Origin of the sequence: Paraburkholderia phenazinium, from assembly GCF_900142845.1 — a bacterium.
In the GTDB taxonomy this organism is placed as follows: domain Bacteria; phylum Pseudomonadota; class Gammaproteobacteria; order Burkholderiales; family Burkholderiaceae; genus Paraburkholderia; species Paraburkholderia phenazinium_A.
Genome location: NZ_FSRU01000002.1, coordinates 3,085,824 through 3,199,618 on the forward strand (window position 1 = coordinate 3,085,824; position 113,795 = coordinate 3,199,618).

The 113,795-nt window shown below is 61.3% G+C and carries 106 protein-coding genes and 3 pseudogenes (2 of these 109 cut by a window edge); 49 read left to right on the forward strand and 60 right to left on the reverse strand.

Annotated elements, in window-relative coordinates; translation table 11 throughout:
- The 5 genes and pseudogenes from BUS12_RS30875 to BUS12_RS30895 all read left to right on the forward strand — a co-directional run.
- Positions 1-436, forward strand: partial view of a GntR family transcriptional regulator gene (locus BUS12_RS30875; protein WP_171991758.1) — the 3' portion only. Its footprint begins 227 nt before the window's first position; only the last 436 of its 663 coding nucleotides appear in the window; its start codon lies off the left edge, out of view; the stop codon is at positions 434-436.
- Positions 420-1,610: pseudogene (locus BUS12_RS30880) on the forward strand (dicarboxylate/amino acid:cation symporter); the annotation flags it as partial. The gene BUS12_RS30875 and the pseudogene BUS12_RS30880, both read left to right, overlap by 17 nt.
- Before the next feature lie 322 nt (positions 1,611-1,932).
- A complete protein-coding gene (locus BUS12_RS30885; RefSeq protein WP_143788499.1) occupies positions 1,933-2,448 on the forward strand; it encodes a hypothetical protein in 516 nt (171 codons plus the stop codon).
- 81 nt (positions 2,449-2,529) lie between these two features.
- Positions 2,530-3,189 (forward strand): PadR family transcriptional regulator, encoded by a 660-nt coding sequence (locus tag BUS12_RS30890; RefSeq protein WP_074301131.1) that lies wholly within the window; start codon positions 2,530-2,532, stop codon positions 3,187-3,189.
- Complete coding sequence (locus BUS12_RS30895; protein ID WP_074301132.1) at positions 3,186-4,535, forward strand: FAD-dependent oxidoreductase; 1,350 nt, start codon at positions 3,186-3,188, stop codon at positions 4,533-4,535. The genes BUS12_RS30890 and BUS12_RS30895 overlap by 4 nt, the downstream gene beginning before the upstream one ends.
- Positions 4,536-4,542: 7 nt before the next feature.
- On the opposite strand, the gene BUS12_RS30900 is transcribed toward BUS12_RS30895, so the two are convergent.
- The 5 genes from BUS12_RS30900 to cadR form a co-directional block, all read right to left on the reverse strand.
- Positions 4,543-5,325 carry an ABC transporter substrate-binding protein gene (locus BUS12_RS30900; RefSeq protein WP_074301133.1) on the reverse strand — a complete coding sequence of 261 codons (783 nt, stop codon included), beginning with the start codon at positions 5,323-5,325 and terminating at the stop codon, positions 4,543-4,545.
- 76 nt (positions 5,326-5,401) lie between these two features.
- Positions 5,402-6,556, reverse strand: coding sequence for a pyridoxal phosphate-dependent aminotransferase (locus BUS12_RS30905; protein WP_074301134.1), 1,155 nt, complete (start codon positions 6,554-6,556; stop codon positions 5,402-5,404).
- 305 nt (positions 6,557-6,861) lie between these two features.
- The gene (gene dbpA / locus BUS12_RS30910; RefSeq protein ID WP_074301135.1) at positions 6,862-8,262 is read right to left on the reverse strand and encodes an ATP-dependent RNA helicase DbpA; all 1,401 of its coding nucleotides are present in this window, start codon (positions 8,260-8,262) and stop codon (positions 6,862-6,864) included.
- A 34-nt stretch (positions 8,263-8,296) separates the two neighbouring features.
- Positions 8,297-8,497 (reverse strand): hypothetical protein, encoded by a 201-nt coding sequence (locus BUS12_RS30915; RefSeq protein WP_074301136.1) that lies wholly within the window; start codon positions 8,495-8,497, stop codon positions 8,297-8,299.
- A 99-nt stretch (positions 8,498-8,596) separates the two neighbouring features.
- Positions 8,597-9,028, reverse strand: a complete 432-nt coding sequence (cadR, locus tag BUS12_RS30920; protein ID WP_074301137.1) for a Cd(II)/Pb(II)-responsive transcriptional regulator — start codon at positions 9,026-9,028, stop codon at positions 8,597-8,599.
- A 79-nt stretch (positions 9,029-9,107) separates the two neighbouring features.
- Between cadR and BUS12_RS30925 the strand changes: the two genes are divergently transcribed.
- On the forward strand, positions 9,108-11,519 hold the full coding sequence (locus BUS12_RS30925; protein ID WP_083640677.1) for a heavy metal translocating P-type ATPase: 2,412 nt from the start codon (positions 9,108-9,110) through the stop codon (positions 11,517-11,519).
- Here BUS12_RS30925 and BUS12_RS30930 read toward each other — a convergent pair.
- Positions 11,500-12,627, reverse strand: coding sequence for a helix-turn-helix domain-containing protein (locus BUS12_RS30930; RefSeq protein WP_083640679.1), 1,128 nt, complete (start codon positions 12,625-12,627; stop codon positions 11,500-11,502). The two genes, BUS12_RS30925 and BUS12_RS30930, sit on opposite strands and share 20 nt — an antisense overlap.
- Before the next feature lie 157 nt (positions 12,628-12,784).
- Here BUS12_RS30930 and BUS12_RS38995 point away from each other — a divergent pair, with 157 nt between their 5' ends.
- From BUS12_RS38995 to BUS12_RS30940, 3 genes are all read left to right on the forward strand, one after another.
- Positions 12,785-12,937: a hypothetical protein gene (locus tag BUS12_RS38995; protein WP_171991734.1), complete on the forward strand. Its 153-nt coding sequence runs from the start codon at positions 12,785-12,787 to the stop codon at positions 12,935-12,937.
- A gap of 11 nt (positions 12,938-12,948) precedes the next feature.
- A complete protein-coding gene (adh, locus tag BUS12_RS30935; RefSeq protein ID WP_074301139.1) occupies positions 12,949-14,469 on the forward strand; it encodes an aldehyde dehydrogenase in 1,521 nt (506 codons plus the stop codon).
- Between the two features lie 147 nt (positions 14,470-14,616).
- Positions 14,617-15,009, forward strand: coding sequence for a DUF779 domain-containing protein (locus tag BUS12_RS30940; RefSeq protein ID WP_074301140.1), 393 nt, complete (start codon positions 14,617-14,619; stop codon positions 15,007-15,009).
- 30 nt (positions 15,010-15,039) lie between these two features.
- Here the strand turns inward: BUS12_RS30940 and eutC are convergent, their stop codons facing one another.
- The 3 genes from eutC to eat are packed head-to-tail and all read right to left on the reverse strand — an operon-like array spanning position 15,040 to position 18,678.
- Positions 15,040-15,840 (reverse strand): ethanolamine ammonia-lyase subunit EutC, encoded by an 801-nt coding sequence (gene eutC, locus BUS12_RS30945; protein WP_437123884.1) that lies wholly within the window; start codon positions 15,838-15,840, stop codon positions 15,040-15,042.
- On the reverse strand, positions 15,837-17,231 hold the full coding sequence (locus BUS12_RS30950; RefSeq protein WP_074301142.1) for an ethanolamine ammonia-lyase subunit EutB: 1,395 nt from the start codon (positions 17,229-17,231) through the stop codon (positions 15,837-15,839). The genes eutC and BUS12_RS30950 overlap by 4 nt, the downstream gene beginning before the upstream one ends.
- Before the next feature lie 43 nt (positions 17,232-17,274).
- Positions 17,275-18,678 (reverse strand): ethanolamine permease, encoded by a 1,404-nt coding sequence (eat, locus tag BUS12_RS30955; protein ID WP_074301143.1) that lies wholly within the window; start codon positions 18,676-18,678, stop codon positions 17,275-17,277.
- A 324-nt stretch (positions 18,679-19,002) separates the two neighbouring features.
- Here eat and BUS12_RS30960 point away from each other — a divergent pair, with 324 nt between their 5' ends.
- The gene (locus BUS12_RS30960; RefSeq protein WP_074301144.1) at positions 19,003-19,857 is read left to right on the forward strand and encodes an AraC family transcriptional regulator; all 855 of its coding nucleotides are present in this window, start codon (positions 19,003-19,005) and stop codon (positions 19,855-19,857) included.
- 335 nt (positions 19,858-20,192) lie between these two features.
- On the opposite strand, the gene BUS12_RS30965 is transcribed toward BUS12_RS30960, so the two are convergent.
- Positions 20,193-21,104 (reverse strand): LysR family transcriptional regulator, encoded by a 912-nt coding sequence (locus BUS12_RS30965; protein ID WP_074301145.1) that lies wholly within the window; start codon positions 21,102-21,104, stop codon positions 20,193-20,195.
- Between the two features lie 99 nt (positions 21,105-21,203).
- On the opposite strand from BUS12_RS30965, the gene BUS12_RS30970 reads away from it, so the two are divergent.
- From BUS12_RS30970 to BUS12_RS30980, 3 genes are read left to right on the forward strand one after another with little or no spacing between them, the layout of a single operon-like run.
- Positions 21,204-22,508 (forward strand): CitMHS family transporter, encoded by a 1,305-nt coding sequence (locus tag BUS12_RS30970; protein ID WP_074301793.1) that lies wholly within the window; start codon positions 21,204-21,206, stop codon positions 22,506-22,508.
- A 15-nt stretch (positions 22,509-22,523) separates the two neighbouring features.
- Positions 22,524-23,885 carry an acyclic terpene utilization AtuA family protein gene (locus BUS12_RS30975; protein WP_074301146.1) on the forward strand — a complete coding sequence of 454 codons (1,362 nt, stop codon included), beginning with the start codon at positions 22,524-22,526 and terminating at the stop codon, positions 23,883-23,885.
- Position 23,886: 1 nt separating this feature from the next.
- Positions 23,887-24,198 (forward strand): AtuA-related protein, encoded by a 312-nt coding sequence (locus tag BUS12_RS30980; RefSeq protein ID WP_074301147.1) that lies wholly within the window; start codon positions 23,887-23,889, stop codon positions 24,196-24,198.
- 30 nt (positions 24,199-24,228) lie between these two features.
- On the opposite strand, the gene BUS12_RS30985 is transcribed toward BUS12_RS30980, so the two are convergent.
- Positions 24,229-24,813: a hypothetical protein gene (locus tag BUS12_RS30985; RefSeq protein WP_074301148.1), complete on the reverse strand. Its 585-nt coding sequence runs from the start codon at positions 24,811-24,813 to the stop codon at positions 24,229-24,231.
- A 285-nt stretch (positions 24,814-25,098) separates the two neighbouring features.
- Between BUS12_RS30985 and BUS12_RS30990 the strand changes: the two genes are divergently transcribed.
- Positions 25,099-26,436: a reverse transcriptase family protein gene (locus BUS12_RS30990; RefSeq protein ID WP_074301149.1), complete on the forward strand. Its 1,338-nt coding sequence runs from the start codon at positions 25,099-25,101 to the stop codon at positions 26,434-26,436.
- A gap of 110 nt (positions 26,437-26,546) precedes the next feature.
- A complete protein-coding gene (locus BUS12_RS30995; protein WP_143788500.1) occupies positions 26,547-27,419 on the forward strand; it encodes a hypothetical protein in 873 nt (290 codons plus the stop codon).
- Between the two features lie 84 nt (positions 27,420-27,503).
- On the opposite strand, the gene BUS12_RS31000 is transcribed toward BUS12_RS30995, so the two are convergent.
- From BUS12_RS31000 to BUS12_RS31080, 17 genes are all read right to left on the reverse strand, one after another.
- A complete protein-coding gene (locus BUS12_RS31000; protein WP_074301151.1) occupies positions 27,504-28,178 on the reverse strand; it encodes a hypothetical protein in 675 nt (224 codons plus the stop codon).
- Positions 28,175-28,642 (reverse strand): hypothetical protein, encoded by a 468-nt coding sequence (locus BUS12_RS31005; RefSeq protein ID WP_143788501.1) that lies wholly within the window; start codon positions 28,640-28,642, stop codon positions 28,175-28,177. Before BUS12_RS31005 ends, BUS12_RS31000 begins: the two co-directional genes overlap by 4 nt.
- Before the next feature lie 45 nt (positions 28,643-28,687).
- Positions 28,688-29,632: a WD40/YVTN/BNR-like repeat-containing protein gene (locus BUS12_RS31010; protein WP_074301153.1), complete on the reverse strand. Its 945-nt coding sequence runs from the start codon at positions 29,630-29,632 to the stop codon at positions 28,688-28,690.
- A 50-nt stretch (positions 29,633-29,682) separates the two neighbouring features.
- A complete protein-coding gene (locus BUS12_RS31015) occupies positions 29,683-30,024 on the reverse strand; it encodes a hypothetical protein (protein WP_074301154.1) in 342 nt (113 codons plus the stop codon).
- A 75-nt stretch (positions 30,025-30,099) separates the two neighbouring features.
- Positions 30,100-30,876: a class I SAM-dependent methyltransferase gene (locus tag BUS12_RS31020; RefSeq protein WP_074301155.1), complete on the reverse strand. Its 777-nt coding sequence runs from the start codon at positions 30,874-30,876 to the stop codon at positions 30,100-30,102.
- Positions 30,877-30,914: 38 nt separating this feature from the next.
- A complete protein-coding gene (locus tag BUS12_RS31025) occupies positions 30,915-31,340 on the reverse strand; it encodes a hypothetical protein (protein ID WP_143788502.1) in 426 nt (141 codons plus the stop codon).
- A 105-nt stretch (positions 31,341-31,445) separates the two neighbouring features.
- A complete protein-coding gene (locus BUS12_RS31030) occupies positions 31,446-31,907 on the reverse strand; it encodes a hypothetical protein (protein ID WP_143788503.1) in 462 nt (153 codons plus the stop codon).
- Complete coding sequence (locus BUS12_RS31035) at positions 31,904-33,151, reverse strand: SEL1-like repeat protein (RefSeq protein ID WP_253190235.1); 1,248 nt, start codon at positions 33,149-33,151, stop codon at positions 31,904-31,906. The genes BUS12_RS31030 and BUS12_RS31035 overlap by 4 nt, the downstream gene beginning before the upstream one ends.
- A 3-nt stretch (positions 33,152-33,154) precedes the next feature.
- Positions 33,155-33,376 (reverse strand): hypothetical protein, encoded by a 222-nt coding sequence (locus BUS12_RS31040; protein WP_074301158.1) that lies wholly within the window; start codon positions 33,374-33,376, stop codon positions 33,155-33,157.
- Positions 33,377-33,417: 41 nt separating this feature from the next.
- Entirely contained in the window at positions 33,418-33,705 is a 288-nt protein-coding gene (locus BUS12_RS31045; protein WP_074301159.1) for a PAAR domain-containing protein, read from the reverse strand.
- 31 nt (positions 33,706-33,736) lie between these two features.
- Entirely contained in the window at positions 33,737-35,044 is a 1,308-nt protein-coding gene (locus BUS12_RS31050) for an SEL1-like repeat protein (protein WP_253190236.1), read from the reverse strand.
- 3 nt (positions 35,045-35,047) lie between these two features.
- Positions 35,048-37,096 (reverse strand): phospholipase D-like domain-containing protein, encoded by a 2,049-nt coding sequence (locus BUS12_RS31055; protein ID WP_074301161.1) that lies wholly within the window; start codon positions 37,094-37,096, stop codon positions 35,048-35,050.
- A 3-nt stretch (positions 37,097-37,099) separates the two neighbouring features.
- The gene (locus BUS12_RS31060) at positions 37,100-39,949 is read right to left on the reverse strand and encodes a type VI secretion system Vgr family protein (protein WP_074301162.1); all 2,850 of its coding nucleotides are present in this window, start codon (positions 39,947-39,949) and stop codon (positions 37,100-37,102) included.
- 366 nt (positions 39,950-40,315) lie between these two features.
- Positions 40,316-40,843, reverse strand: a complete 528-nt coding sequence (locus BUS12_RS31065; protein ID WP_074301163.1) for an Lcl C-terminal domain-containing protein — start codon at positions 40,841-40,843, stop codon at positions 40,316-40,318.
- A 115-nt stretch (positions 40,844-40,958) separates the two neighbouring features.
- Positions 40,959-42,293, reverse strand: a complete 1,335-nt coding sequence (locus tag BUS12_RS31070) for a type VI immunity family protein (protein ID WP_074301164.1) — start codon at positions 42,291-42,293, stop codon at positions 40,959-40,961.
- Positions 42,294-42,331: 38 nt separating this feature from the next.
- A complete protein-coding gene (locus BUS12_RS31075; protein ID WP_074301165.1) occupies positions 42,332-43,645 on the reverse strand; it encodes a VRR-NUC domain-containing protein in 1,314 nt (437 codons plus the stop codon).
- Positions 43,646-43,670: 25 nt separating this feature from the next.
- A complete protein-coding gene (locus BUS12_RS31080) occupies positions 43,671-46,430 on the reverse strand; it encodes a type VI secretion system Vgr family protein (protein ID WP_074301166.1) in 2,760 nt (919 codons plus the stop codon).
- 247 nt (positions 46,431-46,677) lie between these two features.
- Between BUS12_RS31080 and BUS12_RS31085 the strand changes: the two genes are divergently transcribed.
- Both BUS12_RS31085 and BUS12_RS38475 read left to right on the forward strand, forming a co-directional pair.
- Complete coding sequence (locus tag BUS12_RS31085; protein ID WP_143788504.1) at positions 46,678-47,733, forward strand: hypothetical protein; 1,056 nt, start codon at positions 46,678-46,680, stop codon at positions 47,731-47,733.
- A 291-nt stretch (positions 47,734-48,024) separates the two neighbouring features.
- Positions 48,025-48,399, forward strand: coding sequence for a hypothetical protein (locus BUS12_RS38475; protein WP_143788505.1), 375 nt, complete (start codon positions 48,025-48,027; stop codon positions 48,397-48,399).
- A 149-nt stretch (positions 48,400-48,548) separates the two neighbouring features.
- On the opposite strand, the pseudogene BUS12_RS31095 reads toward BUS12_RS38475, so the two are convergent.
- Positions 48,549-48,932 (reverse strand): annotated as a pseudogene (locus BUS12_RS31095) (Fic family protein); the annotation flags it as partial.
- Positions 48,933-48,965: 33 nt separating this feature from the next.
- On the reverse strand, positions 48,966-49,445 hold the full coding sequence (locus BUS12_RS39510; protein ID WP_171991736.1) for a transposase domain-containing protein: 480 nt from the start codon (positions 49,443-49,445) through the stop codon (positions 48,966-48,968).
- Positions 49,446-49,456: 11 nt separating this feature from the next.
- Here BUS12_RS39510 and BUS12_RS31105 point away from each other — a divergent pair, with 11 nt between their 5' ends.
- Entirely contained in the window at positions 49,457-49,966 is a 510-nt protein-coding gene (locus tag BUS12_RS31105) for an IS110 family transposase (RefSeq protein ID WP_074301169.1), read from the forward strand.
- A gap of 34 nt (positions 49,967-50,000) precedes the next feature.
- A protein-coding gene (locus BUS12_RS37930; RefSeq protein WP_143788506.1) for an IS3 family transposase occupies positions 50,001-51,370 on the forward strand; the annotation gives its coding sequence in 2 pieces (ribosomal slippage) (positions 50,001-50,469 and positions 50,469-51,370; 1,371 coding nt in all).
- An 86-nt stretch (positions 51,371-51,456) separates the two neighbouring features.
- Here BUS12_RS37930 and BUS12_RS39515 read toward each other — a convergent pair.
- Positions 51,457-51,585: pseudogene (locus BUS12_RS39515) on the reverse strand (DUF4172 domain-containing protein); the annotation flags it as partial.
- 410 nt (positions 51,586-51,995) lie between these two features.
- On the opposite strand from BUS12_RS39515, the gene BUS12_RS31120 reads away from it, so the two are divergent.
- Positions 51,996-52,241, forward strand: coding sequence for a SymE family type I addiction module toxin (locus BUS12_RS31120; protein WP_074301172.1), 246 nt, complete (start codon positions 51,996-51,998; stop codon positions 52,239-52,241).
- 163 nt (positions 52,242-52,404) lie between these two features.
- Here the strand turns inward: BUS12_RS31120 and BUS12_RS37935 are convergent, their stop codons facing one another.
- From BUS12_RS37935 to dnaA, 6 genes are all read right to left on the reverse strand, one after another.
- Entirely contained in the window at positions 52,405-53,385 is a 981-nt protein-coding gene (locus BUS12_RS37935) for an HNH endonuclease (protein WP_083640682.1), read from the reverse strand.
- A gap of 44 nt (positions 53,386-53,429) precedes the next feature.
- Positions 53,430-55,307 (reverse strand): DNA cytosine methyltransferase, encoded by a 1,878-nt coding sequence (locus tag BUS12_RS31130; RefSeq protein ID WP_074301174.1) that lies wholly within the window; start codon positions 55,305-55,307, stop codon positions 53,430-53,432.
- The gene (locus tag BUS12_RS39520; protein ID WP_143788507.1) at positions 55,304-55,513 is read right to left on the reverse strand and encodes a hypothetical protein; all 210 of its coding nucleotides are present in this window, start codon (positions 55,511-55,513) and stop codon (positions 55,304-55,306) included. Before BUS12_RS39520 ends, BUS12_RS31130 begins: the two co-directional genes overlap by 4 nt.
- A gap of 236 nt (positions 55,514-55,749) precedes the next feature.
- Complete coding sequence (gene gyrB, locus BUS12_RS31135; RefSeq protein ID WP_074301175.1) at positions 55,750-58,221, reverse strand: DNA topoisomerase (ATP-hydrolyzing) subunit B; 2,472 nt, start codon at positions 58,219-58,221, stop codon at positions 55,750-55,752.
- Between the two features lie 114 nt (positions 58,222-58,335).
- Positions 58,336-59,439, reverse strand: a complete 1,104-nt coding sequence (gene dnaN / locus BUS12_RS31140; protein WP_074301176.1) for a DNA polymerase III subunit beta — start codon at positions 59,437-59,439, stop codon at positions 58,336-58,338.
- Positions 59,440-59,753: 314 nt separating this feature from the next.
- Positions 59,754-61,337 carry a chromosomal replication initiator protein DnaA gene (gene dnaA, locus BUS12_RS31145; RefSeq protein ID WP_074301794.1) on the reverse strand — a complete coding sequence of 528 codons (1,584 nt, stop codon included), beginning with the start codon at positions 61,335-61,337 and terminating at the stop codon, positions 59,754-59,756.
- A gap of 382 nt (positions 61,338-61,719) precedes the next feature.
- On the opposite strand from dnaA, the gene rpmH reads away from it, so the two are divergent.
- The 4 genes from rpmH to yidC all read left to right on the forward strand — a co-directional run bounded on the left by rpmH (position 61,720) and on the right by yidC (position 64,386).
- Complete coding sequence (gene rpmH, locus BUS12_RS31150; protein ID WP_004198824.1) at positions 61,720-61,854, forward strand: 50S ribosomal protein L34; 135 nt, start codon at positions 61,720-61,722, stop codon at positions 61,852-61,854.
- A gap of 23 nt (positions 61,855-61,877) precedes the next feature.
- Positions 61,878-62,357, forward strand: a complete 480-nt coding sequence (gene rnpA, locus BUS12_RS31155; RefSeq protein WP_074301177.1) for a ribonuclease P protein component — start codon at positions 61,878-61,880, stop codon at positions 62,355-62,357.
- 109 nt (positions 62,358-62,466) lie between these two features.
- Complete coding sequence (gene yidD / locus BUS12_RS31160; RefSeq protein WP_074262996.1) at positions 62,467-62,697, forward strand: membrane protein insertion efficiency factor YidD; 231 nt, start codon at positions 62,467-62,469, stop codon at positions 62,695-62,697.
- Between the two features lie 30 nt (positions 62,698-62,727).
- Positions 62,728-64,386, forward strand: a complete 1,659-nt coding sequence (gene yidC / locus BUS12_RS31165; RefSeq protein ID WP_074301178.1) for a membrane protein insertase YidC — start codon at positions 62,728-62,730, stop codon at positions 64,384-64,386.
- Positions 64,387-64,517: 131 nt separating this feature from the next.
- Here the strand turns inward: yidC and BUS12_RS31170 are convergent, their stop codons facing one another.
- Positions 64,518-64,925 carry a transcriptional regulator gene (locus tag BUS12_RS31170; RefSeq protein ID WP_074301179.1) on the reverse strand — a complete coding sequence of 136 codons (408 nt, stop codon included), beginning with the start codon at positions 64,923-64,925 and terminating at the stop codon, positions 64,518-64,520.
- Between the two features lie 360 nt (positions 64,926-65,285).
- Between BUS12_RS31170 and mnmE the strand changes: the two genes are divergently transcribed.
- Together mnmE and BUS12_RS31180 are read left to right on the forward strand one after the other, a co-directional pair.
- The gene (gene mnmE / locus BUS12_RS31175; RefSeq protein ID WP_074301180.1) at positions 65,286-66,686 is read left to right on the forward strand and encodes a tRNA uridine-5-carboxymethylaminomethyl(34) synthesis GTPase MnmE; all 1,401 of its coding nucleotides are present in this window, start codon (positions 65,286-65,288) and stop codon (positions 66,684-66,686) included.
- Between the two features lie 566 nt (positions 66,687-67,252).
- Positions 67,253-68,494 (forward strand): tyrosine-type recombinase/integrase, encoded by a 1,242-nt coding sequence (locus BUS12_RS31180; protein ID WP_074301181.1) that lies wholly within the window; start codon positions 67,253-67,255, stop codon positions 68,492-68,494.
- 167 nt (positions 68,495-68,661) lie between these two features.
- On the opposite strand, the gene BUS12_RS31185 is transcribed toward BUS12_RS31180, so the two are convergent.
- Positions 68,662-68,970, reverse strand: coding sequence for a DUF4148 domain-containing protein (locus BUS12_RS31185; RefSeq protein WP_074301182.1), 309 nt, complete (start codon positions 68,968-68,970; stop codon positions 68,662-68,664).
- Positions 68,971-69,592: 622 nt separating this feature from the next.
- Between BUS12_RS31185 and BUS12_RS39700 the strand changes: the two genes are divergently transcribed.
- A complete protein-coding gene (locus BUS12_RS39700; RefSeq protein ID WP_283204761.1) occupies positions 69,593-69,718 on the forward strand; it encodes a hypothetical protein in 126 nt (41 codons plus the stop codon).
- Between the two features lie 39 nt (positions 69,719-69,757).
- Here the strand turns inward: BUS12_RS39700 and BUS12_RS39005 are convergent, their stop codons facing one another.
- A complete protein-coding gene (locus BUS12_RS39005; RefSeq protein ID WP_171991737.1) occupies positions 69,758-69,916 on the reverse strand; it encodes a hypothetical protein in 159 nt (52 codons plus the stop codon).
- Between the two features lie 409 nt (positions 69,917-70,325).
- Here BUS12_RS39005 and BUS12_RS39010 point away from each other — a divergent pair, with 409 nt between their 5' ends.
- On the forward strand, positions 70,326-70,493 hold the full coding sequence (locus BUS12_RS39010) for a hypothetical protein (RefSeq protein ID WP_171991738.1): 168 nt from the start codon (positions 70,326-70,328) through the stop codon (positions 70,491-70,493).
- A 73-nt stretch (positions 70,494-70,566) separates the two neighbouring features.
- Here the strand turns inward: BUS12_RS39010 and BUS12_RS31190 are convergent, their stop codons facing one another.
- Together BUS12_RS31190 and BUS12_RS31195 are read right to left on the reverse strand one after the other, a co-directional pair.
- Positions 70,567-70,767, reverse strand: coding sequence for a hypothetical protein (locus BUS12_RS31190; protein ID WP_074301183.1), 201 nt, complete (start codon positions 70,765-70,767; stop codon positions 70,567-70,569).
- A 108-nt stretch (positions 70,768-70,875) separates the two neighbouring features.
- Positions 70,876-71,223: an ecotin precursor gene (locus BUS12_RS31195; protein WP_074301184.1), complete on the reverse strand. Its 348-nt coding sequence runs from the start codon at positions 71,221-71,223 to the stop codon at positions 70,876-70,878.
- Positions 71,224-71,479: 256 nt separating this feature from the next.
- Between BUS12_RS31195 and BUS12_RS31200 the strand changes: the two genes are divergently transcribed.
- The gene (locus BUS12_RS31200) at positions 71,480-71,920 is read left to right on the forward strand and encodes an HIT family protein (RefSeq protein WP_074301185.1); all 441 of its coding nucleotides are present in this window, start codon (positions 71,480-71,482) and stop codon (positions 71,918-71,920) included.
- Positions 71,921-71,942: 22 nt separating this feature from the next.
- On the opposite strand, the gene BUS12_RS39015 is transcribed toward BUS12_RS31200, so the two are convergent.
- Positions 71,943-72,107: a hypothetical protein gene (locus BUS12_RS39015; RefSeq protein WP_171991672.1), complete on the reverse strand. Its 165-nt coding sequence runs from the start codon at positions 72,105-72,107 to the stop codon at positions 71,943-71,945.
- 318 nt (positions 72,108-72,425) lie between these two features.
- Between BUS12_RS39015 and speG the strand changes: the two genes are divergently transcribed.
- The gene (gene speG, locus BUS12_RS31205) at positions 72,426-72,968 is read left to right on the forward strand and encodes a spermidine N1-acetyltransferase (protein WP_074301186.1); all 543 of its coding nucleotides are present in this window, start codon (positions 72,426-72,428) and stop codon (positions 72,966-72,968) included.
- A gap of 83 nt (positions 72,969-73,051) precedes the next feature.
- Here the strand turns inward: speG and BUS12_RS31210 are convergent, their stop codons facing one another.
- Positions 73,052-73,678 carry a LysE family translocator gene (locus BUS12_RS31210; protein WP_074301187.1) on the reverse strand — a complete coding sequence of 209 codons (627 nt, stop codon included), beginning with the start codon at positions 73,676-73,678 and terminating at the stop codon, positions 73,052-73,054.
- Between the two features lie 497 nt (positions 73,679-74,175).
- Here BUS12_RS31210 and sap1 point away from each other — a divergent pair, with 497 nt between their 5' ends.
- The 3 genes from sap1 to BUS12_RS31225 all read left to right on the forward strand — a co-directional run bounded on the left by sap1 (position 74,176) and on the right by BUS12_RS31225 (position 76,695).
- Positions 74,176-74,517 (forward strand): surface attachment protein Sap1, encoded by a 342-nt coding sequence (sap1, locus tag BUS12_RS31215; protein ID WP_074301188.1) that lies wholly within the window; start codon positions 74,176-74,178, stop codon positions 74,515-74,517.
- A 399-nt stretch (positions 74,518-74,916) separates the two neighbouring features.
- Positions 74,917-75,894 (forward strand): LysR family transcriptional regulator, encoded by a 978-nt coding sequence (locus BUS12_RS31220; protein ID WP_074301189.1) that lies wholly within the window; start codon positions 74,917-74,919, stop codon positions 75,892-75,894.
- A 246-nt stretch (positions 75,895-76,140) separates the two neighbouring features.
- Entirely contained in the window at positions 76,141-76,695 is a 555-nt protein-coding gene (locus BUS12_RS31225) for a YaeQ family protein (protein WP_074301190.1), read from the forward strand.
- An 81-nt stretch (positions 76,696-76,776) separates the two neighbouring features.
- On the opposite strand, the gene BUS12_RS31230 is transcribed toward BUS12_RS31225, so the two are convergent.
- Entirely contained in the window at positions 76,777-77,190 is a 414-nt protein-coding gene (locus tag BUS12_RS31230; protein ID WP_074301191.1) for a VOC family protein, read from the reverse strand.
- A gap of 447 nt (positions 77,191-77,637) precedes the next feature.
- Between BUS12_RS31230 and ada the strand changes: the two genes are divergently transcribed.
- The 4 genes from ada (at position 77,638) to BUS12_RS31250 (ending at position 82,444) form a co-directional block, all read left to right on the forward strand.
- Positions 77,638-78,849, forward strand: coding sequence for a bifunctional DNA-binding transcriptional regulator/O6-methylguanine-DNA methyltransferase Ada (ada, locus tag BUS12_RS31235; RefSeq protein WP_083640685.1), 1,212 nt, complete (start codon positions 77,638-77,640; stop codon positions 78,847-78,849).
- The gene (locus tag BUS12_RS31240; RefSeq protein ID WP_074301192.1) at positions 78,846-79,766 is read left to right on the forward strand and encodes a DNA-3-methyladenine glycosylase family protein; all 921 of its coding nucleotides are present in this window, start codon (positions 78,846-78,848) and stop codon (positions 79,764-79,766) included. The genes ada and BUS12_RS31240 overlap by 4 nt, the downstream gene beginning before the upstream one ends.
- Positions 79,767-80,011: 245 nt before the next feature.
- Complete coding sequence (gene gshA / locus BUS12_RS31245; protein ID WP_074301795.1) at positions 80,012-81,628, forward strand: glutamate--cysteine ligase; 1,617 nt, start codon at positions 80,012-80,014, stop codon at positions 81,626-81,628.
- Positions 81,629-81,940: 312 nt separating this feature from the next.
- On the forward strand, positions 81,941-82,444 hold the full coding sequence (locus BUS12_RS31250; protein WP_143788508.1) for a hypothetical protein: 504 nt from the start codon (positions 81,941-81,943) through the stop codon (positions 82,442-82,444).
- Between the two features lie 46 nt (positions 82,445-82,490).
- On the opposite strand, the gene BUS12_RS31255 is transcribed toward BUS12_RS31250, so the two are convergent.
- Positions 82,491-84,053 (reverse strand): DHA2 family efflux MFS transporter permease subunit, encoded by a 1,563-nt coding sequence (locus BUS12_RS31255; protein WP_074301193.1) that lies wholly within the window; start codon positions 84,051-84,053, stop codon positions 82,491-82,493.
- Between the two features lie 138 nt (positions 84,054-84,191).
- A complete protein-coding gene (locus tag BUS12_RS31260) occupies positions 84,192-84,716 on the reverse strand; it encodes a MarR family winged helix-turn-helix transcriptional regulator (protein WP_074301796.1) in 525 nt (174 codons plus the stop codon).
- Between the two features lie 255 nt (positions 84,717-84,971).
- On the opposite strand from BUS12_RS31260, the gene BUS12_RS31265 reads away from it, so the two are divergent.
- The gene (locus BUS12_RS31265; RefSeq protein ID WP_074301194.1) at positions 84,972-85,358 is read left to right on the forward strand and encodes a hypothetical protein; all 387 of its coding nucleotides are present in this window, start codon (positions 84,972-84,974) and stop codon (positions 85,356-85,358) included.
- Between the two features lie 343 nt (positions 85,359-85,701).
- Positions 85,702-87,288 (forward strand): efflux transporter outer membrane subunit, encoded by a 1,587-nt coding sequence (locus BUS12_RS31270; protein ID WP_074301195.1) that lies wholly within the window; start codon positions 85,702-85,704, stop codon positions 87,286-87,288.
- Positions 87,289-87,452: 164 nt separating this feature from the next.
- Here BUS12_RS31270 and BUS12_RS31275 read toward each other — a convergent pair whose 3' ends face one another.
- The 8 genes from BUS12_RS31275 to gspG form a co-directional block, all read right to left on the reverse strand.
- Positions 87,453-88,232, reverse strand: coding sequence for a type II secretion system protein N (locus tag BUS12_RS31275; protein ID WP_074301196.1), 780 nt, complete (start codon positions 88,230-88,232; stop codon positions 87,453-87,455).
- 22 nt (positions 88,233-88,254) lie between these two features.
- Positions 88,255-88,758: a type II secretion system protein GspM gene (gene gspM / locus BUS12_RS31280; RefSeq protein ID WP_074301197.1), complete on the reverse strand. Its 504-nt coding sequence runs from the start codon at positions 88,756-88,758 to the stop codon at positions 88,255-88,257.
- Positions 88,755-90,134 (reverse strand): type II secretion system protein GspL, encoded by a 1,380-nt coding sequence (gene gspL / locus BUS12_RS31285; protein WP_074301198.1) that lies wholly within the window; start codon positions 90,132-90,134, stop codon positions 88,755-88,757. Before gspL ends, gspM begins: the two co-directional genes overlap by 4 nt.
- Positions 90,135-90,162: 28 nt before the next feature.
- Positions 90,163-91,254, reverse strand: a complete 1,092-nt coding sequence (gene gspK / locus BUS12_RS31290) for a type II secretion system minor pseudopilin GspK (RefSeq protein ID WP_074301797.1) — start codon at positions 91,252-91,254, stop codon at positions 90,163-90,165.
- Positions 91,255-91,894: 640 nt separating this feature from the next.
- The gene (locus BUS12_RS31295) at positions 91,895-92,572 is read right to left on the reverse strand and encodes a PulJ/GspJ family protein (protein ID WP_074301199.1); all 678 of its coding nucleotides are present in this window, start codon (positions 92,570-92,572) and stop codon (positions 91,895-91,897) included.
- Entirely contained in the window at positions 92,550-92,960 is a 411-nt protein-coding gene (gene gspI, locus BUS12_RS31300; protein ID WP_074301798.1) for a type II secretion system minor pseudopilin GspI, read from the reverse strand. The genes BUS12_RS31295 and gspI overlap by 23 nt, the downstream gene beginning before the upstream one ends.
- Before the next feature lie 13 nt (positions 92,961-92,973).
- Positions 92,974-93,558, reverse strand: coding sequence for a GspH/FimT family pseudopilin (locus BUS12_RS31305; RefSeq protein WP_074301200.1), 585 nt, complete (start codon positions 93,556-93,558; stop codon positions 92,974-92,976).
- Positions 93,559-93,601: 43 nt separating this feature from the next.
- Entirely contained in the window at positions 93,602-94,066 is a 465-nt protein-coding gene (gspG, locus tag BUS12_RS31310) for a type II secretion system major pseudopilin GspG (RefSeq protein WP_074301201.1), read from the reverse strand.
- Positions 94,067-94,296: 230 nt separating this feature from the next.
- On the opposite strand from gspG, the gene BUS12_RS31315 reads away from it, so the two are divergent.
- Positions 94,297-94,719 carry a type II secretion system protein N gene (locus BUS12_RS31315; protein ID WP_253190237.1) on the forward strand — a complete coding sequence of 141 codons (423 nt, stop codon included), beginning with the start codon at positions 94,297-94,299 and terminating at the stop codon, positions 94,717-94,719.
- Positions 94,720-94,832: 113 nt separating this feature from the next.
- Here the strand turns inward: BUS12_RS31315 and gspF are convergent, their stop codons facing one another.
- From gspF to gspD, 3 genes are read right to left on the reverse strand one after another with little or no spacing between them, the layout of a single operon-like run.
- The gene (gene gspF / locus BUS12_RS31320; RefSeq protein ID WP_074301202.1) at positions 94,833-96,050 is read right to left on the reverse strand and encodes a type II secretion system inner membrane protein GspF; all 1,218 of its coding nucleotides are present in this window, start codon (positions 96,048-96,050) and stop codon (positions 94,833-94,835) included.
- A gap of 4 nt (positions 96,051-96,054) precedes the next feature.
- On the reverse strand, positions 96,055-97,611 hold the full coding sequence (gene gspE, locus BUS12_RS31325) for a type II secretion system ATPase GspE (protein WP_074301203.1): 1,557 nt from the start codon (positions 97,609-97,611) through the stop codon (positions 96,055-96,057).
- Complete coding sequence (gspD, locus tag BUS12_RS31330; RefSeq protein ID WP_074301204.1) at positions 97,608-99,962, reverse strand: type II secretion system secretin GspD; 2,355 nt, start codon at positions 99,960-99,962, stop codon at positions 97,608-97,610. The genes gspE and gspD overlap by 4 nt, the downstream gene beginning before the upstream one ends.
- A 523-nt stretch (positions 99,963-100,485) precedes the next feature.
- Here gspD and BUS12_RS31335 point away from each other — a divergent pair.
- On the forward strand, positions 100,486-100,932 hold the full coding sequence (locus tag BUS12_RS31335) for a lytic transglycosylase domain-containing protein (RefSeq protein ID WP_074301205.1): 447 nt from the start codon (positions 100,486-100,488) through the stop codon (positions 100,930-100,932).
- A 149-nt stretch (positions 100,933-101,081) separates the two neighbouring features.
- Positions 101,082-102,365, forward strand: a complete 1,284-nt coding sequence (locus BUS12_RS31340; protein ID WP_074301206.1) for a GTP-binding protein — start codon at positions 101,082-101,084, stop codon at positions 102,363-102,365.
- A 147-nt stretch (positions 102,366-102,512) separates the two neighbouring features.
- Here the strand turns inward: BUS12_RS31340 and BUS12_RS31345 are convergent, their stop codons facing one another.
- Positions 102,513-102,791, reverse strand: a complete 279-nt coding sequence (locus BUS12_RS31345; RefSeq protein ID WP_074262967.1) for an HU family DNA-binding protein — start codon at positions 102,789-102,791, stop codon at positions 102,513-102,515.
- Positions 102,792-103,206: 415 nt separating this feature from the next.
- On the opposite strand from BUS12_RS31345, the gene mnmC reads away from it, so the two are divergent.
- The 7 genes from mnmC (at position 103,207) to BUS12_RS31380 (ending at position 112,732) form a co-directional block, all read left to right on the forward strand.
- On the forward strand, positions 103,207-105,183 hold the full coding sequence (gene mnmC, locus BUS12_RS31350) for a bifunctional tRNA (5-methylaminomethyl-2-thiouridine)(34)-methyltransferase MnmC2/FAD-dependent 5-carboxymethylaminomethyl-2-thiouridine(34) oxidoreductase MnmC1 (protein ID WP_074301800.1): 1,977 nt from the start codon (positions 103,207-103,209) through the stop codon (positions 105,181-105,183).
- 981 nt (positions 105,184-106,164) lie between these two features.
- Entirely contained in the window at positions 106,165-107,370 is a 1,206-nt protein-coding gene (locus BUS12_RS31355; RefSeq protein WP_074301207.1) for a cation:proton antiporter, read from the forward strand.
- Between the two features lie 105 nt (positions 107,371-107,475).
- Positions 107,476-108,591 (forward strand): YbdK family carboxylate-amine ligase, encoded by a 1,116-nt coding sequence (locus BUS12_RS31360; protein ID WP_074301208.1) that lies wholly within the window; start codon positions 107,476-107,478, stop codon positions 108,589-108,591.
- A 647-nt stretch (positions 108,592-109,238) separates the two neighbouring features.
- Positions 109,239-109,877: a MarR family winged helix-turn-helix transcriptional regulator gene (locus BUS12_RS31365; RefSeq protein WP_074301209.1), complete on the forward strand. Its 639-nt coding sequence runs from the start codon at positions 109,239-109,241 to the stop codon at positions 109,875-109,877.
- A 107-nt stretch (positions 109,878-109,984) separates the two neighbouring features.
- Positions 109,985-110,707, forward strand: coding sequence for a glutamine amidotransferase (locus BUS12_RS31370; RefSeq protein ID WP_074301210.1), 723 nt, complete (start codon positions 109,985-109,987; stop codon positions 110,705-110,707).
- Between the two features lie 209 nt (positions 110,708-110,916).
- Positions 110,917-112,029: an NADH:flavin oxidoreductase/NADH oxidase gene (locus tag BUS12_RS31375; RefSeq protein ID WP_074301211.1), complete on the forward strand. Its 1,113-nt coding sequence runs from the start codon at positions 110,917-110,919 to the stop codon at positions 112,027-112,029.
- Positions 112,030-112,249: 220 nt separating this feature from the next.
- The gene (locus BUS12_RS31380) at positions 112,250-112,732 is read left to right on the forward strand and encodes an SET domain-containing protein (RefSeq protein WP_074301212.1); all 483 of its coding nucleotides are present in this window, start codon (positions 112,250-112,252) and stop codon (positions 112,730-112,732) included.
- Between the two features lie 88 nt (positions 112,733-112,820).
- Here BUS12_RS31380 and BUS12_RS31385 read toward each other — a convergent pair whose 3' ends face one another.
- A protein-coding gene (locus BUS12_RS31385) for a sensor histidine kinase (RefSeq protein WP_074301213.1) crosses the window boundary here: on the reverse strand, positions 112,821-113,795 show its 3' portion. 522 nt of this gene lie beyond the right edge of the window; 975 of the gene's 1,497 nt are visible here — the last part of the coding sequence; its start codon lies off the right edge, out of view; the stop codon is at positions 112,821-112,823.

The window sequence follows — 113,795 nt, forward strand, 5'->3', positions numbered from 1 at the left end:
CCTGCGCGAAATTTTCGAGGTGCGTCTCGCCCTCGAGAGCACGGCCGCTTATCTCGCTGCGATCAACGGCGCAACTGAAGGAATGATCAAGGCGATCGACCAGTTGCGGCAAATCATCAATACCGAAGCGATCGACCTGATGCACGAGCAGCGAACCGGCTGGACGTTCCATCAAGAGATGTTTGCGGCTTCGCGAAACGAGCGCCTGTTCACGACCTACGCGGGGCTACGGGCTCAAACCGGTCTGGCGCTCAACGAGTTGCCGCGCAGCGACGCCGCTACCGTGCGCCGGGGCACGCTGGAGCATCTGAACATTTACGCCGCCATCGCCGCCAAAGAGCCGGAAGAAGCACGACGTCATATGTGGAATCACATTGTGGATGGAACCGATGCGCGAATCCAGATCATCCGAGGCCAACATGAATCTTCGAACTAAAGGAATCTCCGTTCCGGCGCAAATGCTGATTGCGTTGGTGTTAGGCGTACTGACCGGAATTCTTGTTCCGAGCGTAGGCAGCAAGCTTGCGTTTGTCGTCACCATTTTCGGACATGCGATCAAGATGGTCGTCATGCCGCTGATCCTGTTGTCCGTCACTGTCGGCGTGTTCAAGATGGGCGTGGAACGCGGACGTCTGGGAAAAACCGCAGCGTTGAGCATCGCCTTTTTCCTGGTGATGACCGTGGTGTCCAGCGTCCTCGGTCTCGGCTTGAACATGTTTTTCCGGCCGGGCCTTGGGGCGGGTCTCACGCATACCGCCGCGATGCCTGCGAACCTGGCTAGCAGCCTCGACTGGACGCAGTTCGTTGTCGATCTCGTGCCGGCCAATATCGTCGGGGCGCTGGCGGCCGGAAACTCGTTGCCGATCCTGGTCTTCGGTGTCCTGCTGGGCTCGGCGTTATCCGCGATCGAGGAACGGGCCGTGCCCTTCATTGCGGTACTCGAGTCCATGCTGGCGGCCCTCTTCAAAATGACGCAGTGGATCGTCGCGCTCTCGCCGCTCGCAATTTTCGCCGGCATGGCCACGCTGCTGGCATCGAAGGGACTCGCCGGCATCATGCCGTTGCTCAAGCTGCTCGGCGTGGCCTATCTCGGCATGGCCATTCTTGCCGTGCTACTCAGCGCGATCGTCAAGCTGATCGGCCGGTCGCCCATCGCGCTCATCAAGCACGTGAGCGAGCCGCTGATTCTCGCCTTCACCACGCGTTCGTCGGAAATCACGTTTCCGGTTCATCTCAAGAAACTGACGGACATGGGCGTGCCGCCCTCCGTGGCGTCGACCATTCTGCCGTTGTCCTACATATTCAACCGGGACGGGGCCGTTCTCTACACAGCGCTGGCGGTGGGTTACCTGGCGGACGCCTACCACCTCGTCTGGACATGGCCGCTGATGCTGACGGTGGTCGTATTGACGATCATCACGATCGATGGCGCGGCAAACGTTCCGTCCGGAGCGATCGTTGCGATCACCATCGTGCTGACGGCGGTCGGTTTGCCGGTTGAGGCCGTCGTGCTGATCCTCGGAATCGACGCATTCTTCGACATGGGTCGAACCGCCCTGAACGTGTACGGCAGTTCGGTTGCGACCGTCGTCGCAATGCGAATCTCCGGCGTGGACCAACCGCAGTCGGATCAGGACGGATACGCCGGCGGCAGGGAAGCAGGGCTGGGCGACATCCCGGCGGTGGGCGAGTTTTCAACCGCGACACGGTTGGACCGTCGCGCCTGACACCACCCGGCCGCTCACGAAGCATCACGCGGCGATCGGCGTCACGGCAGCAACTGGCAAGCACACCCTCGCGCAACGTCCCAAGGCAAAGCTGCCACGGGCGTTGCGATGGAGAGGTATTGCCCGAGTTTTTGCGGCATAACGGACGGCGCGAAGGTGGCGACCCGAAGCAATCTGACCACGAACGCTTTAACGCGAGAATCCCATGGCTTCTTTTTTTCTCCAGCTACCTGACGCAAGCTCGCCGCGCGGCGCACACACTGCGTTGCAAGGTGACCTCGCAACCGTCCCGCCTCGTGTCTCCGCTCTACGGGATGCCCATCCTTCCATCGACCATGTGCATTTCCTCTGCCGCGACGACCGCGCGCTGCCGCTCTACGGCAAGATGAAAGATGCGCCCCACGGACTCTATCTGGGGCTGCTTCATGGCCGCAACCAGCTCGATACGCCACTGGGCGGACTGGGCTACCCGGGCCCCGCGATTGGACCGCTGTGTCACGTCAGAACCGCGTACGCCGCCCATCTCTACCTGCGCTTCGCGGATCCGGCCACCTCGAGACTGTTCTTTCCCGCGCCGAGCGAGGCGGAAGGAGAAGACGCCCTGATCGGTGTGCAGGACGAAGTCGTCATCGATATCGTGAACAGCACCATTCCGTACGACGGACGGTTCTTCGGCGACTGGATGGTCTTCTACCACGGCGACCCGATAGAAGAACAATAGAAGGACGTACTCGGAGAGCGCTTGCCAAGCTTATCTCGATAGTTATATTATGACTAGATACATTCACACTAGTCATAGCCCATGGTTCGTCATTCTCCGCTCGCGCTTGCTGTCCTCGCGATGCTCACCGAAGCCCCGATGCATCCCTACCGGATGCAGCAGCTCATCAAGGCGCGCGGCAAGGACGAGGTCATCAACGTCGGCCAGCGCAACAGCCTCTACCAGACCATCGACCGCCTGCTGCGCGGCGACCTGATCGCGATCCGCGAAACCGGGCGCGACGGCGCCTTTCCGGAGCGCACGGTCTACGAAATCACCGAAGCCGGCCGCGACACCGCCCGCCTGTGGCTGCGAGAACAGCTTGCCCAGCCCGCGCGTGAATTCCCGGCCTTCCCGGCCGCGCTCTCCTTCCTGCCGCTGCTGTCCCCCGACGACGTGCGCCGCCAGCTCGAAACCCGCGTCGGCGCGCTCGAGCGCGAACTGGTCCGCATCGACGCCATGACCGACGAAGCCAACGCCGTCCAGGTGCCGCGCCTGTTCCTGCTCGAAGGCGAACTGGTACGCGCGCAATTGACAGCAGAACTGGAGTGGGTACGTACGGTAGTCGCAGACCTGAAGGCCGGCACGCTGACATGGAGCCCTGAGTGGCTGGAAGAAATCGCCCAACGCTTCATCCTGCCCGCCGACGCCACCACCTACAAGCAAGTCAAACCCGCCGCCAGGAAGGAGAGCCAGTCATGAGCCGCGAACCTTTGAATGTCATCATCATCGGCGCCGGCACGGGCGGTTTGTGTCTCGCGCACGGGCTAACGCAGGCCGGCCTCAAGGTCGCCGTCTACGAACGGGATCGCAGCCGCGTCGACGGTCTGCAGGGCTATCGTGTCGGCATCAACGAACAGGGCGTCGCGTCGCTGAAGGCGTGTCTGCCGCCCGATCTGTTCGCGACCTTCCTCGCGACGTGCGCACGCACGCCCCACCACTTCAATATCCTGACCGAGCGCATGACCGAGTTGTTGTCCGTACCGATCGACGACGAAGCGCTGAGCGGCGGCAAATCCGTGAGCCGCATGACCTTGCGGCAGGTTCTGCTCACCGGCCTGGAGGAGCAGATTCACTTCGACAAGACCTTCACCGCCTACGAACAACACGCGGACGGCAGCGTCACCGCGCATTTCGCCGACGGCACTCACGCCACTGCGGATCTGCTGGTCGGCGCGGATGGCGCGCGCTCGAAGGTGCGCCGTCAATTGCTGCCGCACGCGCGGCTCGCCAACACCGGCATCGTCAGCATCGCGGCCAAGGTGCCGATGAGCGCGGCGACGCGCGCGCTACTGCCGCCCAAGGTGCTGGACGGCATCACGCTGATCAATGCCCCGAAGGGTTTCGGCGGCATCGTTCACGTGATGGAATTCCCGTGGGGAGTGGACGGGCTGAAGGAAGGCATCGGCAGCAGCGACGCCGACCTGCTCGCGCGCTGGCCCGGTCTGCTGTTTGACAACAGCCGCGACTATCTGATGTGGGGTGTGTGGGGCGCGCTGCGCAATCTGCCGGCCGATCCGAAGTCGCTGGGACAACCGGCCCTGCTCGCGCTCGCCACCGAAATCACCGACGGCTGGCATCCCAACCTGCGCGCGCTGATTCGCGCGTCGGATTCGAGCACGGCCTTCAGCGTCGATGTCCGCACCTCGCTGCCGGTCGACGCCTGGCCCACGACCAACGTAACCGTCCTCGGCGATGCGGTGCATCTGATGACGCCAGGCCGCGGCATCGGCGCCAACACCGCCTTACGCGATGCGGCGCTGCTGGCCGCCCGCCTCGGCGACGCGCAACGCGGCAGGTTGTCGGGGCACGACGCGGTCGCGGGATACGAGGCGGAGATGCGCCGCTACGGATTTCACGCGGTCGCGGAATCGCGCAAGCAGTTCGACGATCGCGGTGCGCTGCATCGTCCGGTGGTCGGGCGCGTGGCGCTCGGCGCGATGCGTACCGGTCTGCGCGTGGTGAACAACGTACCTATGCTCAAGCGTCGCCTGATCAACGCGGAAAACGCGTTTCGCAGCGCCGATCAGACTCCGCAGAACGCATGAGGTCAGCTTACTTCGGCGAGACGTCGATATTGCCCAGATACTTCTGGGCCAACGTCTTCACTGTGCCGTCGGCCTGCACTTTCGCGATCGCCGCGTTCAGTTGATCGCGCAGCGCGGTGTCGCCCTTGCGCAGTCCAAACGCGATGCCGCTGCCAAGAATCTTGTCGTCGCGCACAGGCTGTCCGACGAAGGCGAAGTCCTTGCCGTCGGGTCGCGACAGGAAAGCCGCTTGCCCTGCCGGCGCCAGCAGGAGCGTCGCATCGAGGCGGCCGGACACCAGGTCCGCGTAGATCTGGTTCTGATCCTGGTACGACACGACGTTCACGCCCGCGCCTTCCCAATGCGTCTTCGCGTAGGTTTCCTGGATCGACGCCTGCAGCACGCCGACGCGCTTGCCTTTTAGCGACTCGGGTGTGGGCACGAGGCCGCTGCCGTTTTTGGCAATCAACTGCGTCGGCACGCGGTAGATCACGCTGGTGAAATCGATCGCCTGGCGGCGCTTCTCGGTGGCGTTCATCGCCGAATTGATCGCATCGAACTTGCGGCCCTGCAGCGCGGGAATCAGGCCGTCGAACGAAGTTTCGACCCACTTGCACGTCAAGTGCGCCGTGGTGCAGACGGCCTTGCCGATGTCGACGTCGAGGCCTTGCAACTCACCGCTCGGCCCTTTCGATTCGAACGGCGGATACTGCGCTTCGAGACCGAAGCGCAAGGTGCCGGCATCGGCGGCGAAGGCAGAGACTGACGCCAGCGCGCATGCCAGCGTGAACAGGGTTTTGAGCAGTTTCATCGTAGCTTCTTCACTTTGAATTTGACGTCGCATCGAATCTGCCGCCCTCGGTGCCGGCGGCGTGATCCGACGTTTCTCAGATCTCACACAACCGCCGCGCGCCTTCGATCAGCGTCGCATCGTCCTTCGAAAAGCTCAGGCGAATCAGGCCGGAATCGGTGCCGTCCGTGTAAAACGCCGAGAGCGGAATCGTCGCCACGCGCGCATCGCGAATCAGGCGCAACACGAAGTCGCTATCGCTTTCCTCGGAGAAGCCGCGAAAGCGCGCGAGCATGAAGAAGCTGCCTTCGCTCGGCAACAATTCGAAGCGCGAGTCGCGCAACGCATGCGCCACCAAATCGCGTTTCTGCTGATAGAACGCCGAGAGCCCGAGATAGGTTTGCGGCTTGGCGAGTGCTTCGACGAACGCGTATTGCATGGGCGTATCGGCGGAAAACACCATGAATTGATGGACCTTGCGGATCTCGTCCATCAGTTCGGCGGGAGCGAGACAATAGCCAACCCGCCAGCCCGTCACGTGATGCGTCTTGCCGAACGACGACACGATCACGCTGCGTTCCGCCAGTTCGGGATAGCACGCCATGCTCTGATGCTTCGCACCATCGAACACGACGTGCTCGTAGACCTCGTCGGCCAGCACCACGATATCGGTGTTGCGGGTCACGGCTTTGAGGCGCTCGATGTCGGCATCGCTGAACACGGTCGCCGTCGGGTTGTGCGGCGTGTTGATGATGATCATGCGCGTCTTCGGCGTGACCGCCGCGGCCACCTCGTCCCAGTTCACCCGGAAATCGCTGAGCGACAGCTTGATCGGAATCGGCGTGGCGCCTTGCAGGCGCACGATCGGCGCATAGCTGTCGAAAGACGGCTCGAAGTAAATCACTTCGTCGCCGGGATGCACGAGCGCGCTGATCGTCGAATACAGTCCCTCGCTCGCACTGGCGATCACGGTGACTTCGGTAGCCGGGTCGTAACGCACGCCGTATAAGGTCTCGACCTTGTCGGCGAGCGCTTCGCGCAGCGCACCGATGCCCGCCATCGGCGCGTACTGGTTATGTCCGGCGCGCATGGCGGCGGCGACGCCGTCCACCAGATGCGGGTCCGGTGCGAAATTCGGCGCCCCCTGCGACAGGTTCAACGCTTCGTGTTGCGCGGCCAACTGGCCGATCACGGTAAAGATCGTGGTACCTACATCGGGCAATTTCGAGCGGGCGTGCAAGGCGCTCTGCATAACGGTTTCTCCATCGGACGGCGAGGCTGCGGAGCGCCTTGTCCCATGCGCTCCAGCCGGTCTGACGATTAGGCATCAGCCAAAGCGCGGTCACAATCGATACTTTGTCATGCGCGGCATGCGTTTACGTCATGGCGAGCGCCAGGCCCTGTGGGGCGGAGGAAAGCAGGAGAGGCTCAGGAGAATCAGGCAGAAACCGGCGGAGGCGGGCGAACGGCGGATGGCTGCGAGCGAGCCGTGTCATGCAAAAAACGCGAGGGAAACCATCAGGGCTGCGCCCGTGCGAGCGCAGCCGTTCCTGCCGCTTACTCGTCCATCAGACGGACTTTCACCTTCTTGCCCTTCACCTTGCCGGCGCTGAGCTTGCGCAACGCGTCGCGGGCGACGCTGCGCTCGACGGCGACGTAGGTCGAGAATTCCGTCACGTTGATCTTGCCGATCTGCGTGCCGGCGAATCCCGCTTCGCCAGTCAGCGCGCCGAGCACATCGCCCGGGCGGATCTTTTCCTTGCGGCCGCCGAGAATCTGCAGCGTTTCCATCGGCGGCAGCAGGCGCTCGTTGCTGGTCGAGGTCAGCTCCGATAACGGATGCCACTCCACCTCACGCCCCTGCGCCTGCTCAAGACCGCCGACGCGGCCCATCTCGTTCATGCTCGCAAGACTCAGCGCCCAGCCTTCCTGGTCGGCGCGGCCCGTACGGCCGATGCGGTGCACGTGCACTTCCGGGTCCGGCGTCACGTCGACGTTGATCACCGCTTCGAGTTGCGCGATATCCAGACCGCGCGCCGCGACGTCCGTGGCCACCAGCACCGAGCAACTGCGATTCGCGAACTGGATCAGCACCTGGTCGCGTTCGCGCTGATCGAGTTCGCCGTGCAGTGCAAGCGCATGGAAACCCTGCGCGCGCAGCACGTCGAGCAGATCGCGGCACTGCTGCTTGGTATTGCAGAACGCCAGCGTGCTCACCGGACGATAGTGATTCAGCAGCAGCCCGACCGCGTGCAGCCGGCCGTCTTCCGTCACTTCGTAGAAACGTTGGCGAATCTTGCTGTTGTCGTGCCGCTCTTCGAGCTTGATTTCCTTCGGACTGCGCAGGAACTGCTGGCTCAGCTTGCCGATTCCGTCCGGATACGTCGCGGAGAACAGCAGCGTCTGGCGCTCCTTCGGGCATTGACGCACAACGGTGGCGATGTCGTCGAAGAAGCCCATGTCGAGCATGCGGTCGGCTTCATCGAGCACCAGCGTGTTCAGCGCCCCCAGCGCGAGACTGCCACGCTCGAGGTGATCCATGATGCGCCCCGGCGTACCGACGACAATGTGCGCGCCCTGTTCGAGGCTCGTCGTCTGCGGACGCATGGGCGTGCCGCCGCACAGCGTCAGCACCTTGATGTTCTGCTCGGCGCGCGCGAGGCGGCGGATTTCCTGGGTGACCTGATCGGCGAGTTCGCGCGTCGGGCACAGCACCATGGCCTGCACATCGAAATTGCGGGCATCGAGGCGCGACAAAAGCGCAAGCGAAAACGCCGCGGTCTTGCCGCTGCCGGTCTTCGCCTGGGCAATCAGATCGTGGCCGGCCAGCGCAACCGGCAGACTCGCGGCCTGGATCGGCGTCATGTCGACGTAGCCGAGCTGGGTCAGATTGGCGAGCACGGCAGGCGGCAACGACAACTGGCTGAACGGCGCGCCGGCTTGGGTGGAACTATTCATAAGGATGGCTCGCTATCGGCTGAAGGCTAAGGGCTTATTCGGCCATGGGGCCGAGGGACGGACGGCCTTCAATCTGCTCGTAGACCACCGAGCCATCGTCCGCGTCGAAACGTTCGACGTAATTGCGCGCGCCGCACATCGGACAGCGGAACAGGAGCCCCTGGCCCTCGTTCTTGATGACGACATCCGATTGCTCCCACTGCGCTTCGCAGGACTGGTTTCTACACTTGAACACGTTGCTTCTCCAACTTCGATTCGTTTGTTGATTCGGCCCTGCAGCGCTGAGCGCAGAGGCGGCAGGGCGATAAATTCGGCGCGGCGGGGCGATGCCCGCTCAACCCAGATGGGTATGCCGGGAACGGGGTGCGCTCACTTCCATGTCGGTGAGGCCATGGACGATGCCGCAATCCTCGACCGCCTGTTCGGTCTGACATTGCTCGCGCAGCGTGGTCAATTGCGCCTTGAGTTGCTTGAGCTCGTCGATCCGCGTATCGACGTGCGCAATATGCTCGTCGATCAGCGTGTTGATCGCGCCGCAGCCGTCGGCCGGGGCGTCGGTCAGGCGCAGCAGGGCGCGGATCTCGTCGTGAGTCATGTCGAGCGCCCGGCAATTGCGGATAAAACGCAGGCGTTCGACGTGCCGCGCCGTGTAGCTGCGGTAATTGGCTTCGGTACGGTCCGCTTCGGGCAACAGGCCCTCTTTTTCGTAAAAGCGGATGGTTTCGGTAGTGCAGTGGGCAATCTTCGCGAGTTCGCCGATTTTCATGGAGCCTCCCGATTGCGTCCTTGACCTTGTAGTGGCTTCAAGGTGTTTACTAGACCACAAATCTAGCCAGGAAGCCACCATGCCTAACGCCAGCCCCGCCGAAACACACCGTCACGAGCCCGGTGAATCGTGCGCTCATGCCCACCCAGAAAGGGTTTCGGGCGATGTGCGTGTGGATAGGCATAAACATGAGGGCAGTCAGCCGCACGACCATGCGCATGCCGGACATCACGAGCACGCTCATACAGGGCATGACCACGGCCATGACCATGACCATGACCATGGCGACGGCCACAAGCATGGCCACGACCACGCTCATGCCCACACCGACGCCTGCTGCACCGCCGCTCCACCCGTTCTCGCCAAGCTCGCGGGACCGGAAACCATCGGCGACAACGTGCGCACCTCGATCCGCATCATGCAGATGGACTGCCCGACCGAAGAGGCGCTGATCCGCAAGAAGCTCGGCCGCATGCCATACGTGCGGAGCCTCGACTTCAACCTGATGCAGCGCGTACTCACCGTCGTGCATGCGCCGGACGCCCTGGGTTCGATCCTGGCGAGCCTGCGCTCGCTCGATTTCGATCCTCAACTGGCCGGCGCCGCCACGCCGCTCACAGGCGTCCCGGCTGCACCGCCCAAGCCCTGGTGGCCGCTCGCGCTGGCCGGCGCCGCGGCCGTCGGCTCCGAGGCCGCCAGTTGGCTCGGCGCGCCGAGCTGGCTCGCGGCGGCGCTCGCGATCGTCGCCGTGGTTTCCTGCGGCCTCACCACCTACAAAAAAGGCTGGCTCGCGATCCGCAACGGCAACCTCAACATCAACGCGCTGATGAGCATTGCCGTCACCGGCGCGCTGGTCCTGCGCCAATGGCCGGAAGCGGCCATGGTGATGGTGCTGTTCACGATCGCGGAGCTGATCGAAGCCAAATCGCTCGACCGTGCCCGCAACGCCATCAAGGGCCTGATGCAACTGACGCCCGAGCAGGCCACCGTGCAACAGCCCGACGGCAACTGGCGAGCCGTGGACATCAAATCGGTCGTCGCCGGCCAGATCGTGCGCGTGAAGCCGGGTGAGCGCATTGGCCTCGACGGCGAGATCGTCGCGGGCCGCTCCAGCGTGAACCAGGCGCCGATCACCGGCGAAAGCCTGCCCGTCGACAAGACCGAGGGCGACGCCGTCTTCGCCGGCACGATCAACCAGGCCGGCTCATTCGACTACCGCGTGACCGCTGCCGCCAGCAACACCACGCTCGCTCGCATCATCCACGCTGTCGAAGAGGCCCAAGGCGCCAAGGCGCCGACGCAGCGTTTCGTCGACCAGTTTGCCCGCGTCTATACGCCGATCGTGTTCGCCATCGCGCTGGCCGTCGCCGTGGTCCCGCCGCTGCTGTTCGGCGGCGTGTGGCACGACTGGGTCTACAAGGCGCTGGTGATGCTGGTGATCGCCTGCCCGTGCGCGCTGGTGATCTCCACCCCTGTGACGATCGTGAGCGGCCTCGCCACGGCCGCGCGCCAGGGCATCCTGATCAAGGGCGGCGCGTATCTCGAACAGGGTCGCAAGCTGAAGTGGCTCGCGCTCGACAAGACCGGCACGATCACCCACGGCAAACCGGTTCAGACGGACTTCGAACTGCGCGCGGATCTCGAGCCCAGCCGCTGCCGCAGACTTGCCGCGAGCCTCGCAGGCCGCTCCGATCATCCGGTGTCCCAGGCGATTGCGAACGCGGCCAAAGCGGACGGCATCGTCTCCTCGCCCGTAGAAGCGTTCGAAGCCATCCTGGGACGCGGCGTCAGCGGCACCATCGACGGCATGCCGTATCTGCTCGGCAACCACCGGCTGGTGCATGAACTCGGACGCTGTTCGGCGGAGCTCGAAGCCCGGCTCGAGACGCTCGAGCGCCAGGGCAAGACCGTCGTCATGCTGATGGACGCCGAGCGCGTGCTAGGACTCTTCGCCGTCGCCGACACGGTGAAAGACAGCAGCCGCGCCGCCATCGCCGATCTTCACACGCTGGGTGTGCAGACGGCCATGCTGACCGGCGACAACCCGCACACGGCGGCAGCGATTGCCGAGCAGGTCGGCATCGACCGGGCGCACGGCGACCAGTTGCCGGAAGACAAGCTCAAGGCGGTGGAAGGGCTGGCCGCGCAAGGTGCGACGGTCGGGATGGTCGGCGACGGCATCAACGATGCGCCGGCGCTCGCGCGCGCCGACATCGGCTTTGCGATGGGCGCGATGGGCACCGACACCGCCATCGAAACGGCCGACGTCGCCCTGATGGACGACGACCTGCGCAAGATCCCGCTGTTCATCCGCCTCTCGCAGGCGACGCATTCGGTACTGGTGCAGAACATTACGTTGGCGCTCGGCGTGAAAGCCGTGTTCCTGGCGCTCACGCTGATGGGCTACGGAACGATGTGGATGGCCGTGTTCGCCGATGCAGGCGCGAGCCTGCTGGTGGTGGGCAACGGTCTCAGGTTGTTGCGCAAGTAAGTACGCTGTCGTGAACGGCGCGAACGAGTGGCGCGTCCCGTCCGCTCATCGCCGCCTTCAAGGTCTCCGAAGGCCGCACGCCGAACAGCTTGCGGTAGTCGGTGGCGAACTGGCTGAGGTGCCAGAAACCCCAGGCCGCGGCGACGTCCTGAACCGGCCGCGGGTCACTCGACGCGCCGCACAGGTCGCGGCGCGCACCATTCAACCGGATGATCCGCAGATAAGCGGCCGGCGCCATCCCGAGCACATCCTGAAAGCAATACTGCAACGTGCGCCGGCTCACATGCAGCCGTTCGCACAACTCGGGCACATTCACTGCGCGCTCGCGATTGGCGAGCACATACTCGCGTGCTTCGGACACGATCCATCGACGGCGCGGCCGCGTTGGAATCGCCACGGGTTCGCACGACGTGAGCGAACCCAGATCGAATAACGAGGCCAGCACGGACGCCTGCAGGTTATCGCGCGCCAACGCGGACAACGGCACCGTATTCGACGCGCTCTCATCGAGCATCTGCCGCAACGAGGCGCACAACCGCTCCTTGCGCGCGAGGCCAATCCGCATGACTTCGGTGTTGGGCAGATGCTCGGCGAGCGCGAGCTGCTCGACCTCGGCCGCATAGCGGCGCAGTACCTCACCCTTCACCACGACGCCGAAAATCTCGAATCCCTCCGGCGTGATCAACTCGAATTCGATGCCACCCGGCCGGCACGCCAGCGCGTCGTCCGCGATCACGCTGGCATCGACGCGTCCGGTTCGTCCGAGGGCGTGTTCGCCGGTTGCATCGCCGCCTGGCTCGCGATACGTCGGAATGCCGAACCAGTACGCGTCCGATTGGACCTCGCAGGTTTGCCGCAGCGTGTGGCTGGTGGTTTCGCAGAACACCTGCATGTGATCGAGCGGCAACTCCGTAATGGTGCCGACGAAACGGCCTGTCGTCAGTTGATCGTAGGTCTGGCTCCAGCCGTGCAGGTTGCGCGCCTGTTCGTCGGCATCGTGCGCGACGCAGGTCTGCACACGAAAACCCGACGCAGCGAATGGCGCTTGCGCCGATACCGCGTCTGCAGCAAGCGGATCAGCGTCAATGCAGGAGAACTCTATGGTCATACCGGATCTGCCAGGAAGCGGAGCACGCAGGAGGTGGAAGCCGAACGCAAGTCTTGTGCCGAACTCGCCTGGGCAGCGGTCGAGCAAAGGCGGACCGCCAGTTGCTCACTTCCTGAACATCCCATGCACACCGTGCTCAGAAACAGCACGCGCCGTCATGAACACCCTGAACAGTGCGGGCCGCGACGCAGCGCGATCGTGCCCACTGGGCCAGCATGACTCCCCAATCGTGTGCATTGGCACGTTTCTGGCGTATGCGACGGGCGGCAAGCGGATCACCGCGCCGGGTTTTCACCATTCGAACATGTGAGGAGCAGACAGATGAATCACGCTGAGATGCAGTTTCTGACCACCGAATTCCCGTACAAAAAGCAGTATGCGAATTTTATCGGCGGTGAATGGGTCAAGCCGGTTGGCGGCGAGTACTTCGACAACATCTCGCCCATCACCGGTGAGCCGTTCACCTCGATTCCACGTTCGCGCGAAGCCGATATCGAACTCGCACTCGACGCCGCGCATCGCGCCAAAACGGCGTGGGGCAAAACCTCGACCACCGATCGCGCCAACATCCTGAACCGCATTGCCGACCGGATGGAAGCGAACCTGCAGAAGCTGGCCGTCGCCGAGACGATCGACAACGGCAAGCCGCTGCGCGAAACGATGGCGGCGGATATCCCGCTCGCGATCGATCACATTCGCTACTTCGCCGGTTGCGTACGCGCCCAGGAAGGCTCGATCTCCGAGATCGACGACGACACCGTGGCGTACCACTTCCACGAACCGCTAGGCGTCGTGGGACAAATCATTCCGTGGAACTTCCCGATCCTGATGGCCGTATGGAAGCTCGCACCGGCACTGGCCGCCGGCAATTGCGTCGTGCTGAAGCCGGCAGAGCAGACACCCGCTTCGATCCTGGTGCTGCTCGAACTGATTCAGGATCTGCTGCCGGCCGGCGTGATCAACGTTGTGAACGGCTTTGGTCTGGAAGCCGGCAAACCGCTCGCGTCGAACAAGCGCATCGCCAAGATCGCCTTCACGGGTGAAACGACCACTGGCCGCCTGATCATGCAGTACGCGAGCCAGAACATCATTCCGGTGACGCTCGAACTCGGCGGCAAGAGCCCGAACATTTTCTTCGCCGACGTGATGGACCACGACGACAGCTACTTCGACAAGGCACTCGAAGGCTTCGCGATGTTCGCGCTGAATCAGGGTGAAGTCTGTACCTGTCCGTCACGCGTGCTGGTCGACGAGAAGATCTACGACCGCTTCATGGAACGCGCGCTCAAACGCGTCGCTGCGATCACGCAAGGCCACCCGCTCGACAGCAAGACCATGATCGGCGCGCAAGCCTCGCAGGAGCAACTCGAGAAGATCCTCTCGTATATCGATCTCGGCAAGCAGGAAGGCGCGCAATGCCTGATTGGCGGCGAGCGCAACACGCTCGGCGGTGAGCTGAGCAAGGGCTACTACGTGAAGCCCACCGTGTTCCGCGGCAACAACACGATGCGCATTTTCCAGGAAGAAATCTTCGGACCGGTGGTGTCGGTGACGACCTTCAAGACCGAAGACGAAGCGCTCGAAATCGCCAACGACACGTTGTATGGTCTCGGCGCCGGCGTCTGGACGCGCGACGGCACGCTTGCCTACCGCATGGGACGCGGCATTCAGGCGGGCCGCGTGTGGACCAATTGCTATCACGCGTATCCGGCGCATGCGGCGTTCGGCGGCTACAAGCAGTCGGGCATTGGCCGCGAGAATCACAAGATGATGCTCGACCACTATCAGCAGACCAAGAATCTCCTCGTCAGCTACAGCCAGAAGCCGCTCGGCTTCTTCTGATGCCGCCAAACCTGGCGCTCCGCGCCAGGTCTCCCGAGGAGGTCAAGAAAACTTGGGGCGGCCCGGCGTCTTCTTCAGCGCCAGACGTTCCAGATGGGCGGCGGGCCACCTCGTGCGGCTCGCTCTCTTTTCAGGTGAGGAATCGTCATGGCTGGCAAGGAAGTGGAACGCGTGATCGTGACGCCGGCGGCGGCGGAATTGATCGGGAAGTTACGCGCCGAACATGGGCAGATGCTGTTTCATCAGTCGGGCGGATGCTGCGACGGCAGCGCGCCAATGTGTTTTCCGCTCAGCGACTTTATGGTCGGTTCATCGGACGTCAAGCTCGGTACGATTGCGGGCGTGCCGTTTTATATGAGCGAATCGCAATTCGAATACTGGCAGCACACGCAGTTGATCATCGACGCCGTGCCAGGCAATGGCGGCATGTTTTCGCTGGAGCGGCCGACAGGGCTCAGGTTTCTGACGCGCTCGCGGCTCTTTGAAGACGATGAGAATGCGTGGCTGGAAACGCATCCGGTCGAGCGCGCGGATGCATGAACGGGCGGTTCGTTTGAATCTGGTTTCGCGTTACTCCGTCGCTGCTGTGCCGCTGACTGCGGGCGTCTGCGGCGCCGCTTCCAGCAACGCATCGCTATCGTCTTTCAACCCCACTCCGGTGAGACCCAGGCGACGCGCGTGCGTCAGCAGATAGTGCAGCTTGTGCGCCGCGCCTGCATAGCTCAACCCCTCCGGCCGCACGTTCGAAATGCAGTTGCGCTGCGCATCGCTACAGCCCGCTTTGGGTGCATAGGTCAGATAGATGCCGAGGCTATCCGGCGAGCTCAAGCCCGGACGCTCACCAATCAACATCACCACCAGCCTGGTACGCAACAGCTCGCCAATCTCGTCGCCCAGCGCCACCCGCGCTTGCCGCGCGACCACGACCGGGCCGATCTTCCAGTCCGTGAGTTTCGGGCACACCGCCTGGATTAGCGGAATGGACTGCTTCGCGGCAGCGAACGCCGATAAGCCGTCGGCGATCACGAACACCACATCCGGCGACTCGGTGCCGGCCTGCGCCAGGGCAAGCACCTCGCGACTCTCGTCCGCCAAACGCCGCCCCAGGTCGGGACGCCGCAAATAATGCTGCCGGTCGGGCGCCGCGCTATGGACATCGAGCGTCGTGAAGCCGCTGGCGCGTAGCTGCTCGTGCAGCGAGTCCGCATCGAGCGGTTGATGCACCGCATCCCGAGCTTGCGCATGCGACAGATTGAACGCCAGCAGCGGCTCGGTCGGCAGGCTGTTGCCGGCGCGGCCCAAGGCAATGCGCGCGTTGGTGAACTGCCGCAACGCGCTCCATGGATTCTTCTCGAGCAGGTCCTTGCTCATGCGATCCCCATCCATTCGCGCGCGCCTTCCAGCAAGGGCTGCCGCGTCGCGCCGTTGAGCAGGACGCCGCGCGCGTCCGCGATCTGCATGGACTCCAGCCATTCTTCGAATTCGGGCGCTCGCCGCAGGCCCAGCACGTCGCGCACATACAGCGCATCGTGGAACGACGTGCTCTGATAGTTCAGCATGACGTCGTCCGCACCGGGCACGCCCATGATGAAGTTGATGCCCGCGACGCCTAGCAGCGTCAACAGGTTATCCATATCGTCCTGATCCGCTTCCGCATGATTCGTGTAGCAGATGTCGCAGCCCATCGGCACGCCGAGCAGCTTGCCGCAGAAGTGATCTTCGAGACCGGCGCGCGTGATCTGCTTGCCGTCGTACAGGTACTCCGGGCCGATGAAGCCGACCACCGTATTGACAAGGAACGGATTGAACTTGCGCGCCACCGCGTACGCGCGCACTTCGCAAGTCTGCTGGTCGACGCCGTGATGCGCGTTGGCCGAGAGCGCACTGCCCTGTCCGGTTTCGAAATACATCACGTTGTTGCCGACGGTGCCGCGCTTGAGCGACAGCGCCGCTTCATACGCTTCCTGCAGCAGCGCCAGCGAGATGCCGAAACCGGCGTTGGCTTTTTCCGTACCGGCGATCGACTGGAACACCAGATCGACCGGCGCGCCTTTGTTGATCGCGGCAATCGTGTTGGTCACGTGAGTCAGCACGCACGATTGCGTCGGCACCTGGTAACGCTGCCGGAAGTCGTCGATCATCAGCAGGAGCGTGGTGATCGCCGCGAGGCTGTCGGTGGCGGGGTTGATGCCGATCATCGCGTCGCCGCAGCCGTACATCAGGCCGTCGAGCATCGAGGCGGCGATGCCTTTGACGTCGTCAGTGGGATGATTCGGTTGCAGACGCACCGACATATGACCCGGCAAGCCCACCGTATTGCGAAACCGCGTGATCACCGGCCGCTTGCGCGCCGCCGCAATCAGATCCTGGTTGCGCATCAGCTTCGAAACCGCCGCCACCATCTCCGGCGTCAGGCCCGCTGTGATCCGGGTGAGCGCCGCGGCATCCGTCTCGCTGCTGAGCAGCCAGTTGCGAAAATCGCCCACCGTCAGATGGGCGATTTCGGCGAAGGCCTCGGGCGAGTGGTCGTCGATCACCAGCCGCGTGACTTCGTCGCTTTCGTACGGAATCAACGCCTCGTTGAGGAAGGTCCGCAGGGGCACCTGCGCGAGCGCCATCTTGGCCGCCACGCGCTCTTCCTCGCTGGCCGCCGCGACGCCCGCGAGCTGGTCGCCCGAACGCAGCGGGCTCGCCTTCGCCAGCAGCGTTTTCAGATCGGCAAACCGGTAGGTGCGACTGCCGATGATCTCCGTATAGCTCATCTTCACGACTCCGTCGCCGCGGCTCACGCAGCGGCTTGATCCGTCAATCTTCGAGCAACGCATCCGCCGGGGCGACTTCGCGCTGGTGACGCGTCAGCAGGAAGTAGACATAGCCCAACGCCAGAAAGGCCGCGAACACGACGGCAACGAGAAAGTTGAAATACACCATCGTGCCCAGCGAAATCACCGCGGCCACCAGCGCGAATGCCGGAAAGAACGGGAACAGCGGCGCGCGGAACGGCCGCTCCATGTTCGGCTCGGTGCGGCGCAGCTTGAACAGCGCCAGCATGCTGATGATATACATCACGATAGCCCCAAACACGGACATCGTCACGATGTTTGCCGTCAAGGTCTGGCCGGCGAACTGGATCAGCTCGTCGCTGTAGATCGCGGCAATGCCGATCACGCCGCCGGCGAGAATCGCGCGATGCGGCGTCTTGAAGCGCGGATGCACCTTGGAGAGCCACTCGGGCAGGTAGCCGGCGCGGGCCAGCGCGAAAATCTGGCGCGAATAACCGAGGATGATGCCGTGAAACGACGCGACGAGGCCGAACAGGCCGAGCCACACGAGCATGTGCATCCAGCCGCTGTGTTCGCCGACGATGAACTTCATCGCTTGCGGCAGCGGGTCGTTGATGTTGGAAAGCTTGGTCCAGTCGCCTGCCGCCCCGGCGAACACCATCACGCCGATCGCCAGTGCAACGAGCGTCAGAATACCGGTGACGTAGGCAATCGGAATCGAACGCTTTGGGTTTTTCGCTTCTTCGGCGGCCATCGCCACGCCTTCGATGGCGAGGAAAAACCAGATCGCAAACGGAATGGCCGCGAACATGCCGTGGAACGAACCCATGCTGAAGGTATCCGCCCCGGACCAGCCACCCTTGGTGAAGTTGGCCCACTCGAAGCCCGGCGACACCACGCCCATGAACACCAGCAGTTCGAAGATCGCGAGTACCGTCACGCACAACTCGAAGGCCGCCGCGATCTGCACGCCCACGATATTCAACGCCATAAAGACCAGATACGCGCCCATCGCCGCGTGCTTCGGTTCGAGACCGGGAAACTGAACATGCAGATACGCGCCGATGGCAAGCGCAATGGCCGGCGGTGCAAACACGAATTCGACCAGCGTCGCGGCGCCCGCCAGATAGCCGCCCGTCGGACCGAAGGCGCGGCGTGCGTACGCGAAGGGGCCGCCGGCTTGCGGGATCGAAGTGGTGAGTTCCGTGAAGCTGAAAATGAAGGTGGTGTACATCGCGGCGATGAAGATCGCCGTGAAGACGAAACCCAGCGTGCCGGCGCTCGCCCAGCCATAGCTCCAGCCGAAATACTCGCCCGAGATGACGAGTCCGACAGCAATCCCCCACAGTTGCCACGTGCCGAGCGTCTGCTTCAACTCGTGATGCGTAACCTGTCCTACGTGCTGACTTTTCGACTCTGCTTTCATTCGACGCTCCCTGGTTTAGCCGCTTGTGGTGCTACGAGCCGCCGTGGAAGGCGCAGCGCGCGAGCGGGCAGGCGTCAGCCGATGGTAGTAAGCCATTAATCGAGGCGTTATCAAAAATCGGCAAAGTTCGGGGTGGGGAGAGATATTGCCTGTTTTCAGGCTATTGCCCTGACTTTGTTGCACTGCAATGCCAATTCAGGAGAATTTTGATTGGGCCGTTCGGGTCAAGTCCGCAGGATTTGGTAAATCAAGGCGTGGTACTTTTGTTCGCACTCGCCTCTTGCACTGCGTTGCTCTATTCCTGACGCACAGGACCTCACGCACATGAACGATCTCAGTCACCGGGAGCGCTACGAAACACGCCTGAACCGCGTGCTCGAGCATATTTACGATCACCTCGATGAACCGCTCGATATCGAGCGGCTCGCGCAAATCGCCTGCCTGTCGCCGTATCACTGGCACCGGATCTATCAGGCGATGCACGGCGAAACCGTGGCGTCGACGGTGCGCAGGTTGCGTCTGCATCGGGCGGCGGGCTATCTGGCGAATGGTTCGATGCCGATTGCAGAGATCGCGGAACGCTCGGGATACAGCAGTTTGCAGTCGTTTTCGCGGACTTTTCGGGCGGTGTTCGGCATGCCGCCGGCACAGTATCGCAAGCAGGGTACACATAGCCGGTTCAAGCCGGCGTTATCAGGAGACGGTCAAATGACGACGCGCGAAGTGGAGATTCGGGAAATCCCCGCCATGCAGATTGTGACGCTCGATCACACGGGCTCGTATATGCAGATCGGCAAGGCGTTCGATGCGCTGGTGGGATGGCTGGCTGCACGCGACCTGCTGTCGCCTGAGATGCGGATGGTGGGCATCTACTACGACGATCCGGGCGTGGTCGCTGAGGCTGCGTTGCGCTCGAAGGCGGGGGTGGTGTTGGCACGGACGGTTGAGGTAGCTGCACCGGTTGCATTGACGGTGGTGCGCGGTGGGCCGTACGCGGTGTTACGACACAAAGGACCCTACGCCGACATGGCCGGCGCCTACCAATGGCTATATGGGGAATGGCTGGTGCAGTCGGGACGGGAGGCCGCCGATGCGCCGGTCTTCGAAGAGTATCTGAACAACCCTAAAGACACGGCCCCGTCTGAGTTGGTGACGGAGATCTGCCTACCGTTGGTCTGAGGTCTTTGTCTTGAAGAGCTCGTTCGCGTCTTGCCAAGCATTTGCGCGCTCTGGCCGCAGCGTAGTGCTGGCCCTGTCTTTGTCTTTCACTGTATACATATATATACGTAGTAATAGTTAACAAGGGTCGCCTCTTTCTGTGGATAACTCCGATCTTCACTGACGGATCAAGGCTCTACGGATTCGATAACCCTAGGTGCCGTTCGTGCACAGCCGTCTTGAGCCAGGGACAACTTTTGACGCGCGTGAACGGCTCGACGTTTTATCAAAGTTCGGCCCACAGGAAGTTAGAGGCTTTATCCCGGAGTTGTCCAGATGCGCGTGTGGATAACTCGCTACTTGCCCTTGCCTTTCCTCGTGCCTTCGAGCGCGGGCGCAAGCGCAGTCACGAACGCTTCCGTCACCGGCGGCAAGGTTCTGCCTCGCTTCTTGATCAGCGCAATGCGCCGTACGAAACGGGGATCGTCGATGACGCGCGCCACCACGCTCGGCTCGGCATGAATCTCACGCGACGAGCCGGGCAGTATCGTCAGGCCTAAACCGGCGCGCACCATCGCGACAGCGGTCATCATGTACATGGGTTCGCAAGTGAGGACGGGCGCCACGCCAGCCTGTTCGAATGCCGCGTCGACGACTGCCCGCACGCTCGTGCCCGCAGCGGTGAGCACCAGTGGGTACCCCACCAGGTTTTCCAGCCTGATGCGGCGTTTCCTTGCGAGCGGATGGTCGACGGGGCACACGACGCAAAGCCGGTCCTCGCCCGCATGAAGCACCTCGAGCGACGGGTCGACCACCTCGCCGCCGGTGAGCCCCAGATCGGCCTCTTCACTGCGGACAAGCCGATTGACGACGCTCGCCACCACATCGCGAATGTCGAAGACCGCGCCCGGCACCTGTTGTCGAAAGTCACGTACGAGGTCCGGCAGCAGGCTCGCCGCGAACGACGGCAAGCAGGCAATTCGCACCGTGCCCGTCGAGCCGTCGCTTAACGCACGGGCGTCGAGCAGCACATGCTCCATCTCCCGCAGCGACTTCTGCAGGACCGGCAGCAGTTCCCTGCCGACCGGCGTCAACGCGACGTTGCGGCTGTTGCGATCAAAAAGGCGCGCGCCCAGCGTCTCCTCGAGCCGGCGAATCTGCACCGTCAGCGCCGGTTGGGACAAATGCAGCCGCAGCGCCGCCCGGGTAAAGCTGCCGGCTTCGGCGACTGCGATAAAAGCGCGGATTTCGCGGAGATTCAGATCCATTACGTAGTGTGATTGCTGCGATCAAATCATTTCAATTGCTCTATTCATGCGTGGAACCTACGCTTGTCGACACTAAAAGACAAGATCGGAGACAAACACGTGCTGCCACTATTGGGTCTGTTGACCATCGTCGTCCTGCTTGCGGCGATCCTTTCCAAACGGATGTCGCCGCTCGTCGCGCTGATCATCGTGCCGATCGCCGCTTCGCTGATCGGCGGCTTCGGGCTGCAAACCAGCAAGTTCGTGATCGACGGCCTGAAGAGCCTCGCGCCGGTGGTCGGCATGTTCGTGTTCGCGATTCTCTACTTCGGTACGATCACCGATGCCGGGACGCTCGACCCGATCATCGACCGCATCCTGCGCACCGTCGGCACGCGGCCGACGCGCATCGTGATGGGCACGACGCTGCTGGCGTTGCTGATCCACCTCGACGGCTCCGGCGCGGTGTGCTTTCTGGTGACGATTCCCGCCATGCTGCCGCTTTACGACCGTTTGAACATGGACCGGCGCGTGCTGGCCGCGGCGGCGTCGATGGCGGCCGGCATCAATTTTCTGCCGTGGACCGGGCCGATGATTCGCGCGTCCGCTTCACTGCATCTGCCGATCTCGGCGCTCTTCAATCCGCTGATTCCCGTGCAGATCGTCGGTTTGGTGTTTGTCTTCGGCATGGCGTTCTGGCTGGGTCGGCGTGAGGAACGTCGGTTAGGCCTAACGGCCGCGGCGGGCAGCGTTCCGATGCCGCAGCGCGAACTCACCGAGGAGCAAAAGGCGCTGCGCCGCCCGCGCAACTTCTGGTTCAACATTGTGCTGACCGTCATCGTGTTGGGATCGATGGTGGTGATGGGTGAGAAAGTGCCGCCCGCGCTCGTGTTCATGGTGGGGCTGTGCGTGGCGTTGCTGGTGAACTATCCGAACGTCGACATGCAGCGCCAGCGCATCGATGCGCATGCCCGCGCTGCGTTGATGATGGCGGGCATTCTGCTCGCCGCCGGCGTGTTCACCGGTGTCATGCAGGGCAGCGGCATGCTCAAGGCGATGGCGCAAACCGCCGTGGGTTTTGTACCGGCGACGATGGCCTCGCATATTCCGGTTGTGCTCGGCCTCGTGTCGATGCCGCTGAGCCTGCTGTTCGACCCGGACTCGTTCTACTTCGGTGTACTGCCTGTGATTGCAGAAGTAGCCGGTCAGCTCGGCGTGCCGGCGGTGAAGATCGGTCAGGCGGCATTGCTGGGACAGATGACCACCGGTTTTCCGATCAGTCCGTTGACGCCCGCGACGTTTCTCGTCTGCGGGCTGACCGGCATCGATCTGGCCGATCACCAGAAATTCACCTTTCCCCTCCTGTTCGGTGCGTCGATCGTGATGACGATCGCCTGCGTCGTGCTGGGCATTTTTCCTCTTTGATCGGGTTGAGCCGCGATGAATTCAGCGCATCCTCCTCGTGTGGTCCGGCTCGGTGCCGGCGCCGGTTATTCGGGCGACCGCATCGAGCCCGCAGTAGAACTCGCGATGCACGGCGCGCTCGACTATCTCGTCTTCGAATGCCTGGCAGAGCGCACCATTGCGTTGGCGCAGCAGGCGCGCCGCCTTGATCCCGAGAGCGGGTATGACCCGCTGCTTGAAGCGCGGATGCGGGCAGTGTTGCCGGTGGCGAAGCGCAATGGTGTGCGGATTGTCTCCAACATGGGGGCGGCGAATCCGTTGGCCGCAGCGCGCAAGACGGCGGCGATTGCTCGCGAGCTTGGGCTTGCCGGTCTCAAGATCGCAGCGGTAACGGGTGACGATGTGCTCGACGTGGTGCGGCAGGGTGATTACCGCTTTGAAGAATCCGGTGATCTTGTGGCCGCGTTCGATGAGCGGATCGTATCGGCCAACGCGTATCTCGGTGCCGCGCCGATCGTTGCGGCGCTGCAGGCGGGCGCGGATGTCGTGTTGACCGGACGTGCTGCTGATCCTTCGTTGTTCACCGCGCCGTTGATTCACGAGTTCGGTTGGAGCTTCGACGATTGGGAACGGCTCGGGCAAGCCACCGTGGTCGGGCATCTGATGGAATGCGCCGGACAGATCACCGGCGGATACTTTGCCGATCCGGGCTTCAAGGACGTCGCCGGTCTCGCGCGGTTGGGTTTTCCGATTGCTGAAGTTGCAGAGGATGGCGCGGTGGTGATCACCAAGGTTCCGCACGCGGGTGGCTTCGTGACGGCGGCGACCTGCAAGGAACAACTGCTCTACGAGATCCACGATCCGCAGCGCTATCTGCAGCCCGATGTCGTGGCCGACTTCACGCAGGTGCGAATCGCAGAGGAAGCGAAGGATCGTGTGCGGGTGTCCGGCGGACGAGGCACGGCGCGCACGGCGACGCTCAAGGTCTCCGTCGCTTACGTTGATGGGTATATCGGCGAAGGACAGATTTCCTATGGCGGACCCGGCGCAGTGGCACGCGGACGACTCGCGTTGGAGATTGTGCGGGAGCGGCTGGTGATCACTGGCGTGGATGCCAGCGAGTTGCGCTTCGATTTGATCGGCGTGGATTCACTGTATGGATCGACACTCGGCAGCAGCAGCGGCGCGGAACCCTATGAAGTGCGAGTACGAGTAACCGGCAGGACGGCGTCGAAGGCTGAAGCGGTTCGGCTCGGCAATGAAGTGGAAACGCTTTATACGAACGGTCCTGCGGGCGGCGGCGGCGTGACTAAAAATACGCGCGAGGTTGTGGCGGTGCAATCGGTTCTGCTGCCACGTGACCAGGTGAAGCCGACGTTCGAGATCGTGGAGGTTTGAGATGAAGTTGCGAGAATTCGCGCATTCGCGAACTGGGGATAAGGGCAATACGCTGAACGTATCGGTGATCTGTTACGACGAGCGGGACTACGCCCACTTGCTAATGCATGTCACTGAGGAACGGGTGAAGGCTCACCTTAGCGACGTCGTGCACGGTGACGTCACGCGCTATACATTGCCGCTGATCAGTGCGATGAACTTTGTTCTGAGAGATGCGCTAGGTGGTGGTGTGACGCGTTCCCTTGCGCTCGATGCGCATGGCAAGTCGCTTAGTTCGGCGTTACTGGATCTGGAGATACCCGAGCGGGAATAAACCCCTGCGGCCGTCCTCATGCGCGCTTCCCTATTTCCGTGAAGCACGCGTGCGCGGCGCCGGTTCCCTGACCCTCGTGTTGCCGCGCGTCGTGGCCGCGACCTTCGGTTTCCCGCGCAACAAAGACCAGGCGAGCGCGCCCAGCCCCACTCCCATCAGCACGCAAACCACGCCACCACCCAGGTCCCCCTTCCAGTCACCGTTGTCGACCGCCTCGCTTCTGCGTGCCCGCGTTGCATCGCTGGGCGACACGCGCAAGGTAGCCGCTACCTGCCGGTCGCAGAAGCGCTTGATGAGGGCCGACGCTTCGCTCGCACTCATGAGATCGACTTGCGAGCGGGTGTAGGTCGGCGAGTCGTCGGGCGACCAGATGTCTTCGAAGTGTTGCGCGAGTCCCGCCCCGTAACTGAAGTCTGCCGTCATCTGCCACGATGCATCGTTCTTGCTATAGCGAAGCTGAGCGGTGCATCGGTCCAGATGGGCGGCCACCATAGGCCAATTGCGCGCCTGTAGCAGCGTGACTGCGTCGTGGAAGACAAACACACCGATCAGCAGAAACATCAGTCCGAACAGACTCAGGATCGCGGAGCGCAGGCAAGAAAACAGGAATTTCATTGTTGCAGGTGTAGTGACGGATTGGCTGGCGCGTCAAAGGATATCCCGAAATTGCTCGACACCCCTAAGCATTGACACAGGTTCCTCGCTCGACTATCGTCAGCTCGCGGGACAGCGGGTCAAGCTCGCCAAGGGACAGGCAGTCGATGTTCCCGGCACTACGGGGTTACCCCGTGGATCAGCATGATCTCCGCAGTTCGTCGCATGAGCCCGCGTTGCGCGGTGCGCAAATCAGCTCACGCAGCACCAGACGCGTTGACTCGCTGGCCCGCCTCCTCTAACGCTATGCGCTTATCGTCGCTCCAACACGTTACCTACGCCATCGCCGACGCCATGCTTGCCGGGCCGGCGGAACCTGACTCGATTGTCGAGCGCATGACCCGTTGTTTAGGCGGTCGTTCGGAATGGATGCGGGGATTGGCACGCAAGGTTGCGAAGCGTTTCGGCGCGCGCTGGGATAGTGTCGATCGTAAAGAAGTGTCGATGGTTATTGCAGGCACAGCGGGGTTTGTTGCCGCTTGGCAAAGCGATATACGACCTGTGATCGCGCAGGTGCTGCGCCGGCCTCCCACGCAACAACCGCCGCCACCGAGTTTGCGCGAGGTCGCGCTGCCGCAGTTGCCGACGCTTGGCGATCTGGCTTCCTGGCTGGAAGTAGAGCCGGCTGATCTCGAGTGGTTTGCGGATCGCTGGCGTGTCATGCCGCAGAGTGCAGGCACGCCGCTTCATCACTATTCGTACAAGGCAATCGAAAAACGCGACGGCCGATGCCGGCTGATCGAAATGCCGAAGTCGCGCTTGCGGAGCATGCAGCGCAAGATTCTTCATGGTCTGCTTGAACGGGTGCCGCCGCACGATTGCGTGCATGGGTTTCGCAAGGGCCGCAATACCGTGACGTATGCGGCGCCGCATGCGGGTAAGGCCGTAGTGGTTCGATTCGATCTTGCGGATTTCTTTGCGTCCGTGCATGCCCCGCGCGTTCATGCGTTGTTGCGAACGCTGGGATATCCGCAGGAGGTCGCGCGGGCGTTGACTGCGGTGTGTACGAATCGGGTGCCGAGTGCGCGTCTGCTGGCGGCGGATGTGCGGGGCAAGATGGAATGGCAGGAGCGGCAGCGGTATCGCACGAGGCATTTACCGCAAGGCGCGCCCACGTCACCGGCGTTCGCCAATCTCTGCGCGTTTCGGCTCGACCTTCGGCTCGCGGGTCTCGCACGTGCGCTCGGGGCCACTTACACACGCTATGCGGACGACCTGGCGTTTTCAGGTGATGAGGATCTGGCGCGGGTCGTCGAGCGTCTGTCGATTCGTGTCGCGGCGATTGCGCTTGAGGAGGGATTCTCGATCCAGTTCCGCAAGACACGCGTGATGCGGCGCGGTGCCAGGCAGCACCTGGCAGGGGTTGTGGTGAACCAGCATCCGAACCTGGCACGGAGCGAGTTCGATACGCTCAAGGCGATTCTGACGAACTGCGTTCGACATGGCGCCGCTTCGCAGAACCGCGCGGGTCACGCGGATTTTCGCGCCCACTTGCAGGGACGGGTTGCGCAGGCGGTGATGTTGAATGCCGCGCGGGGGGCGAAGTTGAAGGCGATTTTTGAGCGGATCGGGTGGTCGGAATAAAGTGCGTCGACGCTCTCGCGATGCATAGAGCATCACGTCATGACCCGGATTTCTCATTCGATCTTTTTGCTGGCATGATGCCCGACAGATCAATGACGCCCTCCAGGTTCATGCTTCTCAAACAACATCAACGATTCGCGCAACTGATATTCGGGGCTGTCGTGCTAGTGGGCCTGTGCGATGCGCCATGCGCGAGCGCAGCGGCCGCTACGTTGCCCGCGCAAGCCCGAGACCTCCCAGCCGCCGGCACGACCTGGTGCTACAGCATCGGCGCAGGGCGCGTAACGCCCATGACGCTCACAGGCGTGACATCCAACATTGCGAGCTACGAAGCCGGCGGCGGTAGTGCGCCGATCAAGATCGACGAACAGGTCGACACCTACTCCACGCTCAACGCCACTCGCCACGGTCAGCGCAGACTCCTGGACTTTCCGGTCGTGAAGGACAAGCGATGGTCGGACGAGTTCGACGAAACCGTGACTTCGCAACTCGGCCACGACGCGTCATGGCAATACCACTACCATGCAGTCGCGCTAAGCCAGGTCGGCGCGACACAGAAACTGAAAGTGGGTGCGGGCACCTTCGATACGTTCGTGATCGAGCGGACGACTGCGTGGACCAAAAGCGATCCTCACTCGTCGAGTGCGATGCTGCACGCGCAACATTGCGACGATGCATCGTGCTCGGTTTCCGGATTCAGCAAGGAAGTGTTCTGGTATGCGCCTTCGATCGGGCGAGCCGTGTTGCGTGCGTATACGCAAAGCGGTGATTCCAGCTATGTCGCCAATCAAACGCCCGACGACATGCTGCACGACGCCGGGACACTCGTGACCGAGCTGGTCGGCTATGGCGACAATGCAACGTGTGCGGCGCCCCATGCGTCATTGCAGGCAAGAACGCCATCGAGTCCGTGGTATGGCTTTGCGCTCTGGTCCAACGATACGTGGGAGTTTCTGATGACGCGGGATATGGCGCGGGAGTGAGTCTTTTGAGTTCGGCGGCGCGATGCTGGGCACAGGTCTCCAACGAGGGGTTCAATACATCCGTTGTACTGAACGCTCGCTTTCCTAGTCATCCCCGTTGGTAAATAGCTGCTCGCAACCATCCGGTCGCACGACTTTCTTCCTCGTCTGCAGATCCCAGATGCCCGGGTACGAGTCATCCGTACAGTCCATTGATCCGTTGGCGCTCACGTATCGTCCATCAGGAGAGATTCGCCCGGGCATTGAATCGTCGTAGTCAAAGCCCTCTTCCTGAATCTTTTCGAAGCGCTTCCCCGGCATATACATACCCTGGAAATCCGCAAGCGGAGTCGTCTTGCCGAGTCGCGCCACGGTCGCCGCGAAGGTGAGAGGACCGGCGCTGACTGCGTCGAGGGACAGGTAAATATTCTTCTTGAGATTCACGTCGACGACAAAGCCCACGCGGGCTGGAATCCGCGAGGCGGAGACCTTCCCACCGCGGCATGCGAGGACGTCGGCGACGCTCACGTAATCAACGTCCGAAAGCAGAATGACCTGCTTGTTCCAGTTCAGGTGCGGCGAGATGTTCTTGATTTGCCGGTCAAGTGCGCATTGCGTGGCGCCGTTGTTCGCGTCGACGAGCGCGACGGAATGACTCGACTCCACGTACTTGACTGAGGCCAGTTGGTCCGCGTGAGCGCCAATCGACGATGCGCATGCGAGGAGGGAGAACAGGGAAGCTGCTAATGGTAGGAAGAGGGTTTGCATGTCGTCGCTCATTTCTCTGAGCCGTGTGGTCCATAAGACTTTCCATCGAAGGTGTAACGCTTCGAGGCGTTGCCGGACGCAGTGCCCGCCAGAATGATCACGTCCGCCAAACCGTTGTGAGACTTCGCGGAAGGTGACAGGGCGTAGCCGCCGGTCGAGAGGATCACCGTCGCGCCCAGGCCTATCCTGTCTTCGACGAGCCATATCGGTCCCAAGGCGGCGCCCCAACCGCAGGCATCGGCGGTCGTGACGAACCATGTTGTCGTTGATTGATCGGTGGAGAGCGAAACCGCTTTCCCCTTGATCTTGCACGCCAGGCTTTTGAAGGCCCCGAATGACTTGTCGACCGTCACCTTGGCGGCGACTTCCTGAGGAACGGGCCCGAGATCCCCGCTCTCGATCGAGGTGGCCGATTCAGCACAGTAAACCGAACGGGTCAGCAACATCGTTGCCAGAAATACCAGTGCAAGTCGCATGAGATGAGTTCGCGTGATGGTTTGTCGGGGCTGGGTCATGCTACGTTAATTCATCTCCTTCGCGTGTGCCCGTATTTGCCCTTCCAGCCAGAACGGCGGAATGTCCTTGATAAGAGGATCGCCCCACTTCAACGGCGCCCAGCTCTTTCCGCCGTCCTCGGAATGGACGATCAAGGGGCCGTCGTCGAGCGCGAGCGTGCTGTCGACCGCGGCAAGCCAGATATGCTGATCGTCGGCCACATAGGCACTCACGAGTTCAGAGATCTGTTCGGGTAGTTTCACGACCGACCAACGCGCGCCGTCGTTCGAACGCAGCAGCGTGGTCTCGGTCGATCCCACGATCCACCAGTGCCCTTGCGGGGACCATCCAAGCTCGACGAGGTTGTCGGGATTTCCCAAGTCGGTCGATGCCACGATTCGGCAGGACTCCGGTTCAATCTTCACCGTCCGATAGCGGGTGTCCGATGGCTCATTGCTCACGAAGGTAAGCAGACCGATCAGCGGTCCGCTTGAATCGACAAAGCGGATACTCGTGCTCTTCAACAACTCGAGCGCGCGAGCATCTTTCGCCTGGAACCCCAGGCTTTTCAGCGTGAGCGTGCACGTCTCTTTGCCTTCAGCGATGCGAAACGCCCTTCCCGAAACGTCGGGCTCGATCCGGTAGTGAGGGCCCAGGATCACCCGCTCGAGCTTGTGGTCGTCTGCGATGAGGCGTCCAGTGTCAGCGGAGAGAATCTTGTCGCCGATATAGAACCTGCCGTGACTGTCCGTCGCGATCTGCGGCCAAAAGGCACCGCCGCGATCGTCGACACGAATCGACTTGCCGTCTTTCAGATCGAACTGGATGTATGAGCCGGACTGCTGCTCGATCTTGAGGCGCCCGATATCCAACTGTTCGACCGGATTGGCGAGCGCCGAGGACTGAGCCAGCGGCGACACGAGAGCCGCCATGAGACAGGCGACGATCATAGGCTTGCGGAATTGCATCATGCGGATCTTTGCCGATGCTCAACTGCCAGCATGGCGGGCAAGAATCGATCTCATCGTGTGAACCACTTAAAGATCGCAGCAAGAATGACCGCGACGACGAACAGCAAAGCCATCATCCTGTAACGCGCCTTCGGACTGAGCGGCGCAGCTTTACCGCTCGCGCCGGCTGCATCACGAACAGCCGTCGGTACACTCACAATGGTTGCGATCAGAAAGACCAGCAGCACGTCTGAGAACTGCCACTCCACCGTCCCAGCGGACATGTTCAGGTTGCCACGGAAAACCATGTTCACGATGCAGACGATCGCGCCAGCAGCGGAGAATTTGGCCAGGGAGAGCAGCCATTTGCTGCTGGGGATGTCTTTCTTTGTCGCTTCTATTCCTTGGGGCATGCAGCGGGGTCTCCGTTAGAAGTTGATTGTGTCAAACAAGGGTGCCGTTTTCGGCTTCGACGTGCCACTGCACGATCACGGCTGCCCGATGATCAGTCGCAGTGATCCATCAAACAAGGGCTGCGTGCGAAGCGACCCATACTGCGCATCCCACGCCCCATCCTTGAGGTCGCGGCTCAGTCGATCGACAAAGCGCTCCTCGACGCCCGCCTCGACGAAACTCCACGCGGAGTTGGCGCGTCGTGCGCCGGGTTCGAGCAGTCTCTCCGGTCTGCCGTAATAGGCTTCGCTGAATCCATCCGTACAGTTCAGCGAAATCTCCACCGGCTGAACGATCGTCTGCCCTCCCAAGCCCTCAACGATTGCAGAGATGGGTGGATATCGCCGTGCCTCGACCGCAATCATCTCGGGCGCGTACGTCGCCAGCCACGAGCAATCCAGTCGAGCGGGATCGCAGGTTAGAATCAGAACGGCGCCACGTGTGACACGCCGCATTTCGGCGAGCCCGGCCTTAAGGTCCGGCCATTGATGAACCGTGAACGTGGCCATGCTTGCATCGAAGCTGGCGTCGGCGAAGGGCAGGCTTTGCGCTACCCCGTCGATTGCAACGGGCAGGTGTGCCGGCCGTTGCGCGCGCATGGAAGCCGACGGTTCGACCGCCACGACATTGCGGTCCACAGGCTCATACGATCCGGCGCCGGCACCGACGTTGAGAACCGAACGGGCATCGCCGAGTGCGTTCCGGATGAACCCCTCAATGTGGGGATCAGGTTGCCGGTATGAGGTGTAACCAATCCCTATCGTGCCGTAGTTGGCATCACCTGCGCTGCCGTCGTTAAATCTGTTATTCACGTGACTAGTCCTTTTCTTTCGTTAGACGAAGGGATCCGTCAGAAATTGTCGATGCCGGAGCATCGCTTGACGCCGGGGGTGATGGTCAGATGCGTCGCCATCGTCGACGACTGTCCGCAAAAGTCGCTCAACGATACCTTCGAGAAATCGAACACAAATTGCTTGCCTTTCTTCGACACGGTGACTGTATCGTCGTTTGGCAACGCGAACACCTGAGCCCCGTTGGATGACTGGGTCACCTTCGCCCCGTTTGAAGCCACCAGGCAGTTGTTCACGCTACCGGCTACCGGTGTCGAGCTGGAGTAGTCGAACGTGCTGATCGTCCCGTTTTGAATCGTCACTTCCATGAAGTGGTCCACGGTGTTCCTGGTGGCGTGACAGGAAAATGTCTCGGCCTGGGCGACGCTGACGTTGCACGTGAGCAGTCCAGCGGAGATAGACAAGGCAATAAGAGGCTTGAGCATTATGTTCAGGTTTGCGTGAGTTGTTTGGATCCCAGTTGCCGTGGCAACTGCCGTGGTGTTCGCAATGGTCTTGTCGCCGGTGCCGGTGCCGGTGCCGGGAAAATTTCACCCTTTTCCAGCATTCCAATCATAGAAATCCCATCCCACGCCTGGTTTGGTGATGCATCCACCTACGTGAGCATTTTCTATATCCACTCCGGCATATCTCGGCCGTCCGGCAGTGTCCACCGTAATGGTCACCTGACCATTTGCACCATTGTCCTTGAAGACGTTTATATCCACCCCCTCGCCGTCCGGCAGGAACGTCGAGTCATCCCCCGCCGCGTCCTTCTCGGAGTAGAACTTTGCCACCCCTGAGATCGCCGACTTACACGTTTTCGACGCAAGGCTAATTTGGTAAGAAAAGATCCTCTTGCCCGCTGTGTCTTTGCCTACATCCTTCAACGTGATCGTCGCTGGATAGGGCAAGTCATGCGACGTCAGCGTTACACCGCGATCGTCCGCCCAGGAAGGCAGCATGAATGTCGAAATGATGAATATAAAGCTCGTTTGTTTCAGGAATTTCACGCGTACCCCCGATCGCCCGAAATCTTTAAGAACGTACCATCACCAAGTCGATGCGTCAGACGGGCACTCATTCCGAACCACGCTGAAACTCCGGTCTGGCCTTTGCTCAGCTTTGTGCACCAGATGCCGTCTTCGGGACAGGGGTCACCTGTGGCGGCGATGGTGCCTATCGGCAGGCGTGTAGCACCGGTCGCGGGTTGTTCTGCCGCAGACGTCTTGCTGGACAAACCCGCCAGCGGCAGGCCGGTCACCGGGTCGAGATTCTTCGCTTTCGCAAGCTGATTGATCAGTTCGTCGGAGGGTTGCTGCGGCGGCGCCATCGCATCCTGTTCCTTCTGCCACTGGAACGTGCCATCCCACGGGGGCAACTTCGCGGGCGGCAACGGTACGATTTTTTCGATGTCCGGAACCTTGGGATTGAGACCGTCGTTGGCGCGAATAAATAACTGAATCGCACGGTAACGTCGCGAACGTTCAGGATCGTTTGGTAAAGCAAGATATGAGAGGCGGTCAGAACTTGGTGGGGCTTTGAACCCATCCTCCAGAGCCAGAGCGGAGAGGGTATCGCCGGCCTCCACCCCCTTTTGATACACGCTGACGGCCTCGGGATAAAAACCGTTATTTTTCAGGTTAATCCCCAACGAGTTCGCCGCGTCGCCATACCCCTGGTCTGCCGCGCATTGGCGCATCTGCCTCGCAATTTCAGGAGCCCTGTCGTGAGGGGCGAGTTGCTCGGCCACGTAAGCCTGTGCTTGCGGGCTACCCAGGTCGGCCGCCTTGCGGAAATAACCCAATGCAGCGTCGATGTCTGGCTTCAAGCCGTAGCCCGTTTCAAGGTAGTGACCGATATCGTAGTAGCCGCCCGGTACGCCTTCCTGAATCAACCGCATAGCAAGATCAACCGACTCAGTAGGGGCGTCGGGCGAGTCGGCAAGACCTTGCGCAATCAACGACTGCTGGTTCTGGTTCGCCTTATAGTGCCCGTACGCGGCTGCAATCCGGTAGTAGCGCGCGATGTCGTTGAAGTCTTTCGGAGCGTCCTTTTTCTCCAGATAGCGGGCATAGAGGAAAAGGCGGTTCGCCTGTGGATCGAGCGCCGGCAGGTGATCTTCCTCGTGCACGCAGGTAAACGCGAGATCGGTGCGTACGGCGCTCATGTCAGGCAACTGGGCCGTTGGTGTTTCCTTTTTCGTACAGGCGCAGAACAGAAGGGCCAGCGCAATGGCCAGAATATGTCTGCTCATGGGTCAATCGAAAATGGTGACTTTCGGGGAAGTTCGCATGAATCCGACGAGTGAGGCAGCGGGCGGCTGCTTGCTTTTGCGGAGATTTGCATTGTTCTGGATCACGTCGATCCAGGCGCTAAAGGCTTTCTGCAGGTCCTTATCGGCGCCCTGCTTCAGTAGCGCGAAACCGGCGGCCGCAAGGTAGTCGCGAATCGCTACGATACGGTCATCACTGGTTGCCATGCAGACTGTGCGTCGTCATCAAGTACATCGAGAATGGAACGTCACGCGTCAACCGACATTGCCTGCTGGGAGGCCACAAGTTTCGGCGGTGGATCACAGTTGCAGATGCAGAGGTCATCGCTGAGCGCCACGCGTCGGCCGTCCGGACCCGTCATCGGCACGCGAGGCCCGTTGCACTGAATCTTGCCCGTCGAGTTGCACGCGGGACACGACACGTCATCGTTTTCGTGCGCGATGCTGCGGGCATTTAGCCCGAGCGTGGTCGAGCGGGCGAGCACCGTGCCATTCGCCGTGGTCTTGTCGCCGGTCTGGATGATGTAGCGGGTCATGGAGGTGAGTGGTTCCGTTCTGTCCGCTAGATCAGGCTTGGTCGATGTATCCGACCAGCTCCCATTGCACCTTCGCCATCTGCTGGCGCAGGCCCATTACCTGATCCAGCAAAGCTACTTTGCGCGGTTCACGCACGACGAGCGACGGCAGCACGTCGCCCTTCAGGAAGCGGCGCTGCGCGTCGCCAGTCTGACCTTTGCTCAGCTTTGCACACCAGACGCCGTCTTCAGGACAAGGTTCGCCTGTCGTAGCGAGCGTCCCGATCGGCAGACGCGCCGCGACGGTCGCGGGTTGGTCCACCGCCGATGTCTTGCTGGTCGTACCACCCAGCGGCAAGCCAGTCGCCGGGTCGAGGTTCTTCGCCTTCGCGAGCTCATCGATGAGTTCTTCCGAGGGTTTCTGCGGCGGCACCGCTGCGTCCTGCTGCTTCTGCCACTGGAACGTGCCGTCCCAGGGCGGCAGCTTCGCCGGAGGCAACGGCACGATCTTGTCGATGTCAGGGACCTTGGGGCTGCGACCGTCGTTGCGATCTATGAAGACACCGATTAGCTTATAACGCCGCGAACGCTCCGGGTCATTGGGCAGTGCGAGGTAATACAATCGATTGCTCTCTGGAGGACCCTTAAATCCGTTTTCAAGGAGGTAGGCAGATTTTGTATCCCCTGCCTCGACAGCCTTCTGGAGGAATTTGACCGCGTCTGGAAATAATCTGTCGGTGGTCAAGTCCAGCGCGAGATTGTAGGCCGCGTCGGCATAGCCCTGAGCCGCCGCGCATTCCCACATTTGTCGAGCGATGACTGGTGCCTTGTCGGGCGGCATCAATTGCTCGGCGACGTAAGCTTGTGCTTCGGGACTTCCAAGATCAGCGGCCTTGCGGAAATAACGCAGCGACGTTTCCGCATCCTGCTTCAGGCCGTAACCTATTTCGAGGTAGTGACCAATGTCGAAGTATCCGCCGGGCACGCCCTGCTCGACCAGTTGCGTGGCAAGGTCTACCGCTTCTTTCGACCCGTCAGGAGAAAGCGCCAAGCCCTGTGAGATCAATAACTGAGCGTTATGGTTGGCCTTGTAGTGACCATGTGCCGCTGCGATCCGATAGTAGCGGAGCATCTCGTCAAAATTTTTGGGTCCGTCCTTTTTCTGCAGATACCGCGCGTACTGGAAGAGGCTGTCTGCCTTCGGGTCGAGTGGCGGCAGGTGATCGGATTCATGCGTACAGGTGAACGCGAGTTTGGCGCGCACAGCGCTCATGTCAGGTAACTGGGCCACTGGAGCTTCCCTTTTTGTACAGGCGCAGACAAGAAGAACGAGCGAAATGATCAGGAAATGTCTGTTCATCGGTCAGTCGCTGAAAGAGCGATCTTTCGACGTTCGCACGAAAGCGATCAGCGAAGCGACAGGCGGCTGCTTCCCCCGACCGTGTCTATTTCTGTCCGTGATTGCACCCCACGCCTTGAACGCCTCTGCCGGGTCTGCCTGATCTGGAGAATGTCCACCTGCGTCAGTGGTATGCAGTCCCCACAACTTGATTCGCAACGCCCTTGCGACATCGCCATTGTCGCTGCAGAAGTTCAGTTCACTGTCCACCTTCATACTCCGGGTGTTGATGTTTGCAGAGCCTTGGGTCACGAAAGCGTCGTCGATGGTCATGACCTTCGCGTGTACATACACATCGGTCCATTGACCCGCTGGCGAATCCGGTGCAACCAGCGTGCAGATCTGAATTTTCAGGCCCGGCACTTCGGTCGGAGGAGTGTCCGGACTGATCTGCTTATTGAGCTCCTTCTTTTTCTTTACGGCGTCGAGCGCTGCTTGCGTGTCCTGCTGGTCCCACTGGTTCTGCTGGACAGCTTGCGGGAGTCCCCCCGCCGAACCACTCGATAGATCCACGGACATATGCTGGAATTGCTGCCCTACTGCCTGCTGCTTTACAAGCTGGGCTTCCAGTGCCTTTTGCTGCGCATCCAGGTCTTCTCCCCGTTGCAGGTTAGCTACGCCGGGCATCGAATTACCGGAGCCCAATGAATCAAGCATCATGTATGTGCTGGCGCTGCCGTTGCCTATCGCCGCCTCACTGGCGTTCGTGATGACGAACAAATAAATTGGGCCGTGTTGGCCTGTATCCCGTCCACCTCCAGTGTGTTTGTTCGCGACGTCCTTGATCTTGTCCGCAAGCTCCAGCCAGCGGAAATACTGGTTCTGGAAAAAGATGTACTGCGTCGCATTGTTCACCGCCTGCAGATACATCTTTCCAATGTCTTCCTTGCCCTTCTGCGACTGCGTGCGCAGCACCTGCGCCATGACCTTTACGTTGTCCTTGTCATCGTGCAGCTTTAGGCTACACCCGTCGACGTGCGCCCTGGCTTTGGTCAGACTCTGGCCTGTGGCATCGTCCCACGCCTCACAAAAGTTTGAGTTCAGATACTGCAGGACGGGTCCGGTGACACGGCCGGAGATGTCCTGCCACGGCGACGGACCATTGCGTCCGTCTTCGGGTTTGTTGACCTTGTAGCTGTGCTGGTCCGTATCCCAATACTGGTCGAGCATGTTATGGCCCATCACGAAGCCGACGGCCAGATCGGGGACTTCGTAGTCAATTAGCACCATCTTCTGATGATGCGTGGGTTCGCTCGCAAACCCGGTTTTATTTCCACTTATCAATCGAGGGTCCCACTTCTGCGCTTCTTCATAGCGCTCGACCCGGCCAACGATTTCAGAGCGTTCCGGGTAGCTAAAAGTCCGGGTAGCAAACTCAAGATTCTTGAAGGCGTCCTCCTTATGGAAATGCCTGTTGTAGGCACCACTCAGGCTATCCCATCCACCTATCACCGTGGTGCCCTTAATCTTGTCGGCCGTCGTGACCTTCGTGACATTTCTCATTTCCGCACCGCGATACCAGGCGTTATCGAAATCCAGCTCCTCCTTTGTCTGATAGTCCGCCGAGTACAGTGTTGTTTTCTTGGACACCCAGTTGGAAACACGGTCTGGAATAGTCCTCTTGACATCTGTCACGCCGTCGTAGCCCGGCATGTTGTTTTCGCTCAACGCGGCTACATAAAGAGGATCGTGCCAGCACAACAGCCGCACCTTGACCTTGCCTCCATTATCCAGATCCCTGAGCAACTCTCCGATCCGCTTCGCACGCTCTGTGCCGCGCTTGAAGTACATCGATGGCTGGAAACCCCAGCAGATAATGTCGACGGTCTTCGTCGCCTTGCTGATGGCTTCGTACACGGCGCCGAATGCATCGTGGCCGTTCACGAGGAACCGGTATGTTCCGTAAGTAGGACTGTATTCGGTTTTATCCACAAACCACTTCATGGCAACCCTGCCGGTGCACGTCTGGTTCAAGGCGATCGGTGTAGTGCTCGTCGTAGTCGATGCGGCCATGACTTATGCGTCCGAAGGAGGATTGAGAAGATCACTGTAGTACTGCCGGTGCACGGCGCGATCGGGAGCAGGCGTATCACCATCGGGCAGAGCTTCATGAAACTGGAATCCCTGATTCGCGAGCGCCCCGTTCGCCGGGTCCTTGTACTCGCCAGGCACCGGAATCTCATGCTTGTCGCCGTTGGCTAGCTCCAGCGTGTACTTCTGCGTCGTTACCTGATGATCGATCGGCAACTGGCCCGTCTTGTCGAACACACCCTGCTTCACCAGCGCACCGTCCGCAAACAGCTTGTACGGCATGCCGGCAGGAACGACGCTGGTGGCCGACGGTGACGCCATGGTGTTCAACGTCAACCGGCGCGTCGGCATGTCCTTGAACGCGGGGTTCGTGACATCCATCCGCGTCGGCCCGCTGAACGCGTGATCGGCGCCTTTGAAGTCGAGCTTCCCGGGTGCGTGGATCTCGATGTTGCCATCCTTGATGCGGATATACGCGCCTCCAGACGTCAGCAGGATTTCCTGCTGCGCGGCCGCCTGAACCTTCTCCGTCACCGAGGTCAGCAGCAGCGACTTCTGCGCGGTCAGCTCGACGTTATCCGCATGCGCCTGCACCTCCACCTTCCCCTTCGCTGCAAACAGCTTCATCCCCGCGTTCTGCACGAACAGGCTCAACCGGTTCGTGATGCTTGCGACCAGCGATTTGCCCGTCGCAATGTGCGTGCTCTGGCCGCTGACCAGGTTGATGTGCTGGTCCGTCGCAATGTGCGCCGACTTCTGCGTCGACAGTGCGATGCCCGCCGGCGCAGCAAACAGCATCACTGGTTGCGAGAACGCATTGGCATTGCCCGTGCCGCCGCCGGCCGTGACTCCGCCTCCACCCGCTGTGCCCGAAGTACTGTGTTGCGTCGCATCGGTGAAGCTCTTCAGCGCATCGTGCCCGTCCTTCAAGCTCTCGGCCTGCGAGGCTTCGCTCGCCTGCGACGATGCCTCCAGCACGCCCTCCGAACCGACGAGCTGGTTGCTGGCCTCACGCGCATCGAGCGGCTGGCTGGTGACCGGATGCGTCGTCACGTACAGCCCCTGGCCAGCGCGAAGTGCACCATATGCGTCCGAACTCAGGTCGAAGCCGCTGCCGAGAAAGTTGCCACGGCTGTTGCCGCTCTGGTTGATCAGGTATCCCAGGTGCAGCTGCGCATTCGCACTGCTCGAGTAAAGATGCACACGGTTCTGGCCCGTTGAGTCATCCATGACCATCTGGTTAAAGCCATCGCCCGAGAACTCCTTCGACCGGAAGCCCGAGAGCAGGCCGTTCGAATGCCATTGTGGCGTCGCTGCGCCGTTATAGACGCGATGAAGGGCGATTGGCCTGTCGATGTCATTTCCGACGTAGCCGATCAGCAACTCTTCGCCTGCGCGCGGCATGTGCACCGAGCCGTAACCATCACCGGTATCCGACTGCGCCACGCGCACCCAGCATGACGCGCGCTCATCGCCCTGGTTGATGCGGTCCCACACGAACATGACCTTGATCCGGTTTAGCTCGTCGGTGTACGCCTCGGCCCCCTGCGGTCCGACCACGATCGCCGTTTCCAGTTTCGCGTCCGGCTTGTGATGTTCGAACGGGCTACGGTACGGCACCGTCGTACGCTGAGCCTCGATCTCGACCCGATAGAAACCCGTCGAACCGTCGGCATTGGCCACCTTGAACGTACCGCCTGCGTCGTCGGCTTGAGCCTGTTTCAGTTCGAGGGACAGGCTGTGCGAAAAACTGGCTTCATGCCCGGACAGCGACAGGTTGTTCCCGATGGTCCAGACCACCTCGATGGCCGCGAACTCACGCTGGCCTGCCGGGTCGTTATCATGTTCCGGATGTCCTTCAACGGTGAAGCGCAACCCCGCATCGATCGCGCGAAGCCCGCCCTCACCGTGAAAGCGCTTGGCCTCCGACTCCCATTCCTCCATGCGGATTCGTGAAAGATCATCGCCGCGTGTCTGCTCCGCATAGGTGTAGCCGCCCGTGTATTCGTACACCTCCATCTGGGACGGCAATGAACCCTGGTTTGCCATGGTCGGAACGCTCGTCGCCTTCGGATTAAATGACGTCGACGGGTTTTTATAATCGAAGGTGCGCGTCGTCAGTAATGCCGATTGCAACGTGCGCGTACCCGACCACTGCACCAGCGCATCCGTTTCGCTGCCAGTTCCCGCGCGGTAGAACTTCACCTGTTCCGGCGAGAGCGCCGGCAGGGTCTCGAGACGGTCGGTGATCACCAGTGTGTGCGACTTGCCATCATCGGCCTGCTGCCAGAAACCGTACAGGCCCTCCGACTCTAGCAACCGGTGAACGAAGTTCCAGTCGGTCTCGTCCTGACGGCAGTACGAGCGCGACGGCAGCGGCTTCGAGAGCGCGAAGCGGAACATCCCCTGCGCCTGCGGATGCTGGTTGAAAACGTCCGAGATGATCTGGTCGGCCGGCTTGTCCTGCCAGTACTTCTGGTCGCGGCGGAAATGCAGGAAGTGCATCCATGAGGCGCACGTGAGCTGGTATGAAGTCAAACCACCATCGGCGCCAAGCCGGCGCGCGGTGTGCACGTAAGCATGGTGCGGGTGATAGGAGTGGTCCGTTTGCTGGACCCAGAGCGTGACCGGCTGGGCGATCAGCGTCTTCAGCTGGACATCGCCGGACGTGGACACCACGTCGATCGTCCACGTGAAATCGCGCCCGATCCGCGAGCGGCCAATGGCCCGCTGCGGGAGCAGGACATTATTTCCTGCCGGGGTGTCCAGTTTAAGCAGGCGGTCCTGCTGTGAAAGACCTCCGCCTGTCACCCCGATTATGTTCTGGGTATCCATGCCGCCTCTGACTTTATTTTCAGTCCGTGTCGCGTAATTCTACCCGCCAGTCATCGTTTCGTAATAGTGAAAATCCAAATGGAATGTTAAATCTGGATTGCCACAGGAAATCATTTATTCAAATCGGCTCAATAAACAGGCCTGCAAATAATGGATATGCGTTTTACATCGATTCCGGTTGCGAGGCGCCTGACTTCCAGAACCAGAAGACAAAGCCCAGCCCCGTAGCGTTTGCGTGAATACCTCTTAACGCCGCGGTATGGATTTTCTGCTGGGTACGCTCACGGCACGGCTGGCGGTGATGGCAATTCGCCCTGTGCATCCGGGAGCGCAAAAACGAATACGTCGAACGCCTTTTTGTCGCCATCACTCCCTGACGAGCCTCAAATACAGGCCTTCGTCCGGGTCCGAGAAGCCGTACAGCGGGGCTGTATCAAACAGAATGCTTACCGGACTGCCATCGGATGCCCGAGATGAGGTCCAGTAAGCTCGGTCCGGGATGCCCGGAAACGCGGTGTACGCCACTCCCGTGCCGACGGGCTGAGTGTGACAGCCTTCCTGTACGATCTCCGCCTCGTGAAAGCAGATGAGCAACCCTCCCAGCTCATCACGACTCGGCACGCGCCAGTTCGTGTCTCCAGCGTAGCCCTTTCCGCTATTGAAATCCGCCACGCGCTTCATTGCGTCAGACAGCGTGAGCCTCTCCGGTGCACCCTGGCAGTCCGCACCGTCCCATTTTTGGCCAACGCTACAACGCATCCACGTCAACCCCGTTCGAGCATCCTTGACTGTCGCGCCGCTACTCTGAATCAGATAGCGTCCATCGACCAGATTGTTCGTTAATTGGGCAAAGCTGCGGAACGTCAGCGTCAAAGCGCTTGCGAGCAGCAACATGCGGAGCCACACGACTCGTCGATTTATAGCTGCTGGTCCAGCGGAGGGATTAGCGATCGGCATGGTTGGGCGGTAAGCGTTAGGCGCGGCTAACCTGCCACATTGAACAAGCCCCCTAATCTTGAGCGGGGGACCATTGCCAGTTCGTAGCGCCCCACGAACTCTCCTGAATCACGGGCATGATTTCACCCGCCTTGAAGTAGCGACGGCTTCCCTCTTTCGCAGGAGTTTGCCACCAGCCCGCCTCGGGGCAGGGACTACCACCTGGCACGTTATGTCGGGCCTGCTCATGTTTCGCGGGCTGCGGGACAATCTCGGGCGGTTCCGGTATCGGCGGCGCGTCAGGCAAGTCAAAGCGGGCCACCCACGCGCGCGCATTCCTGGTATCCGCACTCGGAAGATCGGGGATATATGTGTGCAAGGCGTCCGGATTCGGAGAGCGCAGCGCGCGCAACACGTTATTCACGAACACATACGGCTCAGGCAATCCTTCTTCGGGCGCACCGAGACGCGGGAAATCTCCCGCACGGATCATCAAACACGCGTTGGCGCGTTCGATGTGAATGTCGGGGCGGTCCAGTTTTTCGCGTATCGCCGCCTCTCCGCCCAATCGTTCGATGAACAGTTCGCCAAGTATCGTGTACCAGTTCACACCCTTGATGAAACCCCACCGATGAATCTTTGATCCAGGATGCAGATAGTCATAATGCGCGGTCATTTCTTCCGTAGACTCGCCGTCATACGTACTGGTGCCGTAATCTGCGCTTTGTAGATGCGCAGTGCTATCAATCTCCAATCCGCTGAAGCGTTCTGCAAGCGCCCATTCCTGCGGCATATAGCGGTGGTAGTTGAACGCCAGGACTGGGGCAAGTCCTCCGTAGCCACCTCGTACCACTAGCTTGTTGCACACATAACGCAAGAATTCCTCATACTGCCTTATGCCCTCGTTGGTGGTAACTAGATCCATCGGGACATTGAATTTCAGGTGCGACAGCCCGGATTCCTTTCCTTTAGTCACGCGCAGTAGTCCGTTGGGGTGGACATAGTCCTGCGCAAGTGCCGATCCGGTTAGTGTCTGGATGTTGTACTCCCCCGCTGTATCTTGATCGGTCACACTGGAACGAACAACGCTGACTTCAAGGTGCGATGGTGTATCGGCAATCGCATTTCGAATCTTCTCCACACCCTTTGCGTTCCGTTTCGTGAATTTCCCCAGATCAGCATCCTTGCCCCCTTTCAGATGCTCGCCGAACATTTCATCAAACCGGTCGAAGCAATCGAGAATCGCCTGTCGCACTTCCGGCTGCGAGCCTCGCTCAAAGAATACCGTGCCGATCACACCCGGCAACACGCCCATCGTGTTATTGGCAAGCCGCACGCTCAAATCTTCCTGATAGCGCGCAAGCGCCTGACGCGGTGTCAGGACAGGTTTCGAATCACTCAAAGCCATAGTTGGGTTACCTGTTTATCTATCGGGTATGGAGCCAGTCAACCGCCAGCCGCAGTAAGAACGCCTCCGGTTGCTCCCGTCTCTCCGAGCGCAGCGGCTAGCGCGGCAACGGCGTCTGCGCCAGCTTCAATCACCACGCCGAGCGCCACGGCGAGTGCGGCAGCAGCCTCTACGCCGGCTGCGATAATCGCACACAGGGCGGCGAGAATCGCAATCAGTTCGGGAAGCAACAGGATCACGATGACGACGCCCACGACCACGGCCACCGCAATTGCCACCCCTTTCAGTAGCGTCATACCGACCTGCGCCCAGTCGATGTGCTTGAGCACTTCCCACGTCATATCGGTCATTCGTACAATCGAGTCCCACCCGGCTTTTAGCTGCGCGGAGGTATAGGCGTAAATCTTCTCTCCTTCCTCACTGACGTATGTCCACGTATCACTCGCCTTGTCGCGCACCCATTGACCCGCAGTGAACATCCACGCCGCATGCTGGTGAAGATAAGCGCTAGTTTCGGCGGACACATAGGCATAGCCACGCTGAACCGCATCCCATATCGGCGCAACGGCCTTTTCAGCTTCTTCCCCATACTCGTGTGCTTTTTGCCACCAGTCCTCATACCAGACGTAATGCGGGATAGCGGGTACGGTACGAATAGGAGCGGTCTGTCGCTGCTTTTCATCTTCAGTTTTCGGTGCGGGGATGGGTGCAGGTTTAATTTTTTTTGCTAGTTCGCCATTGCAATCGCTCACATCGATTACCGTCATGCGTGTTTTGAAGTCACCCGAGATCATCTGATAGGCGCGTTCTTGTCCCACCCCCCAATCGTCACCCGGAAACTTGACCTCAACCAGTCTCAACAGATTGTCGACATGCGCACCGCCTTCACGGTCGATATTGCCGCGACCGGGCCAGAGCACCTCCGGGTTTTTCACGATAATCACATCGGGACGTCGCAGCTTTCCAGGTGTCGCACCTTTCGGAAATGGGTTCAGACTGCGGCGACGCTCCGATCCTTGAGGCTTAGCGTCACTCAGGAAAGGAGTGGGGGCGAGGGCACCGGAAGTTGCATCAGCCGGTGTCATATCGAAACTCACTTCGGCCTTGTACTGGAACAGCCAGTTCCAAAGCTTCTCCTCGGCAATCATCGGGACGCTCATCCCAGCCTGACAGATCAATCGGTGGATTATCGAACCGTCACGTAACTTGACCGGGATGTATCTCGCTGTCTTTAGCGCTGTTTCCACTTTCTCCTGCAAATACCCCTTGGTTCCCGGTGGCAAGTACGCGTACTTTGCCTGACGCTCCTTGATTGTCTCGCACGATCCTGCGGGTTGAAGTGTTCCGCCCATCTTCTTCTCCTGATGTCGTCAGCGCTTACGCGTGTCCGTCACCGACATCTTTCAGATAATCGGCCCATATGTCGGGTTGCCCACCGCCAGCATATTTCCACGGCTTTACGTCCTGTTTATCCTGCTCAAACGCTTTCAGATTCACGCCCTGCGCGTTCGGCGTATACACCGGCACCGTTTCACCCAGATCGTTTGTGTGGCCGGACAAGGTGCGTCCAGAAGCCAGTTTCAGCTGGTACGCGTGCTGGATCATCGGTGCACCGTCCTTTTCACTTTTCAGGACGTACTGCCTCTGGTACGGCGGTTCGAATGGCGTCAGCGGATACGGTTCACTGACAGGGCCAGCGAAGCTGTGTTGACTTCCCTTGAAGTCAAGCTTGCCCGGTGCGTGGATCTCGATGTTGCCATCCTTGATGCGGATATAGCCGCCCCCCGACGTCAGCAAGACTTCATCCTTGGCCGCCATCACGACTTTCTCCGTCACCGAAGCCAGCAGCAGCGACTTCTGCGCACTCAGTTCGACGTTGTCCGCACGCGCCTGCACTTCGACCTTGCCCTTCGCCGCAAAGAGTTTCATCCCGGCGTTCTGCACGAACAGACTGAGTTTCTGGCCAGCGCTCGCGATCAGCGATTTACCGGTCGCGATATGCGTGCTCTGGCCACTGACCAGGTTGATGTGCTGGTCCGTGCCAATGTGAGCCGACTTCTGTGTCGACAGCGCTATGCCCGCGGGTGCGGCAAACAGCATTACCGGCTGCGAGAACGCATTGGCGTTGCCGGTACCGCCGCCGGCGGTCACACCGCCGCTACCCGTGGCGCCGGACGCGCTGTACTGTGTTGCATCGGTGAAGCTCTTCAACGAGTCGTACCCATCCTTCAGACTTTCGGCCTGCGAGGCTTCGCTTGCCTGCGACGACGCATCGAGCATGCCCTCGGAACCGACGAGCTGGCTGCTGGCCTGGCGCGCATCGAGTGGTTGACTCGATAATGGATGGGTTGACACGTACAGCCCTTGGCCAGCGCGAAGTGCCCCATACGCGTCCGAACTCAGGTCGAAGCCGCTGCCGAGAAAGTTGCCACGGCTGTTGCCGCTCTGGTTGATCAGATATCCGAGGTGGAGCTGGGAATTCGCACTGCTGCTGTAAAGCTGCATACGGTTCTGGCCGGTTGAATCATCCAGTGCGAGGTGATTGAAACCGTCGCCCGAGAACTCCTTCGACCGGAAGCCCGAGAGCAGGCCGTTCGAATGCCATTGCGGCTGCGCTGCGCCGTTGTAGACGCGATAAAGCGCAATCGGCCGGTCGATATCGTTTCCGACATAACCGATCAGCAGCTCCTCCCCCGCGCGCGGCATGTGCACCGAGCCGTAACCATCACCCGTATCCGACTGCGCTACGCGCACCCAGCATGACGCCCGCTCATCGCCCTGGTTGATCCGGTCCCACACAAACATGACCTTGATCCGGTTCAGCTCGTCGGTATATGCCTCGGCTCCCTTCGGACCGACCACAATCGCCGTTTCCAGTTTCGCGTCCGGCTTGTGGTGTTCGAACGGGCTGCGGTACGGCACCGTCGTGCGCTGCGCCTCGATCTCGACCCGATAGAAACCCGTCGAGCCGTCGGCATTTGCCACCTTAAACGTACCGCCTGAGTCGGCAGCCTGAGCCTGTTTCAGTTCGCGGGACAGGCTGTGCGGATAGTTAGTCTCATGCCCGGAAAGCGGCAGGTTGTTCAGGATCGTCCACACGACCTCGATGGTCGCGAACTCGCGCTCAGCCGCCGCATCCTGATCGTGTTCCGGATGATCGGTAATCGTGAAGCGCATCCCCGCGTCGATCGCGCGAAGCCCGCCTTCACCTTCAAAGCGTTTGGCCTGCGATTCCCACTCTTCCATGCGGATCTTCGAAAGATGGTCACCGCGAGTCTGTTCCGGATAGGTATAGCCGCCCGTGTATTCGTACACCTCCATCTGGGACGGCAGCTCACCCTGATTCGCCATCGTCGGAATATTCGTCGCCTTCGGATTGGATGGCGTCGACGGGTTTTTATAATCGAAGGTGCGCGTCGTCAGTAGCGCCGATTGCAGCGTGCGCGTGCCCGCCCATTGAACCAGCGCATCCGTTTCACTGCCTGTTCCCGCGCGATAGAACTTCACCTGTTCCGGCGACAGCGCTGGTAGGGTCTGGAGACGGTCGGTGATCATCAGTGTGTGCGACTTGCCATCATCGGCCTGCTGCCAGAAGCCGTACAGGCCCTCCGACTCTAACAACCGGTGCACGAAGTTCCAGTCGGTCTCATCCTGACGGCAGTACGAGCGTGAGGGTAATGGCTGGGAGAGGACGAAGCGGAACATCCCCTGCGCCTGCGGGTGCTGGTTGAAAACATCCGCGATGATCTGGTCGGCCGGCTTGTCCTGCCAGTACTTCTGGTCGCGTCGGAAGTGCAGGAAGTGCATCCATGAGGCGCAAGAGAGCTGGTATGAAGTCAAACCACCATCGGTGCCAAGCCGGCGCGCCGTGTGCGTATAAGCATGGTGCGGGTGATAGGAGCGGTCCGCCTGCTGGACCCAGAGCGTGACCGGCTGGGCGATCAGCGTTTTCAGCTGGACGTCGCCGGACGTGGACACGACATCGATCGTCCACGTGAAGTCGCGCCCGATGCGCGAGCGTCCGATGGCCCGCTGTGGCAGCAGGACATTATTGCCCGCCGGCGTATCCAGTTTAAGCAGGCGGTCCTGTTGTGAAAGACCTCCCCTGATTGCTCCGATTATGTTCTGGGTATCCATGCCGCCCCTGACTTTATTTCCGGTCCGTATTCTGTAATTCTAACCGCCAGTCATCGGTCCGTAACAGTGAAAATCCCCGAGAATGTTAAATCTGGATTGCCGCTGGAAATCATTTATTGAAAGCGGTTCAATAAACAGGTCTGTAAATTATATGTTAAGCATTTCGCATAGATTCTGGTTACGCCAACGGCGAGTCGATTGCGCCGACGCGATATGATCACTGGGTGCAGGCCCTTGGAATGCGATCTTGAAAAACACGACTTCAAAATTTATACGGGCAAACGTTCCGCCGTTTCGAATCGGCTTGCCTCGCGTCCGTGCTGTCCGTATCGGTGCAGTGATCGCCACGGTCTTGCTGCTGACCGGCGGCGCTGCCAAGCCAGCACTTGCCGCCGCGTCGTCGTCCACGTTCCAGTTCGCTTTGCCGGGTGGGGCGGCAATTTTCTATGGGAAGGCCTTGAACCCTCAAGCACCGCTGACCCAGCGCGCATGGCGACAAGCTGTATTCCATTTCCCGAACGGCGCAACGTTCAGCCTGCTGCCAAGAGCTGGCGAGACGGACGCGGCCGGTACAGAAATGGAGCAGCCGAGCGACAGCAATATCTCGCCGTCCGGTGAATACGTGGTCATCGGGCGAGTCGAATCGGGGATGGTATCGACGGGGCCAGGGCAGGCGGAGATCGAATCCAGCCGGGAATACTGTTCCGCCATCGAGATTCGCACGGGGTGTATCACCTCCGATCAGACTGGTGAGATATGCGGAGAGAGCTGGCAGGCTGGCCAGGATGCGCTTTGGGGAACAGACGATCAGACGAACGTGATGCTAAAGCGCGACCGTCCATCGGCAAGCCGGCTCCTGCGCTTTATCAGCGCCGGTCAGCCGCCAGGGCCGGTAATCGGCGACGATGCCGGTGCCGACAATCTCCTGCGTTGCGATCCGCCGTCGTCCGTCAATCGCGCTACCTATGGGAAGATTGCGGCCGCCTTGCATGCGGCAGGTGCGCACAAAGATGCGCGGCTGATCGACGCCGCGTTTTCGAATGCGAACGGTGGCGGTGTGGGTACACCGGCGCCGGCAGCAGTGGAAAGCGAGCATCGTGCGGCGACCATATTGGCGCAAAGAGCGACGCTTTATACGGCACCTGATGATGCCCACGCGAGCCGGGCCTATCTGGTCCAGAACGATGCGGTGACGGTGTTGAAGCAGTCGCCCGCCGGCTGGGCTTATGTGGACTATGTCAATGCTTCTGGCAAACATCTGCTTCGATGGATCAAAGCCGATCAACTGGCGATCAAGTCGTGATGTCGTCGGCTATTTGCGTGGAGGTGATGCGATTTCGCTCCTCGGGGCACGCCATGGGTAAGTTAGCCGGGATACGGCCCAAAGCACTCTGCCTTTTGTGAAACGCTATCTAATCCTTAACGGCGACAAGACCACCGATAACGGAACGGTAAGGCGCACTGCCGCTCCTCTGGCTAGCGGCGTCAGTAAAATTCCTTCGGGTTCGTTGTTAAGATCCTCCGCAAGTAACGCAAGAGGCGGCCGGCAAAGTCGCGGCTCAAATTGCACGTCAACCGTTCACGGGTATTTTTGATGAAAAAGCACGAAGACCTGGACGAGATTTACGCAGATACATGGGGGCGGCGTACCGAACGGCTAGATGGGCGCACCTACCAGGAGTTTCTGGATTCCGAGCATTGGGCACATTTCAAAAAAGTTGCGAGCGAGCGCCCGAACTACCAGAAGTGCGAGTTTTGTGACTGCACCGAGGTGGAGTTGCATCACACGAGTTATAAGTGGATCTGGACAAGCAATGAACTCCGTTGTGTCATCAGCCTGTGCAGACAGCATCATCAGGAAGTACATGACCTGGCCAGGGCACAAGGTATTTCGGTAAGACGGGCTACTAATGAGCTACGTAAGCGATATAAGCCCGACTATTCGCAGAAGAATCGCGTCTCCGGTTGATCGGCTTTTGTTGACGATGCGAACGCGGGTGTAATTTGTGTTTTTCGTTCCACATGTTTCCAAGGCGCGAGTTCTGGTCGAAGCGCCTGGCCAGTTTCGAAGGTCGGTTAGTAGGTCCGAGCGAGTCTCGATCGATTAACGCGTCCGTGTCAGTTCTCTAATTCATAGGACGTACTTCGTCCGCCCGCAGAGGACTTGCGCAGTATTCCGAGTGCGACCAGTTCGCCGATGTCCCGCAAGGCGGTGTCCGGTGAACACTTCGCAATTGATGCCCATTTGCTGCTGGTCAGTTTGCCTTCGAATCCATCAAGGAGACGATTAAGCAGTTTGGCCTGGCGCTCATTCAACGGCGTGGTCGCCCAACGCTGCCAGAAACGCGTCTTGGCGAGCACGGCGTCGAGGGTGTGTTGGGCGCTGTCAACCGCGCGGTGGAGCGCGGCGAGGAACCAGGCGAGCCAGGACGTCACGTCGAGTGTCCCTTTCTGCGTCTTTTCGAGGATGTCGTAGTAGTCCTTGCGCTCTCGTTGAATCGTAAGCGCGCAGCAAACCCGCCTTGACGGATTGCGCTAGTTGACTATCACAGGCGGACGCCAGCGATGCGGCAGCAATGCCGAGATGTCGCTGGCCTTGTGGGTCGGCAGCCGCGTGAGGATGTCTTTCAGATAGGCGTGCGGGTCGTGGCCGTTGAGTTGGGCCGAGCGTATCAGGCTCATGATGGCGGCAGCACGTTGGCCTGCTCGTAGCGAGCCGGCGAACAACCAGTTGGCCCTTCCGATGGCCCATGGGCGGATCTGGTTTTCGACCCAATTGTTACCTGGCATGCTATTCGTGCGCGCCGCCCGGCGCGCACGGCGCCGAGATGCGGCGTATCGTGCAGGTTCCGGGATAGGGGCGTCGGGAGCATGTCTTTCGGGCAGGCCGGCATTAGACAATGAGCTGCGAGCTCGGGTTGTTAACTGGCCACCCCTTCGACTTGCCCGGATGCGCTGCGAGCGCGAATCCGTAGTTGTCGTGTTGCCCGCGAGCTTCCGGCGTTTTGCAAACACGGAGGTCGCTTATGAGAGTAATTGGACTTGATATCCATCGCACATTCGCACAGGTAGCCATTCTTGAGGACGGCAAGCCACAGGATCATGGCCGCTTCAACATGGACCGCGAAGCGGTGCTTGGTTTTGCCACGAAGGTATTGCGCCGGGATGATGACGTCGTCGTTGAAGCCACCGGCAACACCGCGGCTATCGTCCGTCTGCTGCTGCCCTACGTACATCGGGTTGTAATCGCGAATCCACTCCAGGTCCGTGCCATTGCGTGGGCGAAGGTTAAGACAGACAAGATCGATGCCGCCACCCTCGCACGCCTGCACGCTGCCGGGTTCCTGCCCGAGGTGTGGATGCCAACGGAGGAAGTAGAACTGCAGAGGCGCGTCATCGCGGAACGCACGCAACTCGTCTCACAAATGACGCGACTGAAGAATCGCATCCAGTCGATTCTCCATGCAAATCTTCTGCCCAGAGAGACTGGGCGCATCTACAGTGCAAATGGACGGACGCGCCTCAAGTTGAACTGACCCCGCAAAGTTAGACACTTTTGCAGGGAGTCTTGTGGGCAAGTATTCGGAAGAGACGAAGCTCGCGGTCGTCGAGGATTATTGTTCGGGAACGGCGGGGCTCAAAGTCGTTGCTCGCCGCCACGACGTGAATGTTGCGTCACTACGCAAATGGGTGGCTGGTTATCGTTCGCATGGTGCTGCAGGCGTCAGGGAAAAGGTGCGGGCTACCTATAGCTTAAAATTCAAGCTGTCGGTGTTGCGACGCATGCGTGACGAGCGCCTTTCCTATCGGCAGACCGCCGCGCTGTTTGACATTCGCAACTTCAATATTATCGCTACATGGGAGCGCAACTACGATCAGGGCGGACTGGAGGCCTTGTCTCCGCACGCTTCCTTACGCCGCAAGAAGATGACAAAGCATCAGACCACAGAATCCCGGGGATCATCAAAGGGCGACGCCAGGCGCACTCGCGACGAATTGATAAAGGAACTGGACAATCTCCGCATGGAGAATGCCTATCTAAAAAAGCTCAATGCCTTGGTTCAAACGACCGCGCAGCAAGCGCAGCGCAAAAAACACAAATCGTGATCGAGCTAAGGCACCAATACCCTCTTGCCGGTCTGCTCAAGCTAGCAGGCTTGGCGCGCAGCACTTTCTATTATCAACAGAAGGCGCTGCAGGTGGCCGACAAGTATGCTGACCTCAAGGCCCGGATCAAGACGATCTTCGACAGGCATAAAGGGCGATATGGCTACCGTCGCATCACCGCTACGATTCGGCAAGAGGGCCTCGCCGTCAACCACAAGACGATCCAGCGTCTAATGGTTGATTTGCGACTGAAGTCCTGCGTGCGAGTCAAGAAGTATCGCGCCTACAAGGGCGAGGTAGGAAAGATTGCGCCAAATGTTCTCGAACGTCAGTTCGATGCAGAATCGCCGAACCAGAAGTGGGTAACAGACGTGACCGAATTCAACGTTCGTGGGGAGAAGCTCTATCTCTCTCCAGTCCTTGACCTTTACAACGGTGAGATCGTTGCATACCAAATGGCACGACGTCCTTTGTTTGACATGGTAGGCACTATGCTGGAAAAAGCATTCGGGCGGCTCAAGCAGAGTGACAAGCCAATCTTACATTCCGACCAAGGCTGGCAATATCAGATGGCGGTGTACCGGCGCCTTCTTGAGAACCGTTCGATCACACAAAGCATGTCGCGCAAGGGCAACTGCTATGACAATGCCGCCATGGAGAGCTTCTTCGGCACCCTCAAAGCGGAGTTCTTTTACCTCAACAAATTTGATAGTCTTGACGAACTGGAGGTCGGCATAAAGGACTATATCCGGTACTACAACAATGACCGTATCAAGCTAAAACTGCAGGGCATGAGTCCCGTAAAATATCGAACTCAATTCGGTCAGGCGTAGCCATCTAACCGCCCAACTTCTGGGGGTCAGTCCAATTTTAGTGGATACGATGCTCCCAAGACCTTCAATGCAACTCAAGACGGGATGGCTAGGCGCTTACGTTGAATCTGCGCCGACAGGCTATAGAAGCGGTGCGGACTTTCGGCTGCGCGTGTGAGCGGCAAATGTCCTAAGGCCCTGGCGATTCGGCGACAGCCGTCGACGAAGAGACGCAAGTCGGTGGCCGTCGTTGCAACGGTGATTTATTCACCGCAGAAAATGCAGAGAATACACTGGCTATTCGCCGCATGCGGCTCGTTCTCATGCGACGTCTGTCAGGCCGCGTTCGCCTCAATGTAGGGACGAGATGTGTGCAATGTTTTATTGTTCATCGAACGTCGCATGCTGTTGCACAAGCCCTAACAATGCGAGAAAATATATCGGATACCTAACAACATTATCGGTGACCGAAGCACCTTGCGCTTGGATCGTATAACAGAGCGACTAGCTGATTCGAAGTTAAACAAGGACGCGAAGGCGCCGAGCCGAGCATCAAGGAGAACGAGGAAGGAGACGAAGCGCGGGACGCATGGGCTGCCACCCATACGATCCGCTGACCGCAACCAGCTCATACTAGGAGTTGATCATGGCTGACGCCAATCATAAAGCAGTTGCGCCTGTTACCCAACGCGTCTTGACCATTTCGTCACAAAGACGCCCACGATCGATGAAAATTTTCGCACCGTCTCATATCGAGTTTTATGAAGACTTGCCGCCAGCGCCTTGGATTCGGTTTTCGGGGCATTGGCTTGAACACGCCGGATTCGAAATTAATAAACGAATCTTGGTGGATGCGCAAAGAGGTCGGTTAGTCATAACGCCGTTCAAATGAGATGGCAGGACACTTGCCGGACTAACACGAGTCAAGTGTCCCACCAACGTCGCAGTTCGGCTCCGCGGCAAATCCACAATAGTCCATCCGCAAGGCCTAGATGAATCGCAACCTTGGATGGTCGGCGCTGGCTTTCGGACGGGCTTTGCGTCGATCGCCTGTTTTATAACCAGTCGTAACGATCAGCAAAAAACTCGTATCTTGCCTCTAGCATGGCGCGCCGCGGTGACTGTTGTGGTAGCGCAGGCTCCGCCAACACCGGGAACGTTTTATCCAAGAAGGCACCTAAAGCGGGATCTTCCTCAAGGCCTCTTGCGATTTCCTCATTGAAGACGATATTCCGAGTTTCTGGATCCACCCAAATGTGGTGTGCATCGAAAGCGGCATGATGATTATGGCAAAGCGCCAAACCATTCCACACGGCATCCGGTGCCCCCTCGGCTGCAACCGGGTTGATGTGAGCGCCAACGACCAGTCCCGCACCAATCCCGCACATCGCGCAGCGGTGCCCATACGCATTCAGAACGTTCCGAGAAAACGCGTAGTGCCTAACCAACACAGCGGCCGCCCTGCGGACGCGCGTCGCGGAAGCATCGTTTTCGTCATCGATTAAGCCGGAGGCAATGGCTGCACTAGATATTGCGTCGTCAATGCTAGAACCCAAGTCTGGTGCTTCCAAGCCATTGGCTAGCACGGCGATGAAAATCGGAAACATGCTCGGTCGAAAAGCATATATTTTCTCCCCACTCCCCGACTGATAGACTGCCCACCCGGTTGTTCGAGCTTGACCGGCCACTCGAGTGTCAAATAAAACCGAAAAGCGAGCTTCTCGTCCAATTCGACTCGTGCCATCCGTTGCGACCAGCAGTGTCGGATGGCCATCTTCCTCCCAGAGACCAAGCAGAATTGGAATAGCGCCGGCACGAGCCGCTACAGGTGAGCGATTTGCGGGGTTTTGAAAGCGAAATTCCCATTCCCTACGGTTGTGTGGACTAACCGTTGAAACATGCAACGCGATTTGGCGGATCTCCCCGTCCGGCAGCGCTACCGTGACGTCCCCCGGCCATCCGTCACCAAGTGCCGTAGGCACCGCCGCGCTACCAATAAGTCGACAAATTTTTACTAGCAACTGTACTCGCGTCATCTCTGGTCCATTTTTCTAATTGCCCGATGCAAGTATATCGCGCCTCATGCGACTATGCTGTCCGTAACGCGACGTTCCAGTTGCGCTTTGTCCGAGAGCAGAGGAAACGGATATGTGCAGAGAACGCCCAATTGTCGAATCGTATTATGCGTATCCGGCGTTCTAACATCCCAGCGATGAGACCGCATATCGAGAATTACCTCAGTCACTTCCTCTTTCTTCACATTGAGCGCCGCAGCAGCGAATTCCACTGTAACAAATTCACCACAGTTTTCGGAGCAACCAAAAAACTCAATGGCACGCTCTAACTTCGATTTTCTAGTTGAATTTATTTCAGTAGCTATCTTTACGGTATCACCTCGATTCGCATAATGACCGTAAATATCGATCAAACTAAAAAACTGGCTGTTTGCTTTAAGCGCCTCTTCAATTACAGCCCAAATTCTGAAAACATCATCCAGATCGGAGAATTTGGCATCCACTGTTACCGAATCGATGTGCAACAAGTATTTTGACAATCCGAGCAAAGATATTTTGAGGTCACGAGATCTACGTGTGACGGCGCTAACCGGGGTAATCTTCAACGAAATAGCATCTCTTTTCTGCGAAAATACAACGCTGTAATAATTCCGATCTAGCTCGAATTGAGACAGATTTTCGGCCCGTTGACGTGAAAAAAGCCCCTTAAAACCTACGAAGTAAGAGCTTGACCGTTCAAGTATATTTTCGTCCAAGATTTGTACGTTCGGAAAGCGAGCAGCAACTTCCTCAGCAGCACGCTCTTTGAAGAGTACCGTTCTTTCGCGCTGCCGCTGACGAAAGGTCGATTTGAATTCGGCGCCTCGCTTCACATATGTAAGTTTCCGCGAAGGGCGAAGTAATTGCTCACGCACGGATGTCGCAATTGTCTCGGCCAGTCGAGGAGGGACGGAATTCCCTACCTGTTCCATTATTTTCGCGTATGTTCCGACTATTTCATAATCGTCGGGAAACGTTTGCAACCGCTTTAATTCATCAACCTTGAAATGACGATTCTTCCAATGAAATGGGCCGGTAAACTTTCCGGGCTGAGCCTTAATGGTCCGACTAGGCGTGCGTCGATCCACCTTATAGAGGAAATCGTGAAATTTAGAACGCCAAGCGAAATAAGGTTTCGGGTAACCCATTTCGCGAGTAAAAAAGGCGTAATTCAGCCCCTCGGGAACCAAGGATAAAAGGTGCCCATAGAGGCCATCCAACTCGTGATACGGCTCTTCGTCGTCTTGAAGATCGTCGATTGCGTTGAACACACTTACCAGGGGTTGACCGTCAGTAGAGTCAGGCCCATGAGTCGGCATAGGAAATTCAAAATTTCCCTCTCCTTCCTTGTACCCGACAATGATCAAGCGCTCCCGGTGCTGTGGAACGCCGTAATCGGCGGCGTCCAACACTTCTGCTCTCAATTCATAGCCTAATTTATGAAACGCTTCGCGTATTTCTTTCCATGGGCCGCCATCGTTCGCGCCCGGGAGCCCATACACGTTCTCGAAAACAAACACCTTTGGTTGGATCGCCTTAAGAATCTTGCAATACGACTCGAATAGCCGCCCTCTCGCGTCTGAGGTTCCTAACACTCCTCCTGAACGCCGACCAGCAGCGGAGAACGTCTGGCAAGGAGGCCCGCCGATGACGCACTCGATTCCTTGATCGACATAGATAGCCGGATCAAATTCCCGAATATCTAAATTATGGACTTTTGTCGTTGTGGAAATATATTTGCCGATTTTTTTATTTGCGTCCAACGATTTTGAATATGCTGCTTCAATTTCGACACAAGCAACAACGTTAAATCCTGCCTGGTGAAATCCAATATCCAAGCCACCCGCACCAGTAAAAAGGCTTAAGGTTTTAATTCCCTCATTATTTTTACGCACTTTATTCATTTCCATTCCTTTGTCGCGACTGTGCCAGCATCCGATTCGTCGAAAAAACTTGTTTGCAAGCTGTCGCCGTGACTCGCAACGAAGTCGCGCATAAAATCGCGCAGCACCTGTGCCGCAGTCCTGTCCTGCGCTTTGCACGCAGATAAAAATTCTTGCCGCAATCGCGGATCAAGACGGATACGCAGTCCGCATGAATTGCTCTCCATGATCACCTCGGATACACCATGTGTATCCAATTATACGCGCCCCAAATGAGAACGGTAGTTCAGTGCCAAAGAATGTTAGAAGGGCAAGCGGACGCACCTCGCACCGGGGCGTCGCTGAGCTACAGCGTGGTACAGCCCCCCAAAAAAAAGGCTGGGCAGCTAAGCTGCCCAGCCTTTTCAATAGAGCTTATCCTTTGTCTCAACCGCGCCGCTATTCTGCGCGGAAGTTCGGAGGCTCAAACATCAATATTCCCCGCCCTCAAAGCATTCGACTCAATGAACGCCCTCCGCGGCTCGACATCATCCCCCATGAGCGTGGTGAAAATGCCATCAGCCGCAATAGCATCCTCAATCTGCACACGAAGCAAGCGCCGCACAGCCGGATCCATCGTAGTCTCCCAAAGCTGCCCAGGATTCATCTCGCCGAGGCCTTTATAGCGTTGCTTGGAAACATTGCGCTCAGCATCGGCGATGAGCCACTTCATAGCACTCTTGAAGTCATTGACGGCCATACTCCGCTCACCGCGCTTGATCACAGCGCCCGGCCCAATCAACCCCTTAAACGTCAGCGCCGTATTCAGCAACTGCTGATAGTCCGCGGTCAACTGAAACTCTTCATCCAGCACAGAAACCTTCTGATTCCCGTGATGCGTCCGCGACACTTTCAATGAGCGGAGCTCCCGCACCTGGTCATACATAGTCGTAACGCGCACTTCGGGCTTCAGCGGATCGTCCCTGAGCTTAGCCTCAAACGCCTTAGCCGACGCCTCAGCAGCCTCTTCACTAGACAGATCGAGCACAACCCCATCCATCACAGCCTCGAGCGCCCCCGCGTCGTACAACCGGCTCAACCGATCGACAACACCCTGCGCGAGCAGATACGACCGAGCGAGCTCACCCAAAGCATCGCCAGCGATCGGCGTAGCACCCTCAGCCGTCACAAGCTCAGACCCATTAAGCGCGAGCTTGAGCATATGAGCATTCAACTCAGCCGCATCCTTGAGATACCGCTCATCCTTCCCCGCCTTGATCTTGTAAAGCGGCGGCTGCGCGATATAAATAAACCCACGCTCGATCATGTCCGGCATCTGCCGATAGAAGAACGTAAGCAGCAGCGTCCGAATGTGCGCACCGTCGACGTCAGCATCGGTCATGATGATGATGCGGTGATAACGGAGCTTCTCGAGGTTGTAGTCTTCCTTGCCGATGCCGCAACCGAGAGCCGTAATCAAAGTAACAATCTGCTCCGAAGAAAGCAGCTTGTCGTACCGAGCCTTCTCAACATTAAGCACCTTGCCGCGCAGCGGCAAAATAGCCTGAAACTTCCGATCACGCCCCTGCTTAGCCGACCCACCAGCCGAGTCACCCTCGACGATATAGATTTCAGACTTAGCCGGATCCTTCTCCTGGCAATCCGCCAGCTTCCCGGGCAGACCAACGCCGTCCAAAACACCCTTCCGCCGCGTCATCTCCCGCGCCTTCCGCGCCGCATCCCGCGCCCGCGCAGCATCCACAACCTTCCCGCAAATAATCTTCGCGTCGTTCGGCGTCTCCTGCAGAAACTCCTCAAGCGCCTTAGCCACAACTTCCTCAACCGGCGCCCGCACTTCAGAAGAAACCAACTTATCCTTAGTCTGCGCGGAGAACTTCGGCTCCGGCACCTTCACCGACAACACACACGACAACCCCTCACGCATGTCATCACCCGAAGTCTCAACCTTCGCCTTCTTGGCAATCTCGTGATCGGCAATGTACTTGTTCATCACGCGCGTCATCGCCGCACGCAAACCGGTCAAGTGCGTCCCGCCATCGCGCTGCGGAATGTTGTTCGTAAAACAGAGCACATTCTCGTTATAGCTATCGTTCCACTGCATAGCCACTTCAACGCCAACACCATCCTTCTCACCACTCACGTGGAAAATATTCGGATGCAGCACGGCCTTGTTCTTGTTGATGTACTCAACAAAACCCTTCACGCCGCCCACAAACGCGAAATCCTCTTCCTTCCCCGTGCGCTGATCCGTCAAACGAATCCGCACGCCGTTATTCAGGAACGACAGTTCGCGAATCCGCTTGGCCAGAATGTCGTAGTGATATTCGATGCTGCCGAAGATCGTCTCGTCGGCGAGGAAATGCACTTCGGTGCCGCGGTTTTCAGTGTCGCCGGTCACGAGGATCGGCGAGACGGCCACGCCGTCAATCTCTTCGATGATGCGGTTCTGCGGCACGCCACGGTGGAACTCCATGAAGTGCTTCTTGCCGTCGCGGCGAATGGTCAGACGCAGCCATGCCGACAGCGCGTTCACGCACGACACGCCCACGCCGTGCAGGCCGCCCGACACCTTGTAGCTGTTCTGGTCGAACTTGCCGCCGGCGTGCAGCTCGGTCATCACGATTTCAGCGGCGCTGCGCTTCGGGTCGTGCTTGTCGTCCATCTTCAGACCGGTCGGCACACCACGGCCGTTGTCCGTGACGGAGACCGAGTTGTCCGCGTGGATGATCACCTGAATGTCGTTGCAATGCCCGGCCAACGCTTCGTCGATGGCGTTGTCCAGCACTTCGAATACCAGGTGGTGCAAACCGGTGCCGTCCGATGTATCCCCGATGTACATACCCGGCCGCTTGCGCACTGCTTCCAGACCTTCGAGGATCTGAATCGAAGAGGCGCCGTAGCTGTTATCGGGTTGCGAATTGTTCGTGTCAGTCATGGATTTTTTCCGGTTCTGCGTTGCTGCTTGGTTGCTGCTCGGGACTTTTCAAAACACCATAAAAACGCCAAAGGGGCGCTGCGCCCCTTGGTGTTCTTCTTGATGTTGGACGCGTTAGATGCGCATCGGCATCACCACGTATTTGAATTCGTCGTTCTCGGGAATCGTGATCAACGCGCTGGAGCTGGCATCACCCAGGCTCACTTGCAACATGTCGACCTTCAGGTTTGCCAGCACGTCGAGCAGATACGTGACGTTAAACCCGATATCGACGCTGTCGCCGGTATACGCAATTTCCAGTTCTTCCTGCGCTTCTTCCTGGTCCGCGTTGGTGGACATGATCTTCAACTGGCCCGGCTCGATGATGCAGCGCACGCCCTTGAATTTGTCCGAGGTCAGAATGGCCGCACGTTGCAGCGAACGCTGCAGTTCTTCGCGGCCAATCAGGAACTGGTTCTTGTGCGACTTCGGAATCACGCGCTGGAAGTCCGGGAATTTCCCTTCCACCAGCTTCGACACCAGTTCCACCTGACCGAAGGTGAACTTCACCTGGCTCGGCGCGATGTCGATCTTCAGCGTGTCGTCGATGTCTTCCAGCAAACGCTGGAGTTCCAGAATCGTCTTGCGCGGGATGATCACTTCCTGGCGCGCAAACGAGCCTTCAATCTTCATGGACGAGAACGCCAGACGATGACCGTCCGTCGCGACCGCCATCAACTGGTCGCCGTCCACCACCAGCAGCATGCCGTTCAGGTAGTAGCGAATGTCCTGCTGGGCCATCGAGAAATGGACCATGCCGAGCAGTTGGCGGAACGTCTTCTGGGGAACCACCAGGTTCGCGCCGAAGTCTTTAGCTTGAGCGACCGTGGGGAATTCGTCCGCGGCCAGCGTCTGCAGCGCAAAGCGGCTCTTGCCGGATTGCACGGTGAGGCGCTTGTCGTTCAGCGTCAGCGTGACCTGGCCGTCAGGCATGGCACGCAGGATGTCCAGCAGCTTACGCGCCGCTACCGTTGTCGCAACCGAATCGCCGCCCACGCCGAAGTCGCCGTGCGTGGTGATCTGAAGCTCGAGGTCGGTGGACAGGAACGACACGTCAGGGCCGTTCTTGGTAATCAGCAAGTTGGCGAGGATCGGCAACGTATGGCGGCGTTCGACGATGCCGCTCACGGTTTGCAGCGGCCTGAGGAGGTTATCGCGTTCGGTCTTGACCAGTTGCATAGAGTTCCTTCGTTGATGTGACGGCCTGCGCGCCTCGCTCGGCATCCTGCACGCGGCCCCGGCCCCCGCCGGCGCTACGCTGCGCCAGTCACGGCGTACATCCGCCCCAAGCCGCCGGGCGGTTAAACCTGTATTGTGCCTGAAAACAGAACCGCTCCCCTAAAATGGGGGCGAGTTCCGAAATAAACAGGTCGATTTTCCCCGCTTTTTGCCCAAACTTTAGGCAACACCGCCGCGACCGCGCGGTTATCCCGCAAATACCCTGCACTCACCCCGAATTCGCCTGAGGGCGTCGCCTCGAGGCCAGCCCAGGATCAGCCCTTCAACGTCTGTTCAAGCACGTGCAGTTCGTGGTTCAACTGCGCATCCGTGCCGCGTTCGGCGGCGATCTTACGCACCGCGTGCAGCACGGTCGTGTGATCGCGCCCGCCAAACAGCTCGCCGATTTCCGGCAAGCTTTTCTGCGTCAGTTCCTTCGCCAGATACATCGCAATCTGACGCGGCCGCGCAATGTTCGCCGGCCGCTTCTTCGAATACATGTCCGCGACCTTGATGCTGTAGAAATCAGCCACCGTCTTCTGGATGTTTTCCACCGAAATCTGGCGGTTTTGCACCGTCAGCAGGTCTTTCAGCGCTTCTTTCGTCAGTTCGATGGAAATTTCGCGGCCGTGGAACTTCGAATACGCGAGGATCTTGCGCAGCGCGCCTTCCAGCTCACGCACGTTCGAGCGCAGATGCTTGGCGACGAAAAACGCCACGTCCTCATTCAGGCTCACGCCTTCGGACTGCGCCTTGCGCATCAGGATCGCGACGCGCATTTCCAGCTCGGGCGGCTCGATCGCCACCGTCAGGCCGGAGTCGAAGCGCGAGATCAGCCGGTCGTCGATGCCCGAAATTTCCTTCGGGTACGTATCGCTCGTGATGATCACCTGCGCCTTGTTCGCCACCAGCGCTTCGAACGCGTAGAAGAACTCTTCCTGCGTACGCGACTTGCCCGAGAAGAACTGAATATCGTCGATCAGCAGCAGGTCGAGCGAGTGGTAGTAGCGCTTAAAGTCGTCGAACGCCTTGCGCTGGTACGCCTTCACCACGTCGGACACATACTGTTCCGCGTGGATGTAGCGGATCCGCGCGCCGGCCTTGTCCATCAGCAACTGATTGCCGATCGCATGGATCAGGTGAGTCTTGCCGAGGCCCACGCCGCCATACAGAAACAGCGGGTTGTACGAGATGCCGGGGTTGTCCGCCACCTGGATCGCGGCGGCGCGCGCCAGCTGGTTGGCCTTACCGGTCACGAAATTGTCGAAGGTCAGCACCGGGTTGAGCTTCGAGCGCTCGTACATCGAATCGCTCTCGGCGTTGCCTTGCTGCGCGGCGCTCTGGCCCGGCCGCCAAGTACGGCGCGCCGCAGCGGCTTCGTTGGCGTCGAGGCTGGGCAGATCGAGGTCGCCGCCGTCGTCATGATTGTGCTGTTGCGCGCCATGACCGGCGTTCGCGCCCTGCCCCGCGCCATTCGCGCCGTGGGTCCGGGCGGCGTGTGCGGCCTGCACCGCGCCGACGGCCGCGTCCACCGCAGCCGTGCCGCCGTTGCCGGCGAATTGCGACGGACGTTGCGGCGCCGGCGCAGAAGCCGCCGCGCCGCGCATGCCGGCCTTGGGATCGAGGACAAACTGGACGTCGACCGGCACGTGCCAAAAGTCGCGTGCCATATCGGAAATGCGGCCGGAAAACTGGCTCTTGACCCAGTCAAGCTTGAAGCGGTTGGGCGCAGCGATGCTCAGCGTGTTCGCCGCCGCATCGAAGGCAACCGGGGCCAACGGTTTGATCCACGTCACGTACTGCTGGGGCGTTAGCTCACGCTCTAGCAGTGCGGAACAGTGTTGCCAGAATTCGTTCATCAAGTTGCTGTCGTTATGTTTGCACGGCGAGCCGCCGACGCCCCTGTTGCAGATACACAACAAGGCCCTGAGCGGCCAGGCGGAACGGCTCCAGGCGCTTGTGCCACAAGGGTTTGCGGGGCAAGCGGGCCGGAGCGGCGTGCAGGATTTTTGGGAAGTAGGACGAGATTCTACCGCCAAAACAACCAGGAAAGGGAGTTATCCACAGGGACCGATCAAACCTCCGCCATGAGCCCAGCCTGTGGAATACGTCGCTAAACTATTGACGACCAAAAGAAAACCGGTTTAAATAGCGGGTTCCGCGAAAACCAATTTTTGAACCACCGGCCATTGCACTTTCCGCGATGCTCGCGCGGTTAATTCTCTGCCAAGTGAGAGCAACATGAAACGTACTTACCAACCTTCCGTTACCCGTCGCAAGCGCACCCACGGCTTCCGCGTTCGCATGAAGACCGCTGGTGGCCGTAAGGTCATCAACGCACGTCGCGCGAAGGGCCGCAAGCGCCTCGCCATCTAAGGCTGGCGAGCGGATTGCGCGCTATGTCCGATGCCCGCGGCAGCGCGGGAACGGCAGGAGCGCCGCAACAGGGCTCGGTTCCGTTGCGAGCGCAAGCCGCCTTCCCCAAAGCCGCAAGGCTGCTAAAAACGGATGAATTTTCATCCGTTTTTCGTTTGCGCCCGTGGCGCCGCACCGCACACTTCGTCGTGTACGCCCGGCCCACCGGCAATGACGCGCGCTTGGGCCTCGTGATCGGCAAGAAGTATGCGCCGCGCGCGGTCACGCGTAATCTGGTGCGCCGTCTCGCGCGTGAAGCCTTCCGGCTGCGCCGCGCGGAGTTCGGCGGTTGGGACGTGCTGCTGCGTTTGCACACGCGCTTCGACAAGAAGGCTATGCCGGGCGCCTCGTCGCCGCCGTTAAAGGCGTTGTGCCGTAGCGAAATAGAGGAGCTGCTCAACAAGGCAGCACGCGAAATTGCCCGTCGTGAGGCGCCGCCCGCGGATGCGCCTGCGACCCAATGACGCTCATGGAGAGGCCCGTGCGGCCGCACACGTGGACGATGCCACGGTTCGGTCCCGCTAGCCTCCCCCGGTATCCCTTCTTGGGCGGCGCCGGTTGGCCGCACTAGTCATGCAAACGGTACTTTTCGCTTTATTGCGTTTCTACAAGGTTGCCGTGAGTCCCCTGCTCGGCAACCGGTGCCGTTTTTACCCTTCCTGCTCTGATTACGCGCGCGAAGCAATCCAGTATCATGGCGCCGCGCGCGGGACTTATCTCGCCGCCAGGCGTATTTGCCGCTGCCACCCGTTTTCGGCGGGCGGCATCGATCTTGTCCCGCCTCCCACTTCTGAAAAGCGCTGACGCGCCGTTCCATCGACACTGAGACAACGCATGGATATCAAACGCACCGTCCTATGGGTCATATTTTTCATGTCGGCGGTCATGCTGTTCGACAACTGGCAGCGCGACCACGGACGCCCGTCGATGTTCTTCCCGAGCGCCACGCAGACGCAGACCGCGGCTAGCGCAGCACCGGGCACCACGACGCCGGGAACCCAACCCGCCGACCTGCCGGCGACGAACACCGCCGCTCCGGGCGCCGCGCCCGCAGCCCAGGCCCAACTGATCCCGTTCACGACCGACGTCTACAGCGGCGAGATCGACACGCGCGGCGGTACGCTGTCGAAGCTGTCGCTGATCAACAAGGGCAACGGTAACCAGCCGGATCTCGTCATCACCCTGTTCGACCACACCGCCGATCATACGTATCTGGCGCGCACGGGTCTGCTGGGCGGCGATTTCCCGAACCACACGGACATCTACACGCCGGTTGCCGGCCAGCCGCACGATCTGACGGGCGACGCCAAGTCGTTCTCGCTCAGCTTCGAGTCGCCGGTCAAGGGTGGCGTGAAGGTCGTGAAGACGTACACGTTCACGCGCGGCAGCTACGTGATCGGCGTCAATACGAAGATCGAAAACGTGGGTTCGACGCCGGTGACGCCGACCGTCTATATGGAACTGGTGCGCGATAGCCAGCCGGTGGAAACGCCGCGCTTCTCGCACACGTTCATCGGACCGGCTGTCTACACGGATCAGCACCACTTCCAGAAGATGACGTTCAGCGACGTCGACAAGAACAAGCAGGACTATGCGACCTCGGCCGACAACGGCTGGATCGCGATGGTCCAGCATTACTTCGCGACGGCGTGGATTCCGCAGCAAGGCGTCAAGCGCGATATCTATGTCGAGAAGCTTGATCCGACGCTGTATCGCGTGGGTGTGAAGGAGCCGGTGCCGACCATCGCCCCGGGTCAATCGGCTGACGTGTCGGCGAAGCTGTTCGCCGGTCCGGAAGAAGAACGCATGCTGGAAGGCATCGCGCCGGGCCTGGAACTGGTGAAGGACTACGGCTGGGTGACGATCATCGCCAAGCCGCTGTTCTGGCTGCTTGAGAAGATCCACAGCTATGTCGGCAACTGGGGCTGGTCGATCGTACTGCTCACGCTGCTGATCAAGGCCGTGTTCTTCCCGCTGTCGGCGGCCAGCTACAAGTCCATGGCACGCATGAAGGCGATCACGCCGCGCATGCAAGCCCTGCGCGAACGCTTCAAGGGCGATCCGCAGAAGATGAACGCAGCGCTGATGGAGCTGTACAAGACCGAGAAGGTCAATCCGTTCGGCGGCTGTCTGCCGGTCGTGATCCAGATCCCGGTGTTCATCTCGCTGTACTGGGTGCTGCTGTCGTCGGTGGAAATGCGCGGCGCGCCGTGGATTCTGTGGATTCACGATCTGTCGCAGCAAGACCCGTTCTTCATCCTGCCGGTGTTGATGGCCGTCTCGATGTTCCTGCAGACGCGTCTGAACCCGACGCCGCCGGACCCGGTTCAAGCCAAGATGATGATGTTCATGCCCATCGCGTTCTCGGTCATGTTCTTCTTCTTCCCGGCCGGTCTGGTGCTGTACTACGTGGTCAACAACGTGCTGTCGATCGCCCAGCAGTACTACATCACGCGGATGATGGGCAAGCCGAAGACCAAGGCTACGGCCTGATCGGACGGGCGGGTGCTGAGTCACCCGCCAACGCATCCTCATCGCAGCAAGCTGTAAAAAAGCCGCCCGGTTTGCACCGGGCGGCTTTTTAATGGGCAATTAGAAAGCGGTTGAAGGCGACGCGCGAGGGGCTATTCCTTGCCGGTGTCGTACAGACGGTCGACAAACTCCTCGAGGAAATGACGGTCTTTCGGGTCCAGCGCCTCGATCTTCGAAGCGAGCTCGATCGCCTCCGGCGTCAACGGGTATTTTTCGCCCGGCGCCAGCGGCTTGGCTTTGACGCCCACCGGCGGCGGCGGTCCATAATGGAGCCAGTGCATGCCCACACCCAGCCAGTCGGCGAGTGTCTGCAATTTGTCCGGCGTGGGAATGGTTCGGCCCGTCAGCCACTTGTGCGCGGTCTGCGGCGACACGGGCGCTTCGCCCCGATGCAGCAGATTGAATTCTTTGGCGAGCTGAGTCCCGCCCTTGACGTTCTTCCGGGCAATCTGGTCCTGCAGCCTCTTGGCGAACGCTAGTTTTTCTTTGGATGTCGGCATGGGCCAAATTGTGCAATCCGGCGCTCCAACAGTGGTCAACCGTTTAGGCGATAATTTCACGCATTTAAGCTACTTTTAGCCCAAGATGAGCGCCAGATAAAGCGTCGCGCCATTTCGTCAATATGCGCTTTTTTCCTTTTGTGGTGGGCATCTCACGCATCGCGGCCGCATCGGCAGTCGTATTCACTCCTAGAGTTATCTTATCGTAGTTGAGATAAATCTTTATTTGTCTGAGAAAACGTCCCAAAGTCTGATTCGCCGGCCACGCGGGAGCCAGCCGGACCGCTCGCGTTACAATGCCTCGCGCCCCTAGCGGGGTCTTCCGTTCTTACTGCTCTCTCTGTTCTCGCGCCCAATTCCATGCTCGCCACCGACTCCGATCCCATTGTCGCCATTGCCACTGCGCCCGGTCGTGGCGGAATCGGCGTGGTCCGGATTTCGTTCGGGCGGGCCGGCGCGGCAGCAGCGGAGCCATTGATGCAGGCGCTCACCGGTCAAACTCTGACGCCGCGTCATGCGAGTTATGTGCCCTTCCTCGATGCGGCCGGTAACGCGCTCGACCGCGGCATCGCCCTGTACTTTCCGGCGCCGAATTCGTACACCGGCGAGCACGTGCTCGAACTGCAAGGCCACGGCGGGCCGATCGTGCTGCAACTGGTTCTGCAGCGCTGCATCGACGCGGGCCGCGCGGTTGGACTGCGGCTCGCGGAACCCGGCGAATTCACTCGCCGCGCGTTCCTCAACGACAAGCTCGATCTGGCTCAGGCCGAGGCGGTGGCCGATCTGATCGAAGCCAGCACCGAGGCCGCCGCGCGCTCGGCGGGCCGCTCGCTGGAGGGCGCGTTTTCGCGCGACATTCACGCCATGGTCGAAGAGGTCATCACGTTGCGGATGCTGGTCGAAGCTACGCTCGACTTCCCTGAAGAGGAAATCGACTTCCTCGAAGCCGCCGATGCGCGCGGCAAGCTCGCTCGGATTCGCGAGCAGCTCGCTCATGTGCTGAACGAGGCGCGTCAGGGCGCGTTGCTGCGCGAGGGGCTGTCGGTGGTGCTGGCGGGGCAGCCCAACGTCGGCAAGTCGTCGCTGCTGAATGCGCTCGCGGGCGCCGAGCTGGCCATCGTTACGCCGATCGCCGGCACGACGCGCGACAAGGTCGCGCAGACCATCCAGATCGAAGGGATCCCCTTGCATGTGATCGACACCGCCGGTCTGCGGGAAACCGAGGACGAGGTGGAAAAGATCGGCATTGAGCGCACGTGGAACGAGATTGAGCGCGCGGACGTGGTGTTGCATCTGCTCGACGCCCGCACGGGAATGAACGCTGAGGATGATGTGATTGCGGCGCGTTTTCCTGCTGGTGTGCCGGTGGTGCGTGTGATGAACAAGACGGATTTGACGGACATCGCGCCAGCCGTGCGCGCGTTGGATGAAGCCAAGGAAGTGGATCTGCGCGAAGTGCGGCTGTCGGCAAAGAAGGGCGATGGTATCGCGTTGCTGCGGGCGGAATTGCTGCGAATTGCTGGTTGGCAGGCCGGTGCGGAAAGCGTGTACCTCGCACGCGAGCGGCATCTGATTGCGCTGCGCGCAGCGCAGGAGCATCTTGCGACGGCCGCGCAACACGCCGATCAGAATGCCCAGGCGCTTGATCTGTTCGCGGAAGAACTGCGGCTTGCCCAGGAGCAGCTGAACTCGATTACGGGGGAGTTCACGTCGGATGATCTTTTGGGGGTGATTTTTAGCCGTTTTTGTATTGGGAAGTGACGGAACGCGCAACGGCCACAGACAAAAATCTACAATAGGCCTTTGCTGTCGGCAAAAGAAGACGAATTGGCACCTCGTACAGAGGGTCTAAACGACCTGCTCTATTTGGTACACAAAATGGTATTTCGGCCATTCTCCATGTCCTGTGTACCAAAATTTTCAGTGTTTCCGAAAATACTCCTCTGATCAGGGTCCGCTGGACAGCAAGCCGTTCGGATCGACAGGTTTCGAGAAGTCGTAGTCCGTAAATTCAGGAATGCTATCTGATCTGGACCGCGTCCGCCGAACCGACCGATTTACCATCGGTGATGGCGCCGATCCTGGATCTGACGTTCGACCACCTGGCATGCTCCCAAGATCGATCAACTGGGAGTGATTTTGATCCGTTTCTGAGCCGGTGCGTGACTTCTCGCAATATACTAGGCGCACAGATCAGCAATAAGGCTGAAATTACGGAATAAAATAACAAATTCCGCTATACTTTGACGCTTGAATAAGCCTCAATTTTCGGTACACAGATTTGAATTTTCACCATTTCACACACCCTGTGTACCAACATCGCCAGCATGCCCAAAACCGTCCCTCCCCTCAGCGAAGCCCAAATCCGCGCGATGGAGCCCCGCGCAACCCGCTACTCCATCGCCGACGGCAACGGTCTGGTGCTGGAGATCATGCCAACCGGCAACAAGATATGGCGCTTTCGCTACACGCTCGACGGCAAACGCCAGCCGCTCACCACCATCGGCGACTACAAACGGATTTCGCTGCGCGTCGCGCGTGAGCGGGCGCGGAAATACGCCGAAATGGTCGCGACCGGTGTGTCGCCGGCGGCCACTGCGCGGCGAGATCGCGGCGCGGAAAAGCGCATCGACCTTCTGCGCGACGCCGCCGAGCTCTACATGACGGTGGCGATGGCGAGCAAGTCCGAAGAGTATCAACGGACCACCCGGCGCGCGCTCGACAAGGACGTGCTACGAGCCATCGGTAACAAGCCGATTAGCGGCGTGACGTCGGAAGATATCGTCGCGATCTGCGACCGGATCAAGAAGCGCGGCTCCCCGAAGATGGCGCTCCACACGCGCAACGTCATCAAGCGACTCTACGAATTCCTGATCGGCCGGCAACTCGCCACCAGCAACCCGGCGGCGGTCGTGCCGGCGCGCTTCATCGCGACGCAGGACAGCCGGACCCGCGTGCTCACGCCCGGCGAAATCGGCACCACGTTACGTGCGATTGGCGCATCGGGCATCCGCCGACCGCTCAAGCTCGCATTGCATCTGCTCGTGCTGACGATGGTCCGCAAGTCCGAGCTGATCGAAGCCACGTGGGCCGAGTTCGACCTCAGGTCTGCGCTATGGAAGATCCCTGCGACGCGCATGAAAAGCGACCGCGAGCATTGGGTGTATTTGCCGCAGCAGGCGGTTGCGATGCTGCGCGAGTTGCGAGAGATGAAGAGCAGCCGGACCTTCGTGTTTCCGACCGTCAGAGGCGAGGATCGTCCTATCGCGAAGAGCACGCTGAACCAGGCGGTCAAGGCGCTCGGGCTGGAAGTGGAACACTTCGTTCTGCACGACTTTCGCCGTACCGCGGCAACTCATCTGCTGGAGATGGGTCAAGCGGCCGAGGCAATCGAAATGGCCCTTGCGCGCGCCGGCAAAGAGACCGCGCATACGACCGAGCAAGCGGACTGCGCCGACAAACAGCGCAGCGTATTGCAACGATGGGCGGATTTCGTCGATGCGCAAATCGCAGCGGTTCCGCCGGAGAGTCCATCCGTAGAACCCGAACGGCGACGACGCAGAGTTTGAAGGCGCCTCGCTTCGCACGATGCCTGGCCGAATCACAGGCATCGTGCAGAATCCCGCTTTTGGTACACAGATATTCTCAATCAACCAGCGAAACGTCTCCAGTAAATGAAATGAGACGTTTTCGCTAGGTTATGCTTCACTCATACCCGGGCATCCGTTAAAGCCAGTTACGGACGGCTATACATGGCATTCCAGTCCGCGGCCGACACCCGGCTGCCGCCCGACTGTGACACACCGTTCGCCACCCCGCCGTAACCGCTCGCGGCGCCATTCTGTGCGGCCACGCGGGCTTCTGCGGCCTGCACGGCTGCTGGGTAATGGATGTCATCGCCGCCCGGGCGATAGCCGGCCTTTTCGAGCTGGACGAGATCGGTGCGTACCTGAGCACGGGTGACAGGCGCATTCGATTGGGCAAACGACAGGACCGGAGCGGCCAATGCGGCAGCAACGACAACAGCTTGGATCAGCGATTTCATGATGACTTACCTCGAGATTCTGTTCTTGTCCCGCTACGAGCACCCTTGTTCGTAGCCAGTAAGGACAGTCTAGGTAAGTGAGCGCTTAAGATTAAGCACCTTGCCTGGAAGGTATTGTTCTTAAACTAGGTATAAACCCTAGAATTCCTTGATGGCATCCATAGCGCAGGTCAGTCGAGCGGTGCCGACCGGCCCCATCGAAAGCACCGTTCCGTCGTAGACCAACCAGGTTGAAGCCCACAAGAAAGCAGTCCGAGACCTTTCGTCAGACGCTTTGCGAAGCATGTGATCTTCGCGCAACCGTTAGACATCCCAAATAATCCGTCTCACGCTAGCGTGGCCGATTCAGGGGTGCGACTCGTAAAACCAATGCAGTCTGAATCCGACAAATCTCAGACCGATGCGGCGCACAAGCCGCCACCGCATTGGGTATGGCTTAGAGTCTGTCCCGTGCGTGATCCCCCGCGCATGTAGTACCATTTTCTGGCCGCCGATTTGGCGGCCTTTTTGTTTCCCGTTCGCCAACGCGAAACGGCAGCGCGAAATTCGACGGCTTGAGGCTCTCTCACCGGTTTATGGACGCCTAAACTGCAAGCAAGGTTGCATGCTTGGGGAGGCAGCCATGACCGAGTCAATGCTGGCCATTTCGATGGCGACCATCCTGATCGTCTTCGGCACGGCGATACGGGCGACCCATCTGAACCGCGATCGACTGATCAAGTGGTTCGAGAAGCACAACATCCGGTGATGGCGTTGGCCGGCTACGCGCCTGCGCTGACAAATCCCGTCAATGCCGCGGGCGAGTGAAATCGTGCAAGCGACGCCCATGCATCGCCCGAATCATGCGTTGCCGAAGATGCTCGCGCCGGTAATGCCCGACGACCAGCAAGGTGGCAATCAGCAGCACGGAGAATCCCATTGCGACGCCCACCATTGTCTCGTCCATGGCTGCCCCTCGTCAGTATGCCTTGAGATTCATCTTAGATCGCAGCCGGGGCTTTTGACAGGCGAGTGTCCAATTACCAGGACGGCAATCCTGCTGCCTGCAGCAAAGGCAAGTCCACACGTCTTCACCGCACAAAAGAAAGCCCGCGCAAGGCGGGCGAAGGGTTTCGGCGTATCACTCACACGCGCTATCCGGGGACCGGCGTCGCGCACACGCATCCTGCCGCAGGCCGGCGCACGCGAATGTGCGAAGGCAAACCAAGAATCCGCTTAACTTTGGCGGTTCGATGCTGGAAGACCGACCCCACACACGCGAATGCCCTCGCGCTAAAGCACCCGTTTACCCTCGGCTATCGCCTAAAATACAGCCATCGTCTGTGATAGCGGTCGCGACCTCGACGGAGGGTCTCATGACTGAATCGGTAATGGCTTATTTGCTGGGGCCACTCGTAATGGCTGTGGTGGGCGTCGCGCTGTGGGCTGTCGCTCACTACCATCATCGTGACGGCGATCAGGAAGGGCGCCGGGAGCGCTGGCTCGATACGCATCACGTCGACTGGATGCGTCACCGGCATTGATGGCACGCGCAAACGTTGGCGCGCGCAAAGCGGGCGGCACGCGTGCCCCCGCTGTGCGGCAATGGTCGGCGGCTTATCGGCCGCCGAGTATGCGCAAAACGTCGCGCGCGAAGTCTTCGTCCGCAGTTTCCCAGTCGGGTGAGCCCACCGCGTAATCGACCGGATTCCTCTTGCCCTGAGCTTTGCGGATTGCCGCGATGCTCAGTGCGAGGGCTCGCGCCTCGAGATACTGCGGATGTCCCGGCCCGAAGGGGATGGAATGTTCGTCGTTCATTGCCAGGATGTCGGCCTGTTCTGCGCAAACTTTAGTGCCCGTGCACCGCACCCGGGCATATCCCATGGAGTGAAACCACTAGCGCGGACGCTTTACGCGCCCAGACGCTTACCAACCCGGTTGCGGCGGCGGCGCATAGCCGTAGGGCCCCGCCGGTGCCGGACCGCATGCGACGTACCCGCCTTGATACTGGTCATAGCAGTATCCGGGCGGGGGCCCTGCATAGACGGGTGCCTGTTGGTACACCGGTGCATAAACCGGCGCCTGGTAGACAGGCGCGTAAGCCGGCGCCTGATACACGACCGGCGGCGCGGGGTTCAACGCCGAACCGACCACCGCACCCAGCACCGCGCCGCCCAGCAGCGCGCCGACAATGGCGCCGCCGTCATGAGCCGAAGCCTGACCCGCGACGGCCAGGCCGCCGACCATCAACACTGCTGCCGCAATTTTTCGCATTTTATTTTTCCGCCATCAGGTCATGTAAGTACATGCGGCGGATTGTGAGCGCGAAGCGCAGAAACAGATGCTGCAAGTGGTAACGAGGTATTACCGGCGTAAGCGGCGGCGAGGCGCGCCATCGGATACGGTGAGGCTGCCGCGCCCGTCTGCTTGCGCCGGACGCGGACTCGCATCATGATGCGGCGGTGAAAAATCCCGTTTGCGCTGATACAAACGCCACAAAAACGGACAAATCAGAACCCGGAGGAACGCCATGAAGTACGACGAGAGCAACCCGTTCGCCAGAATTTTGCGCGGCGAACTACCGTGCATCAAGGTCGCCGAGACGGATGCCACGCTGGCTTTCATGGATCTGATGCCGCAGTCGGACGGGCATGTGCTGGTGGTGCCGAAAGAAGCCGCTGCGGAGATCTTCGAACTCTCCGATGCCGCGACGGTGGCCTGCATGCGGATGACGCAGAAAATCGCCGTGGCGCTACGCGCGGCGCTGCAACCGGATGGAATGTTTATCGGCCAGTTCAACGGTGCGGCAGCGGGCCAGACAGTCGCGCATGTGCACTTTCACGTGATCCCGCGTTGGGAAGGTCAGGCGCTGCGCATGCATGCACGCGAAATGGCCCCGCAGGCGACGCTCGAAGCCCTCGCGCAACGCATCCGTGCGCAGCTTGGCGACGAGCCGGCGCGCCGCTTATGACCGTGACGTACGTCGAAAGACCTCAATGACGATGCAGCAGACTGCGCAACGGATGATGCCAATCGATATGCCGCGGGTGGTCTTTCTGCGCGCGCTGGAGATGTTCCTGCCACAGTTCATCGGAGAACAGGAACGCGACTATCAGCAGCGGCACGACCAGAAACGCGCCTAGTATCAGGTGCTCCATCACAGCATCCTCCTATCGGCCAGTCCTTGATTGCATTGTAGGCGCACTCCTCGTGCCCGGTGTGTGCCCGCGCGCGCATAAGCATCCGGCCCCGGTCTGCGACAAAGCGACGCCCTGACCCTGCAAGACCCTTGCCACACCTCACCGGGCGGGCGCTGCGCCGCTGTGTCGGCCCCCTGGTTGCTGAACCCCAGGGCCCGCGCCAGGACTAACCCTGACTCGCCGGACATCATGGGCCATGTCGTGGGCCCCGCCGTTTTCGACACAACACGGTCAATCCGGCGCAATCTAAAACCAATCAATTCCAAGGGGAATCTCATGACCGTTGAACGCGATGCCAAGCTCACCTTAAGGCCGTTGGAGCGCGACGATCTGCGCTTCGTGCACGCAGTGAACAACAACGCGAAGATCATGCGTTACTGGTTCGAAGAGCCCTATGAAACGTTTTCGGAACTGTCGCAGCTCTACGACCAGCACGTACACGATCAGCGCGAACGCCGTTTTGTCGCCGTCGATAACGCCGGCGAAACAATGGGCCTGGTCGAGCTGATCGAGCTCGACTACATCCACCGGCGCGGCGAATTCCAGATCATCATCGCCCCGCAGGCGCAGGGTCGTGGCTACGCGACCATCGCGACGCGCCTCGCAATCGACTACGCGTTTTCAGTGCTCAATCTGCGCAAGATCTACCTGATCGTCGACACGTCGAACGCCGCCGCGATCCACGTCTACGAGAAATGCGGCTTCAAGCACGAAGCGGAACTGATCGAGGAGTTCTTTGGCAACGGCAAGTATCACAACGCCTTGCGCATGTGCCTGTTCCAGCAAGAGTTCTTCGCGACCTACAAGCGCGGCGACTGACGCGGCGCCCGGCTCACGCGCCTTCACGTCACGCTTGGCTGCGCCGCTCGCAAAGCCGCTGCCCAACCAACCGCGAGCGATGCTCAGGCCGACGCCTTCTTCCAGGTCGCAGCGAAAATACCCGCGCCGATCAGCAGGGTGCCGCCGGTCCGATTCACGACGCGCTGCACCCGCGGACTGCGGATCGCACGGCGTGCAGCCGAGGCCAGCATCGCGTAGCAGAACGCATTCAGGGTGCCGAGCAGCACAAACGTCGCCTCGAAAGCCACGATCTGCGATGTGGCGGCCACGTGCGGATCAATGAACTGCGGCACGAACGCGACGAAGAAAATGATGCTCTTCGGGTTGAGCGCGGTCACCGCGAACGCGTGCGCGAAGATCCGGCTGGTGCGCGTCTCGGCCGTATCCGGCGTATCCGGCGCCTGCGCAGGCGCGCGCCACAGCTTGATGCCGAGATAGATCAGATAGGCCGCGCCGACCCACTTCAGCGCCGTAAACAGCGCCGCGGATGCCGCGAGGATCACGCCGAGCCCGAGCATCGAGGCCGTCATCGAGGTCAGGTCGCCAAGCGCCACACCGGCGGTCGTGACCAGCGCAAAGCGGCGGCCGTGGCCGAGCGCGTACGAAATGACCAGCAGCACGGTCGGGCCGGGGATTGCAACCAGAATCGCCGAAGCGATCGCAAAGGGAAGCCAATGGGCAAGCGTCATGAGGAAGTCTCCAGAAAGTCGCCTGATTTATCCACGAACTTTCGGCGACTGCAAGCAACTTTTCTTGCGACGCGGCGGCCTCGTCCGAACGACGCCAACAAGACCTGGCACCGTTTTTATTCTGCAACTAGCCCCATATCTGCTGCTTTTTCAATTATCTGTTGAATGACTTTGTGTGCGGCGCATCAAGCCGTTTTAAATTCGTATTAAGTCGCTTAATTAGATGTACTCGTTTACGCGCATGAATGTCGCGAAGCTTTGACTGTTAAAGCGAAGCGCCCTTTGCGACTTTAAGGAATCCGTCATAAAACGGCTGTTTCCCGTCGCGTCAAGGCCTTTAAAGCGCTGTCATCTCAGGTGCGACAATTCGCCACTGTTGCGAGCGCACACAAGATGTGCTTGTCGTCGGCTCAGCTTCTTCTAAAGTGCAAGATGCGGGTTCAACCTAGAAGTTAAATACATAGCTAACCTGAGTAATAACCCGCACGGAGGCAAATATGAAAAAGCAGGTCGCTCTTCTTTTCGCCGTGGCGGCATTGGCCGCCGCGTCTGCGGTGCAGGCCCAGGATAGCGTGATCAAGCCGGCGCAAACCATCCAGTTCAAGCCGAACGCGTATGGTTGCCTGTCGAAGGATAAACTCGACGCCGCCGATCAGCACGCCCAGGCCGGCGAACAGCAGCAGATGCAGGAATTCTTCTCCGGCTATCAGTGCCTCTCGACTCCGGAGAATTCGAGTTTCCGCGTCGTGCGCGTGGTCGGACATGATGTCGAATTCGTCAATGCCGGCAATAGCGACACGCAAGGCCTTTGGGCTAACGATCGCTTCATCAAGCAGTAGCGAGGCTACGACGAGGTTTTAAAACCTCGTCCGATTGAACGCTACGCCAGGCGCCTTAAAGACGTCCGGTGATGAATACGCGTGGTTAAAATCCTGCGTCATCCATCGACGTAAATGAAAACGGCTGGGCAATTGCCCGGCCGTTTTATTTTTACTCAGTCCGCGAGACGAAAAAGCGCTGATACGGACTGCCTTATATCTGCTTCGCTTCCTGTTTATCTCCCAGCAACAATCCCCGTCGTAGCAAATGGCGACCGGCACCCACACGCCGCACGAATGCCATTCTGCCGCCGAGATAACACTCCACCCCGTTTTCCCTTATTCCGGATATCAATTCGGGTATGGCATCATCGAATCCGCTGCACGCAGACGGCAATGAGCCGCGATCTCGGGACACCCATGACACGTAGTAATTCCAACTGGTTCGTGCGCGCGCGGCTCAAGACGCGTCAATTGCTGCTGCTGGCGGCAATGGAGGAGGAGGGCAACGTCCGGCGCGCCGCCGACTCGCTCGGCATCACCCAACCCGCCGCGTCGCGCCTGCTGAAAGAGCTCGAAGACATGCTCGGCGTGAGCCTGTTCGACCGCACGCCGCACGGCATGCGCGCCACGCTCTACGGCGAAGTGATGATTCGCCACGCGCGCATGGTGCTGTCGAACCTCAGTCATGCGCATGACGAGATATCGGCGTTGCGCGCAGGCCTGACCGGGCAGGTGCGGATCGGCGTGATCGCCGCGGCGGCCGCGACCATGGTGCCGCGCGCCATCGCCAGCGTGAAAGAGCGTTATCCGCAATTGCAGATCTGGCTACAGGTCGAGACCTCCGACGTCATGCTCGCGCAGGTCGCGGAGGGCGAACTCGACATCATGATCGGCCGCGTGCTTGAGCGGCAGGATCCGCTGAAAACCGAAGTCCGCTACGAACCGCTCGCGGACGAACCGTTATGCGTGGTCGCCCGGACCGGACATCCTCTCGAAAATGAAACAGATTTGACGCTGCGCGAAGTCGTGGACGCGAGCTGGGTATTGCACCCGCCCGGCAGCGTATTGCGCCACCGTTTTGATCTGATGTTTTCGCAGATTGGGCTCAATCCACCGCAAAATGTCGTCAATACGAACAACTTTTTGGCTATTTCGAGCCTTTTGCTCCACAGCGACATGCTCGCCGTCCTGCCCGACGAAGTGGCGCGCGAGTACCAGCAGTACGGCTTGCTGAAGCGAATGCCGGTGGATCTACCGTGCAGAATGGATACATTCGGTATCATCACGCGCCAGGCGCAATTGCTGTCGCCGGCGGCGTCGATGGTGCTGGAAGCCTTGCGCTCGGCGGCCGTCGGCGTGTATGGTGCGGCCTTCGACCCAGCGGTGGCACGTTAAATGCTCATTCGTGGCTGCAGAAGCAGCCACGCTAGCGCAGGCGTCCATCGTGCGTGATCCGACCTCGCTACCTCGCGGCTGCAATCCGGCCGGCGCCGTTTCGCTGCCTTGTTCCCAAGGCTGCCTCACGCCGCCGCCCGCAGCCCAGTGCAGGAGCGAGCAATGTACAAACAACATGGTAAGCGGCAGCGAGCTGCCGACGATTCCTTCTCTGTCCGGTCCGCAGGCGCGGGCCCCTGGATTGGCATGGCTCTCAAATCGACGATTTACAAGGCAGAACTGCAGATTGCGGACATGGACCGGCATTACTACGCCGATCATGCGCTGACGATCGCGCGCCATCCGTCGGAAACCGACGAACGCATGATGGTGCGCGTGGCCGCGTTCGCGCTGTTCGCCCAGGAACGCCTCGAGTTCTGCAAAGGCCTGTCGGACGCCGACGAGCCGGATCTGTGGCAAAAGGATCTGACCGGCGCGATCGAAACGTGGATCGAAGTCGGCCAGCCCGACGAACGGCGCATCGCGAAGGCGAGCGGCCGCTCCAACGAAGTCGTGGTGATCGCCTACGGCGGCCGCACGTCCGAGATCTGGTGGCAGGGGATTCGCAACAAGGTGGATCGGCTGCGTAACGTGACGGTCTGGACGCTCGGCGAAGACGTCGGCGCCGCGCTCGGCAAGCTGGCCGAACGAACCATGCGTCTGCAATGCACCGTGCAGGACGGCGCCGCGTGGCTCGGCAGTGCCGACGCAGATCCGGTACCGATCGAATGGACTGTTTTGAAGGCGCCGGCGAACGCCTAGTTGACGGAGAGGCGAAACGGTCAGGACACCGCCCGCACCGGTTCAAGCCCCCTCACACGCAATTCCGGCTAGCCAGGCCGTTCAGACGGCCCCCTCCGGCGGCCCTTTCAGTTCGACCATATTGCCCTCGGGGTCGAACAGATACAGCGACGGTCCAAAGCCATCCGCGCCGTAACGCACGCCCAGCTCGCCGATCCGCGCGCCACGCTCCTGCAAATGCGCCTTGAGCGCTTCGCCGTCGAACCCTTCGACGCGCAGGCACAGATGATCCATATTTCGACCCTCGCCGGGTGTGCAGCTGTCGGGCCGGTCGATTTTCGCGCCCACCTTGAGCAGATCGATCAACGAGCGCCCCGCACGCAACTGGATCAGCCCGAGGTCGCGCTGCTCTTTTTCGACGCTGCAGCCGAGCACATCGCAGTAGAAACGAGTGATGGATTCGAGATCGGCGACCCGGATGACAACATGGTCGATCTCGCGAATGTGGATCTTCATGGAAGGCGCCTCTTGGACGGTTCTCTACCGGTCAATGGCAGTGTAGGAGAAAGGCGGGGTGCCTGGAGACCTCGAAGAGCGAGGCGGGCGGCGGAAGAAGCGCGGACCCGGTCAGCGGCGGTCTGGAACAAAACCGACAGGCAAAAAAAAGCCCGCTCTCAGGGAGCAGGCTGAATCCATATCAGGAGGAGACATGGAGGAGACAGGAACTACTATACACACGGGGTTGGTGCGACGCAATAACTTTTTAAGGGAAAACCCGATGCGGTGGCGTTTTGTCGCAGCCGGCCGGGAAGCTGGGCTGAACCGGCCCTAAACTGGCGCTGGACAGGCCCCAGAACCCCTGTCGCCGCACGGGCCGCACAATGACAGAGCAAGAACCGGAGCGTAGTGTGTCGGCATGCAAACTACATTGGTGACCATCGAAACCGTCTTTTCGAGGACATCATGAACCGTACCGTGACACCTGCCTGGTCTACCGACGCCGAACGCTGGGACGCCTTGACCCAGCGCGACCCGCACGCCGATGGCGCTTTCTTCTACGGCGTCAAAACCACCGGCGTGTTCTGCCGCCCGTCGTGCGCGTCGCGCCAGCCGCGTCGTGAGAACGTTGATTTCTTCGCTACGGCAGACGCCGCCCGCACTGCGGGCTATCGCGAATGCAAGCGCTGCCAGCCCGGCGGCCTGCCGCGCGAGCTCGAGATCGTGAATCGCGCCTGCGCCGCGCTCGACGCCGATCCGCAGCAGCGCCTCACGCTTGCCCAGTTGAGCGACGCCGTGCATGTCAGCCCGTTTCACCTGCAAAGGCTGTTCAAACGCGTCGTGGGCGTGTCGCCGCGCCAGTATCAGGCGGCCCAGCGCGGCGCGGCGCTGCGCGAGGCGCTCCACCGCGGCACGGACGTGACGCGCGCCACTGTCGACGCCGGCTTCGGCTCGCCGTCGCGCATGTACGAAAGCGCACCGACCGAGCTGGGGATGGCGCCGTCGGCCTACCGGCGCAAGGGTGCTGGCCTGACCGTGCATTACGCCAGCGCGCCGACCGCGCTCGGCTTCGTGCTGGTGGCCGCCACTGCCAAGGGCATCTGCAAGATCGGCTTCGGTGACGACGCCGCGGCGCTCGCCACCGAGTTGCGCGGCGAGTTCGCCAACGCCGAGCTGGTCGAGGACGCCGCCCGGCTCGCGCCGTTTATCGCGCAGGTGGACGCCTATCTGCACGGCACCCGCCAGCGCTTCGACCTGCCGCTCGATATCGACGCCACGGCGTTCCGCCAGCGTGTCTGGGACGCACTGCGGCGTATCCCGTACGGCGAGACGCGCAGCTATTCGGATATCGCCGAGGCCGTCGGTTCGCCGCGCGCGGTGCGGGCGGTCGCGAGCGCCTGCGCGTCGAACCCGGTCGCGCTGGCGATTCCGTGTCATCGCGTGGTGCAAAAGGGTGGGGCGCTTGCCGGCTATCGCTGGGGACTGCCGCGTAAGGCGGCGCTGCTCGATGCCGAGGCTCATCGCGCGGGTGTGGAAGGTGTGGACGCGAGTGCCGCGCATACGGCCGCACCGCTGCGGGTTCAGGCCAATGCTGTCGTCACGGCCACCGCAGCCACCGGTAAAAGCAAGGCAAAATCATCCACACCGCCCACCCCCAATCTGGATCACGCCGCGTGAGCACTGCCACTGACCTCGCCGTCCTCGAACTGCCGTTCAAGGCGCCCTTCGACTGGCCGCGCATCCTGCGCTTCTTCGCCGGGCGCGCCACCCCCGGCGTCGAAGCGGTCGAGGAGGGCGCGTACCGCCGCGCCATCGACTGGGCCGGCGACAGCGGCACGCTGACGGTCCGCCCGCACCCGCGCAAGCGTTGTATCGTCGCCACCATCGACGGCCCCGCCGGCCGTCATGCCGAGGCGCTCGCCGCACCGATTGCGCGGATGTTCGACCTGCACGCGGATCCGAAAGCCATCGGCGCGCATTTCGCCGCCGATCCGTGGCTCGCGCCGCTGATCGAAGCCGCGCCGGGCCTGCGCGTGCCGGGGGCGTGGTCGGCCTTCGAACTGGTGGTGCGGGCAATCGTCGGCCAGCAGGTCAGCGTGAAGGCGGCCACGACGATCATCGGCCGGCTGGTGCAGCGCGCCGGGCAACGCATCGAGGACCACCCGCACGAACGCACCGCCTGGCGCTTTCCGACGCCGGCCGCCCTGGCCGCCGCGGACATGGCGCAGATCGGCATGCCGGGCAAGCGCGTGGCGGCGCTGCAGGGCATGGCGGCGGCGGTCGCAAGCGGCGCCGTGCCGCTCGACCGCCATGCCGCCGTCGACACCGCCGCCTTGCGCGCCGCGCTGCTGGCGCTGCCCGGCATCGGCCCGTGGACCGTCGAATACGTGGCGATGCGCGCCTGGCGCGACGCCGACGCCTGGCCCGCGTGGGACCTGGTGCTGATGCAGTCGATCGCCGCCCGCGACCCAACCCTGCAGCGGCCGACCCAGCAGCGAGCGCGTACCGACGCCTGGCGTCCATGGCGAGCCTACGCGGCCATGCATCTGTGGAACGAGGTGGCGGACCGCGCGGGCGCGGCACGCGGCGGCTAGCGCAAACGCGCTAGTGGGGCGAGCGCGGATCGCGGGCAAGGCGCTTGCGGCGTAGAGTAAGCGGGGCTCGCAGCATCCCGAAGCAACCTGACAAAAGCCGCCCGGGAGGTGGTCAAGGTGGCCTCAAGCAGGGGTCGTGGCTAGATGTTAAAGTGCCCGCTACTGAAAATTCCGCCGGATGTTGTCGACCGCACATAGCTTCAATTGAGCGGCACATGGCGGCCGACAACGTCCGACTCGCATCAATGCCAAACACCACACCTTCCCGCACGACCGACCTGCTTTCGCACCGCCTGTCCGTGCTCGCCTCCGGCCCACAGCGCGACGCGCTGACGACCGGCCTGCGCGGCATCGAACGGGAAAGCCTGCGCGTGACGCCCGACGGCGCACTCGCGATGACACCGCATCCGCACGCGCTCGGCTCGGCGCTCACGCATCCGTCGCTGACCACCGACTATTCGGAAGCGCTGATCGAACTGATCACGCCAGCGGAACACGACGCCTCGATCACGCTCGACAAGCTCGATGAGCTGCATCGTTTCGTCTACGCCAGGCTCGACGGCGAGATCCTGTGGAACAACTCCATGCCGGGCCTGCTGCCCGCCACCGACGACGGCATTCCGATCGCGCAATACGGCTCGTCGAACATCGGCAAGCTGAAGTACGTGTACCGCGTAGGCCTCGCGCTGCGCTACGGCCGCACGATGCAAACCATCGCCGGCATCCACTACAACTATTCGCTGAACGAAGAAGTGTGGCGTCTGCTGCATGCGGACCAGCAATCCACGGCGAGCGCGGTGGACTTCCAGTCCGAGCGCTATCTCGCGCTGATCCGCAATTTCCGCCGCACCAACTGGCTGCTGATGTACCTGTTCGGCGCGTCGCCGGCGCTGGATCGCCGTTTCCTGCGCGAGCGTAACCATACGCTCGAGACCTTCGACGCCGACACGCTGTATCGCCCGTATGCGACCAGCTTGCGGATGAGCGATCTCGGCTACTCGAACACCACCGCGCAGGCCGCGCTGCACGCGGACTACGACACGCTGCACGGCTACCTCGATGCGTTGGCCAAGGCGGTCAGCCAGCCGTATCCGCCGTACGAAAAAATCGGCACGCAACGCGACGGCGAGTGGGTGCAGATCAACACCAACGTGCTGCAGATCGAAAACGAGTTCTACTCGACAATTCGCCCCAAGCGCGTGACGTATCCTGGCGAGCGTCCGCTGCATGCGCTTGCCGCGCGCGGCGTGCAGTACGTCGAAGTGCGCTGCATGGATATCGATCCGTTCGAGCCGACCGGCATCGCACTGGAAACCGCGCGCTTTCTCGATGCGTACCTGCTGGTCTGCGCACTCGAAGAAAGCCCGTTGCTGCCGCCGGGTGCGTATTGCGAAGCCAATCAGAACTTCGGGCGCGTCACCCAGGAAGGACGCAAACCCGGCCTCGAACTCACGCGCGATGGCCAGCCGATCGCCATGCGCGAGTGGGCCGACGAACTGTTCGCGAAGATCGAGATTGCCGCCAAGGCGCTCGACGCATTGCGCGGCGACGACTCGCACGCACGCGCACTCGCCGCGCAGCGTGCGAAGCTTGCCGATGCGTCGCTGACGCCGTCCGCGCGCGTGCTGCAGACCATGCGCGACAAGCAGCAGAGTTTTCTCGCCTTCGCCCTTGAACAGAGCGAGGCGCACGCCGCGTATTTCCGCGCACGGCCGCTCGACGCCGGCGCCACGCAAGCGTTCGCGGATCTCGCCACGCAATCGCTCGAACAGCAGGCCAAGCTCGAGCACGATGAAGTCGGTTCGTTCGACGCCTTCGTCGCCGCTTATCGTGCCTATACGTTGAATCGCTTTAGCGTGTAGACGACGCTCGGGTCGTGCGCACGCCGCGCCGCGGCGCGTGTCACGTAAGCGGAATAGGGCAGCCTCGAAACAGGCTGCCCTTTATGTTTGCAGCGACGCTTCATCAAACGAGCGCTTCAACCGAGGCCGGTAACGGCTACGCATACGGCGCGTGCGACACCTGCCGTTTCGGCAAGAAGTGCTAGCCGCCAGGCTTTCGGCGAAGCGTATGAAACACCTTCGAATCGCAGCGGTCCAACCTTTACACTGAATGACCTTCCGCGCGCCGCTTGCGCGCGTCCGGTTGTCTCCACGCAAAGAGGAAGCAAGGCGATGAAGAAAGCTCTGTTGGCAACATTGTGCGTGCTGGCCGCGGGCTGCTCGACGCGCGGGCAGGTGAACCCCGACGTCATGCAGGTCGCCACCACGCCGCTGACGTGTTCGAACGCAACCGAATGCAATCTCTGGTGGCAACGCGCCCAGGCCTGGGTGACCAGTCATTCGACCTACAAGATCGAGGCCGCCAGCGATTCGCTGATCCAGACCGCCGGCCCGCTGGGCGGCAAACGCGCGCTGGCGTATCAGATCACAAAGACACCCAACAACGACGGCACCGCGACGATCGGCTTCGCCGCGCATTGCGACAGTTCGCTGGGATGCAAACCGAATCCATGGGAAGCCGGCGCCGACTTCAAGGAGTTCGTGCGTAGCGGCGTGGCGGGCAGTCCGGCGCCGCAAACCAATGGTGCGACCGCGCCGGCCGGAGCTACGCCGTCGCTCGAGGCCGCGCCGGCGCAATCCGTGGCGACGCCTGGCGACGTGCCGGTGAGTCAGTAAGACGGAAGCGCCGCCGTAGCGGGCGGCGCTGCCTGTCCGTTGCCCCTCAATGCCCCAGCGAAGGACCCGCGCCCTTGCGCGGCTTCGTGATCCAGACCAGCGCGGCCAGCACGATAAAGGCCACGCACGAGATGCGGAAGAAATCGTTGGTCGCCATCATGTACGCCTGCTGCGTGACGATCTGATTCAATTGCGCCGTCGTGCTTTGTCCAGCGAAGCCGAGGGCCGTGAGGGAATCGCTATAGGCGGTGGTATTCGGCGCATAGGTACTGACCGATTCCGTCAGCACTGCGTGATGGTAGATCGTGTCGTTTTCCCAGTACGTCGTACTGATCGCGGTGCCGATCGCGCCCGACAAGGTACGGAAAAAGTTCGACAGACCCGAGGCGCTCGCAAGCCGCTCGTCGGACACGCTGGACAGCGTGATGGTGGTCATCGGCACGAAGAAGCACGCCACGCCGATCCCCTGCACGATACGCGGCCAGATCACGTGATTGAACGGCACGTCGAGCGTGAAGGTCGAGTTCCAGAACGACACGAACGCAAACACGACGAACGCGAAGCTCGCCACCATCCGCAGATTGAGCCGGTGCATGTTGCGGCCGATCATCGGCGAGAGTACCAGCGCGAGCAGTCCGACGGGCGCGGTCGCCAGCCCGGCGAGCCCGGCCGTGTAACCCATCACCGTCTGCAGCCAGAGCGGGAAGATCACCACCGAGCCGAAGAACGCCATGAAGCCGAACGAGATGATCAGCACGCCGAGCGCAAAGTTGCGGTCCTTGAAGAGCGACAGGTCGATCACCGGTTCCTTCTCGGTCATCTCCCAGACCAGCAGGAAGGCAATCGAGACCACGGCAATGATCGCCAGCGCGACGATGAAGTTCGAGTTGAACCAGTCGCGATCCTTGCCGAGGTCGAGCATCATCTGCAGGCACGACACGCCGCTCACCAGCAGCGCGAGGCCAACTGCATCGATCCGTTGCTTCGTCGTCTTCGTTTCGCGGCCGCGCAGCAGCACGTACGCACATGCGGCGGAAAACAGGCCGATCGGCACGTTGATGTAGAAGATCCACGGCCACGTGTAGTTGTCGGTGATCCAGCCGCCCATCACCGGTCCGAAGATCGGCGCGACGATCACCGTCATCGCCCATAGGCCGAGCGCCAGGCCGCGCTTTTCGGGCGGATACGAGCGCATCAGGATGGTCTGCGAGAGCGGCACCATCGGCCCGGACACGAGCCCCTGCAGCAGCCGGAACGCAATCAGCGACTCGAAGTTCTGCGCGAAGCCGCACAAGGCCGACGCGATGGAGAACAGCAGCACCGACAGCGTGAACAGGCGCACTTCGCCGACCCGGCGCGCGAGCCAGCCGGTCAGCGGCACCGCGATCGCCGAGGCGACCGAATACGACGAGATCACCCAGGTGCCCTGGCTAGTGGCGACGCCGAGACTGCCGGAAATGGTCGGCACGGCGACGTTGGCAATCGACGTATCGAGCACTTCCATGAACGTGCCGAGCGCCAGCCCAATGGTGAGCAACGCCAGTGTGCCGCCGGCTAGCGGGGCAGGTTCAGCGGCGGGTGCGGCAACTGCGGGAGCCGTAGCGGCCATGATCGAATCTCCTCAGTCGGCAGAAGCTTGATCCGACATGCATATTTTGCCGTCGGCCAGGATGTCTTACATGTTCCGTCATCTTCTGCCCAGACAGATATTTGCTGGGACATCGACGCGCTGAGGCACGTCTCCTGACTACAGTTCGCCGTCTTCCGGCAACGGTGAGTTTTGCGCGGCCGGGCAGCCCTGGAACCCGCTGTCCTCGCCGCTACCCGAGCCATTTGCGATCAGGCGGCCCAACAGGCCCGTCAGCGTCGCGACATCGTCGGCGGTGAAACCTTGCAGCTGTTCGTTCAGCACCGCCGAGCCCAGCCGTGGCAGTTGCTGGGCCACATCGCGTCCGTGCGGCGTCAGTTCGAGCTTGACCATGCGACGGTCGGCATCGCTCCGCGAACGGACAATAAAGCCTTTCTTTTCAAGGCGATCGAGCATGCGCGTCATCGAGCCGCTGTCGTACGACATGGCGCGGGACAGCTCATACGGCGTATGAGCCCGGTTGCAAGACAACATCAGGATCACGCCGATCTGCTGCGCCGTGAGCCCCAACGGCTTGACCGCGCGGTCCATCCGCTCGACCAGCACATTGCGCGCTTTCGACAGGTAATAGCCCAGACTCGATTCGAGGTGAATCTCGTCGGCGTTGTAGGGACCGTCGGTCATCGAAGATTCGCTGTTAATCGTCATGAAGCAGACGGGATTTTAGCTGCCTAAGCAGACAAGTCAACCTCGGCATCCCTCGTCATGCTCGCGAAAAAACAACAGGGCAAGCTGACGTGACGCAAAGTATCTTGAAATTTAATTGCATAGTCAATATTATTACAGGCAACGAGTTACGCGCGATCCGCGCCACCCGAGACCATGTTCTGACCGCTTTGCCGCGCACCCTACCCTGACGGTGCGTAGAGGATTCTCATCATGCTGTACCTGAAAAACACCCTGGGTGGCCTGAGCCGCTCCCTTCACGACACCGCCCTGCAAACCTTCCAGGGACCGTACCGCTGGTTGAAACTGGCGCTGTACGTGGTGATGTTTGTGCTGCCGGGGGGATCGCTCGGGGTGATGTTCTTTGCGTGGCTCGACCACCGTCGCAATGGCCGTGCAGCAAAGGCCGCAGCGCTCGTCGCTCCGGTGGCGCTGCTCGGAAACGCGGGTGCCATCAAGCCCGCCACCGCCGTGAAGCCCGTCGCACCGGCTCTGGCGCAGGGCATTGCCACCGCCTGCCAGCCGCGCGCCGAAGCGCCGGCTTGCCGGGCAGCAGCCGGCAAACAAGCCCGGCAAACCACAGCGGATTTGCGCTGCTAAGACAGGGGCGCGCCGCCCGGCTGCCCCCTCCCGTTTCCGTTTCCGCCTCGGGGCTTCTTGCCTCATGCCGCTGCGCAGCCCCCCTTCCGCCGGCGCACCCGGCCGGCCGTAACGGCACGTAACCGTCGCCACCGCGCGAGTTACACACCCACAGCACGCCCTGCATTAACCTTTCGGTTTTCTGCCCCATCGGCATCGCGTGCGCTACCATTCCAGATCGTCGCGACGTCCCGCTTCCCGTGCCATTCCGGCGGTCATGGGAGCGGTCGCCCGCCGATCTTCCCAGCCTTCGTGGACCGCTGACCGGGAACTTGCCTCGGCCGAATCGACAGGAATCCATTGCATGCAGTTTGACCGAAGCTCGCACGCGCGGGCCGTTGCGCCGCGCGCCCTGACCCTCGCCGTTGCGGCGGCGCTCGGCACCTTGCTGGCCGGCTGCGCGGTCGGCCCGGACTATAAGACGCCCACCACCCAGGTGCCGGCCTCCTACAAGGAAGCCGCGCCGGGCTGGAAGGTTGCCCAACCGTCCGATCAACACGACCGCGGCCAGTGGTGGACGATCTACGACGACGCGTCGCTCAACGCGCTCGAAGACAAGCTCAACACCTCGAACCAGACCGTCGCGCAATATGCCGCCGCTTACCGGCAGGCGCGCGCGCTGGTCGGCGAGGCGCGCGCCGCGTACTTCCCGGTGATTAGCGGCTCGGCAGGCCTGACCCGTTCAGGCAACGGATCGTCGGCCAGCGCGGGCAGCACCTCGGGCGCGCGCGCCAGCGTCAGCAATAGCTACAACCTGTCGCTCGACGCAAGCTGGGAGCCGGACCTGTGGGGCAAGGTCAGCCGCACCGTCAGCGCGCAGGAGGCGAGCCAGCAGGGCGCCGCCGCCACGCTCGCCAACGCCCGGCTGTCCGCGCAAGGCACGCTCGCCCAGACCTATTTCACGCTGCGCTCGCTCGATGCGATGCAGAAGCTGCTCGACGACACGGTGCTCGCCTACGAGAGGTCGCTCAAGCTCACGCAGAACCAGTACGCGCAGGGCGTGGCCGGCCGCTCCGATGTGATTCAGGCGCAGGCGCAATTGCAATCGGCGCAGGCTGCCGCGATCGACAACGGCATCGCCCGCGCCCAGGACGAGCACGCGATTGCCGTGCTGGTCGGCGAGCCCGCCTCGACGTTCTCGATTCCGCCGTCGCCGCTCACCGCGACGCCGCCCGCCGTGCCGGCGCAGATGCCGTCCGCGCTACTCGAGCGCCGCCCCGACATCGCCGCGGCCGAGCGCGCCGCGAAGGCGGCGAACGAACAGATCGGCGTCGCCATCGCGGCGTTCTTCCCGTCGCTGACGCTGTCGGCGAGCGGCGGCTTCCAGAGCTCGGTGCTGTCGCAATTGCTGACGGCGCCGGCGCGCTTCTGGACCCTCGGCCCGCAACTGGCCGGTACGATCTTCGACGGCGGCTTGCGCTCGGCGCAGACCGAGGCGGCCCGCGCAGCCTACGATCAGGATGTGGCGGTCTACCGTCAAACGGTGCTGGCGGCGTTTCAGGACGTCGAGGACAACCTCGCGTCGCAGCGCATTCTCGAACAGGAAATCGGCGTGCAGCAGCAGGCCGTCACCTCGGCCCAACAGGCGCTGGATATCGTCACGAACCAGTACAAGTCGGGCACGGTCGCCTACCTCAGTGTGCTGACCGCGCAGACCACCGCCTTCACCGCCGAGCAGAAGCTCGCCAGCCTGGCGGGCGAGCGGATGGTGTCGTCGGTGGGTCTGGTGAAGGCGCTCGGCGGCGGCTGGGACGCCTCGCAGATGGCGCGCGAAACCGGCACCGTAGCCGCGCCGGCGGCATCGGCATCGGGCGTGCCTGCCGCGGCCGTTGCGCCTGCGGCATCGGCATCGGCCGCGCCCGTCGCGCAGAAAGCGGTCGCCGTCGAGTAGCCGCAAGTTCGTCAGAACAACTGAGCATCTCGCTCGCAGACTAAACCGTTCAACGGACTGACAGACAAAAGGGGCATGGCCGCAACGCGGTCATGCCCCTTGGTCATTGGGTTCGACATACGCCGTATGTCGCGCCATGCATCACGCCTTCTTGCCCGGCACCGTCAGTGAACGAAGGTGAGCGCCACCGTATCCGGCCCGCTCGGCCGTCCGAGCAGATTCAGCAGACCCGCGAGATTGTCGCGCGCTTCGGGGGCCGCGCTCGCCGTGCCGTTGAACGACGTCGCGCCGGCGCCCAGCACGCCGTGACCGTTCAGCATCAAGGGCCCTTTCAGCGTCGAGAGGTCGATCGTCGAGCTGCTGCCTTGCGCCTGAACCACCACGCGGTACGAACCCAGCGGCTTGACCAGCGAGACCCGCGAACTCGCATCGGCGAACGTGACCGTCAGTTGTCCGAACGCTTCGTTGCCGAAGCTGCGCCAGTCGCTCCATGCGAGCTGCACGTTGCCTTGCAGATCGAGCGTGTTGAACGGCGCCCCCAAACCGGTGAGCAACGACGCCGGCACCGCAATCGCACCCTGCGACAGGATCGCGCCGCGCCGGGTGGCGTCGACGGTGATCGGGTCGGGCATTGCTTCGCTTTGCAGCATGGTCATCCGCAGACGGCCGGTGAAGAGCGGCCAGAAGGCGGTATGCCATTCGATGCGGCCCGGCAGCAGCGTCGCCGCACTGGTGTCCGATCCGGCGGCCAGCATCAGCGTGGCCGAGCCATGCCACAGCGAGCCCGCCGGAGCGACGAGATTGACGTGACCGCCAGTGGCTCTGGCGAACTGCGGCGTGATCCACGCCGCGGGTAACAGCACCAGCAACACGGTACCGCTCGATAACACCGCGACCAGCAGCCACGGCAGGGCGGCGCGCAGGCGCCGCATCCAGAAATTCATGCGAGATCCTGTGACTGCAGCGTCATTTAGCGGTCGACGGCTGCAGCGACGCCGTCAGGTCGACCTGCCCGTCGTCCTTGAGCGCCGTCACGTGCGCTTCGGCGACCTGCACCTTGAACTGGCGCCGCACGTCGTCCACCCACGTAGTCCACGCGGGAAACGACGCGTTCTTCAACTGGATCTGCACCGCATTGCCGAGCAACTGCACCTGCAGCGGCACGATGCCGTGGTCCGTGAGCGACGCGGTGAGGGCGTCCTTGAGCGCGCCACCTGTGGGCGCCACGCCCTGGGCAGCGGCCGACAGCCGGCGCGCCTCTTCAGCCTGCGCATTCATCTGCGCGAGCTGACGCTGCGCGGCCGGCAGCGATTCACGCAGATGCGCGCGACCGTCCTCAGCCGGCGCCCACAGGATCGACCACGCAATCAGCACACCGAGGATAGCGCCACCCCAAAGCAGCAGGGTTTTCTCGCGCTCGGTGCGTCCTCCCCAGAAACCGGCCCACGCTTGAGCAAGTTCATTTTTCATTGTCCGCTCCTGATCGTCCACTTGCCGGTATTGCTGTCGATCCCGCCGGACAGGCCGTTACCCGAAAGACGTTGGGCGAGGCCGGGGTCGACCTTGATCTCCGGCTTGAACGTGACGTCGAGACGCCGGTCGTGATAGTCGAGCGCCGCGATCCCATTGACGGGCACCGGGCCAAGCGAGCGTGCAAGACCGGCTGCGAGGGAGAGGAAATCGTCCGGCGACAGTTCACCCGCCGCCGTGCGCAACTGCTGCATCTGGCGCGACATCTGATCGGGGGCGTCGAGTACGACCGTGGTCTTCGGGAACGTGTTGAGCAGCAACTCGGTCATCTGCGTGTTGATCGCGTCGCGCTGATGCGCGAGCATCATCCACTGCACATTCGCGCCAATGATGGCGACCACCAGCGCGCCCGCGGCCAGCAGCGCGGGCAGGCGCAGACGCCGCAGCGTCGCGCGGTCGAGGCGCCACGGCTGGGTGGCGAACTCGAACTGACACAGGTCGAAACGGCACTCGAGCGCCCGGCGCGCGAGCTGCTCGAACGGCAACGGCCGCGCGCCCGGCACCTGGGCGGCGAGCTTCGCTTGTGCGCTCGAACCCATGCTGGGTTCGTTGCCCGACACTTCGGTGAGCAGATAGAGCGAGACCGGTGCGTCGCCCGAGAGTGCGGCGAGCGTCGCATTCACCGAGGTGGCGGGCACGGCGAGCCCTTCACCCTGATTGCCGCGCGCGATGGCGAGCTCCACGCGGGTGGTGCTGGCGTCCGGCGCAATCTCGGCGAGCAGCGCGGGGGCGGTGGACACCACGGTGCCGAGCACGGCCGCGACGACCGGCGACGGCGGCGCGATCGGCAGACCGGCGGCGAGTTTCGCCGCCACGGCGGGCTGCAGGATGGCGGGTTCGAGCTCGGCCTCCTCGACGGGGACGGCGGGCGCGGGCGGGAGCGGCAGACAGCGCGTGACCGGCACGGCGCGCACGCTGCGATGACCGGCTGCGGCGAAGGCTTCGCAGATAAAGCGGAACCAGCCGCGATCGACGATGGCAAGCAGATGCCGGCCTTTGCCGAGCGGCTGCGGGTCGAGGGCGATGTGACAGGTCTGGGGATCCTGAATCAGTTGATCCTCGACGATGTTTGGCAAAGCCTGGCGCAGACGTGGGCCCTTTAGTGGGGGCAGCGTGGCGGGCATCATGAGGAGGTCGCGCGCGGCGACCATCAGGACCGTCGACGACGGGCGGGGCAGCAGTGCGAGTGCGGCGCGACCGGCGCGCTGGGTGCGGCCCGACTTGTCGAGCAGCACGAACGGCAACTCCGGCAGTTGCCATTCTTGCGATGGCACTGCTGGGTCGCGCGGCGGCAATAGGACGATCAGCGTGCTCAAAGGCCACTCTCTCCGGGAAAAGCGTTATTCATAGTTGATCTTGTACGCGCACGATGCGGGTGGTGTGTGTCAGCGGATCGCGATAGACGAGGGTGGTGCGGTCCACTTCCGCGCGTTCGTGATCGACGCGGCCGTGGATATAAAAGTAACTGGTCGTGACATCGAAGAGGCTGGGGTCGATGGCGATTTGCTGGACACCTGCGCCTTGCAAGGCTAACTGTACATCGCCGACGTTATGAAAGAACACGGTCTGGCGACGCGCGACGAAGGCTTGGGCGTTCGAGAGACTCATGCCGGGCACGACGGCGGCGATCACTTCGGCGGGCGCGGTGTTCATGTTGACGGCGGTGTTGGTGGGCAGATACGTCACGAACGGGCGCAGTCGCTCGATCATCTCGGGCGTGAAGCCGGGGATATCGAGGAGCGATTCGACGCTGGTCATCTGCAGCGGCGCGACGCCGGAGTTGTCGTTATCGTCGTCGAGGCCGGGTTTATCGGTGAAGTTGCTGCCGCCGGTGGCGCCGGGTACGGGCGTGGCGGAACCGCCGGCTGTTGTCGTTTGGGACTGGAAGCGGGTGGCGGAGTGGTTGAGGCCATTGCGGAGTTGCACGGCGGTGGTTTGCGCCAGCTGGCCGCTGAGGCCGAGTTCGACAAGCAGGCGCTGGAATGCCGCGATCTGTTCCACGTTCAGTTGCAGCAGGCCCGGGACGGGGCTCGAGACGAGATTACGGAGGTTGAATTTGCTTTGTGCGTCTTCTATCGAACCTGATAGGTATGTGGCTGCGCCTTCTGAGGCTCTTACTTCGCCTATCTGGCCTAAGAAATCGGATAGGCGTGTTTTGGCTATGGGGACGCCCCAGACCCCGCCCAGGTACGTTATGCCTGCAGAGGTGTCGCCTTCGGATCGCAGGATTAGCCTTGTCCAGTCTAAGGCGCCTCTTGAGATCCATTGGGCCTGGGATAGGAGGCGTTGGTTTTCTATCCTGCGGATCTGGACTTGCTGGCGCCATAAGATGCCCGATACCAGGATTGCTGATAGGGCTACCACCAGGAGTGCGCTGATTATGGCTACGCCGGTTTGCTTTTTTGGTTTGGCTATGCCGTTTGGCTGTGTTCCTATGGTGTTGGCCTTTCCTTGCTTTCTTATCGGTCTATTAGCTTCGCCCCTGTGCGGGGCAGCACTTACTTTCTTTGCCGCCGCAAAGAAAGTAAGCAAAGAAAGCGGGCTCACACCGCCAGCCTGTAGGTGTCCACCTCGCAACGCTTCTCGGAGTGGTCCGAAGACAAGACCGTCCCTCGCACTTCCCATGTTCGTGACACAGGACTCATTCATCCCGCCCACGCACTCCGTGCGTGACGGTTGGGTATAACCAATACCCCCCACCGGGCGTACAAGGTGTTGTGCCCGACGGCGGGGCGCGAAGCGCGACGCTGGAATGAATGACTGCTGTGTCAGTAGGGGATGATGGTGCGAGGGCACATCTCGTGTTGGGCCGTTCCCGGCTGCGGACCGGGATGGCTCACTACAAGCTAGCGGTTGCAGCCCGCTTTCTTTGCTTACTTTCTTTGCGGCGGCAAAGAAAGTAAGTGCTGCCCCGCACAGGGGCGAAGCTAATAGACCGATAAGAAAGCAAGGAAAGGCCAACACCATAAGAACAACAACAAACCAAGGCGCCGCAGGCAAAACCCCACCCCCCTGCGCAGCAAAAACTGCAGGCCCCTCAAAACCCGGCGGTAGCAAAAAACCCAAAACCACCAAATCACTCTCCGACGAGAAAAACCCGCGTAACAGGCCGCGCGAGCGAAGTAGCCCCAATCACAACCTCAAGCCCGGTGACAGACCGCGGCAGCGGAGCCCCGCCCAGCTGCGGCACTTTCAGGTTGTTATCAGCCTCGGTAATCGCCCCTTGCACATCCTTCATCTGCGTGGTCCACCCCACCTTCGGGACAAACAGCCGCGCATCGATCGACCCCACTCCACCCATCAAAGGCACCGCGCTCCACCCATCACCCTCGCCACCCCGCAACGCACCCTGCAACTCGCCCACATTACCCAGCGGCGGCGATGCATACCGAATCACGCGTCCATCGGACACCCGATACCTCACCACCTGCAACCGCGGCGCCGTATCCGGCAAATCCAGCTCGCGCACAATCTGCAACACACTCCCGCTCACCGACACCGCCGCCTGCCCCGACTCGTCATCCGTCGCCGCATGGCGCGCATCAATACGCATCTGGTCGAACAACTGCGCAAACACCCGCTCGTCTTCCATCGCGTTCGTAATCGTCTGCCGTCCGCGAATGATCTGGTCCAGTCCCCGCCACGACAACACCGCGATCACCGCCAGTATCGCGATCGCAACCATCAGCTCAATCAGCGTAAAACCACGCGTCGGCCCGCGGCCGCGGCGCTCAGAGCGAACGGTTCGTTTCATTCGCCACCACCGTCACCATCTGGGCAAGATTGCCGGCGCGGCCCGGTGTCGTCACCAACACTTCGACGCGACGGAACACCGGATTCGGCGTCGCCGTCACGCGCTCCGTACAAAGCATCTGCAAATTCCCCTGCGAACAGTCAAAACTGCTCGACCCCACCTCCGGCCAGCTATGCGCCAGCTTCAACTGCGCCAGCGTATTGTCGGCACTCCACCCCGCCAGCAAACGCTGATGCAGCTCCACCTCGCTACTCGCCAGATTGCCCACCGCACGCAGCGACGCCGCCAGCGCCACCGCGATAATCGCCAGCGCCACCAGCACTTCGATCATCGTGAAGCCGCCCTGCATGCGCCGCCGTGCCGGCGCGCCCACACCCTTCTTCCTCATCCGGCCGCCCATCTCAACGTACCTCATAGCGGCCATTGCCCATGCCGACGATCCGCGCCGAACCCCCGGCGGAATACAGTGTGACCTGCACCGGCGCATCGATGCTCTCCGTGCCGAACACCACCCGCGACGGATGCACGTCCGAACCCGGATAGTCGATCGTCACGCTCGTCACGCCACCCTCCCAGCGACGCGGCCCCAGCAGGTCGTCGCGCAGCGGACGCCAGCCGTCGTCGGTATGCATGTCGAAGCGAAAACCGCCGTCGAACGGCTGCCACGCGATAGGCCGTGCCCGCACCTGCGCTTCATCTCCCGCCGATTCGAACAGCAGCGCCAAACGTTGTGCCTCTTCGTTGAGGTCCGTGCGCGGATTGCGCGTCATCGCCACCGACGCCAGCGACACCAGCAGCCCGGCTATCACCAGCACCACCAGCATCTCCAGCAAGGTAAAGCCCATCTGCTTTCCCACACGCCGGCTGCCGTCGCGCGTGAGCGCGACCGCTTGCCGCCGCGCGCCGTTGCCCACGACGCATGGCATCGGCATCGGCACCGCATGAGCAACAGCGGCCACACGAGACTGGCTAGCGGACGACGACATAGTGCCGGCGTTAAGCGAGAGGGCGCGCAAAAAACTCAACCGGCTATTCCCACGAACCTATGTCGGCGTCGTTACCTTCGCCGCCCGGTTTGCCGTCGGCGCCGTAACTGAAGACGTCGATCTCACCGTGCACGCCCGGATTCAGATACTGGTACGCATTGCCCCACGGATCGTTCGGCAAACGCTCGAGATAACCGCCGTCCTTCCAGTTGTTCGGCACCGGATCCGTGGTCGGTTTTTCGACCAGCGCACGCAGCCCCTGGTCCTGGGTCGGATAGCGGCCGTTGTCGAGCCGGTACAGCTTCATGGCCTGCATGATCGTGCCGATGTCCTGCTTCGCGGCGACACGCCGTGCCTCATCCGGACGGCTCATGATCTTCGGGACGATCAACGCGGCCAGAATGCCGAGAATCGCGATCACCACCATGATTTCGATCAGCGTAAAGCCGCGTTGGCGACGGTTACCTGGACCCGCGATTGCTGCGCGGCGAGTGGTCCACATTTGCATAGCTTGCTACCTCATTTCAGGAAGATTGTCGTCTCTGGCGGGCGTCGCGCGGGCTCAAGCCAGTGCGCGATTTAACACGCCCGTTTTGTCATTTTAATGTCATGCACTTGAAGGGTTGTGAGAAAACGCCAGGCGGTCCCAAGTTCCTCGCCTCCCCTCGGGGAAACCCGGCGCGAGGCGCCGGATCAGGGGCACTTTCCCCCCACGCAAATTTCACAATACTCCGTACAATGATGCGCATGAACGCCATCCAAATCCGCCTTCTGTCGCTCGCGCTGTTCGCCGTGTTCTGCGCGACGCTTACCTACTGGCTCGTCACGCTCACCGCGCTGCGCGGCGAACCGTCGCCGGCTGCGGCCGTACGCGCGCCGGTCTCGGTCGAACAGGCCGCCACACTGTTCGGCGGCCAGCTCCAGCGCAGCGCCAACCAGGACGTGCGCCTGTTCGGCATCCTCTCGCTCCAGGAAGGCGGCGCCGCCATCATCAGCGCGGGCGGCGAACCGGCGCGGGCCGTGTCGCTCGGCAGCGCCATCATGCAAGGCGCCAAGCTCTACGAAGTGCGCCCCCGTTCAATCATCATCGACCGCAACGGCGTCCGTTCCGAAGTGTTCCTGCCCACTAACCCGGCCGGCCCCACCATCTACGTGCGCTGAGCAGAAGCGCCGCGACTGCTCGTGAGGCCGCGGCGTCGCCATCGCATCGTTGAAGCGCGCGCCCTTCGTGGCCGCGCGCTGTCTCGACACTCAAGCGCCTGTTCAAGCGCGCGTCATTGCACCAGGTTGTTCAACTCGATGATCGGCAGCATCACCGCCAGCACGATCACCAGCACCACACCGCCCATCGCCAGAATCAGCAACGGCTCCAGCAGGCTTGTCAGGAACATCGTGCGCCGTTCCAGTTCGTTGGCTTCGCCTTCGGCCGCGCGATCGAGCATCGTCGTCACGTCGCCGGTCGCTTCGCCCGAGCGGATCAAATGCACCAGCACCGGCGGAAACGTCTTCGTATTGCCCAACGCGCGCGATAACGACGTGCCTTCGCGCACCCGCACGATCGCATCGTCGATGTTGTCGCGCATCGCGCGGTTGCTCAGCGTTTCGCTCGCTGCCTGCAGCGCGCGCAGAATCGGCACGCCGGCCGCCGTCAGAATACCGAGCGTGCTGGCAAAACGCACCGTGTTATAACCGCGCACCAGCTTGCCGAGCAGCGGGGCGGTCAACAGCCAGCGGTCGAAGGCGAGACGCGGGCCGGGCTGCGCCAGAATCGACCTGACGATATACGCCAGCAGCGCGACCCCGATCAGCATCGCCCACCACCATTGCCTCACGAAGCCGGACAGCGCCATCATCATGATGGTGAGGAACGGCAGTTGCTGCTTGGTGCTCGCGAACACGTTGACGACCTGCGGCACCACATAGCTCAGCAGGAACGTGACGATGCCGAACGCGATGATCGTGACGATGGTCGGATACGTGAACGCCAGCACGATCTTCTGCTTGAGCGCGTTGCGCTGTTCGATGTAGTCGGCCAGACGCGAGAGCACGAGACCGAGCTTGCCGGTGTGTTCGCCCGCGGCAACCAGCGCGCGGTAGATCTCCGGAAAGTCTTTCGGATGCTGCTGCAGCGCATTGGCGAGCGAATGACCGCCCAGCACCTCGGCACGAATCGACGCCATCAGTTCGCGGATGTAGTCGCGCTCCGACTGTTCGGTCAGCACCGAGAGCGCTTCGTCGAGCGGCAGGCCGGCAATCAGCAGGCTCGCCAGTTGGCGCGTGAGAATAGCCTGCTCGCGTTGCGACAGACGCCGCCCGAGCGAGAGCCGCTGGTTGCGCTCGCCGCGCGTGCGGCTCGAGGCCGGTTCGACGACGAGCGGCGTCAGCCCCTGGCCACGCAGATGCGTGCGTGCACCGCGTGCACTGTCGGCGTCGAGCACGCCTTTTTGCGCCTTGCCGGTCGCGTCGATTGCTTCGAAACGAAATGCCGGCATGGACTTATGCTCCGCCCGTCACGCGGATCACTTCTTCGAGCGAAGTCAGCCCCGAGTCGAGCCAGCGGTCGGCGTCTTCGCGCAGCGTGCGCATGCCCTGGGCACGACCCGCGGTGAGGATCTCCGAATCCGCCGCATTGCGGTGAACCAGGGTGCGGATCTCATCGTCGATCAGCAGCAACTCGTACACGCCGCGTCGTCCTGCGTAGCCGGATTGGCCGCATTTGTCGCAACCGACCGGATGCCATTGCACGCGGCCGTCTGCGTCGGTCCGCTCTTCGCGGCACACCGGACACAATCTGCGGACCAGCCGCTGCGCCAGCACGCCCAGCAACGACGAAGCCAGCAGATAGGGTTCCACGCCCATATCCGTCAGACGCGTTACGGCCGATGCCGCATCGTTCGTGTGCAGCGTCGCCAGCACGAGGTGACCCGTGAGCGATGCCTGCACGGCGATCTGCGCCGTTTCGAGATCGCGGATTTCACCGATCATGATGATGTCCGGGTCCTGCCGCAGAATCGAGCGCAGCGCCCGTGCGAAGGTCATGCCGATGCGCTCGTTGACCTGCGTCTGGCCGATGCCCGACAGATCGTATTCGATCGGGTCTTCGACGGTCATGATGTTGCTCGTCGTGGTTTCGAGTCGCGACATCGACGCATACAGCGTGGTCGTTTTGCCCGAACCTGTCGGCCCGGTCACCAGCACGATGCCGTGCGGGCGCCCGATCAGCTTGTCGAATTTAACGAGCGTGTCCGCGCCCATGCCAAGCGCTTCGAGATTCAGCCGCGAGGCGTCCTTCTCGAGCAGACGCAGCACGGCGCGTTCGCCGTGGCCGGTCGGCAGGGTTGACACGCGTACGTCCACTGGCCGCCCGCCCACCCGCAGCGTGATCCGGCCATCCTGCGGCAAACGCTTTTCGGCGATGTCGAGCTGCGCCATGATCTTGATCCGCGAGATCAGTGCGCCGTGCAGCGCCTTCTTCGGCCGCACCACGTCGCGCAGCGTGCCGTCGACGCGAAATCGCACCACCGAGGCATTCTCGAACGGCTCGATGTGAATGTCCGACGCCTGTTCGCGCGCCGCCTGCGTGAGCAGCGCGTTGATCATGCGGATGATCGGCGCGTCGTCTTCCGATTCGAGCAGATCCTCGACCTCGGGAATCTCCTGCATCAGGCGCGAGAGATCGACTTCGCCTTCCACCTCACCGACCACCTGCGCCGCGCTGCCATCCTGGCGCGCATAGGCCTGGTTGATCGCCAGCGCGAGTTCGTCGGCCGGCAGACGCACCACGGAAAGCGCGCCAAAATTGCGTGCGACTTCGGCGAGCGCGGCATCGCTGGTGCGCTCGCTGATCCAGACTTCGAGGCCGTCGGCATGCTGGTGCGCCACCAGAATCTGGCCGGCGCGCGCAAAGCCGTAAGGCACGAGACGCGCCGCGACCGCCGATGGCGCAATGCGCTCCGCCGCAGCCGCGGACGGCGACGCCGTCGCACCGGTCCGGCTCGCTGCCGACGACGCAGAACCTGACGGCGGCGTGGACGGCGTAGACGGCGTGCTCACGGCTGCGCTCCAGACGTGCTGTTAGCCGGTGCGACAGTGACCGGGTTGGTCTGCACAGCCGCGCCGTTCGTTGCCGGTACCGGCGAAGCGGTAGAAGGCCCAACGGTGACCGGATTGGTCTGAACCGCGCCACCGTTGGTCACCGGTACGGGAGAACTGGGCTTCTGCGGCGGCGCAGCCTGCTGACGACGCATCTGATCCAGATTGAACAGGTTCATCGCGGGCGAACCGCCCTCGGCCGGGCCGAGCGGCATCGGCGGCACCACCGGATCGTCCTTGTCCTTGATCAGGTTGTTATCCGACTTGTATGCGCCCTGCACGCCCTGGATGTAGTCGTAACGGTTCGACGTCACGGCCTGCGCGGTATCGCGATCATTGATGATCACCGGGCGCAGGAACACCATCAGGTTGGTCTTGACACGGCTCTTCGATTCCGAGCGGAACAGCTGGCCGATCCACGGAATATCGCCGAGCAGCGGCACCTTGCTATTGCTGACCTGGTAGTTGTCCTGCATCAGGCCGCCCAGCACGATGATCTCGCCGTTATCGGCGAGCACGGTCGACTGGATCGAACGCTTGGTGAACTCCGGGCCGGCCGGGTTGGTCGTCGCGTTGGTCGTGCCGTTCACGATCGCCGAGTCTTCGGTGTAAAGCTGCAGCTTGAGAATGCCGCCGTCGGTAATCTGCGGCTTGACGTGCAGCGTCAGACCGACGTCGACGCGGTCGTAGGTATTGAACGCCGAGCTCGTGGTGCCGCTCGTGAGGTTCGAATACGAGCCCGTCTGGATCGGCACGTTGGTACCGACAACGATCTTGGCATCCTCGTTGTCGAGCGTGATGAGGTTAGGCGTCGACAGCACGTTCGCATCGGCAGTTTGCGAGAGCGCCTGCAGCAACGCGCCAAGGCCCTGCACGCCGAAAAGGTTGTGCACCCAGCCAATATTGAGACCCTGCTGGAGATTGCCGGCCGCGAGCGCGCCCGCGAGACCGCCGGTCGTCCCGGCCGTCAGGTTGATGATGCTGTTGCCGGTGCCGGTCGCCAGGTTGGTGCCGGCCAGCAGCGCACCGCTCGCAACCTGCCATTGAATGCCGAGATTGGCGTTGGTGTTCGAGTTCAGCTCGACGATCAGCGCCTCGATATACACCTGCGCACGGCGCGCATCGAGCTGGTCGATCACGGCTCGCAGATTGCGGTACACGGGCTCGGCCGCCGTGATGATCAGCGAGTTGGTCGCCGCGTCCGCCTGGATCATGCCGCCCGGCTGGTTGTCGTCGCTGCTCTTGTCCTTGTCGCTGCCGATCGTGTCGCCGGAAGCGCCGCTCGAGCCCGACGCGCCCCCGCCGCCCAACGGCGACGACGTCGAGCTGCTGCCGAGTCCACCCGAAGGCAAGGGCGGCGTGCCCGAGGTGCCGGTCGAACCACTGCCCGACGAGCCGTTCTGGTTGAACGAATTCGCGCTGTTCGAACCGCTCGACGAACCCGAGTCGCCGCCTTTGCCGAGCATCCCGCGCAGGGTCTTGGCGAGCGTCGTCGCATCCGCGTTGCGCAGCGGCACGACGTGCATGTTGCCGGGTATGGCGGTCGGCCCGTCGAGTTGCTTCGCCAGCTCCTTCGCCGCCGCGAGCCGCGCGCCGTTCGTCGCGCGAATCAGGAGCGAGTTGGTGCGCGGGTCCGCGGTGATCGACACCTTCAGCGTCGCATCGGTACTGCCGATCGCGCCGGGGTCGAGCATCTTGCTCAGTTGCGGAGCGATGTCGAGCGCATTCGCGTTCTTCAGCGGCACCACCACCACCGACTGACCCGCGGCCGTATCGACGCCCGCGATGATCTGCGCGATGCGCCGCACGTTGTCGGCGTAGTCGGTCACGACGATCGTATTGTTGGCGGGGTAGGCCGCCACTGTGTTGTTCGGCGAGATCAGCGGACGCAGCACCGGCAGCAGGTTATTCGCGGACTCGTTCCTGAGCTGGAACACCTGCGTGATGACCTGGTCGCCGCGCGCCACCGGCTCGTTGCCGACGTAGGTCGGCACGCCTTGCAGCTTCGCATCGGCCTCCGGCACCACCTTCAGCACGCCGTGATCCTGCACGAGTGCGAAGCCCTGCATCCGCAAGGCGGACTGCAAGGTCTTGAGCGCCTGGTCTTCGGGCACCGGGTTTTCGGAGACGAGATTCAGCTGACCCTTGACGCGCGGGTCCACGATGATGGTTTTGCCGGTTGCCGCGCCAATCGCCTTGGCCACCTGATCGATGTCGGCGTTGACGAAGTTGAGTGTCACCTGAGCGTGTGCGGTCTGCGCAGTGATCAGTCCAGCCACCAGCAGCGCCGTTGCGACGCGACGCAATGCCATACGATTTCTTCTCATGGATTTTGATGTCGATGCCGACCGCCGAAGCAATCGGCTGTCATGCGCAGCAAACATAGGTACGGTCCAGCGAACCCCTCGGTCCACACACACCCCCGCGGGCGCAGGCAACCCCGACAGCCTTCCGGCCTATGTCCGAAAAAAATGAACAGTAACAGTTTTTCATGTCGGATTTGTCACAAAAGAACGGCTCCGGTGCGATTACTCTAAATAGGCTCGCCGACTGTCAATATTTTGAAAGCTTAGGTAAGAACTCGAGAACCGGGGACCGGTTTGCGGCCTTCGCTTTTTGCGCGCTTATGTCGGGTAGCCAACTTGACGCTCATATGCCTGCCGGTATCATACGGGCCGATGACCCTGCCGGACGCAGGTCGCCGGCGCGGGTTTTCCCCGATGTCCGCCACGCGCTCGGTGTTGGCGGGTCTGGAGCGGTTCGCGGGCGCATCCTACCCCGAGCCCAGTGCCTTACCGAATCTTACTTTCGCCAATTACTTAGTCGTCTTGACCGATGAAACAGGCCCTTCTGACTGCCGTCGCGGTACTCGGAACGCTGCTCGCAGCGGGGCCGGCGCATGCCGACTGTTTCGACGAAGCGGCCCGCTATCAGAAGGTCAACCCGCTGATTCTGCGGGCCATTGCCTGGCAGGAATCGCACAACCGGCCCGACGCCCTGCATAAGAATGCGAACGGCTCGACCGACTACGGCTTGATGCAGATCAACTCGATCCATCTGCCCACGCTCGCTCAGTACGGCATCTCCAGCAACACCTTGATGGAGCCGTGCAAGAACGTCTATATCGCCGCCTGGCATCTGCGCCAGCAGATGAACAAGTATGGCAATACCTGGCAGGCGGTCGGCGCCTATCACTCGGAAACGCCGACTTTGCGCGACCAGTATGCGCAACAGATCGTCGCGATCCTGCAAAAGTGGAATCTGATCAAGACCGCTCGCTGAGGATTGGCCTCGCGGCCCCGGCGTCCGCCTGACGGGCGTTTGCGCGGGCGGCGCGGGTTTGATGCACAATGCGGCTTCGTGCTGCCGCGGTTTCAGCGTCTCGCTATGCGCCCGGTACGCCTCCTAATTCTCTCCGTTTCCGTACTGCGATGAACCAGCCGACTTTGCCCGTCACCGTGCTCTCCGGTTTTCTGGGCGCCGGCAAGACCACGCTCCTGAACCATATTCTGGCCAACCGCGCGGGCCTGCGCGTGGCCGTGATCGTCAACGATCTGGCCGCCGTCAACATCGATGCCACCCTCGTGCGCGATGCCGCGGCACTTTCCCATATGGAAGAGAAGCTGGTCGAGATGACCAACGGCTGCATCTGCTGCACGCTGCGCGACGACCTGTTGAGCGAGATTCGCCGCCTCGCGGCCGAACAGCGCTTCGATGCCATTCTGATCGAATCGACCGGCATCGCCGAGCCCATGCCGATCGCCGAAACCTTCACCTTCGTCGACGACGACGGCACCTCGCTCTCCGATGTGGCCCGCCTCGACACGATGGTGACGGTGGTCGATGCGTTCAACTTCCTGCGCGACTACGGTTCGGCCGACGCGCTCGCTGAACGCGGCATTGCCGCGAGCGAAGAGGACGACCGCACGCTGGTCGAACTGCTGATCGAACAGATTGAATTCTGCGACGTCCTCGTCGTGAACAAGGCGGATCTCGTCAGCGCGGACGATCTCACGCGTCTGCAACGCATCCTCGCACGCATCAATCCGCGTGCGGTGCAGGTCGTGAGCCGCTTCGGCGTCGTGCCGCTCGACGAGGTGCTCGACACCAACCGCTTCGATTTCGACGAAGCGTCGAGCGCGCCCGGCTGGCTCGCGTCGCTGCATCACGAGCACGATCACAGCGGTGAGGCGGACGAATTCGGCATCGGCAATTTCGTGTATCGCGCGCGCCGGCCGTTTCATCCGGAACGCCTGTGGACGCTGCTGCATCAAGAATGGCAGGGCGTGCTGCGCAGCAAGGGCTTCTTCTGGCTCGCGACGCGCAATGACATTGCCGGCTCGCTATCGCAAGCGGGCGGTGCTTGCCGGCATGGTCCGGCAGGGATGTGGTGGGCTGCCCAGGCGCGCAGCGAATGGCCCGATGGCGACGACGAGCTCGCCGCGGAAATCGCCGCCGACTGGTATGGCGACGCCAACGACTTCAGCATCGGCGACCGTCGTCAGGAACTGGTGATGATCGGCGTGGGCATCGAGCCTGCCGTGTGGCAAGCGAAGTTCGATGCCTGCCTGTTGAGCGACGCCGAATACGCCCTAGGACCGCAGGGCTGGCTGCAATTTAACGATCCGTTCCCGGCATGGGACTTCGAATCCGAAGACGATCATGATCACGACCACGATCATGGCAACGGCGAAATCATCCATCACCATCACTGATTGGCGCGGCATCCGTTGGGTTGATTGCTTATTGTGACGCCCGCTTGCCGCGCACCCAAAACGCGCATGCGCAGCAGCGCGCGGCAAAAAACGCGGGCGAAAAAAAACCCGCCTGAGGCGGGTGTCAACCACGCAGCACGAGGGTGCTTAGCGCTTGTTGACTGCGTCCTTGAACGCCTTGCCAGCCGTGAACTTGACGGTCTTGGCGGCCGGGATCTTGATGGTTTCGCCAGTCTTCGGGTTGCGGCCCGTACGTGCTGCGCGCTTGCCCGAGCCAAAGCTACCAAAACCGATCAACTGGACCGCATCACCCTTCGACACAGCCTTCTTGATCACTTCGAGCAACGTGTCCAGCGTTTCGCCGGTTTGAGCCTTGCTGGCGCCCGTCTGACCTGCGACGGCGTCGATCAGTTCCTGTTTGTTCATTAAGGTTCCTTTCTGGTTTAGGTTGACACGAACAGCGCGAACGCGCCGATTATACGTGCGCGCGCCGCGCCGTCGAGCAGCTACGGCTCCGGAGCACTCCGGACAAACACGTCGGGCAGGTTTCTGAACGACGGCCGTGCTGCCGCTTCCCTTCGCGGCGCTTGCTATGATAGCGCAGCGCAAACCCAATCTGGACAAGGGTTTCGAAGAAATACAAGGTTGTTTGCCTCGCCCAGTCAGGAAATTACCATTTTTGTTATTCCTGGAATCGAAACAGCCGCCCAACCAGGGCTTTACATGAGGCTGGCGTTGGTTTTTGCCAACGTTCCAGGCTGCGTTTAGCCCGTTGCGCGACGGCCGGCGCGCCCCGTCCGGCAACGGCTTGACCCGCTCGTCCATCGATTTTCTGCTCCGCATGACCGAACCGCTGATCCCCGCCATCCTGGCGTTTCGCGACAACGGCACGCCGTTCTCGCCGCGCCACGACGACATCTATCACAGCGCCGTGGGTGGTCTCGCCCAGGCGCAATACGTCTTCCTGCAAGGCAACGGCCTGCCCGGGCGCTGGCAGGGCAGGCGCGTTTTCACCGTGCTCGAGACCGGCTTCGGCATGGGCATCAACTTCCTGATGACGTGGGCCGCATGGCGCGCGGATCCCGCACGCTGCGAGCGGCTGCATTTCGTCTCGACAGAAAAACACCCGTTTACAAGGGACGATCTGCTGAGCGCGTATGCCGCGACGGTTGCGGACGCATCGATTGCCGGCCTCGGCCAGACACTCGCCGAGGCGTGGCCGATGCTTGTCCCCGGTTCGCACCGACTCGAATTCGAAGGCGGCCGTGTCACGCTGACACTCGTCTTCGGCGACGCCGCCGAGACGTTGCCGACACTCTGGCTGCGCGCCGACGCGTTCTATCTGGACGGTTTTGCACCGGCGAAAAATCCGGAACTGTGGACGCCGGCCATCTTCAAGACGCTCGCGCGCCTCGCGGGCGATGACGCCACGTTTTCGACCTACACCAGCGCCGGCGACGTCAAACGCGCCCTCACGCAAAGCGGCTTCGAATACCGCAAGGTGGAAGGCTTCGGCTGGAAACGCGCCATGCTGATGGGCCGCTTCGCACCGCGCTGGCGGGTGCGCCGGCACGAGCCGCCTGCGCCGCTCGAGGTGCAGGAGCGGCACGCTGTGGTGATCGGAACCGGGCTTGCCGGTTGCGCGGTGATCGAGCGGCTCGCGGCGCGCGGTTGGCGCGTGACATCGCTCGAACGGCATGCTGCGCTCGCGCGCGATGCGTCGGGGAATCCAGCGGGTGTGTTTCATCCGATGCTGTGGCGCGACGACGGTGTCGCTTCACGCATCACACGTGCTGGTTTTCTGTATGCATTGCGACGCTGGACAATGCTCGAGGAGGCTGGACATCGCCTCGTACGCGGTTCGGAAGGACTCCTACAACTTGCGTCAACCGAAGAGGAGTCCAACATGATGGCCGCTGCGTTGGCCAGCTTCGGCTATCCGTCTGAATACGTGACACTGCTTGAGCGTGCCGAAGCAGAGAGGATTGCGAAATTACCGCTCGCGCAGGGCGGCTGGCTGTTTCCGCACGGCGGCTGGATCGATCCGGCCACGCTCTGCGCGGCACAGTGCGCGACCGCCGGCGAACGGCTCGAACGGCGCTTCGGTGTCGAAGCGGCGCGCGTCGAACGTGTGGGCGACGAATGGAACGTATTCGACGCCGAAGGACACCTGCTTGCACGGGCGAGCGCGGTGATTTTTGCCAACGCGCATGAGGCCGCACGCGTCGCCGGCTTGCGCTACGCACCCACGCGCAGCGTACGCGGTCAGTTGACACTGCTGCCGGCCGGCAGCGCGCCGTCGCTTGCATCGCTCCCGTTGCCCGTGATCGGCGATGGTTACGCCGTGCCGCTTCCCGAAGGCGTCACGCTAACCGGCGCGACTTACGATATCGACGACCCGGAGCGCGCCGTGCAAACCGCTGGGCACGTCGAAAACCTGCAACGCCTCGCACAGATGCTGCCCACGCTAGCCGGCACCCTCGACGCGCAGGACGCCGCCTCGCTGCCGGGCCGCGTCGCGTTTCGCTGCGTGACGAGCGATCGTCTGCCGATGATCGGCGCACTCGCCGACGAAGCCGCCGCCATCCACGACAGCGAACGCTTGCGCGGCGCATGGCCGCTCGATCTGCCGCGCACAGACGGTCTGTATGGCGCCTTCGCATACGGCTCACGCGGTCTCGTGTGGGCGGCGTTGGGCGCGGAGTTGATCGCTTCGCAAATCGAAGGCGAACCGTGGCCTATCCAGCGCGACCTGGCCGAGGATCTCGACCCGGCCCGCTTTCTATTACGCGCATTACGCCAGGGCACGGCTCGCTGACCTTCGCGGCAGACTCGTCACACCCTCATATCCCCTCCTGCCAAACCAAAAGTTATCCACGGCATGCTGTGGATAACCTAGCTGATTGCGGGCGCAACTCATGTGGACCGGATGTGGACGTAAACGGGGTAACTTCGTCGCGCGTCAAAACCGCCAAAAGTTACCCACCAGTCCTGGCCGCAGCCGCACATTCTGTGCAGCCGGTTGTGCGTTCGGTAAGGCACTGATACCACTAGGTAAACCAGAGTTATCCACAGAAATGGGCGACACTTGTTAACTGCTACTACGTATACATACGAGTAAACCAATAAACAGAAAGACCGTCGCGCAACGACGCTGATCGACGCAGCAAACGTCCCATTCAAGAGACCTCCTTGACGCTCGGCAACAATAAAAAATCCCTGGCGATGGATTCGCCGCATGCCCATAGCGAATCCATCAACCGGTCGATTTTTCTTGTTCTTCGGCGAAACGGGCGCATTTTTACCGCTTCGCGTCCGCATTCGAGCGTTTCCGATCGACCCGGAAAACCTATGGCACAATCGCCGTTCTTTCCGCGTCATGCCTTTCGACAAACGGCAGACGCACTCATGGAACGGTGCCGGTCCATCAGACTCTGATTCAAGTCGACGGCGTTCTTTTCACCCGTGCCGGGACCCATCGCTGGGGCAGCCCGTGCTGCAGCAGCACACCCGGGTTCACTGCCTGCAGGTTGGCAGGTCCGGCGCGTTCAGATTTCACCCGATCGTTGACGATTCGCAACGCTGGTCGGCACAAAGCAAACGCAGCCATCAAGACATTGCGCGTTGACGGGCTTGCCGGTGTTTCCGCCGGTTCGTGTCGCTTGCCGTTGCTGATAGCAACTATGCATGGGACCGGAGTAAGCGCTAAAGCGCTAACTCTGGTCGACCGCAGATACTGCATGGGACCAGAGTAAGCGCTGAAGCGCTAACTCTGGTCGACAAAGGAGAACCTCCCACGATGAAGTCGGCGTTTTCATTCTTCCCTGGCTGGCCGCTTTCACCTGATGCCATTTTTTGGGCAGGGCTGGCGCTGCTCGCCGCCGGTCTGTGCGGCGAACTTTGCTATCGCGCCTGGCGGCTGCCACGTATTTCCGGTTATGCCGTGATCGGCCTGGTGGCCGGCGCGGCCGGTTTCGGCGTGATCGATTCGGTGTCGGCGAAAGCGGCGCGGCCGCTACTCGATGTCGCGCTCGGCCTGTTGCTGTTCGAACTCGGCAGCCGGCTCGACCTGCGCTGGATCCGGCGCAACCCCTGGTTGATCCTGTCGAGCATCGCCGAGTCGACGCTGACGTTCGTGCTCGTCTTGCCGGTGCTGTTGTTCCTGCATGTTCCGACTATCGTTGCCCTCGTACTCTCCGCCATCGCCATGGCCACCTCGCCCGCGATGGTGATCCAGTTGAAAACGGAATTGCGCGCGGAAGGCCAGGTCACGCAACGTCTGCTCACACTGACTGCGCTCAACAGCATGTACGCGGTGGTGGTCGAAAAACTCGTGTCGGGCTGGTTGCATCAGGAAGCCTACGGCAACGTGTTCGCCACCATCCTGCAGCCGCTTTATTTGCTGATCGGATCGCTGGTGCTCGCGTTCGCGCTCGCCCGCACCTGCATCTTTTTCTATCGCCGCATGAACATGCAGGACGAGCATTCGTTCGTCGCGCTCTTCGGCCTCGTGCTGCTGGCCATCGCGATTGCGCATCTGTTCAAGCTCTCGACGATTCTCAGCCTGCTCGCCGCCGGCATCATCGTGAAAAACATGGAAGCGCGGCCGCAATTGTGGCCGCAGCACTTCGGCACGGCCGGCTGGCTGCTCACTGTGATTCTGTTCGTGCTCACGCTGACTTCGTTCGAATGGAAGGACATCGGCATCGGCGGACTGGCTGCGCTGGGACTGATCGTTGCGCGGCTCGTCGGCAAACTCGTCGGTGTGCTGGCGTTTGCGAAACCGAGCGGATTGAACTGGAAGCAGGGGGTGGCGCTCGGCCTCTCGCTTTCGCCGATGTCGGCGCTCGCGTATCTGCTGGTCGACGATACCTACACGCTGTATCCGAATCTGGATCCGAGCCTGCGCGCGATCATGATGTGCTCGATCGTGGTCCTGCAGATTGTCGGACCCTGGCTGGTCTATCGTTCGCTCGCGTTGGCCGGCGAACGCCGCGAAGAATAGTTGCGGAGAACGGAAGAAAACGCGCTTTCGCGCCGCACATACTTTCGACATTGAAAACGGCGGGGCCGGCAGCGCCAGTCCCGCCGACTTGAATCAGGGGACGCCATGTCACTCGAACGCTTCGTCGATTCGCAACCGTTCACCTTCGGTATCGAACTCGAGATGCAGATCGTCAACACCCATGACTATGATCTGACCAAAGCCGCCTCCGATCTGCTGCGGCTCATCAAGGATGAAAAGATTCCCGGCAACATTACGCCGGAGATTACGGAAAGCATGATCGAACTGTCGACCGGCATCTGCACCTCGCACGAGCAGGCGCTGGCCGATCTGCGCACGATTCGCGACACGCTGGTGTCGGCGGCGGACCACCTGAACGTGGGCTTGTGCGGCGGCGGCACGCACGCCTTCCAGCAATGGAGCGACCGGCAGATTGTCGATACGCCGCGCTTTCAGTACCTCTCGGAGCTGTACGGCTACCTCGCCAAGCAGTTCACGGTGTTCGGCCAGCACGTGCATATCGGCTGTCCGGATTCGGACAGCGCGCTGTACCTGCTGCATTCCATGTCGCGTTTCATCCCGCACTTCATCGCGCTGTCGGCGTCGTCGCCGTTCGTGCAAGGGGTGGACACCGGCTTTCATTCGGCGCGTCTGAATTCGGTGTTCGCCTTCCCACTCTCCGGGCGCGCGCCGTTCATGCTGACCTGGGACAGCTTCGAGGAATACTTTTCGAAGATGGTTCACACGGGTGTCGTGAACAGCATGAAAGATTTCTACTGGGACATTCGTCCGAAGCCGGGCTTCGGGACCATCGAAGTGCGCGTGATGGATACGCCGCTGTCGGTCGACCGCGCGGCGGCGATTGCCTGCTACATCCAGACGCTGGCGCGTCATCTGTTGCTCGATAAACCGTTGACGCCGCGGGAAGACGACTACCTCGTCTACACCTTCAACCGTTTCGAAGCCTGCCGCTTCGGACTGGCCGGCACCTGTATCGATCCGCAGACGGGCGAGCGCAAGACGATTTCAGAAGACATCCTCGAAACGCTCGAACGCATCGCGCCGCATGCCGACGCATTGGGTTCGGGGAAGGCGCTGGCGGAAGTGGCGTCGATCGCACGTGGTCAGGTCAACGATGCAACCTGGCTGCGGACCGTTTTTGAACATGAAAAGTCGTTGCACGAAGCGGTGCGGCAGCAGTGTCTGCAGTGGCGTGCGTGACGACGGGGTAGACGTGAAGGTTTGGAAAGAAGGCCGGTGGATCCGGCTGGAACCCGCAGAAAACAGATTTTTGCGGGTTTTTTTTCGTGATCCTGATTCCAGCTCGGGCTTCCTTAGAGGTTTCCAAAGTTTACGTATACAAACGTAGTAGTAGTTAACAAGCATTGCATCAGCCTGTGGACAACTGAATAATTCCTTGCAAAGTCAAAGCGATGCGTCAATGATAACCATGCTGTTCGGGCGCGCGTCCCGGCCGGGAAGTACGGATAACTTCGGCGGCGGCGAAGGGCTCAAAAGGCTTGTCAAGAATCGATGCACAGCCAGTCCCGGGCGTTTTCCCGTGGTTATCCACAGGGTTCGGTGAATAAGTTAGCTGTACGATTCGCCGCTCTCGCATAGAATGTCGTTTTCGCAGCTTCGATCACGTTGCGCTGCTGGCCGGCTTGGTGGTCGGCAGGGGGTCGAAGATGGCAAAACAGTGTTGTAGTAGGGTGCGCCAGAAATGGCGTGCGTGGCGGTACATTTTCGAGATAGTAGATTCAGTCCGTCCGTGGTTCGGGCGAGGCTGCCCCCATACAGGCTGCCGGCGTGTTTGGCACCCGACGGCCAGCTAACAGCGACATGCTGTCAATAACCAACGAAAGATTATGAGCGAAGGCGTATACGGAGAGCAGGCAACCGGGCGAGTTACCCACAGCCTATTGCGACTGAGCACGGCCATGCGAAGCCAGGCATGGGAGTGGGCCGAAGGCGCGGGTTTGACGCCCACTCAAGGCGAGATCCTGGTGTTGCTGATGCAACGCAAGGGTCCGATGCGCCTGGGCGAAATCGCACGTGAGACGGCGTTGACCGCCGCGACCACGAGCGATGCGGTCAGCACCCTGGAAAGCAAGGGGCTGGTCGAAAAGCGCCGTGCCCTCGACGACGGCCGCGCCCTCGCGGTGCGTCTGACGGCGCGTGGCCGTACGGCAGCCAAGCGCGCGGCGCAATGGCCGGACTTCCTCTCCAAGGCGGTGGGTACGCTGCGCGAGGACGAACAGGCATTGTTCTACCGCACGCTGCTGAAGACGGTTCATCAGCTCGAAACGCAGGAAGACATTCCGCCGCACCGCATGTGTCTGACCTGCGTGCATTTCGAGCCGAGCAAGAATGCGAAGAAGACACCGCATCAATGCAAGCTGCTCCATCTGAAGATGTCGGACACGGACGTGCGTCTCGACTGCTCGGTGTACGAAGCTGCTGACGCTGCGACCCAGAAGAAGACCTGGAAGATCTACGCGCAGTAACGCGGGTCCGCCACACTGCGAAGCCGGTCATCGGCAGCCGCTCCATGCGGCCTGCCTGACCGGCGTTGCGTCGTATTGTTTTGTCCAACTGATGATGGGATCTGCGGATGATTCACGAAGTTCTGGCCATTCGCCATGTCCACTTCGAAGATCTGGGCAGTCTCGAGCTGGTGCTGGGCGAGCGTAGCCGGCCAGTACGCTACCTCGATGTCGGGTTAGGCCGCATCGAGGCGCCGGACCCTGTCGCGCCTTCGCTGATGGTGGTGCTGGGCGGGCCGATCAGTGCTGGCGACGACGTGCATTACCCGACGCTCGTACCGCTGTTGTCGATGCTCGAAAAGCGCATCGCAGCCGGTCTGCCTACGCTTGGCATCTGCCTTGGCGCGCAACTGATAGCGCGGGCGCTCGGCGCCCGGGTCTACCCGGCAGGCCGCACGGAACTCGGCTGGACCCCGCTCACGCTGACCGACGCCGGACGCGCGTCGCCGCTTCGTCATCTGGACGGGGCGCTTACCTCCATGCTGCATTGGCACGGCGACACCTTCGACTTGCCGGCCGGTGCGACTCATCTTGCTTCGACTCCCGCTTGCCGGAACCAGGCGTTCGCGTGGGGCCAGCACGTGCTGGGTTTGCAATGCCACCCGGAAATCCGCGCTGACCGCTTCGAGCCCTGGCTGATCGGTAACGCTGGAGAAATCGTGGCTGAAGGCATCGACGTGCGCCAACTGCGCGCCGAGACCGCCCGTTTCGGCCCCGGCCTCGAAGAAGCGGCGCGGCGGATGTTCGGCGAATGGCTCGACCAGGTCGAGCAGGGCACCGCGAAACCGTAAGCCATCAGCCGTTAGCCGTTAGCCATCATCCGAAAACGGCACGCGCTAACCGTACGCACTGCCAGGCGCAGTTGCGCCGGACTTCGTCACTTCACAGATGCGTGGCAGGCCAGGGCGCATCCTGGCCGACCGCGATGCGCCCCTGTCCAGCAGCGAATCACACGCGGTGCTATGCTCGTTCGCTCCTCCGCTTCCCTTGGGCGTAATCCATGAGCGCGCTTTTTTCTCCGCTCACGCTGCGTAGCGTGACGCTTGCCAATCGCATTGTCGTGTCGCCGATGTGTCAATATTCCGCCGAGCGCGGCGAAGCCACCGCATGGCACATGATCCACCTGGGTGGCCTGGCGTTATCGGGCGCGGGCCTGCTCTGCATCGAGGCGACCGCGGTCGAACCCGACGGCCGCATCACCCCCGGCGATCTGGGCCTGTGGGACGACGTCACCGAAGCCGCACTCGTGCCGGTGCTGGCCGCGATCCGCAAACATGCTTCGATTCCGGTGGCGATGCAGCTCTCGCATGCGGGCCGCAAGGCGTCGAGCCATACGCCATGGGATGGCGGTCAGCTGATTCCGGTCGCCGAGGGCGGCTGGTTGCCGCATGCGCCGTCCGCGCTGCCGCACAAGGCCGGCGAAGAGCCGCCGCTGGCACTCGATACCGCCGGCCTCAACCGGATTCGCGAGGCGTTCGCAGCGTCGGCGCGGCGTGCCGCGCGGCTCGGTATCGACGCGCTCGAAGTCCACGCGGCACACGGTTACCTGCTGCATCAGTTCCTCTCGCCGATTGCCAATCAGCGCACTGACGAATACGGCGGCTCGCGCGAAAACCGCATGCGCTTTCCGCTGGAGATCTTCGATATCGTGCGCGCCGCGTTTCCGGCCGACAAACCGGTGGGCGTGCGCGTGTCGGCGACCGACTGGGTCGAAGGCGGCTGGAGCCTGGACGATACGATTGCCTTCGCGCAGGAGTTGAAAAAGCGCGGCTGCGACTGGATCGATGTGTCGTCCGGCGGTGTTTCGCCGTTGCAAAAGATCCCGCTCGAGCCTGGCTACCAGGTGCCGTTCGCACGCGCGGTGAAGCAGGCGACGGGGCTCACGACAATTGCCGTGGGTCTCATCACCGATCCGCTGCACGCCGATCAACTGATCGAAGAGGGCGACGCCGACCTCATCGCGTTGGCTCGCGGACTGCTCTACAACCCACGCTGGCCGTGGCACGCCGCCGCGCAACTGGGCGCGACGGTGGAGGCGCCGCCGCAGTACTGGCGCTCGCAACCGCGCGATCAAAAGGCACTGTTCGGCGATATTTCGTTCGGACAGCGTTAGGTCTGCGACGCGCGGAACACGCTGATACCGGTTTGACGGTTGAAGGAAGCCATATCAAGCGTGTACGATGCCGGATGTGACGCACGTGCGTTGCAAGTCGACGCGGCGCCCGCAAGGCGCCGCGTTTGCTATTCGAGTCAGAAAATCCGGCCGCCAGCATGCAGCCGGTGCTGACGACAGTCCAGATGTTCATCCCCAGTTCTTCACAAGGATTCATTCAATGAGTTCACGCAGGATCGTCGTGCGCCGTTCGGGAGTGCATGGCAAAGGCGTGTTTGCCCTCGAACCGATTGCGGCCGGCGAGCGCCTGATCGAATACAAGGGCGAGCGGATCTCGTGGAAGGAAGCTTTGCGACGTCATCCACACAATCCGAAAGAACCGAATCACACGTTTTACTTCGCGCTGGATGACGGCGGGGTGATCGACGGCAAAGTGGACGGCAACAGCGCTCGCTGGATCAACCATTCGTGCGCGCCGAATTGCGAAGCGGAAGAGATCGACGGGCACGTTTACGTGCACGCGCTGCGCGATATCGCGGCTGACGAAGAACTGTTCTACGACTACGGCCTCGTGATCGACGCGCGCCAGACCAAGAAACTGCAGAAGGAATACGAGTGCCGGTGCGGCGCGCGCAAATGCCGCGGCACGATGCTGGCGCCGCCGGAAAAGGCAGGCAAGAAGGCCAGGAAGAAAAAGAAGTGAGGTGCGGGCTGCGTAAGCGCAGCCCCGCTTGGCTTTCGCCGGGCCGCCAGTCAGTGCGACAACGACTGACCAGATAGCGACTGCGGAATTACAGATCGATCGGCGCCTTGTGCGCCGATTTTTTTGGCAAGCGCCGGCCCTCGGGTTCGCGCGGCACATTGCTGGCCGTCAGCGGAATCCGCACGATAAAGCGTGCGCCGCCATCGGGCGCGTCTTCGTAATGCACGCTGCCGTGATGCAGCACCATGATGTCGTGAACGATCGCGAGGCCGAGGCCCGCGCCGCTGTCTACGCCGCTTTCGCTCTGGCCGTCGCCGCGGAAGAAGCGCTTGAACAGATCGGCCTGCTGGTTCACCGGCACACCTGGTCCGTTATCCTCAACGATGATCTCCGCCATCGCCACTTCGTCGATGCGGCTCTGCGAGACGGTAACCGTGATGCGTCCGCCGTCGAAACGCGAGGGTGGCACATACTTCAGCGCGTTGTCGAGCAGGTTGGCAATCACCTCGTGCAACAGCACCGGGTTGCCGCGCGCGGTGAGCGGACGATCGTTGGCCGGGTCGTCGAGGCGCTGGAAGCCCAGGTCCACGTGGACCGCAAGCGCCCGCGGCACCCATTCCGCGCCGGTTTCGAAGGCCAGCGCGGCCATGTCGACGTTGACGAAGCGTGCAGCCTGCTCGCCCGGCTCGGCGCGCGCGAGCGAGAGCAACTGGTTGGACAGGCGCACCGCGCGATCGGCGGCGGCGCGCAGTTCGCGCACGGCGGCGAGCGTATGTTGCGGGTCGCGGGCCACGGCGGCCTGTTCCGCGTGCAGCTTGACGGCGGTGAGCGGCGTGCGCAGTTGGTGCGCGGCGTCGGCGATAAACTTGCGCTGCGCGTCGAGCGCAGCTTTCAGACGATCGAGCAGAGCGTTCAGTGCGCCCGTCAGCGGACGGATTTCGACCGGCACGTAGGTCTCGTCGACTGGCTCCAGCGACGTGTGAGTCTGCCGGTTCAGCGAGTCGGCCAGATCGGTCAACGGATTGAGCTGCTGATTGACCACGCGCCAGACGATTACCCAGCC

Excerpts from the sequence above, each read along its gene's own strand:
- BUS12_RS31360 (WP_074301208.1), top strand. The coding sequence starts at position 107,476 with ATGTCACTCGAACGCTTCGTCGATTCGCAACCGTTCACCTTCGGTATC.
- mnmC (WP_074301800.1), top strand. The coding sequence starts at position 103,207 with ATGACCGAACCGCTGATCCCCGCCATCCTGGCGTTTCGCGACAACGGC.
- BUS12_RS31210 (WP_074301187.1), bottom strand. The coding sequence starts at position 73,678 with ATGACGCTTGCCCATTGGCTTCCCTTTGCGATCGCTTCGGCGATTCTG.
- BUS12_RS39015 (WP_171991672.1), bottom strand. The coding sequence starts at position 72,107 with ATGGAGCACCTGATACTAGGCGCGTTTCTGGTCGTGCCGCTGCTGATA.
- BUS12_RS31120 (WP_074301172.1), top strand. The coding sequence starts at position 51,996 with ATGGCTGACGCCAATCATAAAGCAGTTGCGCCTGTTACCCAACGCGTC.
- BUS12_RS31270 (WP_074301195.1), top strand. The coding sequence starts at position 85,702 with ATGCAGTTTGACCGAAGCTCGCACGCGCGGGCCGTTGCGCCGCGCGCC.
- BUS12_RS38475 (WP_143788505.1), top strand. The coding sequence starts at position 48,025 with ATGAAAAAGCACGAAGACCTGGACGAGATTTACGCAGATACATGGGGG.
- BUS12_RS31225 (WP_074301190.1), top strand. The coding sequence starts at position 76,141 with ATGGCTCTCAAATCGACGATTTACAAGGCAGAACTGCAGATTGCGGAC.
- BUS12_RS31055 (WP_074301161.1), bottom strand. The coding sequence starts at position 37,096 with ATGGCCGCATCGACTACGACGAGCACTACACCGATCGCCTTGAACCAG.
- BUS12_RS31255 (WP_074301193.1), bottom strand. The coding sequence starts at position 84,053 with ATGGCCGCTACGGCTCCCGCAGTTGCCGCACCCGCCGCTGAACCTGCC.
- sap1 (WP_074301188.1), top strand. The coding sequence starts at position 74,176 with ATGAAAAAGCAGGTCGCTCTTCTTTTCGCCGTGGCGGCATTGGCCGCC.
- BUS12_RS31070 (WP_074301164.1), bottom strand. The coding sequence starts at position 42,293 with ATGGCTTTGAGTGATTCGAAACCTGTCCTGACACCGCGTCAGGCGCTT.
- BUS12_RS31075 (WP_074301165.1), bottom strand. The coding sequence starts at position 43,645 with ATGGGCGGAACACTTCAACCCGCAGGATCGTGCGAGACAATCAAGGAG.
- gspF (WP_074301202.1), bottom strand. The coding sequence starts at position 96,050 with ATGCCGGCATTTCGTTTCGAAGCAATCGACGCGACCGGCAAGGCGCAA.
- BUS12_RS31370 (WP_074301210.1), top strand. The coding sequence starts at position 109,985 with ATGATTCACGAAGTTCTGGCCATTCGCCATGTCCACTTCGAAGATCTG.
- dnaA (WP_074301794.1), bottom strand. The coding sequence starts at position 61,337 with ATGAACGAATTCTGGCAACACTGTTCCGCACTGCTAGAGCGTGAGCTA.
- ada (WP_083640685.1), top strand. The coding sequence starts at position 77,638 with ATGAACCGTACCGTGACACCTGCCTGGTCTACCGACGCCGAACGCTGG.
- BUS12_RS31315 (WP_253190237.1), top strand. The coding sequence starts at position 94,297 with ATGATGCGCATGAACGCCATCCAAATCCGCCTTCTGTCGCTCGCGCTG.
- BUS12_RS39005 (WP_171991737.1), bottom strand. The coding sequence starts at position 69,916 with ATGGACGAGACAATGGTGGGCGTCGCAATGGGATTCTCCGTGCTGCTG.
- BUS12_RS31375 (WP_074301211.1), top strand. The coding sequence starts at position 110,917 with ATGAGCGCGCTTTTTTCTCCGCTCACGCTGCGTAGCGTGACGCTTGCC.
- BUS12_RS30925 (WP_083640677.1), top strand. The coding sequence starts at position 9,108 with ATGCCTAACGCCAGCCCCGCCGAAACACACCGTCACGAGCCCGGTGAA.
- BUS12_RS31380 (WP_074301212.1), top strand. The coding sequence starts at position 112,250 with ATGAGTTCACGCAGGATCGTCGTGCGCCGTTCGGGAGTGCATGGCAAA.
- gspI (WP_074301798.1), bottom strand. The coding sequence starts at position 92,960 with ATGAGGAAGAAGGGTGTGGGCGCGCCGGCACGGCGGCGCATGCAGGGC.
- BUS12_RS30900 (WP_074301133.1), bottom strand. The coding sequence starts at position 5,325 with ATGAAACTGCTCAAAACCCTGTTCACGCTGGCATGCGCGCTGGCGTCA.
- BUS12_RS31265 (WP_074301194.1), top strand. The coding sequence starts at position 84,972 with ATGCTGTACCTGAAAAACACCCTGGGTGGCCTGAGCCGCTCCCTTCAC.
- BUS12_RS39700 (WP_283204761.1), top strand. The coding sequence starts at position 69,593 with ATGACCGAGTCAATGCTGGCCATTTCGATGGCGACCATCCTGATCGTC.
- BUS12_RS30975 (WP_074301146.1), top strand. The coding sequence starts at position 22,524 with ATGAATTCAGCGCATCCTCCTCGTGTGGTCCGGCTCGGTGCCGGCGCC.
- BUS12_RS31190 (WP_074301183.1), bottom strand. The coding sequence starts at position 70,767 with ATGAACGACGAACATTCCATCCCCTTCGGGCCGGGACATCCGCAGTAT.
- BUS12_RS31170 (WP_074301179.1), bottom strand. The coding sequence starts at position 64,925 with ATGCCGACATCCAAAGAAAAACTAGCGTTCGCCAAGAGGCTGCAGGAC.
- BUS12_RS31045 (WP_074301159.1), bottom strand. The coding sequence starts at position 33,705 with ATGACCCGCTACATCATCCAGACCGGCGACAAGACCACGGCGAATGGC.
- BUS12_RS31220 (WP_074301189.1), top strand. The coding sequence starts at position 74,917 with ATGACACGTAGTAATTCCAACTGGTTCGTGCGCGCGCGGCTCAAGACG.
- dnaN (WP_074301176.1), bottom strand. The coding sequence starts at position 59,439 with ATGCAACTGGTCAAGACCGAACGCGATAACCTCCTCAGGCCGCTGCAA.
- BUS12_RS31200 (WP_074301185.1), top strand. The coding sequence starts at position 71,480 with ATGAAGTACGACGAGAGCAACCCGTTCGCCAGAATTTTGCGCGGCGAA.
- BUS12_RS30965 (WP_074301145.1), bottom strand. The coding sequence starts at position 21,104 with ATGGATCTGAATCTCCGCGAAATCCGCGCTTTTATCGCAGTCGCCGAA.
- gyrB (WP_074301175.1), bottom strand. The coding sequence starts at position 58,221 with ATGACTGACACGAACAATTCGCAACCCGATAACAGCTACGGCGCCTCT.
- BUS12_RS31260 (WP_074301796.1), bottom strand. The coding sequence starts at position 84,716 with ATGACCGACGGTCCCTACAACGCCGACGAGATTCACCTCGAATCGAGT.
- cadR (WP_074301137.1), bottom strand. The coding sequence starts at position 9,028 with ATGAAAATCGGCGAACTCGCGAAGATTGCCCACTGCACTACCGAAACC.
- BUS12_RS30995 (WP_143788500.1), top strand. The coding sequence starts at position 26,547 with ATGCTTCTCAAACAACATCAACGATTCGCGCAACTGATATTCGGGGCT.
- BUS12_RS31185 (WP_074301182.1), bottom strand. The coding sequence starts at position 68,970 with ATGAAATCGCTGATCCAAGCTGTTGTCGTTGCTGCCGCATTGGCCGCT.
- BUS12_RS30950 (WP_074301142.1), bottom strand. The coding sequence starts at position 17,231 with ATGAGCTATACGGAGATCATCGGCAGTCGCACCTACCGGTTTGCCGAT.
- BUS12_RS31340 (WP_074301206.1), top strand. The coding sequence starts at position 101,082 with ATGAACCAGCCGACTTTGCCCGTCACCGTGCTCTCCGGTTTTCTGGGC.
- eutC (WP_437123884.1), bottom strand. The coding sequence starts at position 15,840 with ATGAGCAAGGACCTGCTCGAGAAGAATCCATGGAGCGCGTTGCGGCAG.
- BUS12_RS31130 (WP_074301174.1), bottom strand. The coding sequence starts at position 55,307 with ATGAATAAAGTGCGTAAAAATAATGAGGGAATTAAAACCTTAAGCCTT.
- yidC (WP_074301178.1), top strand. The coding sequence starts at position 62,728 with ATGGATATCAAACGCACCGTCCTATGGGTCATATTTTTCATGTCGGCG.
- gshA (WP_074301795.1), top strand. The coding sequence starts at position 80,012 with ATGCCAAACACCACACCTTCCCGCACGACCGACCTGCTTTCGCACCGC.
- BUS12_RS31035 (WP_253190235.1), bottom strand. The coding sequence starts at position 33,151 with ATGAGCAGACATATTCTGGCCATTGCGCTGGCCCTTCTGTTCTGCGCC.
- BUS12_RS31230 (WP_074301191.1), bottom strand. The coding sequence starts at position 77,190 with ATGAAGATCCACATTCGCGAGATCGACCATGTTGTCATCCGGGTCGCC.
- speG (WP_074301186.1), top strand. The coding sequence starts at position 72,426 with ATGACCGTTGAACGCGATGCCAAGCTCACCTTAAGGCCGTTGGAGCGC.
- BUS12_RS39010 (WP_171991738.1), top strand. The coding sequence starts at position 70,326 with ATGACTGAATCGGTAATGGCTTATTTGCTGGGGCCACTCGTAATGGCT.
- BUS12_RS38995 (WP_171991734.1), top strand. The coding sequence starts at position 12,785 with ATGAACACCCTGAACAGTGCGGGCCGCGACGCAGCGCGATCGTGCCCA.
- rpmH (WP_004198824.1), top strand. The coding sequence starts at position 61,720 with ATGAAACGTACTTACCAACCTTCCGTTACCCGTCGCAAGCGCACCCAC.
- BUS12_RS31050 (WP_253190236.1), bottom strand. The coding sequence starts at position 35,044 with ATGAACAGACATTTCCTGATCATTTCGCTCGTTCTTCTTGTCTGCGCC.
- BUS12_RS31000 (WP_074301151.1), bottom strand. The coding sequence starts at position 28,178 with ATGAGCGACGACATGCAAACCCTCTTCCTACCATTAGCAGCTTCCCTG.
- BUS12_RS31275 (WP_074301196.1), bottom strand. The coding sequence starts at position 88,232 with ATGAATTTCTGGATGCGGCGCCTGCGCGCCGCCCTGCCGTGGCTGCTG.
- adh (WP_074301139.1), top strand. The coding sequence starts at position 12,949 with ATGAATCACGCTGAGATGCAGTTTCTGACCACCGAATTCCCGTACAAA.
- mnmE (WP_074301180.1), top strand. The coding sequence starts at position 65,286 with ATGCTCGCCACCGACTCCGATCCCATTGTCGCCATTGCCACTGCGCCC.
- BUS12_RS30990 (WP_074301149.1), top strand. The coding sequence starts at position 25,099 with ATGCGCTTATCGTCGCTCCAACACGTTACCTACGCCATCGCCGACGCC.
- BUS12_RS31295 (WP_074301199.1), bottom strand. The coding sequence starts at position 92,572 with ATGAAACGAACCGTTCGCTCTGAGCGCCGCGGCCGCGGGCCGACGCGT.
- BUS12_RS31010 (WP_074301153.1), bottom strand. The coding sequence starts at position 29,632 with ATGATGCAATTCCGCAAGCCTATGATCGTCGCCTGTCTCATGGCGGCT.
- rnpA (WP_074301177.1), top strand. The coding sequence starts at position 61,878 with ATGTCCGATGCCCGCGGCAGCGCGGGAACGGCAGGAGCGCCGCAACAG.
- dbpA (WP_074301135.1), bottom strand. The coding sequence starts at position 8,262 with ATGAATAGTTCCACCCAAGCCGGCGCGCCGTTCAGCCAGTTGTCGTTG.
- BUS12_RS31040 (WP_074301158.1), bottom strand. The coding sequence starts at position 33,376 with ATGGCAACCAGTGATGACCGTATCGTAGCGATTCGCGACTACCTTGCG.
- BUS12_RS31195 (WP_074301184.1), bottom strand. The coding sequence starts at position 71,223 with ATGCGAAAAATTGCGGCAGCAGTGTTGATGGTCGGCGGCCTGGCCGTC.
- BUS12_RS30940 (WP_074301140.1), top strand. The coding sequence starts at position 14,617 with ATGGCTGGCAAGGAAGTGGAACGCGTGATCGTGACGCCGGCGGCGGCG.
- BUS12_RS31305 (WP_074301200.1), bottom strand. The coding sequence starts at position 93,558 with ATGTCGTCGTCCGCTAGCCAGTCTCGTGTGGCCGCTGTTGCTCATGCG.
- BUS12_RS31345 (WP_074262967.1), bottom strand. The coding sequence starts at position 102,791 with ATGAACAAACAGGAACTGATCGACGCCGTCGCAGGTCAGACGGGCGCC.
- BUS12_RS31015 (WP_074301154.1), bottom strand. The coding sequence starts at position 30,024 with ATGCCCCAAGGAATAGAAGCGACAAAGAAAGACATCCCCAGCAGCAAA.
- eat (WP_074301143.1), bottom strand. The coding sequence starts at position 18,678 with ATGAAAGCAGAGTCGAAAAGTCAGCACGTAGGACAGGTTACGCATCAC.
- BUS12_RS31250 (WP_143788508.1), top strand. The coding sequence starts at position 81,941 with ATGAAGAAAGCTCTGTTGGCAACATTGTGCGTGCTGGCCGCGGGCTGC.
- gspG (WP_074301201.1), bottom strand. The coding sequence starts at position 94,066 with ATGCAAATGTGGACCACTCGCCGCGCAGCAATCGCGGGTCCAGGTAAC.
- BUS12_RS31060 (WP_074301162.1), bottom strand. The coding sequence starts at position 39,949 with ATGGATACCCAGAACATAATCGGGGTGACAGGCGGAGGTCTTTCACAG.
- BUS12_RS30985 (WP_074301148.1), bottom strand. The coding sequence starts at position 24,813 with ATGAAATTCCTGTTTTCTTGCCTGCGCTCCGCGATCCTGAGTCTGTTC.
- BUS12_RS30890 (WP_074301131.1), top strand. The coding sequence starts at position 2,530 with ATGGTTCGTCATTCTCCGCTCGCGCTTGCTGTCCTCGCGATGCTCACC.
- BUS12_RS31080 (WP_074301166.1), bottom strand. The coding sequence starts at position 46,430 with ATGGATACCCAGAACATAATCGGAGCAATCAGGGGAGGTCTTTCACAA.
- BUS12_RS31365 (WP_074301209.1), top strand. The coding sequence starts at position 109,239 with ATGAGCGAAGGCGTATACGGAGAGCAGGCAACCGGGCGAGTTACCCAC.
- BUS12_RS31180 (WP_074301181.1), top strand. The coding sequence starts at position 67,253 with ATGCCCAAAACCGTCCCTCCCCTCAGCGAAGCCCAAATCCGCGCGATG.
- BUS12_RS31355 (WP_074301207.1), top strand. The coding sequence starts at position 106,165 with ATGAAGTCGGCGTTTTCATTCTTCCCTGGCTGGCCGCTTTCACCTGAT.
- BUS12_RS30980 (WP_074301147.1), top strand. The coding sequence starts at position 23,887 with ATGAAGTTGCGAGAATTCGCGCATTCGCGAACTGGGGATAAGGGCAAT.
- BUS12_RS39520 (WP_143788507.1), bottom strand. The coding sequence starts at position 55,513 with ATGGAGAGCAATTCATGCGGACTGCGTATCCGTCTTGATCCGCGATTG.
- BUS12_RS31065 (WP_074301163.1), bottom strand. The coding sequence starts at position 40,843 with ATGTTGCTGCTCGCAAGCGCTTTGACGCTGACGTTCCGCAGCTTTGCC.
- BUS12_RS31025 (WP_143788502.1), bottom strand. The coding sequence starts at position 31,340 with ATGCTCAAGCCTCTTATTGCCTTGTCTATCTCCGCTGGACTGCTCACG.
- BUS12_RS30905 (WP_074301134.1), bottom strand. The coding sequence starts at position 6,556 with ATGCAGAGCGCCTTGCACGCCCGCTCGAAATTGCCCGATGTAGGTACC.
- gspD (WP_074301204.1), bottom strand. The coding sequence starts at position 99,962 with ATGGCATTGCGTCGCGTCGCAACGGCGCTGCTGGTGGCTGGACTGATC.
- BUS12_RS31005 (WP_143788501.1), bottom strand. The coding sequence starts at position 28,642 with ATGCGACTTGCACTGGTATTTCTGGCAACGATGTTGCTGACCCGTTCG.
- BUS12_RS30930 (WP_083640679.1), bottom strand. The coding sequence starts at position 12,627 with ATGACCATAGAGTTCTCCTGCATTGACGCTGATCCGCTTGCTGCAGAC.
- BUS12_RS37935 (WP_083640682.1), bottom strand. The coding sequence starts at position 53,385 with ATGACGCGAGTACAGTTGCTAGTAAAAATTTGTCGACTTATTGGTAGC.
- BUS12_RS30885 (WP_143788499.1), top strand. The coding sequence starts at position 1,933 with ATGGCTTCTTTTTTTCTCCAGCTACCTGACGCAAGCTCGCCGCGCGGC.
- gspM (WP_074301197.1), bottom strand. The coding sequence starts at position 88,758 with ATGAAAAATGAACTTGCTCAAGCGTGGGCCGGTTTCTGGGGAGGACGC.
- BUS12_RS31335 (WP_074301205.1), top strand. The coding sequence starts at position 100,486 with ATGAAACAGGCCCTTCTGACTGCCGTCGCGGTACTCGGAACGCTGCTC.
- yidD (WP_074262996.1), top strand. The coding sequence starts at position 62,467 with ATGCAAACGGTACTTTTCGCTTTATTGCGTTTCTACAAGGTTGCCGTG.
- BUS12_RS30895 (WP_074301132.1), top strand. The coding sequence starts at position 3,186 with ATGAGCCGCGAACCTTTGAATGTCATCATCATCGGCGCCGGCACGGGC.
- BUS12_RS31105 (WP_074301169.1), top strand. The coding sequence starts at position 49,457 with ATGAGAGTAATTGGACTTGATATCCATCGCACATTCGCACAGGTAGCC.
- BUS12_RS30960 (WP_074301144.1), top strand. The coding sequence starts at position 19,003 with ATGAACGATCTCAGTCACCGGGAGCGCTACGAAACACGCCTGAACCGC.